This window comes from Actinomadura sp. ATCC 39365, from assembly GCF_054392275.1.
This window is the reverse complement of the sequence record NZ_CP184335.1, coordinates 4,262,222-4,371,420: the sequence shown is the minus strand read 5'-3', so window position 1 is coordinate 4,371,420 and position 109,199 is coordinate 4,262,222. Positions and strand designations below refer to the sequence as shown.

The 109,199-nt window shown below is 72.6% G+C and carries 119 protein-coding genes, 12 tRNA genes and 1 pseudogene (2 of these 132 running past the window's edge); 71 read left to right on the top strand and 61 right to left on the bottom strand.

From position 1 onward, the window contains the following. The 3 genes from ACNF49_RS21680 to ACNF49_RS21670 form a co-directional block, all read left to right on the top strand. On the top strand, positions 1-9 hold the end of the coding sequence (locus ACNF49_RS21680; protein WP_482944808.1) for a helix-turn-helix domain-containing protein. 168 nt of this gene lie to the left of the window's left edge; the window shows 9 of its 177 coding nt (coding positions 169-177); its start codon lies beyond the left edge, outside the window; its stop codon occupies positions 7-9. Positions 10-92: 83 nt separating this feature from the next. Further along, entirely contained in the window at positions 93-245 is a 153-nt protein-coding gene (locus ACNF49_RS21675) for a CopG family ribbon-helix-helix protein (RefSeq protein WP_347624618.1), read from the top strand. Positions 246-440: 195 nt separating this feature from the next. Beyond that, positions 441-1,253: a tyrosine-type recombinase/integrase gene (locus tag ACNF49_RS21670; protein ID WP_482945561.1), complete on the top strand. Its 813-nt coding sequence runs from the start codon at positions 441-443 to the stop codon at positions 1,251-1,253. 104 nt (positions 1,254-1,357) lie between these two features. Here the strand turns inward: ACNF49_RS21670 and ACNF49_RS21665 are convergent. Further along, positions 1,358-1,429: transfer RNA gene (locus ACNF49_RS21665), tRNA-Val, on the bottom strand. A 451-nt stretch (positions 1,430-1,880) separates the two neighbouring features. Here ACNF49_RS21665 and ACNF49_RS21660 point away from each other — a divergent pair. Continuing rightward, positions 1,881-2,297, top strand: a complete 417-nt coding sequence (locus tag ACNF49_RS21660) for an SsgA family sporulation/cell division regulator (protein ID WP_020547189.1) — start codon at positions 1,881-1,883, stop codon at positions 2,295-2,297. Between the two features lie 59 nt (positions 2,298-2,356). On the opposite strand, the gene ACNF49_RS21655 is transcribed toward ACNF49_RS21660, so the two are convergent. Then, entirely contained in the window at positions 2,357-2,968 is a 612-nt protein-coding gene (locus tag ACNF49_RS21655) for a DUF305 domain-containing protein (protein WP_482944807.1), read from the bottom strand. Positions 2,969-3,053: 85 nt separating this feature from the next. On the opposite strand from ACNF49_RS21655, the gene ACNF49_RS21650 reads away from it, so the two are divergent. After that, the gene (locus ACNF49_RS21650; RefSeq protein ID WP_482945560.1) at positions 3,054-4,445 is read left to right on the top strand and encodes an LVIVD repeat-containing protein; all 1,392 of its coding nucleotides are present in this window, start codon (positions 3,054-3,056) and stop codon (positions 4,443-4,445) included. Positions 4,446-4,492: 47 nt separating this feature from the next. Here ACNF49_RS21650 and ACNF49_RS21645 read toward each other — a convergent pair whose 3' ends face one another. From ACNF49_RS21645 to ACNF49_RS21635, 3 genes are read right to left on the bottom strand one after another with little or no spacing between them, the layout of a single operon-like run. Beyond that, complete coding sequence (locus ACNF49_RS21645) at positions 4,493-5,323, bottom strand: aminotransferase class IV (protein ID WP_357964233.1); 831 nt, start codon at positions 5,321-5,323, stop codon at positions 4,493-4,495. Next, the gene (locus ACNF49_RS21640; RefSeq protein WP_482944806.1) at positions 5,320-6,270 is read right to left on the bottom strand and encodes a chorismate-binding protein; all 951 of its coding nucleotides are present in this window, start codon (positions 6,268-6,270) and stop codon (positions 5,320-5,322) included. Before ACNF49_RS21640 ends, ACNF49_RS21645 begins: the two co-directional genes overlap by 4 nt. A 29-nt stretch (positions 6,271-6,299) precedes the next feature. Next, positions 6,300-7,217, bottom strand: coding sequence for a LysR family transcriptional regulator (locus ACNF49_RS21635; RefSeq protein ID WP_357964237.1), 918 nt, complete (start codon positions 7,215-7,217; stop codon positions 6,300-6,302). Positions 7,218-7,313: 96 nt separating this feature from the next. Here ACNF49_RS21635 and ACNF49_RS21630 point away from each other — a divergent pair, with 96 nt between their 5' ends. Continuing rightward, on the top strand, positions 7,314-8,396 hold the full coding sequence (locus tag ACNF49_RS21630; RefSeq protein WP_482944805.1) for a Rid family hydrolase: 1,083 nt from the start codon (positions 7,314-7,316) through the stop codon (positions 8,394-8,396). 45 nt (positions 8,397-8,441) lie between these two features. On the opposite strand, the gene hutH is transcribed toward ACNF49_RS21630, so the two are convergent. From hutH to ACNF49_RS21615, 3 genes are read right to left on the bottom strand one after another with little or no spacing between them, the layout of a single operon-like run. Continuing rightward, complete coding sequence (hutH, locus tag ACNF49_RS21625; RefSeq protein WP_358002038.1) at positions 8,442-9,992, bottom strand: histidine ammonia-lyase; 1,551 nt, start codon at positions 9,990-9,992, stop codon at positions 8,442-8,444. A 15-nt stretch (positions 9,993-10,007) separates the two neighbouring features. Further along, positions 10,008-10,715 carry an ArsR/SmtB family transcription factor gene (locus ACNF49_RS21620; protein WP_482944804.1) on the bottom strand — a complete coding sequence of 236 codons (708 nt, stop codon included), beginning with the start codon at positions 10,713-10,715 and terminating at the stop codon, positions 10,008-10,010. Positions 10,716-10,759: 44 nt separating this feature from the next. After that, on the bottom strand, positions 10,760-11,311 hold the full coding sequence (locus ACNF49_RS21615; RefSeq protein ID WP_352331522.1) for a hemerythrin domain-containing protein: 552 nt from the start codon (positions 11,309-11,311) through the stop codon (positions 10,760-10,762). Positions 11,312-11,423: 112 nt separating this feature from the next. Between ACNF49_RS21615 and ACNF49_RS21610 the strand changes: the two genes are divergently transcribed. The 5 genes from ACNF49_RS21610 to ACNF49_RS21590 all read left to right on the top strand — a co-directional run bounded on the left by ACNF49_RS21610 (position 11,424) and on the right by ACNF49_RS21590 (position 13,597). Beyond that, positions 11,424-12,623 (top strand): hypothetical protein, encoded by a 1,200-nt coding sequence (locus tag ACNF49_RS21610; RefSeq protein WP_357964244.1) that lies wholly within the window; start codon positions 11,424-11,426, stop codon positions 12,621-12,623. Positions 12,624-12,815: 192 nt separating this feature from the next. Beyond that, a tRNA-Gly gene (locus ACNF49_RS21605) sits at positions 12,816-12,887 on the top strand. 15 nt (positions 12,888-12,902) lie between these two features. Then, a tRNA-Cys gene (locus ACNF49_RS21600) sits at positions 12,903-12,973 on the top strand. Positions 12,974-12,980: 7 nt separating this feature from the next. After that, positions 12,981-13,055 (top strand) — tRNA-Val (locus ACNF49_RS21595). Positions 13,056-13,165: 110 nt separating this feature from the next. Then, positions 13,166-13,597 carry a nuclear transport factor 2 family protein gene (locus ACNF49_RS21590; RefSeq protein WP_482944803.1) on the top strand — a complete coding sequence of 144 codons (432 nt, stop codon included), beginning with the start codon at positions 13,166-13,168 and terminating at the stop codon, positions 13,595-13,597. 80 nt (positions 13,598-13,677) lie between these two features. Here ACNF49_RS21590 and ACNF49_RS21585 read toward each other — a convergent pair whose 3' ends face one another. From ACNF49_RS21585 to ACNF49_RS21575, 3 genes are all read right to left on the bottom strand, one after another. Further along, a complete protein-coding gene (locus ACNF49_RS21585) occupies positions 13,678-14,511 on the bottom strand; it encodes an alpha/beta fold hydrolase (protein ID WP_482944802.1) in 834 nt (277 codons plus the stop codon). Between the two features lie 73 nt (positions 14,512-14,584). Next, positions 14,585-14,854, bottom strand: a complete 270-nt coding sequence (locus tag ACNF49_RS21580; protein ID WP_482944801.1) for a hypothetical protein — start codon at positions 14,852-14,854, stop codon at positions 14,585-14,587. Between the two features lie 193 nt (positions 14,855-15,047). Beyond that, on the bottom strand, positions 15,048-15,656 hold the full coding sequence (locus tag ACNF49_RS21575) for a TetR/AcrR family transcriptional regulator (protein WP_482944800.1): 609 nt from the start codon (positions 15,654-15,656) through the stop codon (positions 15,048-15,050). Positions 15,657-15,759: 103 nt separating this feature from the next. Here ACNF49_RS21575 and ACNF49_RS21570 point away from each other — a divergent pair, with 103 nt between their 5' ends. Beyond that, positions 15,760-17,133, top strand: a complete 1,374-nt coding sequence (locus tag ACNF49_RS21570; RefSeq protein ID WP_482944799.1) for an APC family permease — start codon at positions 15,760-15,762, stop codon at positions 17,131-17,133. Next, a complete protein-coding gene (locus tag ACNF49_RS21565; RefSeq protein WP_482944798.1) occupies positions 17,130-17,780 on the top strand; it encodes an NAD-dependent epimerase/dehydratase family protein in 651 nt (216 codons plus the stop codon). The genes ACNF49_RS21570 and ACNF49_RS21565 overlap by 4 nt, the downstream gene beginning before the upstream one ends. Here ACNF49_RS21565 and ACNF49_RS21560 read toward each other — a convergent pair. Continuing rightward, on the bottom strand, positions 17,767-19,011 hold the full coding sequence (locus ACNF49_RS21560; RefSeq protein ID WP_357964256.1) for an MFS transporter: 1,245 nt from the start codon (positions 19,009-19,011) through the stop codon (positions 17,767-17,769). The two genes, ACNF49_RS21565 and ACNF49_RS21560, sit on opposite strands and share 14 nt — an antisense overlap. Before the next feature lie 83 nt (positions 19,012-19,094). Between ACNF49_RS21560 and ACNF49_RS21555 the strand changes: the two genes are divergently transcribed. The 10 genes from ACNF49_RS21555 to ACNF49_RS21510 all read left to right on the top strand — a co-directional run bounded on the left by ACNF49_RS21555 (position 19,095) and on the right by ACNF49_RS21510 (position 26,125). Continuing rightward, complete coding sequence (locus tag ACNF49_RS21555; protein ID WP_482944797.1) at positions 19,095-19,631, top strand: CGNR zinc finger domain-containing protein; 537 nt, start codon at positions 19,095-19,097, stop codon at positions 19,629-19,631. Positions 19,632-19,710: 79 nt separating this feature from the next. Continuing rightward, positions 19,711-20,802, top strand: a complete 1,092-nt coding sequence (locus ACNF49_RS21550) for an LLM class flavin-dependent oxidoreductase (protein WP_357964260.1) — start codon at positions 19,711-19,713, stop codon at positions 20,800-20,802. Between the two features lie 25 nt (positions 20,803-20,827). Continuing rightward, a complete protein-coding gene (locus tag ACNF49_RS21545; protein ID WP_482944796.1) occupies positions 20,828-21,463 on the top strand; it encodes an FMN reductase in 636 nt (211 codons plus the stop codon). Between the two features lie 99 nt (positions 21,464-21,562). After that, the gene (locus tag ACNF49_RS21540) at positions 21,563-22,237 is read left to right on the top strand and encodes a chitosanase (protein WP_357964264.1); all 675 of its coding nucleotides are present in this window, start codon (positions 21,563-21,565) and stop codon (positions 22,235-22,237) included. Positions 22,238-22,287: 50 nt separating this feature from the next. Beyond that, positions 22,288-22,800 (top strand): hypothetical protein, encoded by a 513-nt coding sequence (locus tag ACNF49_RS21535; RefSeq protein WP_357964267.1) that lies wholly within the window; start codon positions 22,288-22,290, stop codon positions 22,798-22,800. A 28-nt stretch (positions 22,801-22,828) separates the two neighbouring features. Next, complete coding sequence (locus ACNF49_RS21530; protein ID WP_357964269.1) at positions 22,829-23,434, top strand: cyclodeaminase/cyclohydrolase family protein; 606 nt, start codon at positions 22,829-22,831, stop codon at positions 23,432-23,434. Further along, the gene (locus tag ACNF49_RS21525) at positions 23,431-24,258 is read left to right on the top strand and encodes a bifunctional 5,10-methylenetetrahydrofolate dehydrogenase/5,10-methenyltetrahydrofolate cyclohydrolase (RefSeq protein WP_482944795.1); all 828 of its coding nucleotides are present in this window, start codon (positions 23,431-23,433) and stop codon (positions 24,256-24,258) included. Before ACNF49_RS21530 ends, ACNF49_RS21525 begins: the two co-directional genes overlap by 4 nt. Before the next feature lie 28 nt (positions 24,259-24,286). Next, positions 24,287-24,973 (top strand): type 1 glutamine amidotransferase, encoded by a 687-nt coding sequence (locus tag ACNF49_RS21520; protein ID WP_482944794.1) that lies wholly within the window; start codon positions 24,287-24,289, stop codon positions 24,971-24,973. Positions 24,974-25,073: 100 nt separating this feature from the next. Further along, on the top strand, positions 25,074-25,379 hold the full coding sequence (locus ACNF49_RS21515; protein ID WP_482944793.1) for a hypothetical protein: 306 nt from the start codon (positions 25,074-25,076) through the stop codon (positions 25,377-25,379). Positions 25,380-25,459: 80 nt separating this feature from the next. After that, on the top strand, positions 25,460-26,125 hold the full coding sequence (locus ACNF49_RS21510; protein WP_357964275.1) for an endonuclease V: 666 nt from the start codon (positions 25,460-25,462) through the stop codon (positions 26,123-26,125). Positions 26,126-26,170: 45 nt separating this feature from the next. Here the strand turns inward: ACNF49_RS21510 and ACNF49_RS21505 are convergent, their stop codons facing one another. Further along, positions 26,171-26,542 (bottom strand): hypothetical protein, encoded by a 372-nt coding sequence (locus ACNF49_RS21505; protein WP_357964277.1) that lies wholly within the window; start codon positions 26,540-26,542, stop codon positions 26,171-26,173. Positions 26,543-26,646: 104 nt separating this feature from the next. Beyond that, on the bottom strand, positions 26,647-27,300 hold the full coding sequence (locus ACNF49_RS21500; RefSeq protein WP_482944792.1) for an NADPH-dependent F420 reductase: 654 nt from the start codon (positions 27,298-27,300) through the stop codon (positions 26,647-26,649). Between the two features lie 89 nt (positions 27,301-27,389). Between ACNF49_RS21500 and ACNF49_RS21495 the strand changes: the two genes are divergently transcribed. The 5 genes from ACNF49_RS21495 (at position 27,390) to ACNF49_RS21475 (ending at position 29,189) form a co-directional block, all read left to right on the top strand. Beyond that, a complete protein-coding gene (locus tag ACNF49_RS21495) occupies positions 27,390-27,746 on the top strand; it encodes a winged helix-turn-helix transcriptional regulator (RefSeq protein ID WP_357964280.1) in 357 nt (118 codons plus the stop codon). An 81-nt stretch (positions 27,747-27,827) separates the two neighbouring features. Further along, positions 27,828-28,049: a hypothetical protein gene (locus ACNF49_RS21490; RefSeq protein ID WP_357964282.1), complete on the top strand. Its 222-nt coding sequence runs from the start codon at positions 27,828-27,830 to the stop codon at positions 28,047-28,049. Between the two features lie 296 nt (positions 28,050-28,345). Next, positions 28,346-28,552, top strand: a complete 207-nt coding sequence (locus tag ACNF49_RS21485) for a YqhA family protein (protein WP_482944791.1) — start codon at positions 28,346-28,348, stop codon at positions 28,550-28,552. Next, a complete protein-coding gene (locus ACNF49_RS21480) occupies positions 28,546-28,953 on the top strand; it encodes a YqhA family protein (protein ID WP_482944790.1) in 408 nt (135 codons plus the stop codon). Before ACNF49_RS21485 ends, ACNF49_RS21480 begins: the two co-directional genes overlap by 7 nt. A gap of 101 nt (positions 28,954-29,054) precedes the next feature. After that, a complete protein-coding gene (locus ACNF49_RS21475) occupies positions 29,055-29,189 on the top strand; it encodes a hypothetical protein (protein WP_358001968.1) in 135 nt (44 codons plus the stop codon). Positions 29,190-29,240: 51 nt separating this feature from the next. On the opposite strand, the gene ACNF49_RS21470 is transcribed toward ACNF49_RS21475, so the two are convergent. Then, the gene (locus tag ACNF49_RS21470; protein ID WP_482944789.1) at positions 29,241-30,044 is read right to left on the bottom strand and encodes a Cof-type HAD-IIB family hydrolase; all 804 of its coding nucleotides are present in this window, start codon (positions 30,042-30,044) and stop codon (positions 29,241-29,243) included. Positions 30,045-30,095: 51 nt separating this feature from the next. On the opposite strand from ACNF49_RS21470, the gene ACNF49_RS21465 reads away from it, so the two are divergent. Further along, positions 30,096-30,479, top strand: a complete 384-nt coding sequence (locus tag ACNF49_RS21465) for a hypothetical protein (RefSeq protein ID WP_357964290.1) — start codon at positions 30,096-30,098, stop codon at positions 30,477-30,479. 21 nt (positions 30,480-30,500) lie between these two features. On the opposite strand, the gene ACNF49_RS21460 is transcribed toward ACNF49_RS21465, so the two are convergent. Then, positions 30,501-30,977 (bottom strand): DUF2283 domain-containing protein, encoded by a 477-nt coding sequence (locus tag ACNF49_RS21460; protein WP_357964292.1) that lies wholly within the window; start codon positions 30,975-30,977, stop codon positions 30,501-30,503. 127 nt (positions 30,978-31,104) lie between these two features. Between ACNF49_RS21460 and pyrF the strand changes: the two genes are divergently transcribed. Beyond that, positions 31,105-31,911, top strand: a complete 807-nt coding sequence (gene pyrF, locus ACNF49_RS21455) for an orotidine-5'-phosphate decarboxylase (protein WP_357964294.1) — start codon at positions 31,105-31,107, stop codon at positions 31,909-31,911. On the opposite strand, the gene leuA is transcribed toward pyrF, so the two are convergent. Next, a complete protein-coding gene (gene leuA / locus ACNF49_RS21450; protein WP_482945559.1) occupies positions 31,892-33,580 on the bottom strand; it encodes a 2-isopropylmalate synthase in 1,689 nt (562 codons plus the stop codon). The two genes, pyrF and leuA, sit on opposite strands and share 20 nt — an antisense overlap. 202 nt (positions 33,581-33,782) lie before the next feature. Here leuA and ACNF49_RS21445 point away from each other — a divergent pair, with 202 nt between their 5' ends. Next, positions 33,783-34,484 carry a FadR/GntR family transcriptional regulator gene (locus ACNF49_RS21445; RefSeq protein ID WP_357964295.1) on the top strand — a complete coding sequence of 234 codons (702 nt, stop codon included), beginning with the start codon at positions 33,783-33,785 and terminating at the stop codon, positions 34,482-34,484. Between the two features lie 41 nt (positions 34,485-34,525). Here ACNF49_RS21445 and ACNF49_RS21440 read toward each other — a convergent pair whose 3' ends face one another. The 11 genes from ACNF49_RS21440 to ACNF49_RS21390 form a co-directional block, all read right to left on the bottom strand. Further along, entirely contained in the window at positions 34,526-34,744 is a 219-nt protein-coding gene (locus ACNF49_RS21440) for a hypothetical protein (RefSeq protein ID WP_357964297.1), read from the bottom strand. Between the two features lie 58 nt (positions 34,745-34,802). Further along, positions 34,803-35,696, bottom strand: coding sequence for a ribokinase (gene rbsK / locus ACNF49_RS21435; RefSeq protein ID WP_357964299.1), 894 nt, complete (start codon positions 35,694-35,696; stop codon positions 34,803-34,805). Continuing rightward, positions 35,693-37,033 (bottom strand): ADP-ribosylglycohydrolase family protein, encoded by a 1,341-nt coding sequence (locus ACNF49_RS21430; protein ID WP_482944788.1) that lies wholly within the window; start codon positions 37,031-37,033, stop codon positions 35,693-35,695. Before ACNF49_RS21430 ends, rbsK begins: the two co-directional genes overlap by 4 nt. After that, positions 37,030-38,169 carry an ADP-ribosylglycohydrolase family protein gene (locus ACNF49_RS21425; RefSeq protein WP_482944787.1) on the bottom strand — a complete coding sequence of 380 codons (1,140 nt, stop codon included), beginning with the start codon at positions 38,167-38,169 and terminating at the stop codon, positions 37,030-37,032. The genes ACNF49_RS21430 and ACNF49_RS21425 overlap by 4 nt, the downstream gene beginning before the upstream one ends. Continuing rightward, entirely contained in the window at positions 38,166-39,083 is a 918-nt protein-coding gene (locus ACNF49_RS21420) for an ADP-ribosylglycohydrolase family protein (RefSeq protein ID WP_482944786.1), read from the bottom strand. The genes ACNF49_RS21425 and ACNF49_RS21420 overlap by 4 nt, the downstream gene beginning before the upstream one ends. A 47-nt stretch (positions 39,084-39,130) precedes the next feature. Next, a complete protein-coding gene (locus tag ACNF49_RS21415; protein ID WP_482944785.1) occupies positions 39,131-40,096 on the bottom strand; it encodes an ADP-ribosylglycohydrolase family protein in 966 nt (321 codons plus the stop codon). Then, a complete protein-coding gene (locus ACNF49_RS21410) occupies positions 40,093-41,403 on the bottom strand; it encodes an ABC transporter substrate-binding protein (protein WP_357964306.1) in 1,311 nt (436 codons plus the stop codon). The genes ACNF49_RS21415 and ACNF49_RS21410 overlap by 4 nt, the downstream gene beginning before the upstream one ends. A 12-nt stretch (positions 41,404-41,415) precedes the next feature. Then, positions 41,416-42,234: a carbohydrate ABC transporter permease gene (locus ACNF49_RS21405; RefSeq protein WP_352328137.1), complete on the bottom strand. Its 819-nt coding sequence runs from the start codon at positions 42,232-42,234 to the stop codon at positions 41,416-41,418. Continuing rightward, on the bottom strand, positions 42,231-43,145 hold the full coding sequence (locus ACNF49_RS21400; protein ID WP_357964307.1) for a carbohydrate ABC transporter permease: 915 nt from the start codon (positions 43,143-43,145) through the stop codon (positions 42,231-42,233). Before ACNF49_RS21400 ends, ACNF49_RS21405 begins: the two co-directional genes overlap by 4 nt. Beyond that, complete coding sequence (locus ACNF49_RS21395) at positions 43,142-44,173, bottom strand: LacI family DNA-binding transcriptional regulator (RefSeq protein ID WP_357964309.1); 1,032 nt, start codon at positions 44,171-44,173, stop codon at positions 43,142-43,144. The genes ACNF49_RS21400 and ACNF49_RS21395 overlap by 4 nt, the downstream gene beginning before the upstream one ends. 267 nt (positions 44,174-44,440) lie before the next feature. Then, positions 44,441-45,667, bottom strand: a complete 1,227-nt coding sequence (locus ACNF49_RS21390; RefSeq protein WP_498702797.1) for an MFS transporter — start codon at positions 45,665-45,667, stop codon at positions 44,441-44,443. A gap of 23 nt (positions 45,668-45,690) precedes the next feature. Here ACNF49_RS21390 and ACNF49_RS21385 point away from each other — a divergent pair, with 23 nt between their 5' ends. The 3 genes from ACNF49_RS21385 to mihF all read left to right on the top strand — a co-directional run bounded on the left by ACNF49_RS21385 (position 45,691) and on the right by mihF (position 47,845). Beyond that, positions 45,691-46,926 carry an ROK family protein gene (locus ACNF49_RS21385; protein WP_482944783.1) on the top strand — a complete coding sequence of 412 codons (1,236 nt, stop codon included), beginning with the start codon at positions 45,691-45,693 and terminating at the stop codon, positions 46,924-46,926. 107 nt (positions 46,927-47,033) lie between these two features. Beyond that, positions 47,034-47,438, top strand: coding sequence for a GlcG/HbpS family heme-binding protein (locus tag ACNF49_RS21380; RefSeq protein WP_358285520.1), 405 nt, complete (start codon positions 47,034-47,036; stop codon positions 47,436-47,438). 101 nt (positions 47,439-47,539) lie between these two features. After that, positions 47,540-47,845, top strand: coding sequence for an integration host factor, actinobacterial type (gene mihF / locus ACNF49_RS21375; RefSeq protein WP_043641121.1), 306 nt, complete (start codon positions 47,540-47,542; stop codon positions 47,843-47,845). A gap of 142 nt (positions 47,846-47,987) precedes the next feature. Here the strand turns inward: mihF and ACNF49_RS21370 are convergent, their stop codons facing one another. Together ACNF49_RS21370 and ACNF49_RS21365 are read right to left on the bottom strand one after the other, a co-directional pair. Next, a complete protein-coding gene (locus ACNF49_RS21370; protein WP_357964316.1) occupies positions 47,988-48,635 on the bottom strand; it encodes a response regulator in 648 nt (215 codons plus the stop codon). After that, positions 48,626-49,873: a sensor histidine kinase gene (locus ACNF49_RS21365; RefSeq protein ID WP_357964317.1), complete on the bottom strand. Its 1,248-nt coding sequence runs from the start codon at positions 49,871-49,873 to the stop codon at positions 48,626-48,628. The genes ACNF49_RS21370 and ACNF49_RS21365 overlap by 10 nt, the downstream gene beginning before the upstream one ends. 186 nt (positions 49,874-50,059) lie before the next feature. Here ACNF49_RS21365 and ACNF49_RS21360 point away from each other — a divergent pair, with 186 nt between their 5' ends. Genes ACNF49_RS21360 through ACNF49_RS21350 form a run of 3 tightly spaced genes read left to right on the top strand, consistent with a single transcriptional unit; the run spans position 50,060 to position 54,403 of the window. Next, a complete protein-coding gene (locus ACNF49_RS21360) occupies positions 50,060-51,313 on the top strand; it encodes an acyltransferase family protein (RefSeq protein ID WP_357964319.1) in 1,254 nt (417 codons plus the stop codon). A gap of 36 nt (positions 51,314-51,349) precedes the next feature. Beyond that, positions 51,350-51,859, top strand: a complete 510-nt coding sequence (locus ACNF49_RS21355; RefSeq protein WP_357964320.1) for a GNAT family N-acetyltransferase — start codon at positions 51,350-51,352, stop codon at positions 51,857-51,859. 45 nt (positions 51,860-51,904) lie between these two features. Next, a complete protein-coding gene (locus ACNF49_RS21350) occupies positions 51,905-54,403 on the top strand; it encodes a DEAD/DEAH box helicase (protein ID WP_482944781.1) in 2,499 nt (832 codons plus the stop codon). A 131-nt stretch (positions 54,404-54,534) separates the two neighbouring features. Here ACNF49_RS21350 and ACNF49_RS21345 read toward each other — a convergent pair whose 3' ends face one another. After that, on the bottom strand, positions 54,535-55,098 hold the full coding sequence (locus ACNF49_RS21345) for a hypothetical protein (protein WP_482944780.1): 564 nt from the start codon (positions 55,096-55,098) through the stop codon (positions 54,535-54,537). A 17-nt stretch (positions 55,099-55,115) separates the two neighbouring features. Between ACNF49_RS21345 and ACNF49_RS21340 the strand changes: the two genes are divergently transcribed. After that, positions 55,116-55,343: a hypothetical protein gene (locus ACNF49_RS21340; protein WP_482944779.1), complete on the top strand. Its 228-nt coding sequence runs from the start codon at positions 55,116-55,118 to the stop codon at positions 55,341-55,343. Positions 55,344-55,357: 14 nt separating this feature from the next. Next, positions 55,358-55,609: a DUF2087 domain-containing protein gene (locus ACNF49_RS21335; protein ID WP_482944778.1), complete on the top strand. Its 252-nt coding sequence runs from the start codon at positions 55,358-55,360 to the stop codon at positions 55,607-55,609. Between the two features lie 24 nt (positions 55,610-55,633). Here the strand turns inward: ACNF49_RS21335 and ACNF49_RS21330 are convergent, their stop codons facing one another. Beyond that, positions 55,634-56,533: a helix-turn-helix domain-containing protein gene (locus ACNF49_RS21330; protein ID WP_482944777.1), complete on the bottom strand. Its 900-nt coding sequence runs from the start codon at positions 56,531-56,533 to the stop codon at positions 55,634-55,636. Between the two features lie 41 nt (positions 56,534-56,574). Between ACNF49_RS21330 and ACNF49_RS21325 the strand changes: the two genes are divergently transcribed. Next, positions 56,575-57,354: a phytanoyl-CoA dioxygenase family protein gene (locus ACNF49_RS21325; protein WP_482944776.1), complete on the top strand. Its 780-nt coding sequence runs from the start codon at positions 56,575-56,577 to the stop codon at positions 57,352-57,354. A 10-nt stretch (positions 57,355-57,364) separates the two neighbouring features. Here the strand turns inward: ACNF49_RS21325 and dusB are convergent, their stop codons facing one another. Beyond that, complete coding sequence (gene dusB, locus ACNF49_RS21320; protein WP_357964329.1) at positions 57,365-58,474, bottom strand: tRNA dihydrouridine synthase DusB; 1,110 nt, start codon at positions 58,472-58,474, stop codon at positions 57,365-57,367. Between the two features lie 79 nt (positions 58,475-58,553). Here dusB and ACNF49_RS21315 point away from each other — a divergent pair, with 79 nt between their 5' ends. The 7 genes from ACNF49_RS21315 (at position 58,554) to ACNF49_RS21285 (ending at position 64,222) form a co-directional block, all read left to right on the top strand. Further along, a complete protein-coding gene (locus ACNF49_RS21315) occupies positions 58,554-59,189 on the top strand; it encodes an ACT domain-containing protein (RefSeq protein ID WP_357964331.1) in 636 nt (211 codons plus the stop codon). 48 nt (positions 59,190-59,237) lie between these two features. Continuing rightward, positions 59,238-59,309 (top strand) — tRNA-Gly (locus tag ACNF49_RS21310). A gap of 16 nt (positions 59,310-59,325) precedes the next feature. After that, positions 59,326-59,399: transfer RNA gene (locus tag ACNF49_RS21305), tRNA-Cys, on the top strand. A 1-nt stretch (position 59,400) separates the two neighbouring features. Beyond that, a tRNA-Val gene (locus ACNF49_RS21300) sits at positions 59,401-59,475 on the top strand. Between the two features lie 291 nt (positions 59,476-59,766). After that, positions 59,767-61,275 (top strand): nSTAND1 domain-containing NTPase, encoded by a 1,509-nt coding sequence (locus ACNF49_RS21295; RefSeq protein ID WP_482944774.1) that lies wholly within the window; start codon positions 59,767-59,769, stop codon positions 61,273-61,275. Positions 61,276-61,394: 119 nt separating this feature from the next. Further along, positions 61,395-63,563, top strand: coding sequence for a WD40 repeat domain-containing protein (locus ACNF49_RS21290; protein WP_482945558.1), 2,169 nt, complete (start codon positions 61,395-61,397; stop codon positions 63,561-63,563). Between the two features lie 14 nt (positions 63,564-63,577). Then, a complete protein-coding gene (locus ACNF49_RS21285; RefSeq protein WP_482944773.1) occupies positions 63,578-64,222 on the top strand; it encodes a maleylpyruvate isomerase N-terminal domain-containing protein in 645 nt (214 codons plus the stop codon). Positions 64,223-64,394: 172 nt separating this feature from the next. On the opposite strand, the gene ACNF49_RS21280 is transcribed toward ACNF49_RS21285, so the two are convergent. The 5 genes from ACNF49_RS21280 to ACNF49_RS21260 form a co-directional block, all read right to left on the bottom strand. Beyond that, positions 64,395-65,222, bottom strand: a complete 828-nt coding sequence (locus ACNF49_RS21280; RefSeq protein WP_482944772.1) for a carbohydrate ABC transporter permease — start codon at positions 65,220-65,222, stop codon at positions 64,395-64,397. Positions 65,223-65,246: 24 nt separating this feature from the next. Further along, complete coding sequence (locus ACNF49_RS21275; RefSeq protein WP_482944771.1) at positions 65,247-66,167, bottom strand: carbohydrate ABC transporter permease; 921 nt, start codon at positions 66,165-66,167, stop codon at positions 65,247-65,249. Continuing rightward, on the bottom strand, positions 66,167-67,486 hold the full coding sequence (locus tag ACNF49_RS21270) for an ABC transporter substrate-binding protein (RefSeq protein WP_357964341.1): 1,320 nt from the start codon (positions 67,484-67,486) through the stop codon (positions 66,167-66,169). The genes ACNF49_RS21275 and ACNF49_RS21270 overlap by 1 nt, the downstream gene beginning before the upstream one ends. Positions 67,487-67,564: 78 nt before the next feature. Further along, positions 67,565-68,173 carry an RICIN domain-containing protein gene (locus ACNF49_RS21265; protein WP_482944770.1) on the bottom strand — a complete coding sequence of 203 codons (609 nt, stop codon included), beginning with the start codon at positions 68,171-68,173 and terminating at the stop codon, positions 67,565-67,567. Further along, entirely contained in the window at positions 68,110-69,765 is a 1,656-nt protein-coding gene (locus ACNF49_RS21260; protein WP_482944769.1) for a ricin-type beta-trefoil lectin domain protein, read from the bottom strand. Before ACNF49_RS21260 ends, ACNF49_RS21265 begins: the two co-directional genes overlap by 64 nt. Positions 69,766-70,011: 246 nt before the next feature. Between ACNF49_RS21260 and ACNF49_RS21255 the strand changes: the two genes are divergently transcribed. Then, positions 70,012-70,998, top strand: a complete 987-nt coding sequence (locus ACNF49_RS21255) for a LacI family DNA-binding transcriptional regulator (RefSeq protein ID WP_482945557.1) — start codon at positions 70,012-70,014, stop codon at positions 70,996-70,998. Here the strand turns inward: ACNF49_RS21255 and ACNF49_RS21250 are convergent. Continuing rightward, positions 70,937-71,581 carry a phosphatase PAP2 family protein gene (locus ACNF49_RS21250; protein WP_482944768.1) on the bottom strand — a complete coding sequence of 215 codons (645 nt, stop codon included), beginning with the start codon at positions 71,579-71,581 and terminating at the stop codon, positions 70,937-70,939. The two genes, ACNF49_RS21255 and ACNF49_RS21250, sit on opposite strands and share 62 nt — an antisense overlap. 39 nt (positions 71,582-71,620) lie before the next feature. Beyond that, on the bottom strand, positions 71,621-72,640 hold the full coding sequence (locus tag ACNF49_RS21245) for a LacI family DNA-binding transcriptional regulator (protein ID WP_482944767.1): 1,020 nt from the start codon (positions 72,638-72,640) through the stop codon (positions 71,621-71,623). Positions 72,641-72,799: 159 nt separating this feature from the next. Here ACNF49_RS21245 and ACNF49_RS21240 point away from each other — a divergent pair, with 159 nt between their 5' ends. From ACNF49_RS21240 to ACNF49_RS21225, 4 genes are all read left to right on the top strand, one after another. Beyond that, positions 72,800-73,645 (top strand): sulfotransferase family protein, encoded by an 846-nt coding sequence (locus ACNF49_RS21240; protein WP_357964347.1) that lies wholly within the window; start codon positions 72,800-72,802, stop codon positions 73,643-73,645. Then, positions 73,642-74,820, top strand: a complete 1,179-nt coding sequence (locus tag ACNF49_RS21235) for a glycosyltransferase family 4 protein (protein ID WP_357964349.1) — start codon at positions 73,642-73,644, stop codon at positions 74,818-74,820. Before ACNF49_RS21240 ends, ACNF49_RS21235 begins: the two co-directional genes overlap by 4 nt. A gap of 125 nt (positions 74,821-74,945) precedes the next feature. Continuing rightward, positions 74,946-75,845 carry a D-alanyl-D-alanine carboxypeptidase family protein gene (locus ACNF49_RS21230; RefSeq protein WP_482944766.1) on the top strand — a complete coding sequence of 300 codons (900 nt, stop codon included), beginning with the start codon at positions 74,946-74,948 and terminating at the stop codon, positions 75,843-75,845. Positions 75,846-75,950: 105 nt separating this feature from the next. After that, positions 75,951-77,012 (top strand): WD40/YVTN/BNR-like repeat-containing protein, encoded by a 1,062-nt coding sequence (locus tag ACNF49_RS21225; RefSeq protein WP_482944765.1) that lies wholly within the window; start codon positions 75,951-75,953, stop codon positions 77,010-77,012. Between the two features lie 17 nt (positions 77,013-77,029). Here ACNF49_RS21225 and ACNF49_RS21220 read toward each other — a convergent pair whose 3' ends face one another. Beyond that, complete coding sequence (locus tag ACNF49_RS21220) at positions 77,030-77,659, bottom strand: alpha-ketoglutarate-dependent dioxygenase AlkB (RefSeq protein WP_357964354.1); 630 nt, start codon at positions 77,657-77,659, stop codon at positions 77,030-77,032. 191 nt (positions 77,660-77,850) lie between these two features. Between ACNF49_RS21220 and ACNF49_RS21215 the strand changes: the two genes are divergently transcribed. Beyond that, on the top strand, positions 77,851-79,293 hold the full coding sequence (locus tag ACNF49_RS21215) for an MFS transporter (RefSeq protein ID WP_482944764.1): 1,443 nt from the start codon (positions 77,851-77,853) through the stop codon (positions 79,291-79,293). A 202-nt stretch (positions 79,294-79,495) separates the two neighbouring features. On the opposite strand, the gene ACNF49_RS21210 is transcribed toward ACNF49_RS21215, so the two are convergent. The 5 genes from ACNF49_RS21210 to ACNF49_RS21190 all read right to left on the bottom strand — a co-directional run bounded on the left by ACNF49_RS21210 (position 79,496) and on the right by ACNF49_RS21190 (position 83,184). Beyond that, the gene (locus tag ACNF49_RS21210) at positions 79,496-80,035 is read right to left on the bottom strand and encodes a CGNR zinc finger domain-containing protein (protein WP_357964358.1); all 540 of its coding nucleotides are present in this window, start codon (positions 80,033-80,035) and stop codon (positions 79,496-79,498) included. 101 nt (positions 80,036-80,136) lie between these two features. Next, entirely contained in the window at positions 80,137-81,093 is a 957-nt protein-coding gene (locus tag ACNF49_RS21205) for a hypothetical protein (protein WP_482944763.1), read from the bottom strand. Positions 81,094-81,098: 5 nt separating this feature from the next. Further along, complete coding sequence (locus tag ACNF49_RS21200; protein WP_482944762.1) at positions 81,099-82,049, bottom strand: TolB-like translocation protein; 951 nt, start codon at positions 82,047-82,049, stop codon at positions 81,099-81,101. Between the two features lie 73 nt (positions 82,050-82,122). Then, positions 82,123-82,485, bottom strand: a complete 363-nt coding sequence (locus ACNF49_RS21195; RefSeq protein WP_357964363.1) for a DUF2203 domain-containing protein — start codon at positions 82,483-82,485, stop codon at positions 82,123-82,125. Between the two features lie 9 nt (positions 82,486-82,494). Then, positions 82,495-83,184, bottom strand: a complete 690-nt coding sequence (locus ACNF49_RS21190; RefSeq protein ID WP_482945556.1) for a GntR family transcriptional regulator — start codon at positions 83,182-83,184, stop codon at positions 82,495-82,497. An 82-nt stretch (positions 83,185-83,266) separates the two neighbouring features. Between ACNF49_RS21190 and ACNF49_RS21185 the strand changes: the two genes are divergently transcribed. Next, complete coding sequence (locus ACNF49_RS21185) at positions 83,267-84,598, top strand: MFS transporter (protein WP_482944761.1); 1,332 nt, start codon at positions 83,267-83,269, stop codon at positions 84,596-84,598. A 94-nt stretch (positions 84,599-84,692) separates the two neighbouring features. Here the strand turns inward: ACNF49_RS21185 and ACNF49_RS21180 are convergent, their stop codons facing one another. Continuing rightward, positions 84,693-85,991 carry an MFS transporter gene (locus ACNF49_RS21180; RefSeq protein WP_357964368.1) on the bottom strand — a complete coding sequence of 433 codons (1,299 nt, stop codon included), beginning with the start codon at positions 85,989-85,991 and terminating at the stop codon, positions 84,693-84,695. A gap of 195 nt (positions 85,992-86,186) precedes the next feature. Here ACNF49_RS21180 and ACNF49_RS21175 point away from each other — a divergent pair, with 195 nt between their 5' ends. The 4 genes from ACNF49_RS21175 to ACNF49_RS21160 all read left to right on the top strand — a co-directional run bounded on the left by ACNF49_RS21175 (position 86,187) and on the right by ACNF49_RS21160 (position 88,496). Further along, positions 86,187-86,954: a sirohydrochlorin chelatase gene (locus ACNF49_RS21175; protein ID WP_357964370.1), complete on the top strand. Its 768-nt coding sequence runs from the start codon at positions 86,187-86,189 to the stop codon at positions 86,952-86,954. A gap of 41 nt (positions 86,955-86,995) precedes the next feature. Next, complete coding sequence (locus ACNF49_RS21170) at positions 86,996-87,544, top strand: GNAT family N-acetyltransferase (RefSeq protein ID WP_357964371.1); 549 nt, start codon at positions 86,996-86,998, stop codon at positions 87,542-87,544. Positions 87,545-87,629: 85 nt separating this feature from the next. Then, positions 87,630-88,061 (top strand): hypothetical protein, encoded by a 432-nt coding sequence (locus tag ACNF49_RS21165; RefSeq protein WP_357964372.1) that lies wholly within the window; start codon positions 87,630-87,632, stop codon positions 88,059-88,061. 30 nt (positions 88,062-88,091) lie between these two features. After that, positions 88,092-88,496: a nitroreductase family deazaflavin-dependent oxidoreductase gene (locus tag ACNF49_RS21160; protein WP_482944760.1), complete on the top strand. Its 405-nt coding sequence runs from the start codon at positions 88,092-88,094 to the stop codon at positions 88,494-88,496. A gap of 4 nt (positions 88,497-88,500) precedes the next feature. On the opposite strand, the gene ACNF49_RS21155 is transcribed toward ACNF49_RS21160, so the two are convergent. Together ACNF49_RS21155 and ACNF49_RS21150 are read right to left on the bottom strand one after the other, a co-directional pair. Continuing rightward, positions 88,501-89,091, bottom strand: coding sequence for a type 2 periplasmic-binding domain-containing protein (locus ACNF49_RS21155; RefSeq protein ID WP_482945744.1), 591 nt, complete (start codon positions 89,089-89,091; stop codon positions 88,501-88,503). 218 nt (positions 89,092-89,309) lie between these two features. Next, positions 89,310-89,486 (bottom strand): annotated as a pseudogene (locus ACNF49_RS21150) (LysR family transcriptional regulator); the annotation flags it as partial. An 85-nt stretch (positions 89,487-89,571) separates the two neighbouring features. On the opposite strand from ACNF49_RS21150, the gene ACNF49_RS21145 reads away from it, so the two are divergent. The 3 genes from ACNF49_RS21145 (at position 89,572) to ACNF49_RS21135 (ending at position 91,356) form a co-directional block, all read left to right on the top strand. Next, the gene (locus tag ACNF49_RS21145) at positions 89,572-89,724 is read left to right on the top strand and encodes a hypothetical protein (RefSeq protein ID WP_357964378.1); all 153 of its coding nucleotides are present in this window, start codon (positions 89,572-89,574) and stop codon (positions 89,722-89,724) included. A gap of 44 nt (positions 89,725-89,768) precedes the next feature. Further along, a complete protein-coding gene (locus tag ACNF49_RS21140; RefSeq protein ID WP_357964379.1) occupies positions 89,769-90,137 on the top strand; it encodes a PH domain-containing protein in 369 nt (122 codons plus the stop codon). Between the two features lie 67 nt (positions 90,138-90,204). Further along, the gene (locus ACNF49_RS21135) at positions 90,205-91,356 is read left to right on the top strand and encodes a hypothetical protein (protein WP_357964381.1); all 1,152 of its coding nucleotides are present in this window, start codon (positions 90,205-90,207) and stop codon (positions 91,354-91,356) included. A 13-nt stretch (positions 91,357-91,369) separates the two neighbouring features. Here the strand turns inward: ACNF49_RS21135 and ACNF49_RS21130 are convergent, their stop codons facing one another. Both ACNF49_RS21130 and glgA read right to left on the bottom strand, forming a co-directional pair. Further along, positions 91,370-91,738: a hypothetical protein gene (locus tag ACNF49_RS21130; protein ID WP_357964383.1), complete on the bottom strand. Its 369-nt coding sequence runs from the start codon at positions 91,736-91,738 to the stop codon at positions 91,370-91,372. Between the two features lie 4 nt (positions 91,739-91,742). Beyond that, positions 91,743-92,918 (bottom strand): glycogen synthase, encoded by a 1,176-nt coding sequence (gene glgA, locus ACNF49_RS21125; protein WP_352329860.1) that lies wholly within the window; start codon positions 92,916-92,918, stop codon positions 91,743-91,745. Positions 92,919-93,153: 235 nt separating this feature from the next. Between glgA and glgC the strand changes: the two genes are divergently transcribed. Then, positions 93,154-94,389 (top strand): glucose-1-phosphate adenylyltransferase, encoded by a 1,236-nt coding sequence (gene glgC / locus ACNF49_RS21120; protein ID WP_352329862.1) that lies wholly within the window; start codon positions 93,154-93,156, stop codon positions 94,387-94,389. Between the two features lie 216 nt (positions 94,390-94,605). Here the strand turns inward: glgC and ACNF49_RS21115 are convergent, their stop codons facing one another. Beyond that, positions 94,606-94,905: a hypothetical protein gene (locus ACNF49_RS21115; protein ID WP_482944759.1), complete on the bottom strand. Its 300-nt coding sequence runs from the start codon at positions 94,903-94,905 to the stop codon at positions 94,606-94,608. 241 nt (positions 94,906-95,146) lie between these two features. On the opposite strand from ACNF49_RS21115, the gene ACNF49_RS21110 reads away from it, so the two are divergent. After that, on the top strand, positions 95,147-96,490 hold the full coding sequence (locus tag ACNF49_RS21110) for an amidase (protein WP_482944758.1): 1,344 nt from the start codon (positions 95,147-95,149) through the stop codon (positions 96,488-96,490). 127 nt (positions 96,491-96,617) lie between these two features. On the opposite strand, the gene ACNF49_RS21105 is transcribed toward ACNF49_RS21110, so the two are convergent. The 6 genes from ACNF49_RS21105 to ACNF49_RS21080 form a co-directional block, all read right to left on the bottom strand. Further along, positions 96,618-96,693, bottom strand: a tRNA-Pro gene (locus tag ACNF49_RS21105). Positions 96,694-96,913: 220 nt separating this feature from the next. Then, positions 96,914-98,002: a mechanosensitive ion channel family protein gene (locus ACNF49_RS21100; protein WP_357964388.1), complete on the bottom strand. Its 1,089-nt coding sequence runs from the start codon at positions 98,000-98,002 to the stop codon at positions 96,914-96,916. A gap of 87 nt (positions 98,003-98,089) precedes the next feature. Next, positions 98,090-99,040, bottom strand: coding sequence for a Bug family tripartite tricarboxylate transporter substrate binding protein (locus ACNF49_RS21095; RefSeq protein WP_482944757.1), 951 nt, complete (start codon positions 99,038-99,040; stop codon positions 98,090-98,092). Positions 99,041-99,149: 109 nt separating this feature from the next. After that, entirely contained in the window at positions 99,150-99,923 is a 774-nt protein-coding gene (locus ACNF49_RS21090) for an SAM-dependent methyltransferase (RefSeq protein ID WP_498702787.1), read from the bottom strand. 61 nt (positions 99,924-99,984) lie between these two features. Further along, on the bottom strand, positions 99,985-101,805 hold the full coding sequence (glmS, locus tag ACNF49_RS21085) for a glutamine--fructose-6-phosphate transaminase (isomerizing) (protein WP_357964393.1): 1,821 nt from the start codon (positions 101,803-101,805) through the stop codon (positions 99,985-99,987). Positions 101,806-101,817: 12 nt separating this feature from the next. Beyond that, positions 101,818-102,093, bottom strand: a complete 276-nt coding sequence (locus tag ACNF49_RS21080; protein ID WP_357964395.1) for a hypothetical protein — start codon at positions 102,091-102,093, stop codon at positions 101,818-101,820. 222 nt (positions 102,094-102,315) lie between these two features. Between ACNF49_RS21080 and ACNF49_RS21075 the strand changes: the two genes are divergently transcribed. From ACNF49_RS21075 to ACNF49_RS21050, 6 genes are all read left to right on the top strand, one after another. Then, on the top strand, positions 102,316-104,466 hold the full coding sequence (locus ACNF49_RS21075) for an N-acetylmuramoyl-L-alanine amidase (protein ID WP_482944755.1): 2,151 nt from the start codon (positions 102,316-102,318) through the stop codon (positions 104,464-104,466). A gap of 90 nt (positions 104,467-104,556) precedes the next feature. Further along, positions 104,557-104,628 (top strand) — tRNA-Gly (locus tag ACNF49_RS21070). Between the two features lie 15 nt (positions 104,629-104,643). Then, a tRNA-Cys gene (locus ACNF49_RS21065) sits at positions 104,644-104,714 on the top strand. 48 nt (positions 104,715-104,762) lie between these two features. Further along, positions 104,763-104,834, top strand: a tRNA-Gly gene (locus ACNF49_RS21060). A gap of 20 nt (positions 104,835-104,854) precedes the next feature. After that, positions 104,855-104,926 (top strand) — tRNA-Val (locus ACNF49_RS21055). Between the two features lie 591 nt (positions 104,927-105,517). After that, on the top strand, positions 105,518-106,759 hold the full coding sequence (locus ACNF49_RS21050) for a serine hydrolase domain-containing protein (RefSeq protein ID WP_482944754.1): 1,242 nt from the start codon (positions 105,518-105,520) through the stop codon (positions 106,757-106,759). A gap of 219 nt (positions 106,760-106,978) precedes the next feature. Here the strand turns inward: ACNF49_RS21050 and ACNF49_RS21045 are convergent, their stop codons facing one another. Then, on the bottom strand, positions 106,979-107,470 hold the full coding sequence (locus ACNF49_RS21045; RefSeq protein ID WP_482944753.1) for a hypothetical protein: 492 nt from the start codon (positions 107,468-107,470) through the stop codon (positions 106,979-106,981). Between the two features lie 228 nt (positions 107,471-107,698). On the opposite strand from ACNF49_RS21045, the gene ACNF49_RS21040 reads away from it, so the two are divergent. Next, the gene (locus ACNF49_RS21040) at positions 107,699-108,166 is read left to right on the top strand and encodes an NUDIX hydrolase (RefSeq protein WP_482944752.1); all 468 of its coding nucleotides are present in this window, start codon (positions 107,699-107,701) and stop codon (positions 108,164-108,166) included. Between the two features lie 100 nt (positions 108,167-108,266). Then, positions 108,267-108,401, top strand: a complete 135-nt coding sequence (locus ACNF49_RS21035) for a hypothetical protein (RefSeq protein WP_482944751.1) — start codon at positions 108,267-108,269, stop codon at positions 108,399-108,401. Positions 108,402-108,435: 34 nt separating this feature from the next. Here the strand turns inward: ACNF49_RS21035 and ACNF49_RS21030 are convergent, their stop codons facing one another. Both ACNF49_RS21030 and ACNF49_RS21025 read right to left on the bottom strand, forming a co-directional pair. Further along, on the bottom strand, positions 108,436-108,975 hold the full coding sequence (locus tag ACNF49_RS21030) for a hypothetical protein (RefSeq protein ID WP_482944750.1): 540 nt from the start codon (positions 108,973-108,975) through the stop codon (positions 108,436-108,438). A gap of 13 nt (positions 108,976-108,988) precedes the next feature. Beyond that, positions 108,989-109,199, bottom strand: partial view of an AAA family ATPase gene (locus ACNF49_RS21025; RefSeq protein ID WP_482944749.1) — the end only. The gene runs 2,669 nt beyond the window's last position; 211 of the gene's 2,880 nt are visible here — the last part of the coding sequence; its start codon lies beyond the right edge, outside the window; the stop codon is at positions 108,989-108,991.

Below are 109,199 nucleotides of genomic sequence, written 5' to 3'. Positions count from 1 at the left end.
GAGGTGTAGAACAGCGTGCTACGAAGTTCTACAGGACGGGTACCCCCGGACAGCGCCTCTTGATAACTGCATGACACGAAAGGAAGCCGTCTATGACGAGCGACCGAACGACCCTGCCTCCCGTACGGGTGGACACGGAACTGAAGGACCGTCTCCGCAGGTACGCCGAGTCGCAGGAGCGAGATGTGTCGTGGGTGATCAGGAAGGCGATCGAGGAGTACCTCAACCGCCACGAGAAGGGGTGATCCCTTGACCAAGATCCTGACCGGCCAGCACGAAGCGACCATCTACCCCGAGGGGGACGGCTACACAGGAGCCATCTCCCTCGGGTTCGGCCCGGACGGCAGACGCCAACGCCTCAAGCGGAAGGGCCGGACCAAGACCGCGGTCAAGGACAAGCTGATCAAAGCGGTCAAGGACCTTGAGGCAGGCGTCAGCGCATCGGAGACCTACACCGTTCGCGAGGCCGTCGAAGACTGGCTCACCAAGGGACTGAAACGAGCCATCCGGCAAGCCCAGGCACGCGACATGGTGATCGGAAACGTCGCCGAGCTCGTCATCACCCCCAAGGGCACGGACGGGCGACCAAGCAAAGCACTCACCCGGCAACAGGCCGAGGCAGTGCTCAAAGCTGCCGAATCGTCCGAACTCAACGCCTACGTGGTGCTCAGCCTCACCACGGCATCCGCACCGAAGAGGCCCGAGCACTCCGATGGAATCACGTCGTCGCCTGGACACCGAGCCTCAAGCAGTGGCAACCAGTCACCGAGGCAGGGTCCAAGCACAAGAAGTTCGCCATCTACATCCGGCGGACCGTCCGGGAAGGAGCAGACACCAAGACCCGCAAGTCACCCCGCACGCTGGAGCTGCCGAAGCCGGCATCCCAAGCGCCCAGACAGCACCACACCCGCCAAGCCGCCCACAAGCTCAAGGCCGGCGAGGCATGGGAGGACCACGATCTGGTGTTCTGCACGAACGCCGGCACCCAGCCCGAGGCGTCGAACGTGCGGCGCACCTTCCGCGAGATCGCCAAGCAGGCCGGGCCCGGAACGACATGGAGCCCACGAGAGTTGCGTCACTCGTTCGTCTCGATCATGAGCGACCAAGGCGTACCGACCGAGACGATCGCCGACCTCGCCGGACACGCGGGCACCAGCGTCACCAAGGCGGTCTACCACCACCAGCTCAGACCAGTGATCACCAAGGGCGCCCAGACGATGAACACCATCTTCGGTGAGAAGCCGACGGGTTGAGCATCCGAGCGGGATGGCTCCCCGGATTGACCCCCGTCGCCCCCCAGACATGAGAGAAGGGGCTTCGGATGATCTCCGAAACCCCTCCACCTGCACCTTACGAGTGGGCGATACTGGGATCGAACCAGTGACCTCTTCGGTGTGAACGAAGCGCTCTCCCGCTGAGCTAATCGCCCGCCCTGTCGGCGCCTTGCGGTGCTGACGGGGAAAACCATACCGCACTCTCGGGGTGGTGGCGAAACGGAGCGGTCGCGGGGCGATCTTCGGGAGCTCCGGGCGCGAGGGATTCGAGCGAAAGGCGGCGGTTGCCCATCGGCGTGGTGGGTCGGTGTCATACCATCGACGTGTCCCGGAAGACACCGATCGCGATCTTTTCGGTAGAAACGTTCTTGGTCGAGCCCGTCGGGGCAGGCTCTACAACAGCAAAACCCTCGCAAATACGACCCGATTGATGCCGTTTAGCCAGGTAGATGCCTAAATGTCCAGCTGTGATGTGCGTTACAGAAGGCCCCTGAGGCGGAATCTTTCCTACAGGTTTCTTCGTTCCGCGTCATAGCTCAGGACGAAGTCCGTCAGAGCAGTGAAAGCCCCGAAGAGGGGACCTACGACGAAAAGGTTTGGCTGACGATGAACAGCACCACCGTCTCCGCCGAGCTTGGCCTTCGGCTAGTGGTCCCCGACCGTACTACCGTCCCCCTGCTCGCCGGACTGAGCTACACAGCCGACGATCCGTATGCCATCCGCATGGCCTTCCACGTAGGGAACGACGAGCCGGTCGAGTGGATCTTTGCTCGTGAACTGCTGACCGTAGGCATCGTGCGGCGGGTCGGCGACGGCGACGTGCAGGTATGGCCCGCACGCGCCGATGGCGAGCGCACCCTGCACATCAGCCTCACCTCGCCGTTCGGGCAGGCGCTCTTCGAAGTGCCGCTGGCCCCCCTCACGGAGTTCCTCCACCGGACGTACGAGAAGGTGCCCGCGGGGCGCGAGACCGACTTCATGGACCTGGACGCCGAGCTCACCAACATGCTCTGGCCGTCCTGAACCGTCACACCCGAGGCCCCGGCGTCCACCCCGACGCCGGGGCCTCGGCATGTGCGGTGTCAGGACGGGAGCGTGGTCGCGGCCTGGCGCATGCGTTCGATCTCGATGCTCTGGCCGGAGTAGACGTCCCTGGCCAGCAGGCGCATGCGGTAGTCGCGGCCGCCGGCCAGTTCCTCCCCCGCCATCTTCACCGCGCCCTGGTGGTGCCGGGTCATCAGGCGCAGGAACATCTGGTCGAACGCGGCCCCCTTGGCCGCTCGCAGGGCGTTGAGCTGCTGCTCGGTGGCCATGCCGTAGCCGGCCGCCGCGCCGTGGTCGTGGCCGGCGGGGGCCGGGCGGCCGAGTTCGGCGAGCCAGACGGTCATGGACCTGATCTCGGGGGTCTGGGCGGCGGTGATCGAGCGGGCGAGCGCGCGGATGACCGGGGTGGTCGTACGGGCCTCGACCAGGGAGGTCATCTCCAGCGCCTGCCGGTGGTGCGGGATCATCGCCTCGGCGAAGCGTACGTCGGCGGCGAGGGTGGGGGCCGGGCTCGGGCCGACGCGTTCCCCGGGGGTCGCCGTCCGGGCGGGGGCTCCGGGGCTGGCGGGCACCAGGACGGGGGCGTCCGTCCCGACGGCCGGGATGTCCGGGGCAGGCGGCTGAGAACAGGCGGAAAGCGCAAATGTCATCACAACTGTGATGGAGATCGTACGCGGCCACCAACGTGCTGGCATAGCTTCCATAGTGAGCCACGAGAGATAAAGGGGACGCGTGTTGATCTTCGCCAAGTTGCGCGGAGCGGTGTTGTGCGCGGCGTTGTTGCTGGCTTCGGCGTGCGCGGCGGAACCGCCGTCGGCCGGTGATCCGGGGCCGGCCTCCTCGCAGGAGAGCGGCACGGCGTCAGGCACGGCGTCCGGCACGGCGTCGGGTACGGGCGAGGTGCTGACCAGCGCCAACGTCAAGCACGTGGCGAACGTCCCGCGCTCCGGCCCGTTCGCCGGGGACGACAACTTCAACACCGATCTGGCCTTTCAGGGCGATTACGTGTTCGTCGGGAACTTCGCCGGGTTCACGATCTACGACATCAGCGACCCGGCCAAGCCGAAGACGGTGAGCCAGGTGTCCTGCCCGGCGCAGCAGAACGACGTCAGCGTGCACGGCGACCTGCTGATCCTGTCGATCGACGAGCCGCGCGACGGCGAGGGCTGCGACTCCGGTGAGAACTCCCGCGACTGGGAGGGCCTGCGCCTGTTCGACATCAGCGACAAGAAGAGCCCCCGCTACGTCGGCGCGGTGCGCACGGACTGCGGCTCCCACACGCACACCATGGTGCCCACGGACGACAAGCTCTACGTCTACGTCTCCTCCCCCGGCCCCGAGCCGGACTCGCGGACGTGCCCGGCGCCGCACCAGAACATCCAGATCGTGGAGATCCCGCTCGACGACCCCAGGTCCGCCAAGGTCGTGGCGCAGCCGAACATCTTCCCCCAGCAGCAGAACACCCAGATGTTCGCGGGCTGCCACGACATCACCGCCTACCCGGAGAAGAAGCTCGCCGCGGCGGCCTGCTTCGGCGACGGCGTGCTGCTCGACATCTCCGACCCGGTCAGTCCACGGGTGATCCAGCAGATCCGCGACACCGAGAACTTCCAGATCTGGCACTCGGCGACGTTCAACAACGACGCGACGAAGGTCGTCTTCGGGGACGAGCTGGGCGGCGGCAGCCAGGCCACCTGCGACGCCGGCACGCCGCGCACCAAGGGCGCCGACGCCGTGTACGACCTGGTGAACGGCAAACTGGAACGCCGCGGCTACTTCAAGATCCCGCGGAACCAGGAGAAGGACGAGAACTGTGTGGCCCACAACGGCTCGCTGATCCCGGTGAAGGGCAGGGACGTCATGGTGCAGTCGTGGTACCAGGGCGGGGTGTCGATCTGGGACTTCACCGACTCGGCCGCGCCGAAGGAGATCGGCTTCTTCGAGCGGCGTCCGTACCCGGAGGGCGGCATCGCCGGCTCGTGGTCGGCCTACTACTACAACGGCTACATCTACTCCAGCGACATGCGCGAGGGCCTGGACGTGCTGCGCATCGACGACCCGATCACGGATCCGGCCAAGCAGGTGAAGATGGCCGACTTCAACGTACAGACGCAGAAGTCGTACTGACGGATGAAGGGACAGGGCCCCGGAGGCGGGGCCCTGTCGAGGGCGGGTCAGGGGTTGAGGTCGGCGGCGGCGCGCTCGGCGAAGATCCGCATGGCCTTGGCGGTGATCGGGCCGGGGGCGGTGGGCAGCTCGGTCCGGTCGACCAGCCTGATCGGCTGGATGTCGCGGGTGGTGGAGGTGAGGAACGCCTCCTCGGCCTCGTACAGGGCCTGCAGCGGGACGTCGGCCTCCTCGCCGCCGCACCATTCGAGCACCAGCGCGCGGGTGACGCCGGCCAGGCAGCCGGAGGCGAGCGTGGGGGTGATCAGGCGGCCGTCGCGCACGATGAAGATGTTGGAGCCGGTGCCCTCGCACAGGTCGCCCGCGAGGTTGCCGAAGATCGCCTCCCCGGCGCCCTGGTTCTTGGCGTGCAGCAGGGCCTTGGCGTTGTCGCCGTAGGAGGTGCTCTTGACGCCGGACAGCGCGCCGCGCTCGTTGCGCGGCCAGGGGACGACGGCCACGTTGGCGGTCTCGGGGAAGGGCTTCTGCTCGTCGACGATGACGATCGAGGTGGTGCCCTGGTTGCCCCGGTCGGAGCCGAGCGGGCCCGGACCGCTGGTGTAGGTGATGCGGATACGGCCGAGCGACCAGGCGGGGGCGGCCGCCAGGAGCTTGCCGACGCCTTCGGCGATGGCCTCGACGTCGGGCTCGGGCAGGTCCATGCGCTGGGCCGAGAGGGTGAGCCGGTCGAGGTGCCGGGTGAGCGCGAACGACTCGCCGTCGACGATCTTGATCGTCTCGAAGACGCCGTCGCCGACCATGAGCCCGTGGTCGAACACGGAGACGGTGGCCTGCGCGGGGTCGATCAGTTCCCCGTTGACCCAGACAGGGATGTTCATGCGTTTCCTCCTGAGGATGCCAGTGAGATGAGCCTGGATGCCTTCAGCTCGGTCTCGGACCATTCACGCGCGGGGTCGCTGCCCCACGTGATGCCCGCGCCGGTGCCGAAGCGGATCTCGCCTGCTGAGATCCAGAATGTTCTGATGCCCACGGCCAGCGCCGCCCTGCCCCGGTCGGCGTCGACCCAGCCCACGGCACCACAGTAGGGCCCCCGGGGGACCGGTTCGAGCTCATTGATGATGCGCAGAGCGGACGACTTGGGCGCGCCCGTGACAGACCCGGGCGGGAATGTGGCGGCGAACAGCTCCGGCCACCCCACTCCGGGCGCGAGCCTGGCCCGCACGGTGGAGACGAGATGGACGAGACCCGGATGCTCCTCGACCGCGCACAGGGAGGGCACCTCGACCGAGCCGACCGCCGCGACCCGGCCCAGGTCATTGCGGACCAGGTCGACGATCATGACGTTCTCGGCGTAGTCCTTCTCCAGCAGGTCGGCGGCGGTGACGCCGGTGCCCTTGATGGGGCCGGACTCCACGACGTCGCCCTCGCGCGACAGGTAGAGCTCCGGCGAGGCCGACACCACGCTCAGCCCCGGCACGTCGACGACGGCGGCGTACGGAGCCGGGTTGCCCTCGGCCAGCCGCGCGGCCAGCGCCAGCGGGTCGGCGCCGGGCGGGACGGGGGCGGACAGGACGCGGCAGAGGTTGGCCTGGTAGACCTCGCCCCGCTCGATGTGGTCGCGGATCGCGCGCACGCCGCGTTCGTAGGCGGCGCGGTCGAGCGAGGTACGCCACTGGTCCGGACGTGGACCGTGCCAATGGCCCCTGGGCGAGGGCAGCGCGGACGGGCGCACGCGGTCGAAGCGGGCGCAGGTCGCCTTGCCCTCGTAGTCGACGACGACGGCCCACCAGCCCTCGCCGTCGAGGGCGGCAAGGTCGGTCGTCACGTCGCGGAGTCCGGTGGCGAGATGACCGTTTAAGTGGGCGAAACCGTCGTACACATCTCCCATTGTCCCAGCATCTCGACCAGTTCCAGCGCGGAGGGCAGGGGAACCTCCGGAAGGGCCGCGTACACCGTACGGACGGGGGTGGCCTCGCGCAGCGGCTTGAGCACCAGGTTCGGCGGCACCGCCCGCGCGGCCAGCTCGGGCACCAGCGTCACGCCGAACCCGGCGGCGACGAACCCGAACTTGCCCGACCATTCGGCCACCCGCAGCCCGCCGCGCGGCGTGAACCCGGCGGCGGCGCACGCCGCCACCAGCGGCGTCGGCTGCCCGCGCGGCGCGGCCTCGATCCAGCTCTCCTCCGCCAGGTCGCGCAGGTCCACGTCGGGCTCGGCGGCCAGCGGGTGGCCGGCGGGCAGCGCGACGAGCAGCCGGTCCTGGCAGAGCCGGACGAGCCGGGCGTCCTCGGCGGGCAGCCCGGCCGGGTAGTCGCTGATCACGGCCACGTCGAGCGCGCCGGCGTGCAGGCGTTCCATGAGCCGCGAGGTCAGCGCCTCCGTCATGCGCAGCTCGACGCCGGGGTGCGCGGCCAGGAACCGCTTCAGCGTGGACGGCATGAGGTCGACGTTGGCGGTGGCGAACGCACCCACGCGCAGCGTGCCGCCGCGCCCGGCGTGGATGGCGGCCAGTTCCTCGCCGGCGCGGGCCAGCCGGTCGAGCACGGCGACGGCGTGCCGGTGCAGGGCCGTGCCGGCGGGGGTCAGGCGCACGCCGCGCGGCAGGCGTTCGAACAGGGGGCCGCCGCCGGCCCGTTCCAGCGCGGCGATGCGCCGGGAGACCGCCGACTGGGTGTAGCCGAGCAGCTCGGCGGCGGCTGTGAAGGAACCGCTCCTGGCCACCTCGTCGAAGAGGCGGAGGGCTTGGAGGTCGAAGGCATTCGTCTCGTGCATGGCTGCCATGCAATCTAGTCGGTGGTGGAATACCTCGCATCCCTGTTGACTGTTCCCGTGATTGCATTTCTCGGACAGGGACGCATGGGCGTCCCCATGGCTCGGCGACTCGTGGAGGCCGGGCACAAGGTGACGACGTGGCGGCGTGGGACCGGTGTGACGGCCGCCGAGGCGGTGGACGGCGCCGAGCTGGTGATCAGCATGCTCAGCGATCCGGGGGCGGTGCGCGAGGTGCTGACGGCCGCGCTGCCCGGTCTGCGGCCCGGCGCGACGGTGGTGGAGATGTCCACGATCGGCCCGGAGGCGGTGCGCGAGCTGCGCGAGCTGCTGCCCGCGTCGGTCGCGCTGGTGGACGCGCCGGTGCTGGGCAGCGTGGGCCCGGCGGCGGACGGCTCGCTGGTGGTGCTGGCCGGCGGGGACGTGTCCGGCTGCCGCGAGGTGCTGTCGGTCTTCGGCAGCGTGCGCGAGACCGGGCCGCTGGGCTCCGGCGCGGCGATGAAGATCGCCGTCATGAGCGCGATCGTGCCCGCGCAGGTGCTGGTCGCCGAGACGCTGGCGTACGGGGCGGCGCACGGCGTGGACCGGGACGCGCTGCTCGACGTGCTGGCCGGCACGCCGCTCGGCCAGGTCGCCGAACGGCTGCGCACGCCCGCCACCGAGACCCGGTACTCGCTCGGCCTGGCCGCCAAGGACCTGGAGCTGGCGGCCTGGGAGGGCGCGTCGATGGCCACGGCCGCCCGGCGACGCCTCCAGGAGGCGCGGGCGGCCGGGCTGGGCGAGCGCGACCTGACGGCGGTGGCCGAGCACGTCGGCGGCGGCCCGGCCGCGCGCGCGGTGCCGCTGAACCTGTCCACGATCCCGGCCACGAACGGCGCGTACTCGCACGCCGTCCGGGTCGGCGACATGCTCTACGTCTCCGGCCAGGCCGCCTTCGACGAGCAGGGGCACGTGGTCGCCCCCGGCTCGCTGAAGGACCAGGCCGAGCACATCTTCGCGGTCACCACGCGCATCCTGGCCGACCAGGGCGCGAGCTGGCAGGACGTCGCCTTCATCCGCACCTACCTGACGGACATGGACGACATCCTCCAGCTCAGGGACGTGCGCAACCGGTACGTCACCGGCACTCCCCGGCCAGCACGACCGTCGAGGTGTCGAAGCTGTTCCGGCCGGGGCTGGTGATGGAGATGGACCTGATCGTCGCCCTCCCCCGCTGAGCGGGACGGGCTAGTCCAGCGGCCCGGTGACCGACTCCGCCGCGGCCACGACGCCGCCCTCGGCCACCAGCCGCACGGCGGACTCGATCTCCGGCGCGAGGAAGCGGTCGGGGCCCGGTGCGGGCACGTTCTCGCGCAGCGCCCTGACCACGGCCGCGGTCGCCGGCGCGGGCTCCAGGGGGGCGCGCAGGTCGAGCGCGCGGGCCGCGGTGAGCACCTCGACGGCCAGCACCCGCGTCAGCCCGTCGACCGACCTGCGCAGCTTGCGCGCCGCCGACCAGCCCATGGAGACGTGGTCCTCCTGCATGGCCGAGCTGGGGATCGAGTCGACGCTGGCGGGCACGGCCAGCCGCTTCAGCTCCGAGACGATCGCGGCCTGGGTGTACTGGGCGATCATGTGGCCGGAGTCGACGCCGGGGTCGTCGGCCAGGAACGCGGGCAGGCCGTGGTTGCGGGCCACGTCGAGGAAGCGATCGGTGCGGCGCTCGGACATCGAGGCCAGGTCGGCGGCCACGACGGCGAGGAAGTCGAGCACGTAGCCCACGGGCGCGCCGTGGAAGTTGCCGTTGGACTCCACCCGGCCGTCGTCGAGCACGGCCGGGTTGTCCACGGCGCTGGCCAGCTCCCAGCCGGCCACGGTGGCGGCGTGCGCGATCGTGTCACGGGCGGCGCCGGCCACCTGCGGGGCGCAGCGCAGCGAGTACGCGTCCTGGACGCGGGTGCACGCCTGCGGGTCGCGGTGGCTGGCCATGACGCCGGAGCCGGCCAGGATCCTGGTCATGTTGGCGGCGGACCTGGCCAGGCCGGGGTGCGGGCGCAGGGCCTGGAGCTCCGGCATGAACACGCGGTCGGTGCCGAGCAGCGCCTCCACGCTCATCGCCGCGCTGATGTCGGCGGTCCTGACCAGCCTGGTGAGGTCGGAGATGGCCAGGATGAGCATGCCGAGCATGCCGTCCGTGCCGTTGATCAGGGCCAGGCCCTCCTTGGCGGCCAGCTCGACCGGCTCGATGCCGGCCTGCTTGAGCGCCTCCCCGGCCGGCTGGAGCTCCCCCGCGGCGTCGCGGACGACGCCCTCGCCCATCAGCGTCAGCGCCACGTGGGCCAGCGGCGCGAGGTCGCCGGAGCAGCCGAGGCTGCCGTACTCGTGCACGACCGGCGTGATGCCGGCGGTGAGCAGCGCGGCCAGGGTCTTGGCGGTGCCCGGCCTGATGCCGGTGTGGCCGGTGGCCAGCGTGTGCAGGCGCAGCAGCATGAGCGCGCGCACCACCTCGGTCTCCACCTCGGGGCCGCTGCCCGCCGCGTGCGAGCGCACCAGCGACCGCTGGAGCTGGGCGCGCAGCGCGGGGTCGATGTGCCGGGTGGCCAGGGCGCCGAACCCGGTGGAGACGCCGTAGGCGGGCACGGGGCTCTCGGCAAGTTCGTCCACCCGCTGGCGGGCGGCCGCCATGGCGGCCACCGCATCGTCGGTGAGCTGGACGGCGGCGCCGTGGCGGGCCACCTTGATGACGTCGTCGAAGCTCAGAGGCTCCGGGCCGACGTTCACGACTCCGTTGTCGCGCATGATCGTCTCTCTCGCTTAGGTAACCGGCGTACCCGATGTTAGCTCCTTACTCGGGAAGATCGCCGCCAGCCCCTCCCTGCCCTCGTCGGTGAGGACCACCGCGCGCGGCACCGATCCCCGCCGGTACCAGCCGCGTTCCAGCAGGACGTCGGTGATCGCGGCGCCCAGAGCGCCGCCGAGATGCGACCGGCGTTCGGTCCAGTCGAGGCATTCCAGGGCGAAGCGCCGCCTGGCCCTGCGGGCCCCCTCGACGTCCACGCCCAGGCCCGTCAGCAGCCGTTCGCCGTCGGAGGTGAGGTCCTGGCGGTCGTAGAAGCCGCCGTCCCTGAGCCGGTCGAGCAGGGCGACGCCGGCGCGTCCGGCCAGATGGTCGTAGCAGGTGCGGGCCTCCTCCAGCAGGCGCGCCTGCCGGGACTGCCGCAGGGAGCGCACCGGCGGGCGGGCGCTCACCCTGGCCAGGGTCTCCAGCACCTCGGCAATCTCGTGCCCGGCCAGCCGGTAGTAGCGGTGGCGGCCCTGCCGGACGACGTCGACCAGGCTTCCGTCGAGCAGCCGGGCCAGATGGGCGCTGGCGGTCGCGGCGCTCACCCCGGCGACCCTGGCCAGCTCGCCGGCGGCCAGGGCGCGGCCGCCGAGCAGCGCCGTGAGCATGGCGGCCCTGGTGGGATCGGCGATGAGTGCGGCGACGGGCGCGATGTCGGCGTCACGGGCGATGTGCTCCATGCCCACGACGCTAACGCACCGACATTTCGCCCAGGAACGAAGTGTCAGCCGCTCCCCAGGGCCTTCCTGATGATCTCGCGGGCCCGGTCCATCAGCGCGAGGGGCGTGCCGATCAGCACGTTCTTCGTCGCCGACTCCACGCCGGGACGCGGCCGCAGCGGCCCGACCGCCTCGGCCGCCCGCACCGCCGCCGCCATGGCCCGGCGTTCCACGACGGAGGTGCTGTTGCGGAGCTGGGCGAACTCGTAGCGCTCCTCGCTACGGGCGTGCATGGTGACCGCCGTGCGCAGCTCGGCCAGCTTCTCCCAGAACGCCGGGTCGTCCACGCCCGCCCGGTCGATCTCGACGAGCAGGCGCTTGGCCCGGTTCTCCTCGGCCAGCCGGTCGGCCACCACGCCGGGGCCGCCGTCCACCTTCCGGCGCGCGTAGGGGTGGACGATCTCCTCCTCGGCGGTCTCGTGCACGGCCAGCAGGCGGATCAGCCGCTCGAACGCCTCCTCCACCCGTTCCGGCGGCGCCTGCTCCACCTCGTCGAACAGGTCCCTGATCTGGCCGTGCTGGGCCATCAGCACGTCGATGACATCGTGTTCAGCCACGTCCAGCGGCCTACCCGGGCGCCGGTCGGGCACGCGCCTCCTTACCGAACGCGGATCGTTCGGCGACGCAACGCGGAGGTTGCCCCACCAGGCCGCGGGTAGGCGCAGCGACATGGCCTTCGACCCACTTCAGGAGCGGGGCATCCCGCTGGACGAGCAGCTGCGCGACTGGCGGGAGCTCAACGTCTCGCCCATCGATCCCGACCACGCCGACCCGTACACCCGCTGCCGGATCATCACGATGAACGGCATCGAGACCGAGGCGATCCTGTTCAGCCACCAGCTCGCCCGCCACTGCACCGACCTGGAGCTGAAGCGGCAGCTCGCCCGGGTGCGCTACATCGAGGCGCAGCAGCAGAAGGCGGTCAACTGGCTGCTGCCCGGCGTCTCGTCGGTGCTGGAGACCACCATCGCCTACGAGCAGGTCGCGGTGGACCTGACGGCGTGGGTGGCGCGCATGGAACCGGACCCGTACCTGACGCAGGCGTACCAGTTCGGGGTGCTGGAGGACTTCGACCACCTCTACCGGTACGCCAACCTCTACGAGATGATCGAGCACCGCAAGGCCGAGAAGATCGTGGACGGGGTCACCGAGGTCATGCCGGGGCGGCCGACGTACCTGCACCACCGGGACCCGGTCGACAACGTGCGCGAGCCGTACGACCGGCACCGCACCGAGCCGCTGTCGAAACTGCACGCCCTGACCGTCATGGCGGCCGAGCAGCAGACCATGAACTTCTACATGAACGTCGGGCCGCTGGCCATGGAGCCGATCGCCCGGCAGCTCTACCAGGAGATCGCCCTGGTGGAGGAGGAGCACGTCACCCACTACGAGTCGCTGGTCGACCCGGGCGAGAGCTGGTGGGAGATGCTGCTCAACCACGAGTACAACGAGTGCTACCTCTACCACTCGTTCATGGAGACCGAGTCCGACCCCAGGGTGAAGGCCGTCTGGGAGCTGCACCTGAACATGGAGATCGAGCACCTGCGGCTGGCCTGCGAGCTGTTCAAGCGGTTCGACGGACGTGATCCCGACCAGGTGCTGGCTCCCGAGCTGCCGCCGCCGGTGACGTTCGAGCCGAACAAGGCGTACCTGCGGGAGCTGCTGGCCACCCAGATCGACTGCACCACGCTGGGCACCGGGTACGTCCAGGAGGCCCACGAGCGCTTCACGCGCATGCAGGAGGCGGTCATGGGCGGGGAGAAGCCGCCGTCGGAGCGGGTCATCGACGACAACCGGGCGGTGTCGGGCCAGGAGTACCGCCTGGAGACGGAGGGGCCGCATCCGGCGGGCATGCAACTGGGCCGCTGACGGGGCCACTGACGGGGCCACTGACCGGGCGCCTGACCGGGCGCCCGCCTCGCGTCCTGCCCCGGGTTCCGCCTCGGGGCGGTGGACGCGACCGGGCCGTACCCGGGGCGACCTGCGCGGAAGCGCTCCGGTTTGGGGACTCGGCGAGGATTCGCTAGAGTTCTCTCGTCGCCCGGCACGAGCGGGGCGCACGCGGAAGTGGCTCAGTGGTAGAGCATCACCTTGCCAAGGTGAGGGTCGCGGGTTCGAATCCCGTCTTCCGCTCGGAGCTTCCGGCTCGGTGGCGTGGCCGAGAGGCGAGGCAGCGGCCTGCAAAGCCGTCCACACGGGTTCAAATCCCGTCGCCACCTCTACGAAGGACGATTAGCTCAGCGGGAGAGCGCTTCCCTGACACGGAAGAGGTCACTGGTTCAATCCCAGTATCGTCCACCATCTCTCAACAGCCAGGTCGGCGGGTCGCCGGCCTGGCTGTCGCTTTTGGCGGCCTTCTCCCGGCGCGGCGGGCCTGGCGTTTGTAGCAAGCGTTTGGTTCGATCAGGGGCATGGACGTTCAGGAGATCGCCGACCGCCTGGAGATCACCGACCTGCTGGCCCGTTACTCGCGGGCCGTCGACTCCGGCGAGTGGGACCTGCTCGACGAGGTGTTCAGCCCCGAGGCGGTCATCGACTACCGGTCCGCGGGCGGGATCAGGGGCGGGCTGGCGGAGGTCAAGAGCTGGCTCGCCGAGGTGCTGCCGCACTGGCCGGGACGCCTGCACCTGATCGGCGCCGCGCGGATCGTCCTCACCGGGGACGAGGCGCGGGTCAGCGCGCCGTTCACCGACACCCTCGCCCCCACCCGCGACATGGCCGCGGCCGACACCCAGGGGTTCCTGCACGGCGGCGGCTGGTACCACCACCGCATGCGCCGCACCTCCGGCGGCTGGCGCAGCCAGGAACTGGTGGAGGAACAGAGCTGGCGAACAGCCCGGTGACCCCGCGTCCGGGACGCCCCGACCGGACGGCTTCCTGACCCGGCCGCTTCCTATTCTGGCCGCTTCCTGGCCAGGCGGACTCAGTGTGGTTGTTTGGCGGGGGTCGTGGTGAAGGTGAGGAGTTTGATGGCGGTCTGCTGGGGGTCCTCCAGGATGGGGGTGTGGCCGAGGCCGGGCAGGAGCTCGATCTCGGCCCCCGGCACGACGCGGTATTCGGACGCGGACGCGGAGCGCCATCGGCGGTCGTCCGCGCCGAAGATCACCAGCAGCGGCTTGCCCAGGGGCGCCAGCCGGTCAGGGAGCTGCCGTTCGTGCAGGTAGTCGCGGGTGCCCTGCATGGTCGCGGCGAGCGTGTGGAGGGTCATGCACCGCACCTCGTCCAGCAGCTCGTCCGGGGGCTGGTAGCCGGGACGGCTGAAACCCGGGCTCGCGAACAGGCGGATCTGCTCGTCGGTCGGCGGCCACTGCGAAGGGGCGAACGCGGCCGACGCCGGGGCGATGAAGGCGTCCAGGCCGGGGCCGGTGTTGATCAGGACGAGCGCCGTCACCAGGCCGGGACGCTGTTCGGCCAGGGCTGTGGCGACCGCGCCGCCACTGGAGTGGCCCGCGACCACGGCCTGCCGCACGCCGAGCCGGTCCAGCGCCTCGCCGACCCGGCGCGCCTGGTCGGGGGTGGTGTAGCCGCGGTCGTCCGGTTTGGCGGAGCGGCCGTGGCCGAGCAGGTCGATCCGGACGACGCGATGGGAGCCCGTGAGCAGGGGGACCAACTGGTCCCAGGAGCGGGCCGAGGACGCCGAACCGTGGATGAGGAGGAGGGCGGGGGCGTCGCGGGGGCCGTCCTGGCAGACGTGGAGGTCGCCGTCGTCCAGGGAGAGCATCGTGCTCTCGGTGGTGTCGCCGTGGGAACTGGTCATGAGGCCACTGTGGCGGCCGTCCCGCGCCGGAGGATTGGACGAATGTTCCCTCGGGCACGGGCTGCTGCCGGGGCTATACGTTCGCTGCCATCGAGAACCAGATGTAGCCGGCAGCGAACAGGAGCAGGCACACCGCTCCGATCGCCGCGCCGACCGACGCCGCGAAGATCCGTACGGGCGTGGGCCGCCGTGCCGTGAACGCGTAGCCGAGGGCGACGCCGACGCCGGGGAACGCCGCGGCTGCGATGCCGCATTTGGCCAGGAGTTCTGTGGACATCCAGTCCAACTGCCAGATGCTCCATGCCACCAGCCCGTAGCCGGCGAGGACTGCTGCGCAGAGCACGGTCAGCCCGAGAGTGCCGTACTTGCGAGTGCTGGGATCAAGGGGGGATGTCACGAGATGGCGGCCGAGGCGGATGGCGGCCGAGGCTGGTTGGAGGTAGCAGGCCCACATGGGACGTGGCAGGCGCACATGCGCCCGACCGGGAGAAGGGCAGGTCAGAGGGGGTGGGGTGGGTGGGAGGGGTGGATACGCGTCAGGGGGTGGGGAGGGGGCAGTGGGTGGCGTCCGTGGCGTAGGACAGGAGGAGGTCGCGGGCCGTGTCCGTGTCGAACGGCTGCACCGCGTCCAGCAGGTGCAGCCCCAGCCCGTCCTCCAGCGCCACCAGGTTCCGGGCGATCGTCATGGCGTCCCGGGTCAGCCTGAAGACGCCGGTCGCCGAGCCCGCCTCCAGGATCGCGGCGTACAGGGCCACCTGCCGCTCGTACAGCCTGATGTGCTGGGCCGCGTACGCCGGGTCGCGCCGGGCGTGCGCCCCCAGCTCGTACAGCAGCACGCACAGCTCGTCGCCCGGACCGGCGGGCAGGCCGCTGCCGATGGTGATGACCAGGCGCCGCCGCAGGTCGGGCTCGCGCGCGGCGGCGGCCTCGCGGGCGGCGCAGAACCGGTCGACCGCCTCGCGCTGCACCTCCTGCAGCAGGCCGGCCATGCTCGGGAAGTAGTACAGCACCGACCCCGCCGACATGCCGGCGACCTCGGCGACGTCGCGCAGCCGCAGGTCGAGGATGCCGCGTTCGAGCACCGCGCGGCGGGCGGCGGAGACGAGTTCGGCCCGCTTCTCCCGGGCCCGGCTGGGTCGCGCCATGGCCGCGATTCTTCATAGATGCTTCAAAAAACGCAAGCCGTCCTTGACGAACGCCGCCGATAGTTCTTTGATACTCGCTCAAGGAACCCCCCAAGGAGGCGTCGTGGCAACAACGGCCGCCCATCCACACCTGCACCGGGGACTCAAGCTCCTCGGCACCCTCCTCCTCACCCTGTCCGCCATCACCCCCGCGTCCTCGGTCTTCATCATCGCCCCCGGCGTGATCTCCCAGGCCGGCAGCGGCGCGATCATCAGCTACCTGGCCGGCGCCGTCGTGGGCGTGTTCATGGCCTTCGTCTACGCCGAGCTGGGCTCGGCGTTCCCGCTCACCGGCGGCGAGTACGCCATCACCGCCCGGACGCTCGGCCGGCTGCCCGGGTTCGTGGTGCTCGGGCTGATCCTCATCACGCAGCTGCTCATCATCGCCGTCATCGCGCTGGGCGTGGGCGCGTACCTGTCGGTCGTCCTCCCGGGGCTGGACGGGCCGCTGGTGGCGGCCGTGACGTGCCTGCTCACCACCGTCGTGGCGGTCTTCGACATCAAGCTGAACGCCTGGGTGACCGGGGTGTTCCTGGCCATCGAGATGATCGCGCTGGTGGTCGTGGCGGCGCTCGGCCTGTTCAGCCCGGAGCGGTCGCCGATCGAGCTGATCACCCATCCGGTGGTCGCCGGGGACGGCGGCGCGCTGGTGCCCGCCTCGCTGGGCCTGATCGGCGCGGCGACCGCGGTGGCGATCTTCTCCTACAACGGGTACGGCTCGGCGGTCTACTTCGGCGAGGAGGTGCACGACGCGCCGAAGAGCATCGCGAGGACCGTGCTGTGGGCGCTGGGCGTCACGGTGGCGGCCGAGCTGGTGCCGGTGACGGCGGTGCTGGTGGGCGCGCCGTCGCTGGAGGGCCTGTTCGGCGCGGAGAACATGATGCAGTACTTCGTCACCGCCCGCGCCGGGTCCGTGGTCAACACGGTGATCTCCCTGGCCGTCGCGCTGGCCATCCTCAACGCCGTGCTGGCCATCATCCTCATCACCTCGCGCATGTTGTTCAGCACCGGACGGGACCGCGCCTGGCCCGCGCCGGTCAGCCGCCTGCTGTCGTCCATCCACGCCCGGTACGGCTCGCCGTGGGTGGCCACGGTGCTGACCGGCGTGGTCAGCGCGGCCTGCTGCTTCATCGACGAGCGCTTCCTGCTGGTGGTGACCGGCACCTCGATCGTGGCCGTGTACGCGGCGCTGTGCCTGGGCGCGATCGCCGGGCGGCGCAACGGCACGACCGGCCACGCGGCGTACCGGATGCCGTGGTTCCCGCTCGCGCCGGTGCTGGCGCTGGCCGCCCTGGCGTACGTGATCTACCTCAACGCGCTGGACCCGGCGATCGGCCGGCCCAGCCTGTACGTCACCGCCGGGATCGCGGTGTTGTCGGCGGCGTACTATCTGGGGGTGCTGCGGCGGCGCGGCGGGTGGGATCTGGCTGAACCATGAGAGTGATCATCTTCGGGGCGACCGGCATGGTCGGGCGCGGCGTGCTCAGGGAGTGCCTGCTCGACGAGCGCGTCACTGCCGTGCTGACGGTCGGCCGGTCGCCCACGGGGACGGTCCATCCCAAGCTGCGCGAGCTGCTCCATTCCGACCTGTCGGACCTGTCGGCCGTCGAGGGCGAGCTGTCCGGCTACGACGCGTGCTTCTTCTGCCTCGGGGTGTCCGCGGCGGGCATGAGCGAGCAGGACTACCGGCGGGTCACCTACGACTACACGCTGGCGGCCGGCACCACGCTGGCCCGGCTCAGCCCGTCCTCGACCTTCGTCTACGTCTCGGGCGCCGGCACCGACGAGCACGGCCGCGCGATGTGGGCCAGGGTGAAGGGCGCGACGGAGAACGCGCTGCTCGCGCTGCCGTTCCACGCCTACATGTTCCGCCCCGGCTACATCCAGCCGATGCACGGCGTGACCTCGCGCACCCGCTGGTACCGGCTGGCCTACGTCGTGGCCGCGCCGCTCTACCCGCTGCTGCGGCGGCTGTTCCCGGCGGCGGTGACGACGACCGAGCGCATCGGCCAGGCGATGATCACCGTGGCCGAGTGCGGCGCGCCCGAACGGATCCTCGGCCCGGCGGCCATCAACGCCTTGTGACAGCGGCCCGCGGCACCGGCCGCACGGCCCGCGGCATCAGCGGCACGGCCAGCAGCGAGGCGAGCGCGGCCAGCCCCCACACCGCCTCCCACGAGGCGAGGGCGAGCACCACCGGGACGAGCAGCGGGGTCAGGAAGCCCGAGGCGAAGCAGGCGGTGCCCTCCAGGCCGAGCGCGGTGCCCGCCCTGGCCGCGCCCGCCATGGCGGCGATCTCGGTGTAGGCGATGCCGTGCCAGGAGTTGGCCAGCAGGCCGCCGATCGCCAGGGCGGCGACGGTGAGCGGGGTGGGCGCCGAGGTGAGCACCGCGGCGGCGGCCATCACGACCCCGGACAGCGTCCCGATGGCGCGGATCCAGGTACGCCGACCGCCGCGGCGGTCGGTGCGCCTGCCGGTCCAGATGCGCGCGGCGCCGCCGCCCAGCTGGGCGACGAGCACGGTGAGGGCGGCCAGGCCGGCGCCGGCCCCCTTGACGTCGTGCAGGAAGATCGCGGTGAAGGACAGCACGGCGAACTGCGGCACGGTGAGCAGCCCGCTGGCCAGCGCCACCCGCCACACGTCCCAGCGGCGCAGCGGGGAGGGGCCGGGTTGCGGGGCGGCGGCCGCGGCGGCGGGCGCCGGCTCGTGCAGCCAGCGCCAGGTGGCCGCCGCCGCCAGCAGGCAGAACACCGCCGGTACGGCGTAGACGGCGCGGAACCCGTACCGCTCGGCGAGCCAGGGCAGCAGGGCGACCCCGACCGCGCCCCCGACGGGGATGGCCGTCTGGCGGACGCTCATGGCCAGCCCCCGCTCGCCGTCGGCGAACCAGGTCATGACGGCCCGCCCGGAGGCGCCGTTCACGCTGCCGCCCAGCGCCCCGGCGGCCAGCAGGCACGCCGCCAGCAGGGCCACCCCGGCGTGCTCGGCCGGCGTGACGGCGGCGGCCATCACCGCCAGCAGCGCGCCCGTGGCGGTCAGCCCGGCGAGCAGCACGCGGCGGTCGCCCCACCGGTCGGTGAGCATGCCCCACGCGATGTCGGAGGCGGCCACGCCCAGCCCCAGGCAGGACAGGACGAGGCCGAGCGAGCCCAGCGACAGGTGGTAGCCCGAGCGCATGGAGACCGCGGTCAACGGGATGCCGGAGAACATGGCCGAGAAGCTGGCCTGGGCGCCGACGCCCACGGAGAGCACGACCCATCGGTGCCGCGCGCCGAACCGCCGCGTCCCGCCGCGGACGGTGATGAGTGTCGCCACAATGCCCCCAAGTAACCGGCTTCAGTGGTTAGCAACCCTGGCAGCGCCGAAAGTAACTTGTCAATGCGGTTACGATCGGAGTCGTGGACTTCACTTTCGTCAGCGGCAACCTCGGCCTCGACCTCGCCGGCACCATCGGCCACCGCCGGGGCGCGCGCATCGACCTGCTGGCCACCCCCGCCGACCTGGCCCGCTGGACGGTCGCCGCCGGCCTCCTCGACGAACCGCCCGAGACCGGCGACGACGACCTGGCACGGGCGACGGCCCTGCGCGAGGCGGTCTACCGGCTGGCCACGGCCGCCCGCGACGGCAGCTCGTACGGACAGGCCGACCGCGACCTGCTCAACGAGACCGCCCGGCGCCCGCCCGCGGACGTCGCGCTCGAAGAGCGCGGCCTGCGGCGCGGCGGCGGCCTGCCCGGCGCGCTGTCCACGACCGCGCGCGCGGCGATCGAGCTGCTCGGCGGCCCGCAGGCGGAGCTGGTCCGCGAGTGCGAGGCCGATCCCTGCACCCGCCTGTACGTCGACGCCTCCCACCGCCGCACCCGCCGCTGGTGCGACATGCGCGGCTGCGGCAACCGCGCCAAGGCGGCGGCCTTCCGCGCCCGCGCGGGCGCCTGACCGGGATGATGGAATAACGGCGGAGGCCGGGACGCTACGATACCTGTCAAAGATTCAACAGTCATGGATGGTGACTAAAGTGCAGTTCGGAATCTTCAGCGTGGGCGACGTGACCACCGACCCCACCACCGGCAGGACCCCGACCGAGCACGAGCGGATCAAGGCGATGGTGGCGATCGCGCTCAAGGCCGAGGAGGTCGGCCTCGACGTGTTCGCGACGGGTGAGCACCACAACCCGCCGTTCGTGCCGTCCTCGCCGACCACCATGCTCGGCTACATCGCGGCCAGGACCGAGCGGCTGATCCTGTCCACCGCCACGACGTTGATCACGACCAACGACCCGGTCAAGATCGCCGAGGACTTCGCCATGCTCCAGCACCTGGCCGACGGCCGGGTGGACGTCATGCTGGGCCGGGGCAACACCGGGCCGGTCTACCCGTGGTTCGGGCAGGACATCCGCCAGGGCATCCCGCTGGCCGTGGAGAACTACGCGCTGCTGCACCAGCTCTGGCGCGAGGACGTCGTCGACTGGGAGGGCCGCTTCCGCACCCCGCTGCAGGGGTTCACCAGCACGCCGCGCCCGCTCGACGGGGTGCCGCCGTTCGTGTGGCACGGCTCGATCCGCAGCCCGGAGATCGCCGAGCAGGCCGCCTACTACGGTGACGGCTTCTTCGCCAACAACATCTTCTGGCCCAAGGAGCACTTCATCCGCCTGATCAACCTCTACCGCCGCCGGTACGCCCACTACGGGCACGGCACGCCCGAGCAGGCGATCGTCGGCCTGGGCGGCCAGGTGTTCATGCGCAAGAACTCCCAGGACGCGGTCCGCGAGTTCCGCCCCTACTTCGACAACGCCCCCGTGTACGGCCACGGGCCGTCGCTGGAGGAGTTCACCGCCGAGACCCCGCTCACCGTGGGCAGCCCCCAGCAGGTCATCGACCGGACGCTGGAGTTCCGCGAGTTCTTCGGCGACTACCAGCGCCAGCTGTTCCTCATGGACCACGCCGGCCTGCCGCTGAAGACCGTGCTGGAGCAGCTCGACATCCTGGGCGAGGAGGTCGTTCCGGTGCTGCGCAAGGAGATGGCCAAGGACCGCCCGGCCGCCGTCCCGGACGCGCCGACGCACGCCTCGCTGCTCCAGGCCCGTACGTCCCAGGCCGTCGAGGTCTGACCCCTCCAGGGAAGGAGATCCCCCCATGAAGCTCGTCGTCGTCACGGCCGGCCTGACCCAGCCCTCCTCCACCCGCCTGCTCGCCGACCGGCTGGCCGAGGCCACCCGGCGGCGGCTGGACGGCGCGGCCGAGGTGCGCGTGGTCGAGCTGCGCGACCTGGCCGTGGACATCGCCAACAACCTGGTGACCGGCTTCCCCGGCACCCGGCTGCGCGAGGTGGTCGAGGCCGTGACGGAGGCCGACGGGCTCATCGCGGTCACGCCGACCTTCAGCGGCTCCTACAGCGGGCTGTTCAAGTCGTTCTTCGACGTCCTGGACAACACGGCCCTGGCGGGCACGCCCGTGCTGATCGCCGCCACGGGCGGCACCGCCCGCCACTCGCTCGTGCTGGAGCACGCGCTGCGCCCGCTGTTCGCCTACCTGCGGGCCGTGGTCGTGCCGACCGCCGTCTACGCCGCCTCCGAGGACTGGGGCGGCGGCGGTGACTCCTTCACCGACGGGCTCGGCGAGCGCATCGACCGGGCCGCCGGGGAGCTGGCCGGCCTGCTGGCGGGCCGCGCTCCCCGCCCGGCCGCGGCGCAGGACGGAGGCGGGGCCGCTGCCGAGGACGAGGTCGTCCCGTTCGCGGAGCAGCTCGCGGCTTTGCGCCCACTGCGCTAGTTTGCAGCGGTGCTGACCGCTACGTGCCTCTCACTGTCCCTTGCCTTGACCTGCGTTTCCCCCGCAGACCTCAACAACCCACACAAGAAGGACATCGCCATGCAGCTGGTGTCCAGCGCGGAGAACTCCTCGCTGGACTGGAAGGCCCAGTACGGCTACATCGAGGACATCAAGGATGAACGCGGCTACACCGCGGGCATCATCGGCTTCTGCTCCGGCACCGGCGACATGCTGGAGCTGGTCGAGCTCTACACCCGGCGCAAGCCCTCGAACGTGCTGGCCAAGTACCTGCCCGCGCTGCGCAAGGTCAACGGCACCGACTCCCACAAGGGCCTCGGCAGGCCGTTCGTCAAGGACTGGAAGAAAGCCGCCGCCGACCCCGTCTTCCGGCGGGCCCAGGACCACGAGCGCGACCGCGTCTACTTCGACCCGGCCGTCCGCCGGGCCAAGAAGGACGGCCTGCGGGCGCTCGGCCAGTTCGCCTACTACGACGCCATGGTCATGCACGGCCCCGGCTCCGACAAGCTCAGCTTCGGCGGCATCAGGAAGGCCGCGCTGGCCAAGGCCGCCTCCCCCGCCCGCGGCGGCGACGAGGTCGCCTACCTCAACGCGTTCCTCGACGCCAGGAAGGCGGCGATGAAGGCCGAGGACGCCCACGACGACACCACCCGGGTCGACACCATGCAGCGCGTCTTCCTCAGGAAGGGCAACCTCGACCTCAGGCCGCCGCTGACCTGGAAGGTGTACGGCGACAAGTACACGATCAAGCACTGATCCGGCGATCAGGGTAGGTTGATGCACAAGCCGAACAAACGGGGTTAATCATGTCCAACGGTGCCCGTCATGGTCTGGGAGTGGTCGCGGGCCTGATCCTTCCGCCGCTGATCGCCGCCTGCCTCATGTACGGCATCGGCGAGCTCGGCCTGACCATGGCCACGCGGTTCAGGGTCTCCTGGCTTGGACTCGCCGTGATCGCGGCGGCGGGGGCCGGTCTCGCGTTCCTGGCCGGCTCGCGTCTGTCACCGATCGCCTCGCTCCTCGGCGGCCTGGCCTACACCGCGCTCGGCCTGGTGCCCGCGGTGGAGCTGGGCGCCGGCTTCCGCGTCATCCCCGACGGGCTGGTCACCGGCAGCCTGGGTGCGGGCCTGCAGACCACCATCTACACGGGGGTCATGCTGTTCCTCGGCGTGGCGCTGCTGGTCGTGTCCGCCTTCCCGTCGCGCTGGCGGTCGCCGGCGCGGCCGTCGGCCTACACCTCCGACTACGGCGCGTCGGGGTCGCCGTACCTGCCGCAGGGCATGCCGCACGACGTCACCAGGCCGATGCACCGCGAGTGAGCCCGGCCGGGCCTGGCAGAATGCGGCCATGCGCGACTCGAAGATCGTCGACTTCCTGGCCGAGCTGGCCGACAAGGTGCCCGCCCCCGGCGGCGGGGCCACCGCCGCCCTGCACGCGGCCCAGTCCGCGGCCCTGCTCGGCATGGTGGCCCGCTACACCACCGGCGAGCGGTACGCCGAACACGCCGAGACCGTCGCCGCAGTGATCGAGGAGACCGACGCCCTCCGTGCGCGGACGCTGCGGCTGGCCGAGGAGGACGCGGCCGCCTTCACCGCGGTCTCCGACGCCTACCGGCTGCCCAAGGGCGAGGAGCGCAGCGTCTCCATCGCCCGCGCCCTGGCCGGCGCGGCCGAGCCCCCGGCCCTGGTGGTGGCGGCCGCCACGCGGCTGGTCGAGCTCTGCGAGCTGCTGCTGCCGATCGGCAACCGCAACGTCGTCACCGACGTCGCCGCCGCCGCCGAGGCCGCCCGCGCCGCGCTCACCACCGCCCGGGTGAACGTCGAGGTCAACCTGCGGGGCATCAAGGACGAGCAGGTCCGCGAGGAGCTGACGGCCCGCCTGACGGGCGTCGAGGCGGCCCTCGCCACGGCCGACCGGATCACCGCCGGGGTACGCGAGGAGATCGCCCGATGAGGACGCTGACCGGCCGCGACCTGGCCACCGCGATCAAGGCCCAGACGCAGGCCGAGGCCGCCGCCGGGCCGCAGCCCAGGCTGGCCGTCGTGGTGGCCACGGCCGACGAGGCCAGCCTGTGGTACGTGCGCTCGATCGCCAAGGCCGCCGCGGGCGTCGGCGTCGCCTGCGACATCGTCGACCTCGGCGCCGACGCCGACCCCGGCAGGATCCACGAGACGCTGGCCGGGCTCAGCGCCGACGACGCCGTCCACGGGGTCATGCTCCAGACGCCGCTGCCCGCCGGGGCCTCGGCGCAGGAGCTGGCCGCCGCCATCGACCCGCGCAAGGACGTCGACGGCGCGAACCCGCTCTCGCTCGGCCGCCTGGCCGCCGGGCGGCCCGCGTTCCCGCCCGCCACGGCGGCGGCCGTCATGGCCCTGCTCGACCACTACGAGGTGCCGCTCGAAGGGCGGCGGGCGGTGGTCGTCGGCCGCTCGACCGTGGTCGGCAAACCGCTGGCCCATCTGCTGCTCGACCGGCACGCCACGGTCACCGTCTGCCATTCGCGCACCCGCGACCTGGCCTCCGTCACCGCCGGGGCCGAGGTGCTGGTGGCCGCCGTCGGCCGCGCCGGGCTGATCGGCGCCGCGCACGTCGCGCCGGGGGCGGTGGTGATCGACGTGGGCACCAACCCGACCGACGACGGCGGGCTCACCGGCGACGTCGACTTCGCGGCGGTCTCCGAGGTGGCCGGCGCGCTGACCCCGGTGCCCGGCGGCGTCGGCCCGGTGACGACCGCGCTGCTGCTGCGCCACACCGCCCGCGCGGCGAACCTGCCCTGAGCCCGACATCCGAGAGTGGAGACCATCGATGGGTGACGTCCTGATCGTGCAGAACAGCAGGAGCGGCGGCCCGAGCCGGCTCGGCGACTGGCTGGAGGAGGCCGGGTTGCGGCTCGACGTGGTGCTCGCGCACGAGGGCGCCCCGCTGCCCGACCGGCTGGACCGGCACGACGCCATGATCATGCTCGGCGGCGGCTACCTGCCCTCCGAGGACGACCGGGCCCCGTGGCTGGCCGATGCCCGCCGGCTGGTGGGCCAGGCGCTGGCGGACGGCGTGCCGCTGTTCGGCATCTGCTTGGGCGGCCAGATGCTGGCCGAGGTGGCCGGCGGCGAGGTGACCGGCGACACCGGCGCGCCGGAGAACGGCAGCCTGCCGGTCACGATCCGCCCCGAGGCGGCCGGCGACCCGCTGTTCCAGGGCCTGCCGCCGGTGGTGCCCGCGATCGAGCACCACAAGGACGCCGTCACCCGGCTGCCCGCCGGCGCGGTGTGGCTGGCCGAGACGCGCGCCTGCCCCTACCAGGCGTTCCGGGTGGGCGAGCGGGCGTGGGGGGTGCAGTTCCATCCCGAGGTGCTGCCCGCGCGCGTGCGCGAGTGGACGCCCGACGGCTTCGACCCCGAGGAGGTCTACGCGGGCGCGGTGGCCGACGAGCCGGTCTCCACGCCGGTCTGGCGCGAGGTGGCGATGCGCTTCGCCAAGATCGTCAGTGCCTGACCTCCCGCCCTGGCGGCTGCTGATCATGTGAAAGGATCCGGACGATCTTTCCCTGCCCGAGGGCGTATGAGAGCCGCCGCCGGGAGTTAGCGTCCGGCTCATGAAGATCAAGATTCTCGCCACCATGGTCGCCGCGGCCGCCGCCGTCTCGCTCGCTCCGTCCGCGGCCAGTGCCGAGCCCCTTCCGTCCAACTGCCACTCCGGGATCGGTTACCGGTCCGCCTATTCCTGGGCGTACTGCACCGGCGGGTCGGGTTACGTGCGGGCCATCGCGACCTGCTCCAACGGTTCCTCCACCGCCAAGTCCTACGGCTCCTGGGTGTGGGTCGGCTCGCAGTCGGAAGCGCACTGCTCCTGGGGGTACTCCACGGCTGTGGCGGGCTCCTACGACATCAAGGCCTACTGACCGACCGCCCACCGCCCGGCTGCGCCCGCCGGGCCGGGCGGTGGGCGGCGCCAGGGACGAATGGCCCTAACGTGGATGGGATGCGGGTAGACAGACTTCATCCCTGGCCGGCCGACGCGGCCGAGGCCGAGGCCGTCCAGGACCGGTTGCGTGGCCGCGTCGAGCTCGCCGGGCCCACGGCCTTCCCCCTGGTGGCCGGCCTCGACGTGCACTACCACGGCGACGACGAGGTGACGGCGGCGGTGGTCGTCCTGGACGCGGCGACCCTGGAACCGGTCGAGCGGGCGGTGGCCCACGGGAGGGCCGTCTTCCCGTACGTGCCCGGCCTGTTCGCCTTCCGCGAGCTGCCCACCCTGGTGGAGGCGCTCGAACGCCTCGCCGTCACCCCCGACCTGCTGGTCTGCGACGGCCACGGCCTGGCCCACCCGCGCGGTTTCGGCCTGGCCTGCCACCTCGGCGTGCTGACCGGCCTGCCCGCGCTCGGCGTGGCCAAGACGCCGTTCGTGGGCGAGCACGAGCCGCCCGGCCGGGAACGCGGGGACTGGACGCCGATCGTCCACGAGGGCGTCACGGTGGGCAGGGCGCTGCGCACGCGGCGGGACACGAAACCGGTCTACGTCTCCCAGGGCCACCGCATCGGCCTGGACACCGCCACGTCCCAGACCCTGCTGCTCACGCCGCGCTACCGCCTCCCCGAGCCGGTGCGCCAGGCCGACCACCTGGCCCGCCACCCCGGCGGGACCTGACCGCCCCCTCAGCCGGTCCCGCCGGGAAGATCAACGCAGGGACGGTCAGCGCCGCCAGGCCCAGACGACGAGCCACACGCTGAGCCCGAAGAGCGTCATGCCCAGCGGCACGTGCGCGGCCACCGCCCCCGACCCGCCGAGCATCGACTGCAGGAACCCGAGCAGCAGCACCCCCAGGCTGACCAGCGCGGGCCAGCCCGCCCCGCGCCCCGGCCGCCACAGCAGCACGGCCACGACGAGCTGGAGCAGGCCGAGCAGGTGGACGGCGCCCGCCCCGGCCCCGTGCAGGCCCGCGCCGGCCCCGCTCATGAGCTGCCCCGCCGTGACGGCCTGCAGCAGCACCGACAACATGCTGAGCGTGGCGAGGGCCTTGAACGCGGTCAGATACCCGCTCCCCTTGACGACCTGGGTGACCACTGGACTCTCCTTCGACCTCGGGTGGACGCCCCCAGGATCGCGCCGCCGCCGGGACCGGGCATCCGCCGCCCGTCGTCATCCTCGCTACGCCCAGCGTCGTACGCTCACGCCGGGTCGTGCGCCCCCGAGGAGGCCAGCGGGGGCAGGATCGCCTGGGCGTCCGCGCCGCCGAACCAGAGCCCGATCACGAACGCGGCCGTCGCCTCCAGCTGGACGGCCCGGTCGAGGCCGCCGCCGTCCAGCGGGGTGCAGCCCAGATCGCGGACCAGGCCCCGGACCAGGTCGAGCGCCTGGGCGTCGTCGCCGCACAGGGGCACCGCCAGCGGGCGTCCGCCGAACACGGGCGGCGTCATCCGCCACACGTCCACGTGGCACAGGTTGAACGCCTTCACCACGTGCCCGCCCGTGAGGTCGGCGATCCGGCGGGCGAGCGGACGCGTGACGTCGTACCTGTCGGGAGCGGCGGCGTTCGTCACGTCGATGATCGGCTTGCCGCGCAGGGCCGGGCCGGCGGCGGCCAGCACGTCGCCCAGCCCCGCCTCCCGGACGCCCACCATCACGACCTCCCCGGACGCGGCCGCCTCCGCCCAGCTCCCCGGCCGCGCACCCGGGCGGCCGGCCTGGGCGTTCATGCTCTCCGCGCGGGCACGGACACGCTCGGTGTCGCGTCCGCTGACCGTCACCTCGTGCCCGGTCCTGATCCACTGCGTGCCGAGCGCGTCGGCCATGCCGCCGGCGCCCAGGATCCCGATCTTCATGTCGTCCTCCGTGAGGTGAAAGGGCTTTACTAGGACATGGACTCTAGAAATCCCGTCATGCACCGATCGGTGCCTATCGGAGGCGTTACGTGTTCCTCGCCGACTGCCAGGCCAGACTGGCCTTCGACCTGATCGCCAACACCTGGAACGCGGTCGTCGTCTGGTCGCTGCGCCACGGCCCGTGCCGTCCAGGGGAGCTGCGCGCGCAGATCGGCGGGATCAGCCCCAAGGTGCTCACCGAGACGCTGCGCCGCCTGGAGTTCAACGGGCTGGTCACCCGCCGGGCCTACGCCGAGGCCCCGCCCCGCGTCGAGTACGCGCTGACCGACCTGGGCCGCTCCCTGCTGGGCCCGATCGAGGCGTTCGGCGTGTGGGCCCACGACCACGCCGAGGACGTCATGGACGCCCAGGACCGGTGGACGGGGGCGGACTCCCCCGCTTCATGAGGATTCTTTAACGCTGCGTTACTGAGTAATTACTCTGGGTAGCAAGTCGGTGGTTGTTCCCACCATCCCCAGGAGGTACTCATGCCTGACGTCCAACGCCGCCGCGCCGCCGTCATCGGGGGCGCGCTGACCGCCGCGACCCTCGCCGCGGCCCTCTTCGCGGCGCCCGCCCACGCCGTCGTCGATCCCGCCACCGCCGTCCCGTGCGCGGCCGAGGCCGCCGCGGGCCTGGCCGCCCTGGTGGACCCGGCGGCCCCCCAGGCGCCGGCCGAGATCCCCGCGGCGGGCTGCCTGCATCCCTGACCCGCCGGCCACCGCGCGGGCGGTGCGGCGAGCCACGTCGCACCCCCGCCACCGGCCCTCCCCCTCCGACAGCTCCGACAGCGCAATCCCCGTGCCCGACCAGCAGCAGTCGAGGAGTCCCCATTGAAGTTCCGAATCCTGACCAGCGCAGCGGTCCTCGCTCTGGCGGCGGCGGCCGCCGTTCCCCCAATCGCCCTCGGGTCAGGGGGCCGAAACGATCCGGGGAACATCAATGTCCAGGCCATCGTCGACCGGGTCAACATCTTCACGTCGTAGTGAGGCCACCACAGTTGACCGTGGCCGAGTCCGAGTCCGCTCCCCGGCCGCGGAGCACGCTGGAGCACATCGGCTACGTCATGTTCCTCAGCCGGTGGATACAGGCGCCGCTCTACCTCGGGCTGATCGTGGCCCAGATCGTCTACGTGTGGCGGTTCATGGTCGAACTCGCCCACCTGGTCGAACTCGGGTTCGGCGGCAACCCCCGGAGACCACCATCATGCTGATCGTCCTCGGGCTCGTCGACGTCGTGATGGTCTCGAACCTGCTGATCATGGTCATCATCGGCGGCTACGAGACCTTCGTCTCGCGGCTGCGCATCGACGGCCATCCCGATCAGCCGGAGTGGTTGTCCCATGTCAACGCAAACGTCCTCAAAGTCAAGCTGGCCATGGCGATCATCGGGATCTCGGGGGTGCACCTCCTGCAGATCTTCATCAACGCCGCCCGGCCGGCCATCACCGACAGGGAACTCGTATGGAAAACACTGATCCATCTCACCTTCGTGGTCTCGGCGCTGGCACTGGCCGTGATGGATCGGATCATGGCGGGCGGGCGGCACGTCCAGCAGGCGCATCGGGACCAGCAGCCCGGCGGCGTCGCGCAGGAGCGGGTCGCCGCCGCCTAGCGATCGGGCTGCTGGCCGGCGCGGGTCTGCTGGCCGGCGCGGCGCCGGCGTACGCCTCGGCCGCGGCGCCCGCCCAGGGGCCGCGTCCGCTCATCGGCGACGTGGTCGTCTTCAACGACGAGATCGTCGAGCCGGTGTCGCTCCCGGTGAGCACCTGCGGCGGCCTGCTGCCGGTGCTGAGCGGCGCCCCCGCCGGATGCGAGGGCACGTCCCGGGTGTCGGACGACGACGCCTGAGATCCCCGGCGCCCGCCCGCGGGGGCGGGCGGGCGCCGGACCCCGGCCGGGTCAGCCGTAGAGGCGTTCGAGGACCTCGGCCACGCCGTCGTCGTCGTTGGAGGACGTACGGTGCCCGGCCGCGGCCAGCACCAGCGGGTGCGCGTTGGCCATCGCGTAACCGGCCCCGGCGAAGGCCAGCACGGCCAGGTCGTTGGGCATGTCGCCGAACGCCACCACCTCGGCGGGCTCGACGCCGCGCGCCAGGCACAGCTCGGCCAGCATGCCCGCCTTGGTCACGCCCAGGGCGCTGACCTCCAGGAGCCCCGGCACCCCGGAGTGGGTGACCTCGGCCAGCTCCCCCACGGCCGCCGCCGCGACGGCCGACATCTCGTCGACGGTGTGCGCGGGCGAGAGCACCAGCAGCTTGACGATCGGCTCGCCGGCCTCGCACGCCGAGACCACCTCCCGGTAGTGCCGCACGTCGTGCGCGACCCGCCTGGTGTAGCCGGACTCGGTGAGCACGCCCGTGCCGGTCTCGACGGCGAACGCCGCCCCGGGCAGGGCCGCGGCCAGGCTGTCGGCGACCTTCCTGGCGGCCTGCGGCTCGATCGTGCGGCTGGCGACGATCTCCGCGGCGGCCAGGTCGTACAGCAGGGCGCCGTTGCTGCAGATCGCCAGGCCGGTCAGGCCCGCCTGTCCGGCGATGGCGTGGATGGAGCGCGGCGGGCGGGCGGTGACGAAGACGACCTCCGCTCCGGCGGAGCGGGCCAGGCCCAGGGCCCGCCGGGTGCGTGGGGAGACGACGCCGTCGGAGGTCAGGAGGGTGCCGTCGAGATCGGTGGCCACGATGCGGGGCGGGGTCGCGGAGGTCACGCCCCCTACCGTAGATCCTGGCCGGAAGGGGCTCAGGAGTAGGGTGCCCTCGTGTCCTCCAACTCGGGGCGTTTCGCCCGGTCCGGGCCGCGTCCGGACGACCGGGTCGCCTCCGTCTTCCGTTTCGCGTCGGAGCTGGTCGCCTGGGTCGCGGCGCCGTGGGCGCTGCTTCCCGGGTCGGTGTGGCAGGCCGTGTTGTCGGTCGTGGTGCTGATCGGGCTGCCGTCGGTGTTCGCCACGCCGGGCGACAAGCGGGGCGTGCTGGTCGCCGTGCCCGGGTTCGTGACCGTCGGGCTGGTCGCCCTCCAGCTCGTGGTGGCGGTGGCGGCGGCGTGGGTGGCCTGGCACGCGGCCGTGGCGGCGGCGGTCACGGTGCTGGCGGTGGTCACGGTGGTGCTGGAACTGCCGCGCTGGCGCTGGCTGCTGACGGGCTGAGCGGCCGCGCGTCCGGAGCTGTCAGAGGCGCATCTCGGCGGGGAGGCGGGTGGCGGCGTTGAGGAGCTCCAGGCCGAGCAGGTCGCCCGAGGCGCTGTAGTCGAGGACGACGTCCTCCGAGACGGTCTGCCGTACCGCCTCACCTGGCACTATTTCGTGCTTCATCGCGATGTAGGCGATGTCTTGTCCTTTGTCCCAGGTGACGTACACGGTCCGGGTGAGCTGGCGGTCCGGCGGGGCGTCGTCCGGCTGCAGCAGGCCCTCCTTGGCCTCGTGCGAGCCGGCCAGCGCCGCCCGGACCATGGCCAGCGCCACCTCGACCGCCTCCAGGGAGTCGCGCCCGGTCGCCCGGCGCTCGTGCTCCCACCCGGCCAGCCCGTCGACCCGGTACGGGCACGCCCACTCCCCCGCCTCCTCGTACGGCATGCCGACGGCGACGGTCACCTCGCGCGGCGGGACGGTCTCCAGCACCAGCACCCGCTGGGCGATCTCGTACATGCCGCATGATCTACCCAGGCGCCCGCTTCCGGAAGACCCGCGCCGCGAGCCATATCATCCGGGGCCGATGCGTTCCGGGTTCCGGCGGCGGCGGGTTAGTGTGCGTTAGGGTCGCAAGGGGGCCTAGATGAACGAGTCGTTCGGCACACGCCTGCGTGCCAGGCTGGACAAATTCGGCCCGCTCTGTGTGGGCATCGATCCGAGCCCGGCGTTGCTCGACGCCTGGGGCCTCGACGACTCACCGGGCGGCCTCGAGCGCTTCAGCCGCACGGTGGCCGACACGATCAGCGACGTGGCCGCCGTGGTCAAGCCGCAGTCGGCCTTCTTCGAGCGCTGGGGCAGCCGTGGCGTCGCCGTCCTCGAACGCACCATCGCCGACCTGCGCGAGGCCGGCACGCTGGTGCTGCTCGACGCCAAGCGCGGCGACGTCGACACCACGATGGCCGCCTACGCCGAGGCCTACCTCGACCGGGGCAGCCCGCTGGCCGCCGACGCGGTGACGCTCAGCCCCTACCTGGGGTTCGGCTCGCTGGAGGTGGCGATCACCTCGGCGGTGGCCAACGACGCCGGCGTCTTCGTCCTGGCCCGCACCTCCAACCCGGCGGCGGCCGGGCTGCAGCAGCGGGTGGCCGACCTGGTGATCGCCGGGGCCGCCGCGGCCAACGCGGGCCACGAGCCGTTCGGGCCGGTGGGAGTGGTCATGGGGGCCACGCTGCCCGCGCTCGACCACTCCCTGGCCGACCTCAACGGCCCGATCCTGGCGCCGGGGCTCGGCGCGCAGGGCGCCTCACCCGCCGACGTGGCCCGGCTGTTCGCCCCGGTACGCGGCTCCGTCGTGCCGTCGGTCTCCCGGGCCGTGCTGGCCGACCCGCGACGGCTGCGGTCGAGGACCCTGCAGTACCGGGACGAGTGCGTCATGTACCTGACGTACTGAGCCGGTCGACGGCGGCCAGCACCGCCCGTACCGACGCGGTGAGCACGGAGGTGTCCTGACCGGCGCCCCAGCCGGTCACGCCGCCGGCCGCTCCACCGACCCGGGCCTCCACGTACGCGACGGCGCTGCTGCCCGTCCCCGGGTCCACGGCGTGCTCGGCGTAGTGCAGGACGTCGACCTCGACGCCGTCCTCGGCCAGCGCGGCGGTCAGCGCGGACAGCGGCCCGTTGCCGGTGCCGCGCAGCACCCGCCCCGAGTCGAGGACGCCCTCGAACTCGTGCGTCCCCGGCGCGGTCTCGGCCGTGCGCCAGGAGGCGAACCCGGCGCGCTCGCCGGGCGCGATGTAGGTGGCGTGGAAGAGCGCCCACAACTCGTCGGCGGTGATCTCCTCGCCGCTGTCGTCGGTGGCCCGCTGCACCGCCGCGGAGAAGTCGATCTGCAGGCGGCGCGGCAGGTCGAGGCCGTGGCGGGCGCCCAGCAGGTACGCGATGCCGCCCTTGCCCGACTGGCTGTTGACCCGGATGACCGCCTGGTAGTCGCGCCCCACATCGGCCGGGTCGATGGGCAGGTACGGCACCTCCCACGGCGCCCGCTCCGGCGGCACGCCCAGCTCGGCGGCCCGCGCGGCGTGGTGGGCCGGGCCCTTGCCGATGGCGTCCTGGTGGGTGCCGGAGAAGGCGGTGTAGACCAGGTCGCCGGCGTAGGGGTGGCGGTCGTGCACGGGCAGGCGGTTGCAGTGCTCGACGACGCGCCGGATCTCGTCGATGCCGGAGAAGTCGATCATCGGGTCGACGCCCTGGGAGTGCAGGTTGAGCGCGAGGGTCACCAGGTCGACGTTGCCGGTGCGCTCGCCGTTGCCGAACAGGCAGCCCTCCACCCGCTGCGCCCCGGCGAGCACGGCCAGCTCGGCGCAGGCCACGCCGGTGCCGCGGTCGTTGTGCGGGTGCACCGACAGGATCACCGAGTCGCGGCGGTCGAGGTGGCGGTGCATGTACTCGATCTGGTCGGCGTACACGTTGGGGGTGGACATCTCGACGGTCGCCGGCAGGTTGTGGATCACCGGGCGGTCCGGGGAGGCGTCCCAGAGGGCGGTCAGGTCGTTGCAGACCTCCAGCACGTAGTCGGGCTCGGTGAGGTTGAACACCTCGGGCGAGAACTCGAAGCGCACCGGGAGCCCGTCGGCCAGCCGGGCGACCTGGCCGGCCGCGTCCAGGATGAGCTTGCGCAGGGTGTCGCGGTCGTGGCCGAGCACCACGTTCCGCCAGGTGGGCGCGGTCGCGGTGTAGAGGTGCACGACCACGTCGGGCAGGCCGCGGATCGACTCGAAGGTGCGCTCGATCAGGTCCTGCCGGGCGGCGGTGAAGGCCACCACGGTCACGTCCTCGGGCACCGCGCCGGGCTCGGCCAGCTCCCTGAGGAAGTCGAAGTCGAGCCTGCTGGCCGACGGGTAGCCGACCTCGATCTCCTTGAAGCCCATGCGCACCTGGAGGTCGAACAGGCGGCGCTTGCGCGCCGGGTCCATCGGCTCGGCCAGCGCCTGGTTCCCGTCGCGCAGGTCGACCGGCACCCAGAGGGGGGCGGTGGTGATGCGGCGCGTGGGCCAGGCGCGCTCTCTGGTCAGGGGCACCTCGACCCGCTCGTGGGCGGGCCGGTAGCGGTGGGAGGGCATCGCGCTGGGGCGCTGCCGGTTCCATTCGTACACGTCTTCGTTCCTTCTTCGGCGGTCGGACGACCGGCAGCACCTCGCACGCCGCGGCGGGGTGCCGGTCCGGTCAGGCCCCGCCGCGGCGGCCGAGAAGAAGGAGACCGTACGACGACATGGCGGCTACACTAACCACAACACAGGTCCTCAGACAACCTGAGAGGTACGCATGCCGCTCGGCGCCCTCCGCCGCAGTCCCCTGGTCGACCAGGCCGTCCAGCACCTGCGCGAGCAGATCACCGAGGGCCACTGGCCGGTCGGCACCCGCCTGCCCGGCGAGAACGCGCTGGCCAAGACGCTCGGGGTGGGCCGGTCCACGGTCCGCGAGGCCCTGCGGGCGCTGGCCGGGGCGGGGCTGGTGCGGGCACGTCAGGGCTCGGGCGTGTTCGTCATCGCCGCGGAGCCGGCCGAGGACTGGCCCGCGCGGCTGCGGCGGGCCGCGATCACCGACGTGTACGAGGTCCGCATGGTCGTCGAGACCCAGGCGGCCAGGCTGGCGGCGGCCCGGCGTACCGACGAGGACGTGGCGGCGATGGAGGCCGCGCTCCGGGCCCGCGAGCGGGCGGCGGGCGAGGACGACGCGGCGTTCGTCGACGCCGACATCGCGCTGCACGCGGCGGTCGTGGCGGCGGCGGGAAACCCGGTGCTCACGGACCTGTTCGCCGAGTTCGCGCCGGCGTTGCGGGAGGGGCTGATCGACATGGTGGAGCTGCTGGAGCTGCGCGAGCACGACCGCAACCCGGGGCACGACGCGCACGCCGCGCTGGTGGCGGCGGTCCGCGACGGCGACGCGGCGGCGGCCGGCGACCTGTTGCAGGCCGAGCTGGAGCAGACCCTCGCCCGGCTGCACACGAAACCCGGCGCCCTGTGACCGCCGGGAGCCGGTCGCGGCGGGTGGGTCAGGCGGGCAGATCAGGCGGTGGGGCCGGCGTCGGGGCGGATGACGTCCTCGCCTTCGTCGTCCTCCTCGGGCGGCTCCTCCGGGGTGGGCTCCTCCTGCTCGTCGGGCGGGTCCGCGGACAGCGGGCGGCGGGTCCTGGGCGATCCCGAGGCGGACCGCTCGGCGACCACGTCGCTCTCCCCGTCCACGCCTCCCACCGCCGCGGGCAGGTCGTCGGGCTTCTGGCTCATGGCCCCCACCTGCCCGTGACGGCGTCCCCTGACGCCCGGCCGGACGTCAAGGGACGGGCTAGGACAGCTCCCGCAGCGCGTCCTCGATCTCGGCCCTGACCGGCATCGAGGTGCTGGCGCCCGCCCGCTGCACCGACAGCGCCGCCGCCACCGAGGCGAAGCGCAGCGCCTCGGCCGGCGCCAGGCCCTCGGCCCGCGCGACCGCCAGCGCGCCGACGAACGTGTCACCGGCGGCCGTGGTGTCCACGGCCTTCACCTCGATCGCGGGCACCCGCAGCCGCTCCCCCGAGCGCGAGCCGTAGAGTGCGCCCCGCGAGCCCAGCGTGATGACGGCCTCCTCGACGCGTTCGAGAAGCGCGTCGAGGGCGGCGTCGGGGTCGGCCTGGCCGGTGATGTCGGCGGCCTCGTGCTCGTTCGGGACGATCATGGTGACCGCGTCGAGCAGCTCGTCGGGCAGCGGCTGCGCGGGCGCCGGGGTCAGGACGGCGGGCACCCCGGAGACCCGGGCCGCCTCCGCGGCGGCCACGACCGCCTCCATGGGCAGTTCGAGCTGGAGCAGCAGGGCCCGCGACCCGGCGATCGTGGCCAGGTCGCCGCCGGACGGCCCGGTCACGGTGCCGTTCGCGCCGGGCACGACGATGATCGAGTTGCCGCCGGCGTCGTCGACCACGATGTGCGCGATGCCGCTGGGGCCGGGCACCTGGCGCAGCCCGCGGACGTCCACGCCGGCCTCGGCCAGGGTGGAGCGCATCTCGGCCCCGAAGGCGTCGTCGCCGACCGCGCCCAGGAAGGCCACCTGCGCCCCGGCGCGAGCCGCGGCGATGGCCTGGTTGGCGCCCTTGCCGCCGGGCACGGTCCGGAACCGGTGACCGGTGACCGTCTCGCCCCGTTTGGGGGCTTGGGAGACGTACGCGACGAGGTCCATGTTGGCGCTGCCGAAAACCGAGATCATGAGGCCATCATCTCCTGAGTACGTCGCGCCAGTTCGCCGAGGCCCACCCCGTCGAAGCCGGTCAGGCTGCTGGCCAGGCTGTCGCGCATGAGCCAGCGGTCCGGCACGCCGCCGTTCAGCGCGCCCGCCACGGACCCCGCCGTGGCCCCGGCCGAGTCGGTGTCCCAGCCGCCGGCGACCGCGCCCGCGATCGTGGCGGTGAAGTCGCCCGCGCCGTGGATCAGCGTGGCGGCGACCAGCGCGGCGTTGTTGATCGTGTGCACCCAGTGCAGCGTGCCATGCCGCTGGTGCAGCAGGTCGATGACACGCTCGAAGTCCGGCTCGCGGGCGGCGTCGGCGACGGCCAGGCCGACCGCCTCGTGCAGGCGGGAGCCGCGCGGCACGACCGACAGGCCCACCTCGACGGCCTCCCGCGCGGAGCCGGCGACCAGGGAGGCGGCGCACATGGCCGCGACGAACATCGCGCCGTAGATCCCGTTGGCCGTGTGGGTCAGCCGGGCGTCGCGCCAGGCCAGCTCGGCGGCCGTGGCGGGGTCGCCGGGGTTGGCCCAGCCGTAGACGTCCGTCCTGATGAAGGCGCCGATCCACTCGCGGAACGGGTTGCGGCGGGTGGCCGTCTCCGGCGGCTCGAAGCCGTCGAGCAGGTTGCGGTAGGCGACCCGCTCGGCGGTGAACGTGCGGCCGGCCGGCAGCTCGTCCAGCCACAGCTTGGCGACGTCCTCGGTGGTGAAGCCGCGGCCGTGGCGCTCCAGGACGGACAGCGCCAGCAGCGGGTAGTTGAGGTCGTCGTCCTCGGGGATGCCGTCGATGTTCTCGGCCAGGGAGTTGACCGCGCTGCGCCGGTTCCACGGCCACCTGCGCGCGATCTCCTCCGGCAGGCCCTCGGCGGTGAACCAGCCGGTGACGGGCCAGTTGCCGGTGGCCTCGGCGATCTGCCTGATGCCCGCGCGCGGGATCTTCTCCACCGGCTTGCCCAGCACGCAGCCGGCCGCCCGTCCCTGCCAGGCGCCCAGCAGCCGTACCGGGTCCGCCTTCGCCGCGGTCCCGGCCGAGGGCCAGTCGGGGCAGGCGGCGACGATGGCGTCCAGCTCGGAGGGCTCATCCAGCGGCGACGGGATCGCGGCCAGCTCGTCCAGCAGGCTCTCGGCCAGGGGACGCAGCCGGGCGGCGGCGGCCTCGGAGGCGCCGGCGCGCGGCGGGGCGTCGTGACCTCCCGCCGCGTGCCACCTTCCGGCCAGCTCGCGCACCCGCGGCAGGTCGCCCCTGCCGTCCTCGCCGGCCTGGCGCAGCTCGTGGCCGACCAGGTCCTCCGGCTGGACCCAGGTGAGCCTGATCATCGAGCGTCCAGCTCGGCGAAGGCGGCCTCGTGGGCGCGCCGCCGCGCCAGGTCGTCGGCGTGCACCCGGCGCGCCACCTCGGCGATGGCCAGGCCGGGCGCGACCAGGTCGGTACGGCTGGCCGCCCCCACCTGCTCCACCCACTGCGCGGGCACCGCGGACAGCCCCCCGAGGGCGCCCGCGATCGCTCCGCCCATGGAGGCGATCGAGTCGGCGTCGCGGCCGTAGTTCACGCCGCCGAGCACGGTGTCGCGGAAGTCGCCCTTGGCCGCGACCAGGAACCCCAGCGCCAGCGGCAGCTCCTCGATGCTGTGCACCCGGCTCGGCCGGCGCGCGCCGAGCCCCTGGTCGCGGTAGGTGTCGGCGACCGTGTCGAAGGGCCGTACGGCGGCGCGCAGCAGCTCGAAGGAGCCGTCCCAGTGGCCGACGCCGGCCGCGGCCTCGCAGACCGCCTCGATGGCGGCGCGGGTGCCGTCCTTGGCCAGGCGCAGGCAGGCGGCGACCACGGAGTCGACCGTGGCGCCCGGCCGCATGGCCTCGGCGACGGCGGCGGCCATCACGCCGGCCGCCTCGCGTCCGTAGCTGGACTGGTGGGCCCCGGCCAGGTCGACGGCCTCGGCGTAGGCGGCGTCGGGGTCGGCGGCGTTGACGATGCCGACGGGCGCGACGTACATGGCCGCGCCGCAGTTGACGATGTTACCGACGCCGGCCTCGCGCGGGTCGACGTGCCCGTAGTGCAGGCGGGCCACGATCCACTTCTCGGCCAGGAAGATCCGCTGCAGCGGCAGCGCCTCGGCCTCCAGCTCGGGGATCCACCGCCGCTCGCCCATCAGCTCCGGCACGAGGTGGTCGGCCATGGAGTACGCCCCCAGGTGCCCGCCGGCCTTCTCGTACACGCGGATCAGGGCGTGCGTCATCAGGGTGTCGTCGGTGATGTGCCCGTCGCCCTTGTGGTACGGCGCGATCGGCCGGGCGTTGCGCCAGTCCTCGTTGTACGGCGGCACGATGCCCTCGACGCGGCCCCCGTACCGCTCCACGATCTGTTCGGGAGTCCAGCCCTCGGTGGCGCCGCCCAGCGCGTCACCGACCGCCGCCCCCGCCACGCAGCCAGTGGCCCTGTCCTCAAGCGGCGTCATGCGATTCCTTTCGTCAGTTTGATCAGATCCTTGCCCGCCAGCTCCGGCAGGCAGCAGCCCGCCAGTGTGCGGGCCGGCGCGAGCCACCCCTCCGGGATCGCGCCGTACCCACTGGCGGCCCCCGCCAGCGCGCCGGTCAGCGCCGGCGCCGAGTCGGCGAGCGCCGACAGGCAGGCGGCGGCCGGGACGGCGCGGGCCAGGTCGCCCCCCGCCGCCTCGGCCAGCGCCAGGGCGACGGGCACCGTCTGGGCGGCGCCCACGCCGTAGCTGTAGACGTGGTCGAGCAGCGCGGCGTCCAGCGCGGGCACCGCGCCGAACGGGTCGCCGGCCTTCCGCGCCGCGGCCAGCGCCACCCGGGCGTTGTGCCCGATGGCGGTGTCGGCGGGCAGGACGGCGAGCGCCGCCTCCACGGCCTGGCCCACCGAGCCCGAGGCGACCGCCGCGGCCACGGCGGCGGCCATCGCCTGGGCGCCGAGCAGGCCGTCGCCCGCGTTGGTCACCTGGGCGTCCTCGGTCGGGTCCTTCCCCAGCGCCCCGAACGCGACCGCCCGGACGGCGGCGGCGTCGTCGAAGTGGTGGGGGTTGTCGTGCCCGGAGGCCGGCGGCTCGACGCCCCTGGCCAGGTTGTCCAGCGCGGTGGCCACCGAGATGCGCGCCCGGACGCCGGTCAGCTCCCGGAACGCCGCGGCCCGCGGCCGGTCGATCGTCAGCAACGTCCAGGCCAGCCATTCGGCGTCGTCGGACGGCCCGACGGCCAGCGGCGCGATCGGCTGGTTGAGCGCGAACGGCACCGGCAGCGTGGTGACGCGGTGCTCCTCGGCGAAGGCGTCCAGCTCGCGGTGCAGGCGCCGGCTCCAGGGCGCGTGCAGGGCGGCGCGGTGCCTGGCCGCGGGCCAGCCGGCGGCGTCGCCCACGGCGAGCCCGATGAAGGCCCCCTGATTCTGTCCCCCGACATGATGATCTACAGTCCTTCCGCCAATTCGTCGGCGACGTCCAGCACGTGTCTTCCGGCCACGACGGGCAGGCATTTCCCGCTCACCGGGCCGATCCGGGCGGCCCATCGTCCGGGCACGCCCTGTTCTCCCTGGATGGCGCCGGCGACCGCGCCGGCGATGGCGCCGATCGTGTCGGCGTCCCTGCCCAGGCTGACCCCGAACGTCACCGTCGCCTCCACCTCGCCGCCGCCCGCCAGGACGGCGCCCAGCGCCAGCGCGACGGCCTCGGGCGCGAGGTCGGTCCAGGGGTAGTGTCGGACCACGACGGCCTCGTGCAGCGCCTCGACCAGGTCAGGCTCGGCCGGCGTGCCCTTGGCGGCCACGTCGCGCGCCCGGACGACGGCACGGGCCGTCCAGGAGTCGGCGGGGATCACCGACAGCGCGGCCTCCACGGACTCGGCGGGCGTGCCGCCCGCCATGGCGGCGGCCACCGCCCCGGCGACCGCGCGGCCGCCGAGTATGCCCTCGCCCGACCCGCTGACCAGCCCGTCCTGCTCGATGAGGCGGGCGGCCTCGGCCGGGTCGCCGGGGCAGAAGATCCCGTACGGCGCCGCCCGCATGGCCAGCCCGTCGGACCAGCCGTGCTGGTGGACACGCCCGGTCAGCGGCGGCTCCAGCCCCCGGCGGAGCGCTTCGATCGTGCCCAGCTCGGAGAAGCCGGCACCGCGCATCGGCCCGGTCACCGACGGGATGATCTCCTGCCGGTACGCCCGCGCGACGTCGGCCGCGGTCAGGGCGTGCCCGTGCCGGACGAGCAGCGAGGCGGCGAAGATGGCGTACTCGGTGTCGTCGGTGCCGCCGCCCTCGATCTCGGTGAGCCGGCCCCACCGCCGCCGGATCTCCGACGGCGACAGGTTCTCGGCGGGGGCGCCGAGGGCGTCGCCGGCCGCCAGGCCGAGCAGACACCCCCGGGCCCTCAGGCGATGAGTCACTGCTGGTACCGCTCCAAGACCTGGTTGCCGTCCTCGACGAGCCGCTTGGCCGCGTCGTCGATGGTGATCTTATTGGCGAAGTACTCCTGGAGGACCGGCGTGGCGACCTTGCTCTTCCACTCGTCGAAGCCGTTCACCTTCAGGAACGGGGCCACGACCAGGTTCTTGGCGGAGGCGGTGGCGACGTCCCAGCCGTTGTCCTGGGTGGTCATCGCCGGGTCGGCGGCGGCCGTCTGCGAGGTCGGCAGCAGCCAGTCGCCCTTGGCGAGCTTGGCCTGGTTGGCGCCGTTGAGGAAGAACGAGATGAACTTCATGGCCTCGTCCTGGTGCTTGCTGTCCTGGGCGATCGACAGCGTCTGGGAGACCGCGCCCTGCTGGGCGCTGGTGCCCTTCGGCGCGGGCAGCGTCACCCAGTCGAAGTCGTCCGGGGCCTGCTCGGCGACCTGCTGGCGCAGGTAGACGCCGGCCGGCAGCAGCGCGAACTTGCCCTTGTAGAAGGCGGGCAGCGGGTCGGCGGTGCCCTGGCCGAGCGCGGCCGGGTCGGCGGACTTGTCCTTGTAGAGCTGGTCGTGGATGCGCTGCAGCACCTCGCGCTCCTCCGGCCCGACCTTGACCGTGGTCTTGCCCTCGGCGGTCTGGAAGAACGTGCCGCCGAAGTTGAGCGCCAGGTTGAGCGTCTTGTTGACCGGCGACTTCATCGGCCAGGCCACCCCGAACGTGCCGCCCTTGGTCATCTTCTTGGCGGCCTCGGAGAACTCGTCCCAGGTCCACGGGTTGTCCGCGGTGGGGACGCGCACCTTGGAGGCGTCCAGGAGCTTCTTGTTGGCGATGATGACCTGCGACTCCTGCAGGAACGGCACGCCGTAGATCCCCTGCTCGCCCTTGCCGCCGTTGAAGGTGACGGTGTCCCAGGCGGACTGCGGGATGTCGCCCTTGAGCTCGGCGGGCAGCTTGCTCGTCAGGTCGAGCAGGTAGCCGTCGGAGGCGAACCCGGCCAGCGCCGGCGAGTCGTTGTGGATCACGTCGGGCGCGGTGCCGCCGGCGAACTGGGTGACGAGCTGGTCGTTGACGTTGTCCCAGCTGCCCTGCACGTAGGTGACCTGGGTCTTGGGGTTGGCCTTGTTCCACTCGTCGACGATCTGCTTGTTGGCCGCGACGGACTCCTTCTGCCAGGCCAGGCTGAGGAAGTTGAGCTTCACCGGCTCGCCGGACGAGGCGGCCTCTCCACCGCCCCCTCCTCCGCTGCTGCCACACGCGGCGGCGAACGCGACGACGGCCGCCGCCGCCAATGCGGACTTGATTCGCATATGAGCCTCCTACTAGCCCTTCACGGCGCCGGCCATCAGGCCGGACTTCAGTCGCCGCTGAATGATTGCGAAGAAGATCAGGCTCGGGATCGTCGCCATGAGCGACGCCGCGGCCAGCGGGCCGAGCCTGGCCACCCCCTCGGGGCCGGTGAACCGCACCAGCGTGAGCGGGAGTGTCATCACGTCGGGGTCCTGGAGGATCACGAGCGCGAACAGGAACTCGTTCCACGACGAGATGAAAGAGAACAGCAGCGTGGCCACCACGCCGGGCGCGAGCAGCGGCGCCACCACGCTGGCGATCGAGCGCAGCCGGGTCGCGCCGTCGACGGCCGCGGCCTCCTCCAGCTCGCGCGGCACGGCCCGCACGTAGCCCTGGAGCATCCACAGCGCGAACGGCAGCGTGAACGTCACGTGCACGACGACGAGCCCCGGCAGGGTGTTCACCAGCTCCAGATCCCGCAGGATCATGAAGAGCGGGATGATGATCAGGATGAACGGGAAGACCTGGCTGACCAGCACCCACCCGATCGCGACCTTGTTGAGCAGGCTGCGGTAGCGGGCCATGGCGTACGAGGCCGGCAGCGAGATCAGCACGGTGATCACGCTGCTGAACAGCGCCACCACCAGGCTGCGGCCGGCCGCGCCGATCAGGTCCTGCTCGCCGAAGGCGTCGGAGAAGTTGGACAGGGTCGGCTCGCGCGGGATCCACGTCGGGTCGGCGAGCGCCATCTCCTGCGGCGTCTTCAGCGCCGTCGACAGCAGCCAGAACAGCGGGAACGCCAGGAAGACGATGTAGGCGACCAGCGCGAGGTACTGCGGGGCGCGTCTCATCGGGTCTCCCTCATCTGGCGCCACAGGTACAGGCCGAGCACCGTGAGCACGACGATCGCCATGGCCAGGCCGAGCATCGAGGCGTATCCGGCCATCCGGTAGCGGAACGCCTCCTCGTAGGCGAACAACATCGGCAGCCGGGTCTGGCCGCCGGGCCCGCCCTGGGTGAGCACGTAGACCAGGCCGAACTGGTTGATGTTCCACACGAAGTCGAGCGAGGTGATCGACACGATCACCGGCCGCAGCTGCGGGAGCGTGATGCTCCAGAACCGCCGCCAGCGGCCCGCGCCGTCGACCTCGCCGGCCTCGTAGAGCTCCTTCGGGATGCCCTGGAGTCCGGCGAGCAGGACCACGGTGGTCTGCGGCATGCCGGTCCAGACGCCCACCACGATGATCGCGGGCAGCGCGAGCGAGAAGTCGGCCAGCCAGTTGACGTGCGTGCCGAGCAGGCTGTTCAGGATGCCCGCGTCGGGGTGGTAGACGAGCTTCCACATAAGGCCGATGACCACCGGCGGCATCGCCCACGGCACCACCGCGAGCACCCGGGCCAGGGTCCTGAAGCGCAGGTTCTGGTTGAGCAGCACCGCCAGGCCGAGCGCGGCCAGGAACTGCAGCACGGTCACCGAGACCGACCAGATCGCGCCGATCCGGAAGGAGGCCCAGAAGTCGTCGTCGGTGAGCAGCCGGCCGAAGTTCTCCAGGCCGACGAAGCTGGTCTCGTGGACGCGCGTGTTGCGGGCGTCGGTGAAGGCCAGGCCGATGCCGTACAGCAGCGGGCCGACGCTGAACAGCGCGACGGGCACCAGCGCGGGCAGCATGAGCAGCCACATCTCGCGGTTCCCGCGCGACTTGGGACGCCGCCGGGAAGGCGGGCGCCGGGGCGGTGCCGCCGTCGTCACGGTCGCGGTCACGTCCTGCCTCCCTCATGTCCGTAGGTCTCGCCCGCCGTCGAGGCCCGCACCACCAGGCGCGGCGGAACGGTGATCACGCGCGGCGCGGCGTCGTCGCCGTTCAGCCGGTCGAGCAGCAGCTCGGCGGCGGCCTTGCCACGTTCGGCCGAGCCGAGCGAGACGCTCGACAGCGACGGCCAGGACGCGGCGGCCAGGTCGGTGTCGTCCATGCCGACCACCGCCACGTCCTCGGGCACCCGGCGGCCCGCGGCGCGCAGCACGTCGAGGGCGCCGAGCGCGATCAGGTCGTTGGCGCACATCAGCGCGTCGACGTCGGGCGCCCGGTCCAGCAGCTCGGCCACCGCGCGGCCCCCTTGCGCGCGGTAGAAGTCGCCGATCTGGACCAGGTCGTCGTCGTAGGGCAGGCCGAGCTGCTGGAGCGCCTCGCGGTAGGCCGCGCCGCGCGAGGCGCCGGGCCAGGTGTCGGGCGGGCCGTTGACCAGCGCGATCCGCCGGCGGCCGAGCGCGTGCAGGTGGTCGACGGCGAGCTTGACGCCGGTGCGCGAGTCGGCCCGTACGTTGTCCACCGGCGTGCCCTCCGGCACCGTGCCGATGATCACGACGGGCGCCCTGGCCGCGGCCAGCATCTCCAGGTGGGCGTCGGTGACCCGGAGCGGGCTCATGATCAGCCCGTCCACGTACCGCTCGCCCAGGCTGTGCAGCACGTCGATCTCGTCGGCCACGACGGCGTCGGTCGAGTGCAGGACGAGCCGGTAGCCGGCCGCCTTGAGCACCGGCTGGATCTGGCGCAGCATCGCCAGGTAGGCGGGGTTGCCGACGTCGGCCATGGCGAAGGCGACCTGGTGGGTGCGCCGGGACTTGAGCGACCTGGCCACGGCGTTGCGCACGTAGCCCAGCTCGTCGGCGGCGGCCATCACCTTGCGCACGGTCTCCTGCCTGGTCGGCAGGCCGTTGAGGACCCGCGAGACGGAGGCGATCGAGACACCGGCGCGCTCGGCGATCGTGGTGATCGTGGGTCCGTCGGCCAAGGCTGTCCTTCCGAGAAGGTAAACGTTTACGGGAAAGTGTCTGTAAACGTTTACCGTGTTTCGCACATGAAACCGGGCCCCAACTTCGGGGTCAAGTCACGATCCCATAACGCCAGGTCAGCGGGCATATGGGGGAAAGAGGAGCGCCCGCTCCCCCGGGCTCGGGGAAGCGGGCGCGCCAGAACACGTCAGAACGCTTCAGGCCGCGGACGGCCACCGCGGGCCGCGGGCCGCCCACGCACCGCGGCCACACGGAACGTCCGGCGGCTACGCGGGACGTTCGGCTGGGACGGGCGCGGGCGGCGACTGCCGGGTGAGCAGGCGGATCCCCGGGGCGCCGCTGAGCGCGACGACGGCGGCCAGGACGGCCGGGATGATCAGGGCGACCGGCAGCGACTCGGTGGCCTCGGCCACGTACCCGAGGACCGCCGGGCCGAGCAGCAGCCCGCTGTAGCCGAAGGCCGTCACCATGGCCAGGGCGCGGCCCACCGGGCCGCCCGCCGCGCCGACCGCGCTGAACAGCACCGGCACGACCGTGGCCAGCCCCACGCCGGCCAGCGCCCAGCCGGTCCACGCGCACACCACGCGCAGCGGCCCGCCGAGCGCCGGGGCGGCGAGCACCAGGACGTACCCGAGGGTGGCGAAGCCGCCGGCGAGCTGGATCGTGCGCACCGAGCCGAGCCTGGCCCTGATCGGGTCGCCGAGCAGGCGGACGGTCGTCATCGCGACCGAGAAGATCGTGTAGGCCAGCGGCGCGTCGGCCGGGTCGGTGTGCAGCACCCAGCGGGCGTGCAGGGCGGCCCAGTCGATGGCGGCGCCCTCGCTCAGGTGCCCGGCGAAGGCCGCCACCCCGAGCAGCGCGATCAGCGCCCACTTCAGCGTGCCGCCGCCCTCGCCGCCGTCCGCCTCCTCGCCGGCCTGCCGGGAGGCGTCGGGCAGGAGCAGGCGGCAGGCCAGCAGGTACAGGAACGGGACGACGACCGCCCCCGCCACCAGCAGCGCCTGCGGGTCGATCGACGCCCGCAGCGCGAGGGACGTCAGCACGCCCCCGGCCGCCCCGCCCAGGCTCCACGTGCCGTGGAAGGCCGAGATGATGGGCCGGCCGTAGACCCGCTCGACCTCGACGGAGTGGGCGTTGATGGCGACCTCGATCACCCCCAGCCCCATCCCGAACGCCAGCGCCAGCGCCATCAGCGGCCCGTACGAGGGGGCCAGCGCGGGCCCGAGGAGCAGCACGGCCGACAGCGGCCCGCCGATCCAGCACACCTGCCGGCTCGACCACCTGTCCACCAGCCGCCCGGCCGCCAGCATCGACACCAGGGCGCCGCCGGAGATCAGCAACAGGACGGTGCCCAGCCTGGCGGCGCCGAGGCCGAGGCGGTCGTTCAACGAGGGCAGGCCCGCCGCCCACAGACCCATCACGAATCCGCTGAGGGAGAAGAGACCGAAGACTCCGACACGTGCCCGTCTGGCATCAATGAGGCTTTTGTTCACGCCTAGAGCATAAGCTGGGAGTTGTGAAAAGTGCTACGACGAGCGGCGAACTTCGCGCGCACAACCGGGTCCGGCTGCTGCGCGCGGTGCACGACTGCGCGGCGACCCGTACCAGGTCGCAGCTCACCCGCGACCTCAACCTGGCCAGGGGCACGGCGTCGGTGCTGGTCGCCGGCCTGGCCGAGGACGCCCTGCTGCACGAGGAGCCCGCCGCCGGGCACACCAGGGGACGGCCCACGCAGGTGCCCGGCCCCCACCCGCTGGGCCCGCTGGCGCTGGCCGCCGACGTGCGCGAGGACGCCTGGGAGCTGGCGGCGTGCGAGCTGGGCGGACGGACGAGCGTGCTGGAGGTCCAGCCGCACGACGGCACCCCGGAAGGCGCCCTGGCCTCGCTCGGCCAGGCGGTGGCCGACCACCTGTCGCGGCGGGTGGTCGGCCTCGGCGTGGCCCTCGCCGGCCCGGTCCGGCACGACGGGCTGGTGGACATCGCCCACCTGGGCTGGCGGTCGGTGGACGTGCCCCGGCTGCTGGGCCTCGCATGGCGGCCGGCCGGCCCGGACCCCGTCCTGGTCGGCAACGACACGGGCCTGGCCGCGCTGGCCGAGGCCAGGCGGGGACGGCTGCGCGGCGTACGGGTGGGCCTGCACCTGCACGTGGACTTCGACCTCGGCGGCGTCCTCGTCGTGGACGGCCGGCCGCTGGACGGCGCGAGCGGCCCCGGCGCCGAGTTCGGCCACATGCCGCTGGGCGGCGGCGACCGGCCGTGCGCGTGCGGCGCGACCGGCTGCTGGGGCCAGGAGGTGGGCGCGAACGCGCTGCTGCGCCACGTGGGCCTGGCCCACGGCGGCGGCCGGGGCCGCGCGCAGGCGGAGGAGGTGCTGGCCGGCAGCCGGGAGGCGGTCGAGGCCGGGGCCCGCGCGCTCGGCCTGGGCGTCGCCGCCCTGGTCAACGCGCACGACCCCGAGGTCGTCACGCTCTCCGGGCACGGCGTCGCGCTGCTGGAGCGCGCGGGAGAGGCCCTGATGGACTCCTGCCGGCCCGCGCTGATGGCCATCCGCCGGGAGCGCCCGCCCCGGATCGAGGCCGCCGCGCTGGGCTGGCGCGCCGCCCTGGTGGGAGCCATGGAGTCGGTCTTCGACGCCTTCCTGACCCCCGAAGGGCTGGAGAGATGGCGTGAAACCGGCCCCGACCAGGGCGCCGACACGCCCGGATCACGAAATGTGACGCATTCCACCCTCAAGGGGAAAATCTTGCAATAACTTCCGGCCACCCGAGCGCCGACCAGGCGATCTTGCGCCCCCTCCCCCGGCGCTGTACGGATGGAAGGGCCCGGCGCGCTCACGATCATCGACGGGGGTGGGAACGCGTGGATCTCGAACTCGCGCTCCGCATGACCGAGGCCGCTCTGAAGCAGGCCGTCCGGGAGGGCGCGCTGGTCTCGGTGGCGGTCGTGGACGCGGGCGGACATCTGGTGTCTTTCCAGCGTATGGCGGGTGCGGAGATCGCCGGGCCGGTGCTCGCGCCGGGCAAGGCGTACACGTCGGTGGCCCTTCGCGCGGCCACCGCGGACCTGGCTCCGCTCGTGGCGCCGGGCGGGGAGCTCTTCGGTCTGACTGGTGACAGATTCGTCTGTTTCGGGGGCGGTATCCCCCTCTGGGCGGACAACGGCGAAGGGGAACGAGTGGCCGGCGGCGTGGGGGTCAGCGGCGGCACGATCAGCCAGGACGTGGCGTGCGCCGAAGCGGCCGCCCTGGTGTGGCGGACCCGTTGAGCGGGCGCTTTCCGCAACACGAACCGCTGGTATCCGCCATGATTAGCCACTGCACCACGGGAAACAGTTTCCCGAACCCAACTCCCCGAGGAGAGAACGAGATGGCACTTCCCACTCTCACCCCCGAGCAGCGTCAGGCGGCTCTGGCGAAGGCGGCCGAGGCCCGCGCGGCCCGCACGGCCCTGCTCGCCAAGGTCAAGGCGGGCGAGCTGACCTTCGCCCAGCTCCTGGAGCGCGACGACGACATCGCCAAGAAGATCAAGGTGTCCCAGGCCCTGCGCGCCGTCAAGGGCGTCGGCCCGGCCAAGGCCACCGCGCTGATGGAGGAGGCCGGCGTCGACGAGAAGCGCCGTCTCGGCGGCCTGGGCGCCCAGCAGCGCAAGAAGCTGGTCGACGCGCTCGGCTAGGACCGGGCGGCCGGGTCCGCGCGCCACGTCGCGCGGACCGGCCGGCGACCCCTCGTAGGGCCAGGAGGGGCCGGAGAGCGGCGCACGCTCCACGGCGGGCCCGGCCGAGGGGTCAACCTCAGGCAGTCGACCTCAGGGGAGGTCAGGACCTCAGGTACGCCAGCACGGCGAGCACGCGGCGATGCTGGTCGCTGTCCTCGGCGTAGAGGCCCAGCTTGTTGAAGATGCTCCTGATGTGCTTCTCCACGGCGCCGTCGCTGATGACGAGCTGCCGCCCGATGGCCGGGTTGGACTTGCCCTCGGCCATCAGCCCGAGCACCTCGCGCTCGCGCGGCGTGAGCTGCGCCAGCGGGTCGTCCTTGCGTCTGCGGACCATCAACTGGGACACCACCTGCGGATCGAACACGGTGCCTCCCGCCGCCACCCGCCGCAGGCCCTCCAGGAACTCGTCGACGTCGACGACCCGGTCCTTCAGCAGGTAGCCCACCGCGCCACGGGCGTCGGCGAGCAGGTCGTCGGCGTAGGAGACCTCGACGTACTGCGACAGGATGAGCACCGGGGCGCCGGACACCCGGCGCCGGGCCTCGACCGCCGCCCGCAGCCCCTCGTCGGTGAACGACGGCGGCATGCGCACGTCGACCACCGACACGTCGGGTCTGTGCTCGACGATCGCCTCCACGAGGGCGTCGCCGTCCCCCACGGTGGCGACCACCTCGCAGCCGAACTCCTCCAGCAGCCTGACCAGGCCCTCCCTGATCAGGACCGCGTCATCGGCCACGACTACGCGCACGGCACCTCCGCCACGATCACCGTCGGCCCGCCGTCCGGCGACCTGACGGTGAGCTCCCCGTCGACGGCCCGGAGCCGGTCGGCCAGACCGGCCAGGCCGTGTCCCTTGGCGACGTGTGCGCCGCCCACACCATCATCCCCGATCGTGAGCATGAGAACGTCACCGATGCGGAGGAGCTGAACCGTGCAGATGGTCGCGCGGCTGTGTTTGGCCACGTTGGTCAGGGTTTCCGCGCAGACGAAGTAGATCGCGTTCTCGGTCGCCGCCTGGAAGCGGCCCACGATCTGCACGTCGAGGTCGACCGGCACCGTGCAGCGGCCGGCGAGGGCGGCCAGCGCGGGCGCGAGGCCGCGGTCGGACAGGATGGGCGGCGCGATGCCGCGCGACAGGGCCCGCAGCTCGTCGAGCGTCTCGCGGGTGGCGCTGATCGCCGAGCTGATGGTGGCCGAGGCGGCCTCCGGGTCCTTGGCGAGCTGCCGCTGCGCCCTGGACAGCTCCATGGCCAGGGAGACCAGGCGCTGCTGCGGGCCGTCGTGGATGTCGCGCTCCAGCTTGCGCAGCGCGTTGGCCTCGGCCGACACGGCCGCCGCCCGGCCCTCGGCCAGGTCGTCGATGCGCTCCTGCAACTCGGCGACGCCGGTCAGCAGCGCCCGGCCGAGCCCGGCCCTGACCAGCGCGGCCCCGCGCACCATGAACGGCATGACGAACGTGAAGACCAGGCCGAGCGAGACGTAGAAGATCGTGTTCACCAGGTAGCCGGAGCCCAGCCCGAGCAGCTCGGGCAGCTCCGCGTTGCCGGGGATGCGCGAGGTGATCAGGCCGTAGAGCGGGTAGGTCAGCCCGAGGATCGGGATCGCCCAGAACACCACGGTCAGCACGAACGCCAGAACGGCGAACGGGAAGTTCAGGATGCCGTGCAGCAGGTCGAGCCACGACTGGCCGTTGGTCAGCGGGTTGACGATGCGGCGGAAACGGCCCGCCCCCTCGGGCGCCGGACGGTAGCGCGGCCGCACCGGCGGGCGCTTGAGCACGTCGGACAGCCAGCCGCGCTCGGCGTCGGCGAAGCCCCTCGCGACCAGGAGCGTGCCGGCCAGCAGCGGCACGCCGATCCACACGACCGCGGTGCCCACGCCCGCGGCGAAGCCGGCGATCATGGTCACGAAGCCGATGACGGCCGTCGGGAATCCGACCAGCGTGTAGCGGGTGTCGAGAAGGACACGCCTCATCAGGGAGCGCATGCCATGAAGGCTAAGTCCCCCGGCGGAGCGGTACGAGCAGGTACGCAGGCGTCCGGGGGTAGGGCTGGCCCTACCCCCGGGGGTGGTGCGATCTTGACCTGAAGACGGCGGCACGCGGCAGTGTGCTCAGGCGTCCGGGACGGAAGCCTTGAGTCATCCGCTCCCCGCTCGAAACGAGGCTCCCCCATGACCGTCCTGCTCGATCGTCCCGCCCCGGTACGGGCGCCGCGCGCGACGGCCAGGGACCCGTTCATCGACCTGCTGCGCGTGGTGGGCATGGCGCTCATCGTGCTCCAGCACTGGACGATCCCCGTCCTGTCCTACGAGGGCGGCCGGCTGACCACGGGCAACGCGCTGTCCACGCCGGGGGTGTGGGTGGTGACGTGGCTCAGCCAGGTCATGCCGCTGGTCTTCTTCGCCGGCGGGGCGGCCAACGCGATCAGCCGCGGCCGGTCGGCGAAGAGCGACCAGGAGTGGCTGGCCGGGCGGTTGCGCAGGCTCGCCTGGCCGTTGCTGCCGCTGGCGGCGGTGTGGATCCCGCTGCCCCACGTGCTGCTCACGCTGGGGGTGCCGGAGCAGCCGCTGGCGGTGGGCGCCAAGCTGACCGGGCAGTTGCTGTGGTTCCTGGCCGTGTACCTGATCGCGGTCACGGTCACGCCGTACGCGCTGCGCCTGCACCGCAGGTTCGGCGTGCTGGTCCCCGTCGCGCTGGCGGCCGGGGCGGCGCTGACGGACGTCGTGCGCTTCTCGACCGGCCTGGAGGCGGCCGGTTACCTGAACATCGTCTTCGTGTGGCTGGCCGTGCACCAGATCGGCTTCTTCTACGCCGAGGGCCGGGTGCGGCTGCCCGGGTTGCTGGCGGCCGGCGGGTTCGGCGTGGCGGCGCTGCTGGTGGGGTTCGGCCCCTACCCCGGCAGCATGATCGGCCTGCCCGGCGCCGAGGTGTCCAACATGGCCCCGCCCACGCTGGCCATCATGGCCGTCGGCGTCGGCCAGATCGGCCTGGCCGTGCTGCTGCGCCCCTGGCTGGTCCGGCTGCCCCTGCGCCGCGTCCTGGACTGGGCCGGCCCGCGGATCATGACGGTCTACCTGTGGCACATGCCCGCGCTGTTCGCCGTGACCGGCGTGGTCGTGGTCCTGCTGGGCGTGGAGACGCCGGAGCCGGGCAGCCTGTTCTGGTTCGCCGGGTGGCCGGTGTGGTTCGGGATGTTGTGCCTGGTCATGTGGGGGCTGGTGCGGGCGTTCGCGAGGTTCGAGACGCCGCCGTCGCTGCCGTACGGGACCGCCGGCCGCGGGGTCATGCTGGTGGCCGCGGGGCTGGTCGGGGCCGGGATCCTGACGCTGACCGTGGGCGGCTTCGTGCCGGGCGGCGGCCCGTTCCTGGCGGTGCTCGCGGTGCTCGGCGGCCTGCTGCTGACGGCGCCGAAGGCCCGCGTGTAACACCGGCGAAACGCGCCCCGGCCACAATCGGGCGGCATGACGACGATCCGCGACCTGACCGAGGCCGACGTGCCCGCCGTGACCGCCATCTACGCCCACTACGTGACCGGCGGCGTGGCCACGTTCGACGAGACGCCGCCGGGAGCCGACGAGTGGCGGGTCAAGGCGGCGGCGCTGGCGGCGGCGGGGCTGCCGTTCCTGGTGGCCGAGGACGACGGCGCGGTCGCCGGCGCCGTCACCGGCTACGCCTACCTCAGCCAGTACCGGCCCAAGCCCGCCTACCGGCACAGCCTGGAGGTCTCGATCTACCTCGCGCCCGGCTCCACCGGCCGCGGGCTCGGCCGCCTGCTGCTGGGCGAGCTGATCAGGCGGACGTCGGCGACCGGCGCGCGCACCCTGATCGCGGTGATCGCCGACGGCGGCGACCCCGCCTCGCTGCGGCTGCACGCCGCCTTCGGGTTCCAGGAGGCGGGACGGCTGAGGAACGTGGGGTTCAAGCACGGCCGCTGGATCGACACCGTGCTGCTCCAACTCGACCTCCATTAGGGGCGGCGGGTTCGACCACACGGCAATCTTCGGCAGGATAGAGACGTGAGCCTTCTCGTTGACCGCCTGCCGGAAGACATCGACGCCGATCCCGACGTCATATTCGACGCGTTCGTCGCCTGGAACGCCGAACGGGGGCTCACGCTCTATCCCGCCCAGGAGGAGGCCCTCATCGAGGTCGTCTCCGGCAGCAACCTGATCCTCGCCACGCCGACCGGCTCGGGCAAGTCGCTGGTCGCCGCCGGGGCCCACTTCGCCGCGCTGACCAGAGACGTCCGCACGTTCTACACCGCGCCGATCAAGGCGCTGGTGTCGGAGAAGTTCTTCGACCTGTGCGCCGTCTTCGGCACCGCCAACGTCGGCATGATGACCGGCGACGCCAGCGTCAACCCGGGCGCGCCCATCATCTGCTGCACGGCCGAGATCCTGGCCAACGTGGCCCTGCGCGACGGCGCGGCGGCCGACATCGGCCAGGTCGTGATGGACGAGTTCCACTTCTACGCCGAGCCCGACCGCGGGTGGGCCTGGCAGGTGCCGCTGCTGGAGCTGCCCGACGTGCAGTTCGTGCTGATGTCGGCCACGCTCGGCGACGTGTCGATGTTCGAGCGCGACCTGACCAGGCGCACCGGGCGGCCCACGGCGGTGGTCAAGCACGCCGAGCGGCCGGTGCCGCTGGTGTACTCCTACCGGATGACGCCGCTGCACGAGACGCTGGAGGAGATGCTCACCACCGGGCAGGCCCCCGTCTACGTCGTGCACTTCACGCAGGCCGCGGCCATGGAACGGGCCCAGGCGCTCATGTCGATCAACATGGCGACCAAGGCCGAGAAGGAGGCCATCGCCACGATGATCGGCGGCTTCCGGTTCACCACCCGGTTCGGCCGGGCGCTGTCGCGGCTGGTCAAGCACGGCATCGGCGTCCACCACGCCGGGATGCTGCCGAAGTACCGGCGGCTGGTGGAGCGGCTGGCCCAGGCCGGGCTGCTGAAGGTCATCTGCGGCACCGACACGCTCGGCGTCGGCGTCAACGTGCCCATCCGCACGGTCCTGTTCACCGCCCTGTCCAAGTACGACGGCAACAAGGTCCGCCGGCTGCGCGCCCGCGAGTTCCACCAGATCGCCGGGCGGGCCGGCCGCGCGGGCTTCGACACCATCGGCTACGTCGCCTGCCAGGCCCCCGAGCACGACATCGAGAACGCCAAGGCGCTGGCCAAGATCGGCGACGACCCCAAGCGGCGGCGCGGCTACGCGCGCAAGAAGCCGCCGGAGGGGTTCGTCGGCTGGAGCGAGGAGACGTTCGAGAAGTTGCAGCAGGCCGAGCCCGAGCCGCTCAACTCCCGCTTCAAGGTGAGCAACGCGATGCTGCTGGCCGTGATCAACCGGCCGGGCGACTGCTTCCAGGCGATGAGACACCTGCTCACCGACAACCACGAAGACCGCAAGTGGCAGCGGCGGCACATCAGCCAGGCCATCGCCATCTACCGGTCGCTGCTGGCCGGCGGCATCGTCGAGCAGTTCGCCGAGCCCGACGAGCAGGGCCGGCGGGCCCGGCTGACCATCGAGCTGCAGGAGGACTTCGCGCTCAACCAGGCGCTGTCCACGTTCGCGCTGGCCGCCTTCGACCTGCTCGACCGCGAGTCGCCCTCGTACGCGCTCGACATGGTCTCGATCGTCGAGTCCATCCTCGACGACCCCCGCCAGATCCTGTCGGCCCAGCTGAAGAAGGCGCGCGGCGAGGCGGTCGCCCAGATGAAGGCCGACGGCCTCGAGTACGAGGAGCGCATGGAGCAGCTCGCCGAGGTCATGTACCCGATGCCGCTCGACGGCCTGCTGCTCGGCGCGTACGAGACCTACCGGCGCGGCCACCCGTGGGTCGGCGACTACACGGTCAGCCCGAAGTCGGTGGTGCGCGACATGTTCGAGCGCGCGATGACGTTCGGCGAGTACATCCAGTTCTACGAGCTGGCCCGCTCCGAGGGCACGGTGCTGCGCTACCTGGCCGACGCCTACCGCACGCTGTCGCGCACGGTCCCCGAGCACCTGAAGACCGAGGACCTGGTCGACCTCATCGAGTGGCTGGGCGAGCTGGTCCGCCAGGTCGACTCCTCGCTGATCGACGAGTGGGAGAAGCTGACCAACCCCGAGGAGGCGCTGGAGCGCCAGGCGCAGCTGGAGACCAAGGTGCGGCCGGTCACGGCCAACCCGCGGGCCTTCCGGGTGCTGGTGCGCAACGCCATGTTCCGGCTGGTCGAGCTGTGCGCCATCGAGAAGGAGGACGAGCTGGAGGAGCTGGCCCCCGACGTCGACTGGGGCGCGGCGCTCGACGCGTACTACGCCGACCACGAGGAGATCTTCACCGACGCCGACGCGCGCGGGCCCGCGCTGCTGCGGATCCAGGAGGAGAGCGGCCTGTGGCGGGTGCGCCAGACGATCAAGGACCCGGCCGGCGACGGCGACTGGGGCATCGACGCCCAGGTCGACCTGGCCGCCTCCGACGAGGAGGGCCGGGCCGTGCTGCACGTGGTCGGGCTCAACCGGCTCTGAGCGGCTACGGAAAGAGAACAAGCCGTGTGCCGGAACGGACTGGCAAGGGCGTTCCGGCACCGGCTTGTCGCTTCATTGTCGGACGGCGAAGTTAGGCGTCGGGTCATGGCGATGTCTCAAGATCGAGACATTCAGCACTCCGCCAGCGTGCAGATCTTGGCGAGCATCGTGCCCGCGTCCTTCCGCTGCCGGCTGAAGTCGGCCTTGGCGGGCTTGCCCCACTCGCCGCCGGCCGTGTAGACGATCAGGGCGTTGGCGCGGCGGGTCACGACGGCCCGCTCGCCGCCGACGGCCGGCTTGCCGTGGTCGTAGGCCTGGCCGGTGACCAGCAGGCCCTCGTCGCCGAGTGCGATCTTGACCGCGCCGTACCGGTAGCGTGCGGTGCCGCAGGCCCGTACGGCCGCCCTGAGGTCGCCGACCGCCTTGCCGGCCGCCTGCGGCGAGGAGTAGAGGATCACCTGCTCGGACTTGGAGTAGTCGGGCACCGACGTGTAGACGATCGTCCTGGCCGCCGTGCGCCCGGCCTGGCCCAGCCCGGCCTTCTGGCACGGGTTCACGACGAGCTGGGCGTTCTTCTTGCCCGACACCGTCCAGCTGTGCTCCGGATTGGGGTCCTTCTTGGCGGCGGCCTTCTCGTACAGCAGGAAGTTGCCCGGGATGGCCAGGCCGACGGCGACGAACAGTGCTGCGATCATGGGACAAAATGGTAGGGGTGAGCGACGAAGACCTCAGACGCGTGCTCGGGCTGCTCTGTCAGGACGACACCCTGCGCGCACTCGCGTCCCTGGTGCTCGGTGACACCGGCGACCTGCCCCCCAAGGCGCTCGACCGCCTGGCCAGCGGCGGCCTGGCCGAACGCGACGACGACGGCAAGTGGCGGGCGCGGCCGGAGCGCTTCCGCGAGCTGCTGCGGGAGCGGGCCGAGCCCCCGCGGAGCTGAGCGCCGAGGAGCGGGTGCTGCGCACGTTCCTGGTCGAGGGCCGGCTGACCACCATGGGCATGCGCCGCGACAAGCGGCTGATCGTGCTGCGCTACATCTCGCGGGTGTTCGAGCCGGGCGTGCGCTACCCCGAGGCCGACGTCAACGTGGCCCTGCGGGCCTTCCACGACGACTTCGCGGCGCTGCGCCGCTACCTGGTGGACGAGGGGCTGCTGTCCAGGGAGGGCAACGTCTACTGGCGCAGCGGCGGGCCGGTCGAGGTGTGAGGCGGGTCAGGGGGCTGACGGGGGTCAGGGGCGGCGCAGGCGGGCGCGGTAGTCGCGGGGCGGCAGGCCGTACTCGCGCCTGAAGGCGCGGCTGAAGTGGAACGGGCTGACGAAGCCCGAGGCGGCGGCCACCTGGCCGACGTCCAGGTCGGTCACCTCCAGCAGGCTCGCGGCGTGCCGCACCCGCGCCCGGCGCACGGCGCCCATCGGGGTCTGGCCGGTCTCGGCCGCGAACAGGTGCGCGAACCTGGACGGCGACAGCGCCACCGCGCGGGCCAGCGAGGCGACCGAGTGCTGGGCCTCGGGCTCGGCGGCGATGAGGTCGAGCGCCTGGCGCACCCGCTCGTCCCCGCCCTCGGCGCCGGAGGCGAGGACGGCCCCCGCCGAGGCCGTGGCCAGCACCAGCACCTCCTCCACCGCCCCGAGCACCAGCTCCCGGGCGGGACTCGACATGACGACCGCCGGCGCGGACGGCGGCGTGGTGGACGGCGGCCCGGCGGGTGTGGTGTGGCCGGGCATCCAGCGGGCGTCCTGGAGTGCGCGGTCGAAGGCCCGGTCGGCGCGGTCGCGCACCCCGGCGGGCACACCCTCGACCAGGTGGCAGCCGGGGGCCAGGGCGTACGGCGCGAGCCAGGCCGTCCAGGACGGGCGCGGCTGGAAGTGCACCCACCAGAACCGCCATCTCCCCGCCCCCGGCGCGACCCGGTAGCGCTGCGCCGAGCCCGGCCCGAGCACCGCCAGGTCCCCCTCCCGCACGGTGAACGCCGCCCCTGCCTGCTCGACCCGCCCCTCCCCCGCCTGGGTCCACAGCAGCAGCCAGCTCGGCGAACCGTGGGGGCGGCGGGTGCCGTACCCGGCCGGCTTGTCGTAGTGGCCGACGATCATCAGCTCGGCAGCAGGAACAGACAGGTTCTCAGCGGTCACGGTCATACCGTCCCACGAGCCGGATGCCTACGGTGAAGGGCATGAGGCTGAACGACTTCCACGACCGGGGGTACGTGCTCGTCCCCGCGCTGCTGGCTCCCGAGGAGGTGGCCGAGCTGCGCGAGGAGTTCATGGCCCTGCACGCCGCCGGCCCGATACCCGGGCACTTCTCCCCCGTCCCCCAGGATCCGGGCGCGCCCTACGACGTCCTGCGCGACTACCCCCGGATCATGCACCCCCACCAGGTGAACGACGTCGCCCTGCGCTACCTGCTCGACGCCCGCTTCGCCGCGATCCTGCGCGAGCTGCTGGGCGAGGAGCCGATAGCAGCCCAGAGCATGTTCTACTTCAAGCCGCCGGGCGCCCGCGGGCAGGCGCTGCACCAGGACAACTTCTACCTGCGGGTCGAGCCGGGCACGTGCGTGGCCGCCTGGGTGGCGCTCGATCGCGTCGACCGCGCCAACGGCGGACTCGAAGTGGTCCCCGGCACCCACCTGATGGACCTGTTCTGTCCGGAGGAGGCCGACCAGGACCTCTCCTTCACCCGCGAGTACGTCCCGCCGCCCCCGGGGCTGGAGCGGGTGCCCGTGGACATGCAGCCCGGCGACGTGCTCTTCTTCAACGGCAGCCTGGTGCACGGCTCGGAGCCGAACAGCACGGCCGACCGGTTCAGGCGCAGCTTCATCTGCCACTACACCGGCCGCTCGGCCGAGCGCATCTCGTCCTGGTACGAGACGCTGACGATGGACGGCGAGCGCGTGCTCCTGGAGCCGTCGACCGGCGGCGGCCCCTGCGGCACCGAAGCCACCGGCCCCCACTGACCGCGGCCCGTCAGCCGCCGGATATGTCCGACTCCGCCTCGTCCGGGACCACGCAGTCCCACGGGTCGTCGAGCCACCCGTCAGGCAGTTGCACCTTCTGACGCTCGCCCGACTTCCCCCGGGGCGTGTCGGTGTTCGGCGGCCACGGCTGGTCGTGGTCGAGCTTGGCCAGCCCCTCCCGGAGCCCGTCGAGCGACTCGGCCGTGGCCAGCTCCCGCCGCAGCGCGCTCCCGACCTCGAACCCCTTGAGGTACCACCCGACGTGCTTGCGGAAGTCCGCGATCGCGTACCGCTCGGTGTCGAAGCACTCGGTGAGGCCGGCCGCGTGGCGCTCCATCGTCCCGGCCACCTCGCCGAGCGTCGGCCTGACCCGCTCGGGGCTGCCGTTGAACGCGTTCTCCAGGTCCTTGAACAGCCACGGACGCCCGAGGCAGCCGCGCCCGACCACGACGCCGTCGCAGCCGGTGCGCGCCACCATGCGCACCGCGTCGTCGGCGGACCAGATGTCGCCGTTGCCCAGCACCGGGATCTCGGGCACGGCCTCCTTCAGGCGCGCGATCGCCGCCCAGTCGGCCACGCCGCCGTAGTGCTGCTTCGCCGTGCGGGCGTGCAGGGCGATCGCCGCGACGCCCTCCTCGACCGCGATGCGGCCGGCGTCGAGGTAGGTCAGGTGGTCGTCGTCGATGCCCTTGCGCATCTTCATCGTCACCGGCAGCGCCCCCGCGTTCGCCACCGCCGCCCGCAGGATCCGCCGCAGCAGGTTCCTCTTGTACGGCAGCGCCGACCCGCCCCCGCGCCTGGTCACCTTGGGCACCGGGCAGCCGAAGTTGAGATCGACGTGGTCGGCGAGGTCCTCTTCGGCGATCATCCGGACCGCCCGCCCGACGATGTCGGGGTCGACGCCGTAGAGCTGCAGGCTCCTGGGCCGCTCCGACTCGGCGAACCTGATCATCCTGAGCGTCTTGGGATTGCGCTCGACCAGCGCCCGCGTCGTGATCATCTCGCACACGAACAGCCCGGCGCCCTGTTCCCGGCACAACACCCGGAACGGCGCGTTCGTGATGCCCGCCATGGGCGCCAGCACCACGGGCGGCCATGCCCCAATCGGCCCAATCTTCACTCCGTCAGTTGTAGCGCAGCTCAGGCCGGAAGCGGTATTCGCCTATAGGCTGTGGACCGGCATCACCAGGGAGGGATCGATGCTTCTTCGCGTGCGCGTGGCGCTGCCCGACCGTCCGGGGTCTCTGGCCCAGGTCACCAAGGCCCTGGGCACGGCGGGGGCCGACATCACCCAGGTCACCGTCCTCGACCGGGGGGCCGGCTCGGCGGTCGACGACATCACCGTCTTCTGCCCCGAGGGCACCTCGCGGGAGGTGCTGGTCAAGAGCCTGGAGAGCGTCGACGACGTCCGCGTGGAAGGCGTCTGGACCACCCGCGAGACCGCCGGCACCTACCCCGAGCTGGAGATACTCAAGTACATCACCACGGCGGGCGACCGCGGGCTGACCACGCTCGTCGACTCGCTGCCCGTGCTGTTCAGCGCCGACTGGGCCGCCACGGCCGCCGACCACGGCGTGGTCTACGCGAGCTGGCGCGCCCCGCAGGGCCTGACCGTCCCCAGCCCGGCGCCACCACGCCCGGCGGCCCTCACGCTGGACGGCGGCGTGCACGCCATCCACGCCCCGCTCCCGCCGCTCGCCCTCACCCTGCTGCTGGCCCGCTCCGAGGGGCCGGCCTTCCACCGCATCGAGGTCCACCGGCTCACCCGGATCCTGGAGATCTTCCTGAGCCTGCCGGCCACCGAACGCGGCGTCGCCCGCCGGCTCCGCAAGTAGCGGGAAGCATCTGGTCGGAAAAGGCGCTAGAGTTAGGCACGCAACAGCGCGGAAGTGGCTCAGTGGTAGAGCATCACCTTGCCAAGGTGAGGGTCGCGGGTTCGAATCCCGTCTTCCGCTCGGAGTGGTTCGACTCGGTGGAGTGGCCGAGAGGCGAGGCAGCGGCCTGCAAAGCCGTCCACACGGGTTCAAATCCCGTCTCCACCTCCAAGGACGATTAGCTCAGCGGGAGAGCGCTTCCCTGACACGGAAGAGGTCACTGGTTCAATCCCAGTATCGTCCACCACACTCCAAGGCCAGACCCGGGACATCGGGGTCTGGCCTTTCGGCTGTCCGAGCCCCGGCCGCCCTCGATGACGGGCCGGTTCGCGGGCGAGCCCGTCCCTGCGCTTCCCGGACAGAGCGGTGGCGCGCCGCTCAGATGGTGGCGGGATCCGGCCTGCCGGCCAACGGACGGAAGTTCGCGGCGCTCGGCACGTCCTGATCGGGGCGGCCGGGGACTCCGTATCTTTCGTGACCAGTAACGTGATCTTGAGAGGATCCGCTGGAGGAAACGTTGGGCCGTCGTGAGCAGCCGTTGGACCCGACCTCCGGGCCCGTCGCCCGATTCGCGTACGAGCTGCGCAAGTTACGGCAGGAGGCCGGCGGGCTCACGTACCGGTCGATGGCGGCCCGCGCCCACTACTCCGCCGCCACCCTCGCCCAGGCCGCCGCCGGTGACCGGCTGCCCTCGCTGCCCGTCGCCCTGGCCTACGTCCAGGCCTGCGGCGGGGACGTCGAGACCTGGCGGCGGCGCTGGGCGGAGGCCGACCGGGAAGCCCTCGCCCAGGCGGCCGCCGAGGACGACTCCCCCGCCCCGTACCTCGGGCTGGCCCGGTTCGAGACCAGCGACCAGGACCGCTTCTTCGGACGCGGGGCGCTGGTGGAGCGGCTGGCGGCGCTGGTCGGCGAGCACCGGCTGGTCCTGCTCGTCGGGCCGTCCGGCAGCGGCAAGTCCTCCCTCCTGCGCGCGGGGCTGGTGCCCCGGCTGCTGCGGGCCGGCGGCGGCCGGCCGCCCGTGGTCCGCGTGGTCACGCCCGGTCCCGAGCCGCGGCCGGAGGAGGCCGGCGTGCGGGCGGACGTGCTCGTCGTCGACCAGTTCGAGGAGGTCTTCGCGCTGTGTGCCGACCCGGCGCGGCGGGCCGCCTTCATCGACGCGCTGCTGGCCGCCGCGCGGGCCGGGAAGGGGCCGCGGGTCGTGCTGGCCGTACGGGCCGACTTCTTCGGGCAGTGCGCCGGGCACCGCGGGCTGGCCGAGGCGGCCAGGGACGCGACGTTGCTGATGAGCCCGATGAGCGCGGCCGAGCTGCGGGCCGCGATCGTCCGGCCGGCGGCCGGGGCCGGGCTGGTCGTGGAGCGCGAGCTGACCGCCATGATCGTCGGGGAGGTGGCGGGCGAGCCCGGCGCGCTGCCGCTGATGTCGCACGCGTTGCTGGAGACCTGGCGGCGGCGGCGCGGCCGGGTGCTGACGGTGGCGAGCTACGCGGCCGCGGGCGGTCTGCGCAGCGCCATCGCGCGCACGTCCGAGGAACTGTACGCCGGTCTGTCCCCCGCGCGGCGGGAGCGCCTGCGCCACCTGATGCTCCGACTGGTCACCCCCGGCCAGGACGGCCAGGACACCCGCCGCCCGGTCGAGCGCGCCGAACTGCTCACCGGGGAGCCGGACGACGAGACCGGCGTGCTGCTGGAGCGGCTGGCCGAGGCGCGGCTGGTCACCCTCGACGAGGGACGCGTCGACCTGGCGCACGAGGCGCTCCTCACCGCCTGGCCCCGGCTGCACGGCTGGATCGAGGAGGACCGCGAACGCCTGCGCGTGCACCGCCGCCTGACCGAGGCGGCCGGCACCTGGACGGACCACGACCGCGACCCTGGCGGCCTGTACCGGGGGTGGCGCTGGCCGTCGCCGACGAGCACCTCGGACGGACCGACGGCCTCACGCCGCTGGAACGCGACTTCCTCACGGCGAGCCTCACCGCCCGCGACGGCGAACGACGACGGCGCAGGCGGCGCACGACGGCCACCGCGGTGCTGCTCGTGCTCACCCTGACCGCGGCGCTGCTGGCCTGGCAGCAGAGCAGGACCGGTGAGCAGCGGCAGCGCGAGGCCGAGGCCCGCCGCACGGCCGGCGTGGCGGCGAGCCTGCGCGACTCCGACCCGCGCGCCTCGATGCGGCTGGCCCTGGCCGCCTGGCGGCTGGCGGACCTGCCGGAGACCCGTTCCGCCCTGCTGACCGCGGCCGCCCAGCAGCCCCAGGACGTCTTCACCGACCCCGCCGGCGGCAACCGGACCAGGCGGCACCTCAGCGCCGACGGGCGGACCCTGCTCAGCGTCGGCGCCGACCAGGTCACGTCCTGGGACCTGGACGCCCGCCGCGCGACGGGCTCCATGCCCGGCCCCGGCGCGGCGCTGGACCAGCTGGGCGCCGGGCGAGGCGACGCGTGGACCCTGCCCATGCGCCTGACGGACGGCGAGGTGGGCCTGTGGGACCTGCGGACCGGCAGCCGGGCCCCGGCCGCCCTCGGCCGCGCGCCGGACGGGTACGAGGCCGGCCCGGACGGGCACACCGTCATCGGCTACGACGCCGGGCGGGACACGTACCGGGTCCGGGTGTGGGACACGCGGACCCGGCGCGAGCTGCTGACGATCGTGTTCCCCCGCCGGGCGCCCGCCGAGCCGGCGGAGATCACCTGGGAGTTCGGGACGGCGTACCTGCGCAGCTCGGCCGACCGGCGCGACTGGGCGGACCCGTCGTTCCCGGACGCGACGCTCGGCCCGGACGGCCGCCTGCTGGCGCTGTGCGTGCCCGGCGAGCCGTTGCAGCTGTGGGACGTCGCGGCGGCCCGCAGGATCGGCACGCCGTGGGCGCCCGTCCTCACCCGTGAGCAGTGCCAGTACGAGCGGGTGCGCTTCACCCCCGACGGCGGGCGTCTGGCGGTGGTCACGAAGGAGAAGGTGCGCATGTGGGAGCTCGCGTCGGGGAAGGAGCTGCCGGGCGTCGTCCGCCGCGACGTCAAGGAGGTGTCCTTCAGCGCCGACGGCGCCTTCCTGGCCGCCTCCGACGGCGCCGCGATCCTCCTGTGGCGCCTGGCCGCTCCCGAATCGCCGGTCTTCCGGCATCCCCTGTCGGGTGAGCAGGCGGTGGACCTGCGGGTGGACCCGGCGGCGAACCGGATCCGCTACCTCGCCGGGTCCGGCTCCACGTGGCCCGCGACCGTGCGCACCCTCGGCCTGGGCGGGGCGGCGAGCCCCGGATGGCGGGAGGAGGCGGCCGCCGCGGCGGCCTTCGGCCCGGACGGGGCCACGCTCGCCCTCGGCTACCCGCGGCACGAGCCGGGCCTCGTGCGCTTCCGGCTGTACGACCGGCGGACCGGCCGGCCCACCGCCGACCTCCCGGAGGTGGCCTGCCCGGAGCCGGAGTCGCAGGTCCCGCAGTGCACGGTGCTGCTGGCCTTCGACGACGACGGGCGGCGGCTGGCCTACGGCGGATCGCCCCTGGGTTACCGCTCGCTGCCCACCCGGGTGTCCGTGTGGGACGTCGCCGGCGTCCGCCTGTCGGACAGCCTGACGCTGGACGGCGACGCCCGCTCGGTCGGCTCCCTCGCCTTCGGCCCCGGCGGCACGCTGCTGGCGGCCTCCCCGCCCATGGTGGGCCGGCTGAGCGTCTGGGACCCGCGCAGCCGGACCGTCACGAAGGTGCTGCCCGACGTCACCGGCCACGAGCTGCGGACCGACCGCGACCGGAGGCTGCTGGTCACCTCCGCGGGCGACCTCGTCGACCTGTCCTCGATGAGGCCGATCCAGGGCCGGTACGGGCCCGGCGAGACCACCTCCCTGGCCTTCAGCCCGGACGGCCGGTACCTGGCCGCGGGCGACGCCACGGGCCGCACCGTCCTGTGGGACGGCCGCGCGGAGCGCCGCCTCGGCACGCTGGCGATCCCCACGACGGCCGCCACCGACCGCAGCGTCATGGTCAACGCGCTGGCGTTCTCGCCGGACGGCACGGTGCTCGCGTCCGGCGGCGCGAACGGCTCGCTGCAGCTGTGGGACGTGGCCTCCCGCCAGCCGATCGGATCGCCGCTGCCCACTCCGGGCGACGCCGTCCTCGCGCTGGCCTTCGGCGACGGCGGCCGGGTCCTGTACGCGGCCGGGGAGCACGTCCCGGTGCAGCGGTACGAGCTCGATCCGGCCGCCTCGGCCGCCGTCCTGTGCCGGCGGGCCGGGGAGCTGGCGTCCGCGGAGTGGCGGGCGTACTTCCCGCGGCGTCCGTACCAGCGGGGTTGTCCGTCCGGCCGGCCGGAGGCGCCCACCCGGGCGGCGCCGGCCGGTGGGCCGTGAGCAGAATCGTCCCCATGGACATCGAACGTGCCCGCACCGCCCTGGCCGCCGCCTACCGCGAGTTCACCGCCGCGGTGCAGGAGACGGACCCGCTCAGCCCCACCCGGTGCGCCGGTTGGGCCGGGGTGGATCTGCTCTTCCACGTGCTGTGCGACGCCCAGCGAGCCCTCGTCGCGTTCGCCACCCCCGCCGACGGGCCGCCCGACGTGGACCACGTCACCTATTGGAGCTCCTTCCAGCCCGTCCCGGACGCCCCGGACGGCACCGGCGGGGGCGGCGCGGACGCCCACGCCTGGTGGGTGCGCAGGTCCGCCTCCGCCTTCACCTGGCCCTCCGGGGTGTTGCGGGTGTGGGAGGACACCGCCCCCGCCGCCGTGCGGGCGGCGCTCGCGGCCGACCCGGCGGGGCACGTCGCCACGCAGGGCCACGTGGTCGCCGTCCCCGACTTCCTGGCCACGCTGGCGACCGAGGCCGCCGTCCACCACCTCGACCTGCGGGCCGCGCGGCCGCCCGCCCGGGAGGCGCTGGAACTGGCGGGCGAGACCCTCGACGGGCTGCTCGGCGATGACCGCCCGTCCCGTCTCGACCTGACCACGTACGTGCTCGAAGCCACCGGACGGCTCCCGTCCGCCGACGACCGCTTCCCGCTGCTGGGCTGAGCACCGCGGAGCAGGTGGTCAGAGACGCGACCACGTCTCTGCCGGACGGGCTCGGAGCAGGACACCCGGCCTGTCGCGGGCAGGGCGTCCAGGACGGCCAGGCACTCGGCGGGCCTGCCGGCCTCCAGCAGCGCGGCGGCGGCCTCCATCGCGGTGCGGCGGAGGGGCGTCGTCATTTCCCCATCCCCAGGGTGATGCCTTCGGTGACGCGGCGTCCGACCCAGGCGAAGAGCACCACCATGGGCAGCACGACCACGCAGACGCCGGCGAACATGCCACCCCAGTTGGTGCCGGTGTACTGCTGCTGCTGGGCGAAGCCGATCAGCGCCACCGGGAGCGTCTCCTTCTCGTCGTCCTGCATCAGCACCAGGGCGAGCATGGTCTCGTTCCAGGAGACGATGAGCTGCAGCACGAACACGGTGACCAGCCCCGGCCGGGCGACCGGCACCACGATGCGCAGGAACGTCCGCCACACCCCGGCGCCGTCCAGCGCGGCGGCCTCCTCCAGTTCGCCGGGCAGCGACCGGAAGAAGCCGGTCAGCAGGAAGACGGTGAACGGCATGGCCGTGCCGACGTAGGCCAGGGTGAGGCCGGTCAGGGTGGAGGTGAGCTCCAGGCTGTTCAGCATGAGGAAGATCGGCAGCAGGATGACCTGCGTGGGCACGCCGGTCCCGAGCGCGAACAGCAGCGTCAGCGGCCGTCCCGCGCGGTTCGCCGTCCGGGTCAGCGCGTACGCGGCCGGCGCGGCGACCACCACGGCCAGCACCGAGGACAGCACGCCGACGACCGCGCTGTTGACCGCGGCCCGGCCGAAGTTCCCGACCTCCAGCGCGGTCAGGTAGTTGTCCAGCGTCGGCGGGATCGGCAGCCGCCACGGATGGTCGAACACGTCGCGGGTGCTCTTCAGCGATGTGATCAGCACCCACGCCAGCAGCGCCACGTCGGCGGCGACGACCGCCCACACGGCCGCCTTCATGGGCGCGAGCCTCGTCGTTCGCATGGTCGGTCTCATGGTCGGGCCCCTTCAGAACCGGACGGCTTCACGGTCGAGCGCCCGCCGCAGCAGGAGCACCACGGCCGCCGCGATCAGCAGGCTGAACAGCGCGCTGGCGGCGGTCATCCCCAGCTCGGGCGGCGAGCCGGAGCCGCCGTACGTGGCCGCGTAGCTGTAGAGGGCGACGGTCCAGGTGCTGCTCGGCGGGGTGCCCGCGGTGCCGCCGCCGAACACCAGCACCAGCTCGAACACCTTGATCGAGCTGATGGTCCACAGCAGCGCGCAGACGCTGAGCACGTCCCAGGTCAGCGGGATCGTGACGTGCCGCAGCCGCTGCCATGACGTGGCCCCGAGCAGCGCGCAGTCCTCGTAGAAGGAGGCGGGGATGCGGTCGACGGCGGCCATGATGATCGTGGTGTAGTACCCGACGGCCGCCCAGATCGCCACGATCATGATGAGCGTGAACGTGTTGTCCACGGCCAGCCACTTGGGCGGGTCGCTCACCCCGAAGACGCCCCTCAGCACGGTGTTGACCAGCCCGTCGGGGTTGAACAGGAACCCCGCCACGATGGCCGGCACCAGCGCGCTGACGATGTTGGGGAAGAACAGGATGTTGCGCGCGACCAGCCGCCCGCGCATCTCCCTGAGCACCATCGTGAGCGCGAACCCGGCGGCGAACGTCACGCCGCCGCCGACGACCAGCAGCTTCAGGGTGTTGAGCAGCGCGGTGTGGAAGACCGGGTCGCCCAGCAGGCGGGCGTAGTTGCGCAGGCCGACGAAGCGCGAATCGCCGTACCCGGCGGTCTGCTGGAGGCTGATCCACACCGCGTGGCAGGCCGGGCCGAGGACGAAGACGGCCAGCAGCGCGAGGGCCGGCCCGACCATGGGGACGAAGGCCCGCTGCCGGGCCCGTACGGCCGGACCGGGCCGCGTCTCGGGTTCGGCCGCCATCAGCTGCCCTGGTTCTTCCAGAAGCCGGCCTGAACCGCGGTGATCTTGTCCACGAACCCCTGCGCGGTGAGCCGGCCGTTGAACAGCTCGCCCACCGTCGGGTAGTAGACCTTGTCGGTCCAGCCCGGCACGCTCAGCCCGGCCGCGAACGGGTAGGTCTCGGGCACGCTGTCGAGCTGCCTCTTCACCCCCGCCAGGGCCTCGGGCACGAACGCGTCCGCGCGCGGTGAGAGCACGGAGGCGGTCCTGGCCAGGTCGTCGGCGAATTCCCTGGTCGTCAGGTACGCGATGAACCGCTCGCCGGCCTCGACGTTCCTGGCCTTGGCCGGCATCGCGAAGCCGAACTGCACGACCTCCTCGCCCTTGGCCGGCCCGCCGACCTCGGGGAAGGGCATGGAGGCGGGCTTGAACCCGGCCCTGGCGTACGAGCCGACCTCGCTGGGCAGCCAGGAACCCATGATCATGAACGCGGCCCGGCCCTGGGCCCAGTTCTTCTGCTGCTCGGGGTATTTGCCGGCGTCGTACCCCTTGAGCAGGTAGCCCTCCTTGGCGAACCGTTCGATCTGCCGGGCGGCGGCCAGCACCTCGGGTTTCTTCCACGCCTGTCCGGTTTTGTCCTCGGCGATGGCCTTGAGGCCGTCCGCGCCGATCGTCCGGTAGAGGTAGTAGTTCATCCAGTAGGAGTCGGACCAGTACTGTTCGCCGTCGGCGGTGAGCGGGGCCGTCCGGCCGCCGGCCTTGAGCCTGCCGAGCAGCGCCAGGAACGCGTTCCAGTCCGTCGGCGGCGTCTCGGTGAGGGTGGCGGCGTCGTAGAACAGGCCGATGCCGGCCACGCTGTAGGGCACCATGTACGGCTGCCCGTCCGGCAGCCGCAACGCCGGGCTCTGCGAGTACTTGGCCGGGATGACGTCCTTGACCTTCTTGCCCGCCTCGCCGGGCACGTCGGCCTCGTACACCTTGGCCAGCCCCCGCGCCACGCCCGGGGTCACCATGAACGGCCGGATCGTGTCGTCGGACTGGTCCACCACGTCCGGCACCTTGGACGTGGTGAGCGCGGCGGGCAGTTTCTGCTTGACCACGTCGCGGCCGGCCCACTCGACCCTGACCTTGATGCCGGTGGCCCGGGTGAAGCGGGTGATCGCGGCCTGCAGGGCCACCTGCTGGGGCTCGCCCTGCTTCCACATCGACCAGTAGACGAGCTCCTTGCCGGCCGCGTCCTGGGCGCCGCCGCCGCAGGCGGTGACCAGGCCGAGAGCCAGCGTGCCGGCGGCGAGCCCGGCGAACGCTCTGCGGATGGGGAGGGATCGGGATGAGCTCATCGAGCGGCACCGCCTGTCGTGTGAGGTTCGGGGGTGATCGGTCCGGCGGGGCCCGGACGGGGCCCCGCCGGAGGATGGTCAGCCGACGGTCCAGCGCTGCAGCGCCGAGCCGGTGTCGGCCTGCTGGGTGACGAGGGCGCCGTCGGCGGTGGAGGCCGTGGTGAGCAGCAGCCCGCTCTTCTGCGAGGCGATCCGGTAGCCACCCGCGGAGGCGGGGGTGACCTGCCAGCGCTGGTTCGCGGCGCCGGTGCACGTCCATTGGATGATCTTGGCGCCGGCGGCGGTCGAGCCGCCGCTGACGTCCGCGCAGAGCTTGGACAGGCCGTTGGCGATCTGGTAGGAGCCGTCGGACTGGCGGGTGAAGACCCAGCGCTGGTTGGCGCCGGAGTTGGGGGTCCAGGTGATGAGCTGGGTGCCCGGGGTGGTGGAGTGGTCGGGGTCGTCCAGGGCCTTGCCGGCGGCGGTGAGGGTGTGGGTGCCGCTCAGGTCGCCGCCCGAGGCGCCGGTGTCGGTCAGCGTCAGGGTCTGCTCGGCGGCCGTGCGGTGGCCGCCCACCGTCCCGCCGGAGGTGTCGCTCCAGTGGCGTACGGGGGTGGTCTCGGCCGGTCGGGCCGCGTCCGCCGTCAGGGCGAGCGCGAGGCCGCTGTAGCGGTTGACCAGCCGGTGGCCGCTGCCGCCCGGCACCACGAACCACTGCTGGCCCGCGGTGGGCCCGCCGGCGCCGGGGGCGGTGACGGCCGGCTTCGCCCCCAGGCGCGGCCGGCCGTCGTGGCCGCGTCCACGCCGAGCAGCCCGCCGGTCGAGGCGTTGGCGATGCGGTAGGAGCCGTCGCCGTTGGGAGTGAACGTCCAGTTCTCCAGGGGCGAGCCGGTCGGGGCGGCGGTGGAGGTGGTCGCCGGGCCGCCGGAGACCTGGGCCAGGACGCGGCCCGCCCCGGTGCCGATCCGGTAGGTCCTGGCCGGGTCCGCCGGGGCGGGGGCGGGCGCGGAGGAGGTGACGGTGAGGTTCGCGTACTCGCCGCTGGAGGTCGCGCACTCGATCGAGCAGTACGAGCGGAACGTCCTGCCGACGACGGCCGAGCCGGTCCTGCTGACGTCGTCGAGGAACCAGCGGTACCAGGAGCCGGAGACGTAGCTCCCGGTGTCGCCGATCAGGCGCCATCGCTGGGCCGACAGGTCGTCGGTGACGTAGAGGCGCTGCGGCTGACGGCCGGAGACGACCTCGGGCTCGCCGAGGTACAGGCCGAGGTGTGCGTCGTAGGCGATGTTCATGATGAACAGGTCGGACTTCGGCGGCAGCTCCCCGGCGGCGATCTGCTGGTCGACCGTGCCGGTGTTGGCCGGGTCGTAGTCGCCGCTCACGGGCGTGTAGCCCCGGGGGTTCGCGGCGGTGACCGGGACCATGTTGCTCTCCTTGCCGCCCACGCCGGGCTGCGACCAGGAGCCGTCGTACCACTTGGTCCACGAGCCGGTCGCCATCTTGGCCGACATCGGCGCCCGCGCCACGTGGGCCAGGCCGCCGTTGCCGCCGCCCACGCCGCCCTTCGGGATGATCCGCGAGCCGTAGTAGACGTAGAAGTAGCCCGAGACCGGGTCGGCGAACAGGCGCGGGTCGCCGTCGCCGTAGTCGTAGGTCTGGTTGGGGAAGGCCGCGCCGTCGTTGCGCTTCGTGCTGTACGGCGAGGTGATCGCGTGGCCGAGGATGGTCCACACCCGGCCCTGGTTGCGGGAGACGGCGTAGTCGAGCGAGTCGTAGTGCAGGCCGTCGCCGAAGGGCTGGGGGGTGAACTCGTTGTGCACCAGGCCGTACCAGTCGCCGGTGTCGGGGTCCACCCAGACGCCGACCAGGTCGCAGTAGTTCTTGTGGGCGTACCCCGAGCCGGCGCCGGCGGGGGTCGCCTCGACGCCGGTCGGGCTGTTGTTGCAGCGCCAGGTCGTGTCGTTGTTGCGGTCGGCGGAGTTGGCCGGGTTGACCGCGTCGCTGATCGCGGCCGAGCGGGTGGCGGTCTCGAAGTTGGTGCCGGTGAAGAAGTCCCAGTAGCGGGGGTCGGAGGCGCCGTAGAGGGCGGCCGACTGCTGGAAGTAGAAGGTGCCGTCCTTGTCGATGTAGGTGGCCGCCGGGGTGTCGGTGGGATGGGCGTAGCGGCCGGTGGAGCCGACGGTGATCGTGTAGGTGGCGTCGGGCGGTGCGGCCGACGCGGGCGGGACGGCCAGGGAGCCGCCCAGGACCAGCGTCAGGGCCGCGGCGGCGGCGGTGAGCACGTTGCGATGGGGGGACACGGGTGCTCCTTTCTGTCGGGCACGCCACATCTGGCGGCCCTTGGGGAACCACGAGCCGGAACCGCGTGGCCGGACCATACGCCAGATTTGACCGCTCAAACAAGGCCCGAATTCGCATTCTTGCTCTGTTGTCCGGTCAAACGGCACGTAATGCGCACAATGGTTGACGAGATCAGAGGCGGGCGGCTACGTTTCGGGGCGACGTCATTGGACCGGTCAAACCCCTTTGGAGGCCGTGTGGTCACGATGCAGGACGTGGCCGAGCGGGCCGGGGTCACCAAGCAGACCGTCTCCAACGTGGTCACCGGCCGCGTACGCGTGCGCCCCGAGACCGAGGCCAGGGTGCGCGCGGCCATCGCCGAGCTCGGCTACACCCCCAACCTGGTCGCCCGCTCCCTGGCCACCGGCACCACCATGACCGTCGGCCTGTTCGTGCCGACGGTGGCCAGCTCGTTCTACTCGGCCGTGGTCGAGGAGGCCGAGAACGTCCTGGAGGAGCACGGCTACCACCTGCTGCTGTGCACCACCCGCCTCGACGGCGACCGGGCCCGCCGGCACATCACCGGCCTGACCAGCCGCTCGGTCGACGCCCTGCTGATCGCCGGCGACAACGGCCTGACCGAGCACCTGCCCCTGCTGGCCGACGCGCGTTTCCCCGTGGCGCTGTGCGCGTGGGAGAGCGAGGTGCCCGACACCCTGCCCGTCGTCACGATCGACTACGAGCAGGCCGGCTACCTGGCCGGACGGCACCTGCGCGAGCTGGGCCACGAGCGGGTCGCGGTGCTGAGCAGCGCGCCGCACGCGCTGCGCGTCCAGGGGTTCCGGCGCGCGTTCGCCCGCGACGGCCTCGACGTCCCGGCCGCGGCCGTCTTCACCGCGCCGGAGCCGACGGCGATGGGCGGCTTCACCGCCGCCACCGCGGCCCTGGCCGCCGACCCCGGCGTGACCGCGGTGTTCTGCACCCACGACATCCTCGCGCTGGGCGCGCTGGAGGCGGCCCGGCTCGGCGGCCGCTCGGTCCCCGGCGACCTGTCGGTGGTCGGCCACGACGACATCGACGAGGTACGGGTGACGCACCCCGCGCTCACCACGGTCGCCGTCCCGAGCAGGGAGATGACCAGGCAGGCCATCGAGCTCCTGCTGCGCGCCCTGGACGAGGGCCGCCCGCCGGTCAACTCCCTGCAGTTGCTGCGCTCGACCCTGATCGTCCGCGCCAGCAGCGGCCCGGCCTGACCTCCTGCGGCGCGGCGTACGCGGCCAGCGTGCGGTACAGCCGGCGTCCGCAGCCCCGGGCGCTCCAGCCCGCCGCCGCCCCGACGGCGATCCCGGCCAGCACGTCGCCCGGGTAGTGGGCGCCCACGTACACGCGGGAGGCGGCCACCGCGGCGGCGAGCAGCGTGACCGAGGTGGCGACCGGCAGCGGCGCGTCCCTGGCGACGGCCACCGCGAAGGCGACCGCGGACGCGCTGTGCCCCGACGGCAGCGAGGAGGACGCCGGCACCCGGCGGCGCCGGATCACCGGGATGAGGTCCGTGAGCGGCCGCGGCCTGCGGATCGCCTGCTTGACGACCATGCTGGTCAGCGGGCTGGCCAGCGAGATCGCCAGCAGCCCGCGCACACCCGCCCGCTGCAGCCGCGGCCGGCCCGTCATCATCAGCAGGCCCGCGACCAGCCCCCACAGGACCGAGTTGTCGGCCGCCGACGACAGATGCGGCAGCAGGGCGTCGAGCACGGGCAGGTCGGAGCGCGCGACCCGGTCGAAGGCCCGTTTGTCCCAGGCGTCGAAACGTTCGAGCAGCATCATCCAGCCGATCACCTCCGCGACGGCCCTACACCTGCCCGCCGATCATGCCGGTCATGCCCGGGACGGCCTGGCTCCCGTGCTCTCCCTGACCACGAGCTCGGGCTCGACCAGCCGCCGCGCCTCGGGCTCGTGCCCGGCCATGAAGTCGAGCAGCAGGTGGAAGGCGTGCCTGCCGACCTCGCCGAAGTCCTGGCGCACGGTGGTCAGCGGGGGCCAGAAGTAGGCCGACTCGGGGATGTCGTCGAACCCGGCCACGCTCACGTCTTCAGGCACCCGGCGGCCGGCCTCGCGCAGCGCGCGCAGCACGCCGAGCGCCATCTGGTCGTTGGCCACGAACACGGCGGTGACGTCGGGGTTCTCGCAGAGGCGGCGGCCGAGCTGGTAGCCCGAGCGGGCGCTCCAGTCGCCGCGCAGCACCTCGGGCACCTCGCGGCCGGCGGCCTCCAGCACGCCGCGCCAGCCCTCGATGCGGCCGTTGGCGTCGAGCCAGTCGGCCGGGCCGGCGACGTGCCAGACCGTCTCGTGGCCGAGGCTGAGCAGGTGGCGGGTGACCCGCCTGGCCCCCGCCTGCTGGTCGACCTTGGCCACCGGCACGGGGATGTCGTCACCGGCGTCGACGGCCACCACCGGCATCTCGGGCGGCAGGTGGCGCAGGCCGTCGGCGGCCGACTCGTGCGGCGCCACGATGATCACGCCGTCGACCGCCTGGGCGCGCAGCCGCTGCACGCCCTCCTCCATCGACCTGCGGCTGAGCGAGGGCAGGCTGGCGATGCTGACGTTGTAGCCGGCCCGCCTGGCCGCCTGCTCGATGCAGTAGAGCGTGGAGGCCGGGCCGTAGAGGGTGGTGTCGATGCTGACCACGCCGAGCACCCCGGACCTGCCGGTGACGAGCTGGCGGGCGGCCTGGTTGGGCCGGTAGTCGAGCTCGCGCACCGCGGCCATGACGCGGGCCCTGGTCTCCGCGCGGACCCGGTCGGGCGCGTTGAGCACGCGCGAGACCGTCATGGCCGAGACCCCGGCGAGCACGGCCACGTCCATGAGCACCGCCGGCCTGTCGCCCTTCGATTTCACCGCCGCTCACCTCCTGTCAGCGGTAACGCTAACAGGCCCGGGGCCGCGCCGCGCGACCGCGCGGGAGCCGCGAACGACCCCCGCCGACCCGCGGTACCCCTGGTCGGCGGCCTGCCGCTGCCAGGTAACTGCCAGGAACGGTAGGTAGTCTGCCTCGCCATGAACTGGCAGCGGCACGTCAACAAAGCGCTGGTCAGGTTCACCGGATTCCAGATCGAGCGAGTGGGGAACACGCCCTCTCCCCCGCCCGCTCCCGAGATCAGACCGCCCGCGGATCCGCTAACCGACCGGCTGCTCGAATCCCCCGTCTTCCTCCTGTCCCCCGTACGGTCCGGCTCCACGCTCCTGCGCGCGATCCTCAACGCCCACCCGGACCTGCACGCCCCGCACGAACTGCACGTACGCCGGTTGCGGGTGCAGTTCGGCACCCCGCTGGCCGCCAAGGCGATGGCCGCGCTCGGGCACAACCAGGCCGACCTGGAACACCTGCTCTGGGACCGGGTGCTGCACCGCGAGCTGGTCCGCAGCGGCAAGCGGTACGTCGTGGACAAGACCCCCGCCAACGCCTTCGCCCACCAGCGCATCGCCGCCTGCTGGCCGGACGCCCGCTTCGTCTTCCTGCTGCGCCACCCCGCCTCCATCGCCACGTCCTGGCACGAGGCCAGCCCCGACCGGCGCACCCCCGAGGAGGCCGCCCTCGACGCCCTGCGGTACATGAAGGCCGTGCAGAAGGCCAGGGCCGCGCTGCCGGGGCTGACCGTCAGGTACGAGGAGCTGAGCGCCGAGCCCGAGCGCGTCACCCGCGAGATCTGCGCGTTCCTCGGCCTGGAGTGGGAGCCCCGGATGCTCTCCTACGGCGAGCAGCAGGTGCTGGAGAAGGGGCTCGGCGACTGGCGGGACAAGATCAGGACCGGAAGCGTCCAGCCCGCCCGCGAGCTGCCCTCCCCCGACCAGATCCCCGAACCCCTCAAGCCCATCGCCCGGACCTGGGGGTACCTCGCGTGAAGATCCGCTACCTGATGCTGCACGCCTACGGCATGGGCGGCACGATCCGCACGGTGGTCAACCAGGCGAACGCGATGACCGCGGCCGGGCACGACGTCGAACTGGTCAGCCTGGTACGGCGGCGCACGACCCCGCAGTTCGCGATCGACCCCCGCATCACCATCACCACGCTGGTGGACCAGCGCGAGGGCAGGCAGCCCGACTCCGTCGGCCGCAAGGCGTGGCGGCGGATCCGCGGCAAGATCGTGCCGCGCGGCGAGTTCGCCGCCGACTACTTCACCGAGCGGGTCGAACGCGCCGCGATGGACTACGTCTCCGGCCTGAGCGGCGGCGTCCTGGTGACGACCAGGCCCGCGCTGAACCTGATCTCCGCCCGGCGCACCCCCGCCGACGTCGTCAGGATCGCGCAGGAGCACATGAACCTGTCCGCCTACCCCGACACGATCCGCAGGGAGATCGCCCGCCACTACGGCAGGTTCGCCGCGGTGACCGTGCTGACCAGGACCAACAAGCTCGAGTACCAGCGCCTGCTGCCGGACACGCCGGTGGTGGTGATCCCGAACGCCGTCCACCGCGTGGAGCAGGAACGTTCCCGGCAGGTCGAGCCGGTCGTGGTGGCGGCCGGGCGGCTGGTGCCGCAGAAGGGGTTCGACCTGCTCATCGAGGCGTTCGCGCAGGTCGTACGGGTGCATCCGGAGTGGCGGCTGCGCGTCTTCGGCACCGGGCCGCGCCGCAGCCAGCTCGCCGGGCTCGTCGCCCAGCACGGTCTGGGCGACCACGTGACGCTGCCCGGCCGTACCGAGCGGCTGGAGAAGGAGCTGGCCGAGGCGTCGGTCTACGCGCTCAGCTCCCGCTTCGAGGGCCTGCCCATGGTGATGATCGAGGCCATGACGCACGCGCTGCCCGTGGTCGCCTTCGACTGCCCGACCGGGCCGCGGGACGTGCTGACCGACGGCGTGGACGGCGTCCTGGTGCCACCCAGGGACGTGGACGCCCTGGCCGCGGCGCTGATCCGGGTGATCGGCGACCGGGAGCTGCGGGTGCGCATGGGCGAGGCGGCGGCGGCGACGTCGCGGGCGTACGGGCCGGAGGTGGTGATGCCGATGTGGGAGGAGCTGTTCTCCGGGCTGGCGCGGGGGCGACAGGTGGCGGACAACCTCTGGACGGGCCGCTGACGGTCCCGGCGCGGAAAGATCTACCTGGTGGATCCGCCGGTGGCGGCGAGGTTTCTAACGATTCGGTCACAGATTTTGCCTCAAATCGTTAAAAGCATGCCAAACCGGGCGGCAGCCTGGGGTACATGCGTAACCGGAAAGCTCGACTCACCGCGTTCGCAGGCGCCTTCGCCCTGGTCACGGGGCTGGGCGTGCCCGCGTACGCGCAGACCGCCACCCCCTCCGTCGCCGCCCCCTCCCTCGCCGCCTCCACCGCCGACGCCGGGGCGCCGGCCGTCTATGGCCGGGCCGCCTACCTGATGGACGCCCGGTCCGGCGCCGCCCTGTTCGGCAAGGCCGCCGACACCCGCATGCCGATCGCCAGCCTCACCAAGACGATGACGGCGTACGTCGTCCTGCAGTCGGCCAAGCCCACGGACATGGTGGAGATCGCCGCCCAGGACGCGCGGTACGCCGAGGACGGCGGCGGCACCACCGCCGACCTGCGGCCCGGCGACCGGCTGCCGGTCGGCGAGCTGCTCTACGCGCTCATGCTGCCCTCGGGCGCCGACGCCGCCCACGCGCTGGCCCGCACGTACGGACCCGGCGTGCCGGGGTTCGTCGCCAAGATGAACGCCACCGCCCGCTCGCTCGGCATGAACGACACCCGTTACGTCAACGCCGACGGGCTGCCGACACCGGCGGGCGACGGCTGGTCCACCGCCCGCGACCAGGCCGTACTGGCCGCCAAGGCCCTCCAGGTGCCGCTGATCGAAGGCGTGGCAGGGACCCGGTACCACGAGCTGGCCGCGACCGAGGAGCACGGCGCGTACGGCTGGCGCAACACCAACCGCCTGCTCGCCGAGCCGGGGGTGATCGGGTTGAAGACGGGGTTCACCCGCGCGGCGGGGTACAGCCTGGCCTTCGCCGGCGATCGGGACGGGCGCCGGCTGGTGGGCGTGATCCTGGGCGAGTCGATCTCCAGCCGCCGCTACGACACCGCCCAGGCCCTCCTCACCTGGGCCCCCACCCGCGCCTCCGCCTGACCCCACCCCCACCCAACTCCTCACCACCTGACAGGCGTCATCTCCTGGGGCGGCTGGTTGTCCGCATGATGGACGCTCGTGATCTCTTGGGTTAGTTTGCCCGGCATGAACGTTCGCATCGCGATGAGCGTGCTGTCCGCGGCGCTCGTGCTCGCCGCCCCGCTCCCCGCCCACGCCGCCACCCCCGGCCCGGGCCTCGGCTGGGAGCTCAAGGAGACCGGCGTGACCGCCCGCTTCCGCGGTCTCGCGCCCGTCAGCAGGGACGTGGTGTGGGCCGCCGGCACCGGCGGAACCGTCCTGCGGACCGTGGACGGCGGCCGCACCTGGCAGAACGTCTCCCCGCCCGGCACCGGGTCCCTCCAGTTCCGCGACGTGGAGGCGTTCGACGCCCGCCACGCCCTGGTCCTGTCGATCGGCACGGGCACGGACGGCCGCGTCTACCGCACCGAGGACGGCGGCCGCACCTGGACCGAGTCCTTCAGGAACGACGAGCCGAACGCCTTCTACGACTGCATGGCCTTCTTCGACCGCCGCCACGGCCTGGCCATGAGCGACCCGGTGGACGGAAAATTCCGCCTCCTGGCCACCGAGGACGGCGGACGCAGCTGGCAGGTGCTCCCGTCCTCCGGCATGCCGGACGCGCTGCCCGGCGAGGCCGGTTTCGCGGCGAGCGGTCAGTGCCTGGTGACCGCGGGCGGACGGGACGCCTGGATCGCCACCGGCGGCGGCGAGCGGTCGCGCGTGTTCCGTTCGGCCGACCGCGGGCGTACGTGGACCGTCTCCGACACCCCGGTCCCGGCCGCCGACCCCGCGAAGGGCGTCTTCGCGCTGGCCTTCCGCGACCGGCACCGCGGGATCGCGGTCGGCGGCGACTACCAGCCCGGCCTCCCCTCCCCGAACGCCGCCGCGGTCACCAGGGACGGCGGCGCCACCTGGCGGACCGCCACCACCCCGCCGCCCGCGTACCGGTCAGGGGTGACGTGGCTGCCGCACCTGCCGTTCGCGGCCATCGCCGTCGGGCCCACGGGCAGCGACGTGACGTACTCGGGCGGGGCCCGCTGGGAGACCTTCGACGGCGGCTCGTTCGACACGGTCTCGTGCACCCCGGACCTGTCCTGCTGGGCCTCCGGCGAACAGGGCCGCATAGCCCGTCTCCGCCTCCGCTAGCGCGGGGGACGCACGGGTCAGCGGACGCCGCGGGGTCTGAACTGGATGCTGATCCGCGGCCCCGCGGGCCGGGCGGTCTTGGGGATGGCGTGCTCCCACGTCCGCTGGCAGCTGCCACCCATGACGATCAGGTCGCCATGGCCGAGGTCGCGGCGGATCGAGGGGCCGCCGCCGCGCGGGCGCAGCAGGAGCGGACGCGGGCTGCCCACCGAGACGATCGCGACCATGGTGTCCTCGCTGCTGCCCCGGCCGACGGTGTCGCCGTGCCAGGCCACGCTGTCGCGGCCGTCGCGGTAGAAGCACAGGCCCGCCGTACGGAAGGGCTCGCCCAGCTCCTCGCCGTAGTGGGCGTCGAGCGCCGCTCTGGCCTGGTCGAGGGCGGGGTCGGGCAGCGTCTCGCCCTCGTCGTAGAACTTCAGCAGGCGCGGGACGTCGAGGACCCGGTCGTACATGCGGCGGCGCTCGGCGCGCCACGGCACCGTCTCGGCCAGCCGCGCGAACAGCGTGTCGGCCCCCGTCAGCCAGCCGGGCCGCAGGTCGATCCAGGCCCCGTGGTCGAGGTACGTCCGGCGGACCGTGGCGCCCAGCCGCCCGACGCCGAGCTCCTCGTCGAGACCCAGCAGAGATGCTTGGAACGCGGCTTTCATGAGGCCGAGTCTATGCCACTGTTCAAACACATATTCGACTCGGGGTGATGGAAGGAGCCCGGCCTGTGCGGTACGCAGTCCGTACAGGCCGGGCGGCTCGCGTCGGCGGGCGCGAGGCCCGCACGGGACGATCACCCGAGCTCTTCCCCGCCGGGACCGGCCCCTAACACGGATCCTGTAACGTCTTGTCGATGTTGACGCGTTACATGGCCGGGGTGGTCACGGCCCGGACCGGCGACGAGATGTCCGGACCCGCCCTCCTGGTTGCCGGGCTCGCCGCCACCGGGTCGCCGCTGCTGGGGGCGTCGCTGCTGGCCGGGCTGACCGTTTCGGCGGCCGTCGGCGGGCCGCTGCTCGGCGTGCTGCTGGACCGCGCCCGCCGTCCGGGCCGGTTGCTGGCGTTCTGCCTGCTCGGGTACGCGACCGGCCTGCTGCTGGTGGCGGGCGGCCTCGGGCGGGTGCCCGGGACGGCGCTGGTGGCGCTGGCCGTCGTGACCGGGCTGGCGGGCCCCGCGCTGACCGGCGGCTGGACGGGACAGCTCCCCCTGGTCTCCGGCCCCGACCGGGGGCGGCTGGCACGGGCCACCACGCTCGACGCCATGACGTACAACGTGGCGGGACTGGCCGGTCCGGCGGCGGTCGGCGTGGTCGCGGCGGTGGCCGGCGGGACGGCGGCGGTGCTCGTCTCCGTGGCCCTCCTCCTGACCGCCCTCCCCGCAGCCTGGACCCTCCCCACCCGCACCCGGGCCATCCCAGACCGGCCCACCCACCACCCCACAAGCGACCAGCCCACCCACGACCGCCCCTTAGTGGACCGGCCCGCCCGGGACCATCCCACGAGCGACCGCCCCGGAGGCGACCGGCCGATCGGCGGAGACCTGTCCGCAGGCGACCAGCCAATCGGTGACCTGTCCGCAGGCGACCGGCCGGTCGGCGGGCGGCGGCGCTTCGGCCGCCTCACCTCGCCGGTACGGGCTGCGGGAGCGGTCATGCGGGAGATGGCGACCGGGGTCCGGGCGGTGCTCGGGAACCGGGTGCTGGGGCGGGCCACCGCCGGGTCGATGGTCTCGTGCGCCGGGGCGGGCATGTTCGTGGTGTCGGCGCCTGTACTGGGACTGGAGCTCACGGGTGACAGCAGCCGCGGCACGCTGCTGCTGGCCGTCACGGCGGCGGCCGGACTGGCCGCGAACGGCCTCCTGGCCTGGCGCGGCGGCCCCCGCAGGAGGAACCCGACACCCTCGTGGGACCCGACCCTGGCCTGGTCCACCGCACTGATCGGCGCAGGCATGGCATTGGCCGCCATAGCCGCAACAACCGCAGCCGGAACGGCAGGAACGACCCTGGCGGGGACGGCCCTGGCGGGGACGTACTGGATCGCGGTGGTCGCGGCGGGGTTGGTGGGTGCGGGCGAGGGGCCGCAGTTGACGGCGCTGTTCGCGGTGCGGCAGCGCGAAGCCCCCGCCGGGCTGCGCAGTCAGGTCTTCACAACCGGCGCCAGCCTCAAGATCACCTCTTTCGCCGTCGGATCGGCGCTGGCAGGCCCGCTGAGCGCCCACTCGGCCGGCGCCGCCCTGCTGACCGGAGCGGCCTTACAGGCCGTAGCCGCCTGCATCCTCTTCCGCCACCGCAGTTAGCGGGCGTCATCAGGGGACGCAGGCACCGGCAGGCGGCGGTCGGGCCCGGCGTGAGCAGCCAGTCTGGGGGCGCAGCGGGCACGGCGTCAGCGGCCAGCCTGAGGGTGGGCGCGGTGAACGCGGACGTCAGCAGGCGATCCGGGGGGCTTGGTGAGCTTGGGCGTCAGCGGGCGAGCCGGGGCGGGCGCGGCGGGTGCTGGCGTCAGGGGGCTGTCTGGGGGCGGGCGCGGTGGGCGGCTACGCGGGCGCGGGTGGCGCAGCGGGTGCCGCAGTAGCGGCGGGGGCTGCCGCCGCCCAGGTCGAGGTACGGCCGTCCGCACCCCGCGGCCGCGCACAACCCGCCCGGAACGCGCTGATGGTCGGCGACCAGCACGGCCAGGGCCATCGCCGAGGAGGCCAGGAACCACTCGGCCCACGGCGCGTCGTCGCCGCTGTCGACGTGCAGATGCCAGGACGTCGTGCCCCGATGGCTGGTCAGCCTGGGCGGCCGGGCGGTCCCGGCGAGCAGGCGGTTGAGCAGGTCCGCCGCCTCCCCGGCGTCGCGCGCGCCCAGCACGTCGCGCAACCGGGCCGCAGCCGCGCGCATCGCGGCCACGTCAGAGTCGTCGAGGCCCAGGTCGCCGTGTTCGCCGTGGCGGCGCAGGACGTCCGTCACCGAGGCGGGCGTCGGCTCTTCGTGCAGCAGCGCCACGCACAGCTCGACGGCTCTGACGGCCATCGCCCTGGTCGAGTGAACCTCCACGCGGCAAGCGTATCCACGGCGGGGCTCCCCCTGCCCCACCGCGGACCCTGCACCACCACCGACCCTGCACCACCGTGGACCGTGCCCGGCGTGCTTCGGCGTCAGCCGCCGCAGGCGGCGAAGACGAAGCTGTCCTTGAGGACGGTGTACCGGTCCCTGACCCGTACGGCGCCCGTCCCGGTGTCGACCTGGACGATGGTCATCCTGGACGAGCCGGACACCAGGTGCAGCGTGACCTGCGTGTCGCCGGTCCAGTCGATCATGCTGAGCTCGCCGTCCGGCAGCTTGATCTTCCTGCGTCCGGTGACCTCGTCGGTGGCGAGGTCGTAGGTGAGCAGCTCGGTCTTCCTGCCGCGGATCAGGACCGCCGCCGTGTGCCCGTCGCCGGCCAGCGCCTGCGGGCCGTTGGCGGCCACGACCTGCGGCGGCGTGACGCGTACGAGATGCTCGCCCGTCTGGTCGCGGACGACCAGGTCGGTGACGGAGTCGTCGGACTCGATCGTGGACAGCACCTCGTCGCCGTCGCCGCTGAACCCGAGGAGGGTCTCGTCGGCGGGCACGGTGCCGAGCAGGGCGCCGGTCGCGGTGTCGAAGATCTTCGTGGCGGCGGGCCTGTCGCTCTGGACCACGACGGCCAGCCGCGCGCCGTCGCCGGACAGCTGCAGCGTCACCTCGTTCTGGGCGACCCGCGGCAGCGCGTCCTTGGGCAGCAGCGTGACGCCGCCGCCGAGCACGCGTACGGCCGGCCGCCCGGCCTTGGTGAGGTACGCCACGCGCTGCCCGTCGCCGCTGACCGCGATCGGCGCCGGCGAGGTGACGGTGGACCTGCGCCTGGCGTCGAGCGCGACGACCTGGGCGTCGGGCAGCGTCATGCGCCTGCCGTCGTGCATGACCAGCCGCCACTGCCCGCAGGGCCTGGACGCGCCGTCCTTGTCCGGGCAGCCCTTGACGGAGGCGTACCGGATGCTGTCGTGGCCGTGGTGCGGCGCGGCCTGGGCGGCGGCCGGCACGGCGGTGAGGGTGAGCAGGGCTGCGGTCAGCAAAGGGACGATTCTCACGATGGTCACTCCCCCGGGAACACGATGGTGTGAGGGTCGGGGCCCACCTTGTACGTGTCCGTACGGCGGGCCTGGCCGGAAGCGGGGTCGACGGTGAGCACCCGTACCACCGTCGACTTCGTGGTGCTGCTGTCGTAGGAGTAGGCGGCGAGCCTTCCGTCAGGCGTCCAGCGGGCGTGGTCGGGCGAGGCGTCGCCGGCGAGGGGCAGGTTCACGCCGTCGGCGAGCCGGGCGGTCTCCAGGTCGTACGTGCGCATCCGGGGCGGACCGCCACGGCTGCCGCCGGAGCTGAACGCGGCGACGGTGTGCCCGTCGGCGGACAGCGCGAGGGTCACGGCGTTGGCGACGAACTGGGGGGCCGGGCTCCTGAGCGCGTGGCCGTCGAGCCCGTAGGAGTGGAGCCATCTGGTGCCGTCGCTCAGGTCGCGGGTGGTGAGCACCTCGTCCCCGTCGCCGCTGAAGCCGGCCGGCTCGCCCTTGACGGTCAGGCCGGTGATCTCGCCGGTGGCCAGGGTGAGCACCTTGACGTGGCCCTGGCGGCCGACGAGGACCCGGTCGCCGGCCGGTGACAGGTGGAGGGCGTCGTCCTCGCCGGGCCGGAGGGATCTGGGCAGTTCCCTGACCGGGCCGCCGGCCGCCGCCCGTACGACCAGTCGGTGGTCGCGGGCCCGCCGGTAGACGATCGTCCGGCCGTCGCCGCTGAGGGCGAACAGGGAGGTCGCGCGGCCCTTGGCGCGGGCGGCGGAGTCGCCCACGGTGACCTTGCGGCCGTCACGGAGGAGCAGGTGCCAGGGGCCGCACGGGGACGTGCCCTCGACGGGCAGCTCGCAGGCGGTGACCCAGGCCGCGCGGGCCTGCGGCGGCCCGGTGTGCGCGGGTGTGGCGGCGGCCGGGAGCCCCGGCCCGCCGGCGACCGCCGGCGCGAGGAGCGCGACGGCCGCTGAGGATAGCCTCATGAGTGGTGATCCTTTCGCTCACCTGGTTAGACCCATGGGCACGGTGGCGAGTTGGTCACATGTAGGCCACGCTTCAGGGCAGCGGGCGCCGCCCCGCGAAGCCCAGATCCGTACGGTGGTACCAGGCGAGCTCGGGCTCCCCCTCGATCCAGCACAGCCGTACCGACGCCCCGCCGAGCACCGAGGGGAAGTCGATCAGCAGCGGCGCGACGCCCTTGACCTCGATCCCCTGCTCGCTCCACCGGGTCAGCGTCTCTTCGATGCGCGCCTCGATCGCCTTGATCTCGGGCAGCCCGCCGAGCCGCGACCCACCGGCGGCCTCCCGGTCGAAGGCGATCTCGGCCAGGTCGGCGCGGCCCGCGACGATCTCCCGCGCCTCGGCGATGATGCCGGGCAGCAGGGCGCGCGCCTCGTCCAGGGAGAAGATCCGGTCCATGCGGAAACGCTACCCGTTCGGCTGGTAGGCGTGGATGAGAAGCCGCTCGGCCTCGTCGAAGTAGTCGTCGAGGTAGGCCGCCGCCTCCTCGGCGCGGCCGGCCGCCAGCAGGGCGAGCAGCGCGCGGTTGCGGTCGATGAACGGCTCGTGGAAGGCGCGCGGGTTGTCCATCACGTGGAAGACCAGGCGCAGCTCGGCCAGGAGCTGCCGCATGGCCTCGTCGAGGCGGGGGCTGCCGTGCAGGCCGACCAGGGCCTGGTGGTAGCGGATGTTGGCGGTGCCGACGCCCTGCCAGTCGCCCTGGGCGGCGGCCCGCTCGGCGTCGCGCACGGCCTCCTCGATGAGCGCCAGCGCCTGCCGCGACGCCGAGCGCCGGACGGCGGCCCCTTCGAGCACCCGCCGCATCGTGTAGAGGTCGGAGACGTCCTCCACGGACGGGAGCCGGACGAAGACGCCCCGGTTGAGCCGGTGGTCGAGCAGGCGTTCGTGGCCGAGCAGGCGGAACGCCTCGCGCAGCGTGTTGCGCGAGACGCCGAGCCCTTCGGAGATGGCCTCCTCCGACAGCCGCTCGCCCGGCGGGAAGGCGCCTTCGATGATGCTGTCGCGGAGGATGTCGGCCACGCGCTCGGCCGTGCTGCTGCGGCTCAGTCTCGACCGGTGCCGGGCGAGGTCCGCGACCACGTCTTCCACGTTCGCCAGGGAATCATGGAGCAAACCTCTTGTCGAATTGTTCAACAATCCTTACGTTGAAACTATCCCCTCGACCATCTGGGAGCCTTCGATGTCAAGCTCCGCGCACCAGACCCGCCGGGTGATCCTCGCCGCCCTCGTCGGCACGTCCCTGGAGTGGTACGACTTCTTCCTCTACACCACGGCCGCGACGCTGGTCTTCGGCAAGCTGTTCTTCCCGTCGCTCGACCCGCTCAACGCGACGCTGGCGGCCCTGACCACCAACGCCGTCGCGTTCGTCGCCAGGCCGCTCGGCGGCGTGGTGTTCGGGCACTTCGGCGACCGGGCCGGCCGCAAGACCGTGCTGGTCGTGACGCTGCTGCTGATGGGGCTGTCCACGTTCCTCATCGGCGTGCTTCCCGGCTACGCGAGCGTGGGGGTGGCCGCGCCCGTCCTGCTGGCCGTGCTCCGCTTCGTCCAGGGCTTCGGGCTCGGCGGCGAGTGGGGCGGCGCGGTGATCATGTCGCTGGAGCACGGCGACAGCAGGCGGCGCGGCTTCAACGCGAGCTGGCCGCAGGTCGGCGTGCCCGCCGGGTACGTGCTGGCCACCGGCCTGCTCGCGATCCTGTCCTTCGTCCTGTCGGACGCGGCCTTCCAGTCGTGGGGATGGCGGGTGCCGTTCCTGCTGTCGGGCGTGCTGGTGCTCGTCGGGCTGTGGGTGCGCACGCGGGTCACCGAGTCGCCGCTGTTCTCCCGCGTCGAGAAGCACGGCGCCACGGCCAGGATGCCGCTGGTCGAGGTGCTGCGCACGCATCCGCGGGCGCTGCTGTCGGCGTTCACCGCGCGCATCGGGGTGGACGTGGCCTTCTACACCTTCACCGCGTACATCATCGTCTACCTCACCGGGCAGCTGAAGCTGGAGCGGTCGGTGGCGCTGTACGCGGTGCTGATCGGCTCGGTGCTGCAGCTCGGCCTGATCCCGCTGTTCGGCGCGCTGTCGGACCGGCTGGGCCGGCGGCCGGTCTACTTCGCGGGCGTGCTGGCGGCGGCCGTGTGGGTGTTCGCGTTCTTCCCGCTGCTGGACACGAAGTCGTTCCCGCTGATCGTGCTGGCGGCGGTGGTCGCGCTGGCCGCCCACGCCGCCATGTACGGCCCGCAGGCCGCCTTCATCGCCGAGCTGTTCAGCACCCGGCTGCGCTACAGCGGCGCGTCCATGGGCTACCAGGTGGCCGGGATCGTCGGCGGCGCGCTGGCCCCGATCATCGCGCTCAAGCTCTTCGACCTGTACGGCACCACCCTCGCCGTGTCCCTGTACGTGGTTGTCGCGCTGGCCGTCACCACCGTAGGTTTGGCCATCGCCCCGGAAACCCGCGACCTGGACATCGCCGCCGGCGAGAGCGGCACCGCCAGGAGGCTGCCCGGCCAGGTGGGTCCCTTCGCCTGAGGGCGGAGGAAGGCGGGAACGCCGCGAAGGCGTGGGCGGCGGCTGCCACCGCCGCCCACGCGAGCCGCTCGGACGGCGGTCTCAGGCGCCGCTCTCAGACGGCGGTCTCGGGCTCGGTGACCCGCGGGCGTCTGCGCCAGTCGCCCTTGAACGCCGCCATCGAGGCCAGGAACACGACCTGCCCGGCCAGCGCCACGGCGAGCCAGGTGCCCCAGCCGCCCGCGGAGACCACCATGGGCGAGACGACCAGCAGCACCACGATCATGACGCGGACGACCATGCCCCAGATCCCCAGCGCCGAGCCCTGCAGGCGCGACTCGACGTCCTCGGCGTTCTCGGAGAAGTTGGCCATCCACGGCACGTACGCGACGCCCATGAACAGGAAGAGCAGCGCGTAGACGGCGGTGACGTGCCCCGCGGAGACGCCGGGGCCGACCAGGCCGATGAAGTAGGCCAGGGTGAGCACGGTCAGCGCGGTGCCGGCGGCCGTGAACGGCTTGCGCAGCCGCAGCCGGTCGGAGACCCGGCCGACGACGACCACGGCCACCGCGTTGAGCACGATGCCGAGCGCCACCACCCGGTTGGCCCCCGCGGGCTCCAGGCCGAACGCCTCCACCAGGATCGTCTGCCCGAAGATCGCGAACGTCCAGTAGAGCACCTGCCAGCCGGTGTTGCCCAGGACGTGGGCCCACAGGTGGGGATGCCGGAACAGCTCGCGCACCCGTCCGGCGTCGACCTTCTCCTCCGCCGCGACGGCCTCCTCGGCGTCGAGCACCTGGGCCCGCAGCGCGGCCGACGGCTCGGCGATCTTCCAGACGATGACCGCGCACATGGCCAGCGAGACGACGCCCATGATGATCGCCTGCGACTGCCAGGCGTTGTCGAACAGCGGCAGCGTGAACCCGGCGATGAACGAGGCCAGGAAGGACGCCCCGACCGGCCCCCACGTCCAGAACGCGAACGCCTGGGCGCGGCCGAGGCGCGGGGAGAAGTCGCGGACGAGGGAGGCGGTGATGGTGATCCCGGCGCCCTCGATGAACAACATCAGGCAGCGCACCCAGAACAGGCCGGCCACGGTGTCCACGGTGGCGAGCAGGAAGTTGCAGGCCGCCGTGACGGTGAGGGTGGGCACCAGGAGCGTGACCCGTCCCCAGCGGTCGGACAGGATGCCGCCGACGCCCGCCGACAGGCCGCCGATCAGGACCGACCCCGCGGCGAGCAGGCCGTAGACCGTGAGCGACATGCCCAGGTCCTTCATCAGCAGCGGCAGGATCGTGGCGAGCGTGGTCTCGAAGTTGGCCACCAGGCTCGCCAGCACGGCTATCGCCAGCAGGAAGATCCGCCGGCGACCGACCGGGTACACGCTCAGCTCGCGGACATAGAACGGCTTCATTCCCATCCTCCGGGGACGGTGTGTGACGGTCGCTCTAGAACGCGTTTCTAGTTGCCTCAGAGTTGCCCTTCTCAGGGGTGTTCGTCAACGGCGACGGCGGTCACGATGTGATCTCGATCACAGCATTCCCGTTGTGACGGAATCGCTCCCGATTCACAGAACAACCACCCGCGAATAGGCATAAACTGCGCGCCTGTGAGCCTGCCTGTACGTGAACGTTCCCCCCGGCCCGGCGGCGGCCGGCACCGCCGCCCCGTGCCCACGTCCCTGCCGCCGGACGCGCCCATGCTCGTGCTGGCCACCCCCGGCGGCACCGGCGGCGTGGCCGAAGAGATCGCGGCCGTGGTCCGGGTCGACAACCCGCAGATCGAGGTGCGGCTGACCGCCGTCGCCGACCTGGCAGACTCGCTGCCCGCGGGCCGCGACGCCGTCGTGGTGCCCCTGCTCACCTGGGACGACCCGGTCGTCATGGCCGAGATCGGCAAGGCCATCGCGGCCGCCGGCTCCGGCGCGGTCGCCACCGAGGCGCTCGGCCCCCACCCGCTGCTCGCCGAGGCCCTGCACATCAGGCTGGCCGAGCGCGGCCTGGCCAGGGCCGACCGCGTCCGCCTGCTCAACGTCTCCAGCCCCGTCGACGCCGTCATCCTCGGCACGGTGGGCGGCGAGCGCGCGGTGCACGCCGTCCAGGCCACGGCCGTGCTGCTGGCCTCCAGGCTCACGCTGCCGGTCGTCGCCGCCTCGCTGGACAGCGAGCCCGGCGTGGAGGTCGCCGCCCAGCGCCTGCGCGCCGCCGGGGCCGAGCGGCTGGCCATCGCGCCCTGCCTGATCGGCCACGAGGCCCCGGTGGAGATCGTCGAGCGCGCCGCCGCCGCCGTCGAGGCCGGTCACGCCGAGCCGCTGGGCGCGCACAGCGCCGTCGCCGAACTTGTCGCGCGGGCTTACGGCAGTCAGCTGGCGACTTGACACCCTTGTAAAGATCGCTACAGTCGCGTTACCTTCTGCGCATGCGGCGCGTGACGGTCATCGGCGAGCGAATCGGACTTCGTGACCTCACCGACGCCGACGTCGTCCCGCTGCACTCCGTCTACGGCGATCCGGCGGCCACGCAGCACATGCCGTTCGCGCCGCGCAGCGTGCAGGAGGTCGCCGCCCTGGTCGGCCAGGCCATGGAGGCGGCCGCCGCCGAGCCGCGCCGCCTCTACGTGCTGGCCGTCGTGGACGCCGACCGGCGGCACGTGATCGGCGTGGCCCGCCTGAAGATCGACCCCGACCTGCCCCACAGCGGCGAGATCGGCTTCGGCCTCCACCCCGACCAGTGGGGCCGCGGCATCGGCACCGACCTGGTCCGGCTGCTGCTGTCGTTCGGCTTCAAGCAGCTCGGGCTGCACCGCGTCTGGGGCGCGAGGTCGCCGGCCAACCTGCCCGCCCAGCTCGCCATGCTGACGGCCGGCATGGTCGAGGAGGGACGGATCCGGCACCACGTGCACACCCCGCACGGCTGGCGCGACTCCATCGTGCACGCGGCGATCCAGGACGAATGGACCGAACGCTAGCGGCGACGCGTGGACGGCGAGTGGCGCGCGGCGGAATTGTCGGTGGCACGTCCTACGATGAGCCTCCTCACGGAGGGATAGCCGCATGCCTGACTCGCTGATCGTGCCCCTGTTCGTCACCACCGACCTCCCGCCGCACGCGGACCTGGCCGAGTTCGGTGAGCTGCTGGCCCGCACGGCGCGGGTGCTCGGCCCCGACGGCTCCGAGGCGGTCCTGTCCGGCAACGTGTTCTGGCTCGACCGGCCGGTGCTGCCGGCGCAGCGGCCCGCCGCCGACGACGAGCTGCGCTTCGCCGGGATGCTCGGCCACCTCGTCACGTCCGGGCCCGGCGTCCGCGAGGTGGTGGCCGGCGTACGGCGGGCGATCGGCGCGGCGGTGACCGAGCGCTACGGCGACGTGGGCGCGGCGCCCGCCGTCTTCGCGATCCGCGACCGCGACGTGCGCGAGCGCACCCCCGACTCGGCCCTGCCCGTCGACAGCCGGCGGGCCGCCGAGCTGGTCGGCGCGGCCCGGTGAGGACACCCACGGGCGGGGTAGTCCAGAGGCATGCTCTATGGCAAGGAACACGTGCAGCGCTATCAGGCCACCGACGGCGCGGAGGGGCACGACTGGAACAACACCACCGTGCTGCTCCTGACCACCAAGGGGCGTAACTCCGGCAAGCCGTACACCACGCCGCTGATCTACCAGCGGTTCGGTGACGACTTCCTCGTGGTCGCCTCCAAGGGCGGCGACCCCGAGGATCCCCAGTGGTACAAGAACCTGCTGGCCCACCCCGACGTCGAGGTGCAGGTCAAGGGCGACAGGTTCAAGGCCCACGCCCGCACCGCCTCGGAGGAGGAGAAGCCCGAGATGTGGCGGACGATGACCAGCACCTGGCCCCAGTACGACGAATACCAGGAGAAGACCGACCGCCGGATCCCGGTGGTCGTGCTCGAACGCGCCACCTAGGCAGTCACCGGGCCTCGCCGGCCTCCCGGGCGGTCACCAGGGCGGTCACCAGGGCCTCGTCGGCCTCGGGGAGCCAGGAGCCCGGCGGGCGGCGCAGCCAGTGGCGGGCCCGTCCCAGCTCGGCGACGGCGGCCAGGAGCGCGGCGAGACCCGGGTGCCGCAGGCCCTTGGGATGCACCAGGTTCTGCAGGCCGAGCGGCACGGGCTCGGCCAGCGGCCGGTTCACCGCGCCCGGGATCCCGCCGATCCCCACACTGGCCAGCACGGGCTCGCGATGCCGGCGCAGGTAGTGCCCCATCTCCGCAGCCCCCACGGGCGCGGCGTGCGGCCGGGCCAGCCGCAGCCCGAACGCCTCGGCCAGCCGCTCCCCCAGGTCGCTCCACTCCCGCGTGCCGGCGTTCCCGGCCATGACGTCCAGCGGGAAGGCGGCCAGCGCGCCGAGCGGCACGGCGTCCAACTCGGCCAGCGGGTGGTCCTCCGGCAGGAGCACGGCCAGGGGCTGCAGGCGCACCGGGACCTGGGCCAGCCGGGCGCGCACGTCCGGGGGCAGGCCGGCGAAGCGTCCGAACGACACGTCGAGCCGTCCGTCCAGCATCGCCGCCGCGCCCGCGGCCGGCCGCCGTGGAAGCGGGCCAGCATCTCGACCCCGGGGGCCAGCTCGCGGGCTCTGACCAGCGGCTCGGGCAGGTCGGGGCCCTGCATGGTGACGTCCACGAGCAGCGGGCGGCCGGCGCCGAGCACGTCGGCGACGACCTCGTCGTGCAGCGCCAGCAGCCGCCGCGCACCGGGCAGCAGCCGGGCGCCGGCGCAGGTCAGCTCCACCCGGCGGGTGGACCGGACGAACAGCGGCGTCCCGAGCCGGGTCTCCAGCGTGCGCACGTCCCGGCTGAGCGCCTGCTGGGCCAGGAAGAGCCGCGCGGCGGCGCGCCCGAAGTGCAGCTCCTCGGCGACGGCGACGAAGACGCGCAGCAGCCGGGGGTGCAGATCCACGACGCCACATTAACCACAAAAGCGCGTCAATCGCGATATTTCCGGTGTTGGACCGGGCACGGGCTTCACCACGACGCTGGGAAGCATGATCCGCCGCCTCCTGACAAGCCTGCTCCGCCCCGCGCCACCCGCTCCGGCCCAGGTCCGGGTGCTGTTCGGGCTGCCGCGGCCGCCCGGCGCCTGCCGCTGCCTGCTCGACCTCCCGCACGACCCGTCCGCCCATCCGGCGGGGCCCTGAGCCCGGTGCGGAACGCGGGAGCCCGTCCCGTTCGTTGGCCGGGCATGGCTGACATCCCCTACGACCGCAAAGAGCAGTTCAAGCAGATCGAGAGCGGCCTGCTCCCCGGGGAGCAGATCATCGCCGTCTACGACGCGATCGGGGCGGGCACCGGGTTCCTGGGGCTCACGGACCGGCGGGTGATCGTGCAGGACAAGTCGTTCGTGGGCAAGCGCATCGCGATCACCAGCATCCCCTACGCCAAGATCTCGGCGGTGAGCGTCGTGAGCAACAAGTCACTGGCGGGCGGGTTCTTCTCCTCGGGCGCCATCGCCATCCACGTCGGCACGCACACCTACGAGGTGGACTTCCGCGGCGACAACAAGGCCCACCACGTGCACAACGTCATCCTCCACTACATTTCGCAGACCTGATCGGCGTCACGCGTGGTCTCGTGGGCAGGGTTGAGCGTATTCTGCCGGTGATCACTAAGGGGGCGAGGTGCGGCGTTCCGTACGTGCCCGCGCGGCCGGTCTCGGCGTGCTGCTGGCGCTCCCGGCCTGCGCCGGGCCCGCTGGGCGGGACGTCCCGTCCGCTCCGGCGGTGAGCCTCACGGTCCAGGCCCGCTGCCCCCGGCCCGGCGGCGACGACCTGCGCGCCGAGCCCGTACGGTCACCGTGGCGGACGCTCCCGGCGGGCGACGGGCACGGCACGCTCGACCGGCTCGCGGTCGCCCCCGACGGGGCGGTGTGGGCGGTGCGTTCCGTCCAGCGCGAGACGTCCGCCGGGATGGAGACGACGTCCGGCGGGCTGGGCCGGTGGGACGGCGCCCGCTGGCGCACGTACGCGCTGCCGTCCCGGATGACGGTGGCCGCCGTCGGGGCGGTCTCGGGCGAGCGGGCGTGGGCCTTCGGGACCGGCGACGACGAACGTCCCGGCCTGGTCGCCGACGTCGCGGACGGCGCCGTGAGCGCCTCCACGCCGCTCAAGGAGGGCGCCTCGGCCATCGGCCTGCACGGCACCGCGGCGAGCGGCCCGTGGGCCGTGTCCGGGCGCGACGCGCTGCGCTGGGACGGCTCGGCCTGGCGCGCGTACCGGCTGCCCGCCCCGGCGCGCGCCCTCGGCGGCGAGGGCGCGGACGTGTGGACGGTGGGCGAGACCGCGCACGACCCCGCGGCCCGCTGGAACGGCGCCGCGTGGCAGGCGGTGCACCTGCCCGAGCCGGGGGCGCCCGAGGGCGCGCGGTCGGCCCGTACGGAGCTCGGCGACGTGGCCGTGCTCGGGCCGGACGACGTGTGGGTGGTCGGCGGGGTGTCCTGGTTCCCGCCCGACGAGTACGACGAGCAGGGCGAGCCCCTGGAACGCCGCCGCCCGCTGGCCCTGCACTGGGACGGCTCGGCCTGGCGGTGCCGCTGGGGCCCGGAGGGCGCGGCCTTCACCGAGGCCGAGCCCGACGGCCGGGCGGGGCTGTGGGTGCTCGACTCGACCCGCTCCCGGCTGCACCACTACGCGGCCGGCCGCTGGACGACGACGAGCGTGCGCGGCACGGTCACCGCCCTGGCCCGCCGCCCCGGCACGACCGAGGTGTACGCGGCGGGCTGGACCGGCCCCGAGGGCGAGCTGACCAGGCCCGCCCTCTGGCTCACCCGCTGACCCGCCACCACCCCTACATGCAGGTGAAGCCGTTGGGGGCCGCCCGGCAGAAGTCGCGCAGGTCGCGCAGCCAGGAGGCGGTGGCCGAGTAATTGAGCGCCAGGTCGTCGCGGTGGAGGCGGTGGTCGTCGGGCTCCTCGGTCACCTCGCCGTCGAGCCGGACCCGTCCGTGCTCGGGCAGGCCGCCCAGGTAGTCGTCGAGGAAGGCCGCGATGCGGCTCGCGTCGGCGCCGGTGAGCGTCATGCGGCCGTTGAAGCCGAGCAGGCACGCGGTCTCGGGGTCGAGCACCCGCGCCTCCTCCAGCAGGGACAGGGTCGGACGCCAGTTCCAGGCGTTGACGCTCAGGCGCCCGCCCTCGGGGGTCTCCAGGTCCCAGCCCACGCGCTCAGTCCCGGCGCAGGGAGGCGTAGAGGTCGAGGGTGCGCCGGGCGATGCGCTCCCAGGAGAAGTGTTCGACGGCCCTGGCCCGGCCGGCGCGGCCCATCTCGGCGGCCCGCGCCGGGTCGGCCAGCAGCGCGTTGACCCGCTCGGCCAGGTCGGCGGCGAACGCCTCGGGGTCGTGCGGGGTGCCGTCGGGGCCCTGGTCGATCGGCACCAGCAGGCCCGTCTCGCCGTCGGCGACCACCTCGGGGATGCCGCCGGTCGCGGTGGCCACCACCGGCGTCTCGCAGGCCATGGCCTCCAGGTTGACGATGCCCATCGGCTCGTAGACCGACGGGCAGACGAAGACCGACGCGTGCGTGAGGAGCTGGATGACCTCCGGCTTGGGCAGCATCTCCGAGATCCAGAGCACGCCGTCGCGGTCGAGGCCGCGCACCAGCCCGGTCACCTCGGCGGCGATCTCCGGCGTGTCCGGCGCGCCCGCGCACAGGACGAGCTGGGCGGCCGGGTCGAACGAGCGGGCGGCGTGCAGGAGGTGCACCAGGCCCTTCTGCCGGGTGATGCGGCCGACGAAGATCACGTAGGGCCGGTCGGGGTCGACGCCGTGCTTCTTCAGCACGTCGAGGCCGGGGTCGGGGGCGTACTGGGCGGTGTCGATGCCGTTGTGGATGACGGTGACCCGGCCGGGCGGGATCTCGGGGTAGGCGGCCAGCACGTCGCGGCGCATGCCCTCGCTGACCGCGATCACCGCGTCGGCGGCGGCCAGGGCGGTGCGCTCGGCCCACGACGAGACCGTGTAGCCGCCGCCGAGCTGCTCGGCCTTCCACGGGCGCAGCGGCTCCAGGCTGTGGGTGGTGACGACGTGCGGCACGCCGTGGAGCATCTTGGCGACATGCCCGGCGAAGTTGGCGTACCAGGTATGGGAGTGGACGACGTCCGCGCCCTCGCAGGCGGCGGCCATCTCCAGGTCGACGCCGAGCACCTGGAGGGCGGCGTTGGCCCGCTCCAGGCCGCCGGGCACCCGGTAGGCCGACACGCCGGGCTCCTCGCGATCGGCTCCGAAGCAGCGCACGCGGACGTCGGCCAGCTTGCGCAGCTCCCTGGCCAGGTACTCCATGTGCACCCCGGCGCCGCCGTAGACGTCCGGCGGGTACTCCCTGCTGAGCAGATCAACACGCATGCCCACGACCTTACGACGCGCCGGGCCCGCCGCCCTCCAGCGAGCGGCAAGTTTTGCGCCGACCATCAACTCCGGCACCGCACTTGTGAACCGACGCAAGCATAGGGAACACATCGATACAGCCCAATGTCGGTAAGTCCGGCCCCTGCTCTACGCGGATAAGTCAGGACACGGCGGCACAGCACAGTGCGCGGTTTCGTCGATAGAACGGCCATTTACGGGTAGCGTCCTGGACATGAGGTCCCGGAGGGTGCTTGCGGTTGTGCTGGCAGGTGGAGAGGGCAAGAGGCTCATGCCGCTCACGGCGGATCGGGCCAAACCGGCGGTGCCGTTCGGGGGGATGTATCGGCTGATCGACTTCGTGCTGTCGAACCTCGCGAACGGCGGCTTCCTGAAGATCGTGGTGTTGACCCAGTACAAGAACCACAGCCTCGACAGGCACGTCTCCCGTACCTGGCGGCTGTCGGCGATGCTGGGCAACTACGTGACCCCCGTGCCCGCCCAGCAGCGGCTCGGGCCGCGCTGGTTCTCCGGTTCTGCGGACGCGCTGTTCCAGAACCTGAACCTGATCTACGACGAGATGCCCGAGCACGTGATCGTGTTCGGCGCCGACCACATCTACCGCATGGATCCGCGGCAGATGGTCGAGCAGCACGAGGACTCGGGCGCGGACGTGACGGTGGCGGCGATCCGCCAGCCGCTGTCGCTGGCCGACCAGTTCGGCGTGATCGAGACCGACCCCGAGGGCCGCCGCATCGTGGCCTTCAGGGAGAAGCCGAAGGACGCCGTGGGCCTGGCCGACTCCCCCGACGAGGTCTACGCCTCGATGGGCAACTACGTCTTCAAGACGCAGGCCATGATCGACGCGCTGCGCGAGGACGCGCTCGACCCGACCAGCAAGCACGACCTGGGCGGCAACATCATCCCGATGCTGGTCAAGTCCGGCGGCGCGGACGTCTACGACTTCAAGAACAACATCGTGCCCGGCTCCAGCGAGCGCGACCGCGGCTACTGGCGCGACGTGGGGACCCTCGACGCCTACTACGAGGCCCACATGGACCTCATCTCCGCCCACCCGATCTTCAACCTGTACAACGACAAGTGGCCGATCTTCACCGGGCACGACCCGCTGCCCCCGGCCAAGTTCGTGCACAACGACGGCGACCGGGTGGGCCGGGCGATCGACTCGCTGGTCTCCCCCGGCGTGATCGTCTCGGGCGGCATGGCGATGCGCTCGATCCTGTCGCCGAAGGTCGTGCTCCACTCGCACTCGCTGGTGGAGGACTCCGTGCTGATGGAGAACGTCAAGGTGGGCCGGGGCGCGATCGTGCGCAAGGCGATCATCGACAAGAACGTGGTGATCCCCGACGGCGCGCGCATCGGCTTCGACCTCGACTACGACCGCACCCGCTTCGCGCTGACCCGCGGCGGGGTCGTGGTCATCGGCAAGAACGAGATCGTCGACCGTTAGGGCGCGGGAGGGGCCGGTCCGCGTTCGGGGCCGGCCGCGTACCGGGCGGCGGCGGTCCGGATCAGCCCGGCCGCCCGCGAGCGTGCTCATCGCGTGGCGGACGGCTCCGGGCCCGGCCGGTCGGCGGGGGGCGTGGGAGCACCGGGCGCCGCAGGCGCCCGGTAACGCAGGATCCCGGGCCACGCAGGGCGCGGCCCGGGCTCAGGTGATGCGACCTCAGATGCCGACGCCGGCGCCCAGGCCGTACGCCCAACCGCCCGGCCAGTAGCCGCGGCCCCCCCAGTAGCCCCAGTTGTAGCCGTCGTGGGGACGCCCGTAGTAGTCCCTGCGGTGCTCGCAGGCCTCAGCGTCACGGTGTCCGGCGGACACGCCCCACGGCGTGATGCGGAGCGCGGTCGAGTCGTCGGACGTGCTCAGGTCGCACTTCTCGTGGTGGTCGTTGGCGTTGGCCGCCCCCGCCATGCCGAACAGCGCGGCGACGGCGAAGCCGCCGGCCACGATGAGCTTGGCTTTCATGAATCCCCCTGGATCACGGAGTGACATCGCTGCTCACTGTACGTAATCGCCTCCGTACCGCCGTGTAACGCCACGCCAGGAAGGGACTCGGCGCTTTCCGGTGCCACCCCGGCGAAGTCCGGCCTTCTCCGGCCACTCCGGAATCCCCCGGAACGCCGGTCGCAGGGCCCGGACGCGTAGTCTGCTCCGGACGCCCGCCCGCACACGGCGGGGTCGCCGTGATCCGTCCGGAGAGGACCTCATGCCGCCCACACCGCCCGGCCCCTTCACCGGCCGCTCCGTCACCGACCTGGCCCGTGACCTGCGCGCCGGCCGGACCACCGCCGCCGAGCTGGCCCGGCTGGCGCTCGACGCGGCCGTCACCCTGGATCCCGCGCTCGGCGCCTTCGTCACCGTGGACCCGGTGGGCGCGACGGCCGCCGCCCGGCGCGCGGACCAGGAGCTGGCCGCGGGCACCGACCGCGGCCCGCTGCACGGCGTGCCGGTCGCCGTGAAGGACCTCATCGACGTCGCGGGGCTGCCCTGCACGATGGGGTCGCGGCACTTCGCCGGACACGTCGCCGAGGCCGACGCCGCCTGCGTGACGCTGCTGCGCGGGGCCGGAGCGGTGATCGTCGGCAAGACCACGACGCACGAGTTCGCGTACGGCCCCACCGGCGACCGCTCGGCCAACGGCCCCTCGCGCAACCCGCGCGACCCCGGGCGCATGTCCGGCGGGTCGAGCGGCGGCAGCGCGGCGGCCGTGGCGGCGGGCATGGTGCCGCTCGCGCTCGGCACCGACACGGGCGGTTCGGTGCGCATCCCTGCCGCTCTGTGCGGGATCGCCGGGTTCAAGCCCGCCTACGACGCGATCCCCACCGCCGGGGTGTTCCCCCTGTCCCGGACGTTCGACCACGTCGGCGTGCTGGCCGCGAACCCGCTGGACTGCCTGGTCGCCTACCGGCAGCTCGCGACCGGCGGGCCGCCGCCCGCCCGTGACAGTTCCGGTGAGGCGGCGGCGGCGGTGCGGGTGGGGTGGCTCGACCCCGCCGTCCTGTCGCCCTGCGACCCGCGCGTTGTGGCGGTGGCGCGGGCGGCGGCGGGCGCGGGGCTGGACGAGGTCCGGCTGCCCGGGGAGCTGGCCGAGGAGCTGCGGGAGACGTACGCGACGGTCCAGGGCGCGGAGGCGTCCGCCGTGCACGCCGACCGGATGGCCAGGGCGCCCGAGCTGTTCGACCCCGAGGTGCTCGACCGGCTGCGCGCGGCGATGGACCTGCCCGCCTGGGCCTACGTCAAGGCCCTGGACGAGCGGCCCGCGCTGGCCGCCGCGGCGGAGTCGCTGTTCGACGACCATGACGTGCTGGCGCTGCCGGCCGTGCCGCTCGTCGCGCCGCCGCTGGAGCAGCGTCAGACCGAGCTGGACGGGCGGGCCGTCGCCGTCCGGGCCGCGCTGCTGGCCCTGACCAGCCCGTGGAACGTGCTCGGCCTGCCCGCGCTGACCGTGCCGGCCGGCTCGGTGGACGGCCTGCCGGTCGGGCTGCAGCTCGTCGGCCGGCCCGGCCGGGAGGAGCTGCTGTTCCGGGTGGCCGGCTCACTGGGCGGGTGAGGAGAGGTGGGCCCCGGGCCGGCCCGGCGCAGGCCGGACCCGGGGGCGGGGGCTCGTGTCCGGCCGGGGGGCGCCATTCCCGTCGGCCAGGCCGAAGCCCACGGCCCTTTTCTTTCAGGGCCGTACGTCCGAGTGGCAGGATTCGAACCTGCGGTGCTCCTGCTCCCAAGGCAGGCGGGCTGACCAAACTGCCCCACACTCGGTCATGAAATCAACGAAGCCGCCCCGGCGGAGGCCGGGACGGCTTTCCTGGTCGATTCTCCGTGGAATCACCGGGAAAGCCTTGGCCGCAGCTCAGGCCGGTTGCCGGACGGCCTGGAGGGTCGAGGTCCGCACATGGCCGCCGCCTTTCTCGTCGTTTCGTGAATGTCGTTCCGGAACGAGATCAACGGTAGACCGGGGGCTGCCGGAAATGCCACGCATTTATCGCCGGTCGCGGTCCTGGTCGTTGGTCCAGGCCACCCCGGCGCGCGTTTCCGGGGCCTCGACGCGGAACCGGGGAAGGGCGTCCGGGTAGTTGTCGCGGACGAAATTGACGAGGAATTCGCGGACGTCGCACTTGAGGTCCCAGGAGGAGGGCGAATCGGCGGCGCTCATCAGGGCGCGCAGCTCGACCAGGCCGTTGGGCAGCACGTCGGTGACCTGGAGCGTCCAGTCCTTCTGGTCCCACAGCGGGTTGCCCTGGAGGAACTCGTACAGGGCGTCGCGCAGTTTGGGCACCGGCACCGCCCAGTCGACCCGCAGGAACACCACGGCGAGCACCCGGCTGCCGTGCCTGGTCCAGTTCTCGAACGGGTTCTGGGTGAAGTAGGAGACGGGCAGCACCAGCCGCCGCTCGTCCCACAGGCGCAGCACCACGTACGTGAGCGTGAGCTCCTCGATCCTGCCCCACTCCTTCTCCACCACGACCACGTCGTCCAGCCGCAGCGCGTCGCTGAAGGCCAGTTGCAGCCCGGCCAGCATGTTGCCGATGGTCGGCTGGGCCGCGATGCCGACGATGGCGCCCGCGATGCCGGCCGAGGCCAGCAGCCCGGCGCCGAGCGCCCGCACCTGCGGGAAGGAGAACAGCATGGCGCCGAGCGCGATGACGATGATGACCGCGGCGGCGATGCGGCGCACCAGCGCGATCTGCGTCCTGATCCGCCGCGCCCGGCGGTTGCGCTCGCCCTCGACGAGCACCAGCCGGTCGAGCACGACGTCCGTCAGCGCGTACGTCGCCTGGATGATCAGCCAGGTCACCGTGCCGATGGTGAGCAGGCCGATGACGCGGTCGACCGACTGGGCCATGCCGCGCTCGTCGGCCGTGTCCCCGAAGATGCCGGGAGCGAAGACCAGGTTGCAGGCCACCGTGGCGGCCACGCAGAACGCCGGCCACGTGCAGTGCTCGACCAGGTGGCGGGCCAGTGCCCATTTTCGTCCGACCCGGATCAGCACCCGGCGGACCACCTCCACCAGGAGCACCGCTCCGACCACCGAGATGACGAGGATCGGCCAGGCTGCCGGCGACTGCACGTTTCGCGCCCCCTATGTTGTAGAACGTCGCTTCAAGGTCACATTGCCCTCAAGCGCCACTCCATACGCACGGAAACGCCGTTTCGGCTAGTGGCCGTTCCCGCAACTGCCCCAGCACGTCGTGGCTCTGGTGCTGGCCAGCAGCCCCAGATCGCGCAGCACGGCCTGGGTGCGCTCGACCTCGGAGGTCAGCCAGAGGCGGAAGTCGTCCCCGCTCAGCGGGATCGAGGTCCACCCCGCCTTCCGGCACGCCCGCCGCCACGAGGCCGACGAGGTCACCTCGTCGCACATGCGCACGGCCGACTCCCTGCTGTCCTCCGACATGTTCTCGGGCCCGACGGCCGCGGCCCAGTCCGCGAAGTCCACCCGTACGCCGGACTCCAGCAGGGTGGGCACGTCGAGCTCCGGCACCCGGCGGGCGCAGGAGACGGCGAGAGCCCTGACCCGGCCGCCGTCGATGGCCGCGCGCCAGTCGCCGAGCAGGCCCGCCGCGGCCGCCGCCTTGCCGCCGAGCAGCGCCGAGACGGCCTCGTGGCTGCTGGGGTAGCCGGTGTAGTCCATCTGCCTGGTGTCGGCGCCGAGCCCCTTGGCGATCAGGCCGAACAGCAGGTGGTCGGGCTCGCCCTGCGGCCCGCCGGCCAGCATCGTCCCGCTCGGGTCGGCCCGCAGGTGGGCGCCGAAGTCGTCGAAGTCGGTGAAGCGGGAGTTGGCGGGCACGACGACGACCTCGACGTCGCCGGTGAGCCTGGACAGCGGGGTCGAGGTGTCCAGCAGCGTCTGCCCGTTGTTCAGCTCGGAGGCCGCCAGCGCGGGCAGGCCGGTCACGGTGATCCGCGTGCCGGTGGGCGACGCGCCGACGCCCGAGGCGCGCGCGGCGGCGGCGAACGCCTCGCCGACCCGGGCCCAGCGGTCGCCGCCCGCGACGATCGAGAACCGGCCCCTCGCGTCGGCGGGGACGCCGACGACGTGCTCCGTCCCGCATCCGGCCGCGCACGCCGCCGCGCCCAGGGTCCATGCCAAGAAACGCCGACGACGCATCCGCCCTCCCCCGACCTCCACGAGTACCGCCATTACCTGAAGTTATTGACAGTTCACTCGCTGTTACACATCGGGGTACGGTTGACCGAAATTTCGGCGTATACCGGAGTCAGTCCTGCTTCGTGGCCACCCCGGCCATCAGGGACGACGGCAGCGACCAGTCGCCCACCAGCTTGGGCCGGTCCGGCCGCCAGTCCACGGCCTGCACCAGGCCGGGCGGGTCGAGCGCGAAGCCGCCGAAGAACGCGCGGATCTCGGCCGGGCTGCGGTCGGCCCCGCCCGAGCCGGCCGAGCCGCGGCGGAACGGCCGCGGGTTCTCCTCGTCCGACAGGCGTCCCATCGAGGTGGCATGGGAGATCACCAGACGGCTGCCGGGCGCGACCGCCTCGCGCAGCGCCGCCACCGCGCCCTGCGGATCGGCCGCGTCGGGCAGGAAGTGCAGGATCGACACCAGCACGATCGCGACCGGCCGCGACAGGTCCAGGAACCGGCCCGCGCGGGCCAGCACCTCCTCGTGGTCGAGCAGGTCGGCCTCGAGGAAGGCGGCCCTGTCCGCCCCGGCGAGCAGGGCCCTGGCGTGCGCGGCGACCACCGGGTCGTCGTCGACGTAGACGACCCGGGCCTCCGGCGCGACCTCGTGCACGCTGCCCTGCGTCGGCAGCCCGCTGCCCAGGTCGATGAACTGGGTGATCCCCGCGGCGGCGACGTAGCGCACGGCACGCTGGAGGAAGGCCCGGTTCGCGCGGGCCAGCGGGACCGCCTCCGGGACCAGCTCGGCGAGCTGGTCGATCGCCAGGCGGTCGACCGCGAAGTTGTCCGTCCCGCCGAGCATGTAGTCGTACATGCGTGCGAGATTCGGAGTGTGGGGGTCGAACTGCCGCACAGTAATGAATTTATGTGGTGCGCAGCCGGATAACACTACCCTGCGAGGATTGTGGCTGAATTTATTCCACAGTCACGCTCTTGGCGAGATTGCGAGGCTTGTCCACGTCCCTGCCGAGGGCGACCGCCGCGTGGTAGGCCAGCAGCTGGAGCGGGATCGTCAGCAGCATCGGGTCGAGCTCGATCTCGTTCTTCGGGATCACGATCACGTCGTCGGCCAGCTTGGCGTCGGGCTCGCGGTGGCCGACCATGAGCACCTGGCCGCCGCGGGCGCGGATCTCGCCGAGCGTGGTGAGGTTCTTGTCGAGCAGCTCGTCGTCGGGGACGATCGCGACCGTCGGCATGTCCGGGCCGATCAGCGCGAGCGGCCCGTGCTTGAGCTCGCTGGCCGGGTACGCCTCGGCGTGCACGTACGAGATCTCCTTGAGCTTCTGCGCGCCCTCGCGGGCCACCGGGTAGCCCCTGACCCGGCCGACGAACATCATGCTCGGGTGCTTGGCGTACTTCTGCGCCAGCTCGGCGATCTTGTCGCCCTGGGCGAGGATCTCCTCGATCTGGCCGGGCAGCCGGCGCAGGCCCTCCACGATGCGCCGCCCGTCGGCCGGCGACAGGTCGCGCACCCGGCCCAGGTGCAGCGCCAGCAGCGCGAAGGCGACCGAGGTCGAGGTGAACGCCTTGGTCGAGGCGACCGACACCTCGGGCCCGGCGTGCAGGTAGATGCCGCCGTCGACCTCGCGGGCGATGGCGCTGCCCACGGCGTTGACGATGCCGATCACCCGGCCGCCCTTGCGCTTGAGCTCCTGGACGGCGGCCAGCGTGTCGTAGGTCTCGCCCGACTGGCTGATCGCGACGTAGAGGGTGTCGGGGTCCACGACGGGGTTGCGGTAGCGGAACTCGCTGGCCGGCTCGGCGTCGGCCGGGATGCGCGCCAGCTCCTCGATGAGCTGCGCGCCGATCTGCCCGGAGTAGTACGCCGACCCACAGCCGATGATCTTCACCCGGCGGAACGAGCGCGTCTCGCGGGCGTCCATGTTGAGGCCGCCGAGGTGGGCGACGTGGAAGCGCTCGTCGAGGCGGCCGCTCATCGTGCGGGTCATCGTCTCGGGCTGCTCGGAGATCTCCTTGAGCAGGTAGTGCTCGTAGCCGCCGGTGTCGTAGTGGCCGGCGTCCCAGTCGACGGTCAGCGGCTCCTTGGCGGTCTCGCGGGCGTCGCTGGCGAAGGTGTGGAAGCCGTCGGCCTTGAGCACGGCCAGCTCGCCGTCCTCCAGGTGCACGACCTGGCGGGTGTAGCGGACCAGGGCGGCGACGTCGGAGGCGGCGAACATCTCCTTCTCGCCGATGCCGAGCACGATCGGGCTGCCGTTGCGCGCCACGACCACCTCGCCCGGCCGCTCGGCGTCGATCACCGCGATGCCGTACGTGCCGACGATGTTCTTGAGCGTCTTCCTGACCGCCTCCTCCAGGGAGTCGTTCTCGTCGGCGGCGCGGGCGATCAGGTGGGCCAGGACCTCGGTGTCGGTCTCGGACAGGAACTCGACGCCGTCGGCCTCCAGCTTGGCGCGCAGCTCGCCGGCGTTCTCGATGATGCCGTTGTGCACGACCGCGATGCGCTGGTCGGCCGACAGGTGCGGATGCGCGTTCTCGTCGCTGGGCACGCCGTGGGTGGCCCAGCGGGTGTGGCCGATGCCGTGGTTGCCCTTGAACCGCACCGGCACGACCTTGGCCAGGTCGGCGACCCGGCCCTTGACCTTGCGTACCTTGAGTCCCTTGTTCGACACCACGACCCCGGCGGAGTCGTAGCCCCGGTACTCAAGCCGCTGCAGCCCTTCCAGCAGGATGGGCGCCGCGTCCTTGGGGCCCACGTAGGCCACGATTCCGCACATCGAGGTCTCCTCTTATCCGTAGACGATCCTGCGGAGCTGCCGCAGCGACAGCTCTGGTGCCGCTACCCGGCGTGCGGGTAACTCGGCGGCGATCCGGGGGAAGATCTCGTCGTTGGTCAGGCCGCGGGCCTTGAGCTCGCCGTGACGGCGCCGTACGAACTCCTCGACCGGCTCGGAGAAGTACGACAGCACGTCGGCGACCACGCGGGCCGCCTCTCCTGGGCCGAGCGCGCTCGTCCGGGTGAGATGGGCGATGAGGTCTTCATAGGGATGCCGCGCCGTGGACACAGACGAGGACATTACGCATCTGGAGCGAGACACGCCAACATCCTGCCCGGAATCGGGCAGGATTTAACTCCAGAGCGCTACCACTTCTCCCCTGCCGCTCGCCGACGGGCGGGCGGACGGATCCCGCGGTTCTCATCCGTATCATCCGACCCGTCTGACACATCCCTTTCTGGGAATGGTTACGTTCAGTGATCGAACAGTGTCGTTCCGTGGGGAGATCTCATGCAGCTCCGGCTTGCCGCCGTCCTGGCCACCAGCTTGTCCGCCGGTGTGTGCGTCGTCGCCGGCGGTCCGGCCGCTCCCGCTGTCATGGGCGGCACGGGCGTCCGGGATCAGGGGCGGCAGGCCGACTTCGCGGCCGCCGCGGCGGAGTTCGGGGTGCCGGTCAGCGTGCTGCTCGGGGTGTCGTACCTGGAGTCGCGGTGGGACGCCAACGGCGGGCGTCCCAGCACGGCCGGCGGGTACGGCCCGATGCACCTGGTGGACGCCGTGCCCGCCGGGCAGGCGGGCACGGCGGGCACGGTCGCGGAGGGCTTCGCGCCGGGCGACGCCAGGGGCGACGACAGCCGCCCGCTGCCCCGGTCGGCGACCCGGCCGGTCAGCCGGCCGGCTTCCCGGTCGCCCCGGTCGGCTTCCCGGTCGGCTTCGCAGGCGGGGGCCCGGTCGGCGGCACGGTTGATGGCGGGGTCCGGCACGTCGGCGGCCTCGGCGCCGGACGCCACCCTGGCCCTGGCCGGGCGGCTGGCCGGGGTCGCGCCGCGGGCGCTGCGCGCGGACCCGCGCGCCAACATCAGGGGCGGCGCCGCCCTGCTCGCCTCCTACCAGCGCCACCCCAGCCCCGACCCGGCCGACTGGTACGCGGCCGTCGCCCACTACGCGGGCACCCGTGACCCGCTCGCCGCGCGGTCGTTCGCCGACGAGGTGTTCGCGGTGATGGGCGAGGGCGTCGCGCGGCGCACGGACGACGGCTACGACATGCGGCTGGACGCCGTGCCCGGCCTGCGCCCGCCCGCGGCGCCGGCGAAGATCGCGGACGGCGACGACTCCGATGAGGACGACGACCCGTTCTTCTTCTCCGACATGGAGCCCGAGGGCGACGACGACTCCGAGTCGGCCGACGAGTCCGACTGGGACGTGCCCGCGCAGGACGAGATGCCGCTGACCGCCGCCGACTCCTCCGCCGGTTCGTCCGCCGAGTGCCCGAGCAGCCTGCGGTGCGAGTGGATGCCGGCCGCGTACAAGAGGTACGGCAGGAAGAAGGACCGCGGCTACGGCAACCACGACCGGGTCGAGGGCCGCCGCCAGGTCGACTACATCGTCATCCACGACACCGAGGGCGGCTACCAGGGCATCCCGTCGATGGTCGGCAACCCGAGGTACGTGAGCTGGCACTACACGGTCCGCTCCCGGGACGGGCACGTCGCCCAGCACGTGCCGACGAAGGACATCGCCTGGCACGCCGGCAACTGGGACTTCAACACCCGCTCGATCGGCATCGAGCACGAGGGCTACCTGGCCAGGGGCTCCTGGTACACCGAGGCGATGTACCGGTCGTCGGCCAGGCTGGTGCGCTACCTCGCCGGCCGGTACGGCATCCCGCTCGACCGCGCCCACATCCTCGGCCACGACAACGTGCCGGGCGCCACGGCGCAGGCGGTCGCCGGCATGCACGAGGACCCCGGCCCCTACTGGGACTGGGCCCACTACTTCGAGCTGATGAACCACCCGATCAAGGGCGACGGGACGGGCTCGTCGGTGATCATCCGGCCGACCTACGACGACAACCGGCCCTACTACACCGGCTGCGCCAGCACCAAGCCCGGCCGCCGGTGCCCGGAGCACGGCGCGGCCAGCGTGTGGCTGCACACCGGGCCGAGCGAGAGCGCCCCGCTGGTCACCGACGCCGGCAAGCACCCCGGGAAGCCGAGCACGTACAGCGTCTACGACCACAGCGCCCGCGCCTCGACCGGGCAGCGGTTCGCGGTGGCCGGACGGCAGGGCGACTGGACGGCGATCTGGTACCTGGGGCAGCGGGCCTGGTTCCTCAACCCGTCCGCCGCCCCCACGGCCGTGCCGGCGACGGGCCCGCTGGTCACGCCGCTGGCCGCGGGCACCAAGGTGTACGGCCGCGCCTACCCGGAGCGGTCGGCGTACCACGGAGGCGGGGTCCAGCCGTTGACGCCGCTGCAGTACCGGATCGGGCCGGGGCAGTCGTACTCGCTGGGGGCCACGGTCACCGGCTCGTTCTACTCGGCCAGCGCCTTCAACCCGGCCAGGCACGTGCGGGTCACGGGGTCCGTCCGGTACCACCAGATCCAGCTCGGGCATCGTGTCATGTTCGTCCAGGCCAAGGATGTGCGCGTCATCCGCTGAATTTCGCCCCACGGGGCTCGGGCTGCGCACGGGCACTCCGCGAAGACGATATGGTTTTCCCGTGGCCCCGCGAGTTCGCGGGGGATTCACGCGGAAGTGGCTCAGTGGTAGAGCATCACCTTGCCAAGGTGAGGGTCGCGGGTTCGAATCCCGTCTTCCGCTCGGAGTCAAACTCCTGGTGGAGTGGCCGAGAGGCGAGGCAGCGGCCTGCAAAGCCGTCTACACGGGTTCAAATCCCGTCTCCACCTCGGTGGTACAACGGACTCTTCTGGGTCCGGTAAAGTTAAGAGCGCCATGCGGAAGTGGCTCAGTGGTAGAGCATCACCTTGCCAAGGTGAGGGTCGCGGGTTCGAATCCCGTCTTCCGCTCTGAGTGACAACTCAACAAAGGACGATTAGCTCAGCGGGAGAGCGCTTCCCTGACACGGAAGAGGTCACTGGTTCAATCCCAGTATCGTCCACCCACGCTCGTCGGGAGTCAGACCGGGTTTCGGTCCGGTCCGGACAGCGGTCAAGCCCCAGCGAACGGCAGACGCCGGACGGCTGGGGCTTCTTCGTTTCGAGGGCCGGGCCCCGCCTTCCGGGCAAAGCCCGCCCGTGGCTCCAGACACTCATCCCCAGGCGGTCGCCCATCGGACCGCCGGCCCCAGGGCCTGTACGGAGTTCGGCTCTCCAGGCCAGCGGCTCGTCCGGCAGGTCACGCCCCACAGGCTGCCGGTACGGCACCGCCACGTCACCGCGGTGAACAGCCGCCGCAGATCCGGTCTCGGGTCGCGCTCACCCAGCGGTCGATCAGGGACCGTTCTTCGCCGGTGAGGTCTCCCCGCCATGTTCGATGGCCTGCCCATACCCCCCGCGCTGTCGCGCGGCCTGCGCCAGTGCCTTGGTGCCGGGGATTCGGTGTATCGCGGGCGTATCGAAAAGCGCATACGCCACCGCAACACTTCCCCGTCTTCAGTAGAGGCACCGATCACATGGTGGTGATCGGCTGCCGACGGCGGTCGCGGTCAGACCTGCAGCGGTCGGTTCGTCGTCAGGAAAGGACCGTGATCATGGGCTCGGACTCTGTGGGTGGCGTCGGCCGGCGGCGGCTGCTCGGGTGGAGCGGGCTCGCGGCGGCCGGCGTGGTGGCGGCCGGCGCGCCACTGGTGGGCGGCCGGCCCGGCAACCGACAGCACCGTCCGGCCGCAACCGGCCCCGGCATCCCGCCGGACACCCGTCCCGGCGGAGCCTACGACCGGTACGTGGCGAAGCTGGCCGCGGAGGGCAGGTTCTCCGGCGTGGTGCTGCTGTCGCACCGGGGCCGGACGGTGCTGTCCCGCAGCTACGGCATGGCGGACAAGGAGAAGGGGATCCGCAATCACGAAGGCATCGCGTTCAGCCTCAGTTCGGCGGGCAAGCCGTTCGGCGCGGTGGCCGTCCTGCAGCTGGTGCAGCAGGGCAAGGTGAAGCTGTCGGACACGGTGGGCACCCACCTGACGGGTTACGCCAAGGACGTCGCCGAGCAGGTGACCGTCCACCACCTGCTCTCCGGCACCTCCGGGCTGAACACCCCGGAGGAGGACCCGCAGCGTATCTTCCGGAGCCGGGAGGAGGTGCACGAGTTCTACGAGCAGTGGGCCCGGAAGGCGAAGCTGGTGGCCGCCCCCGGCACCCCCACCGAACACGCCGGCGCCGACGTCGTCATCCCGGCGCTGATCGTGGAGGCGGTGACCGGCAGGACGTACTGGGACTACGTCGAGGAGAACATCTTCAAGCGCTGCGGCATGACCGGCTCGGCGTTCTACACCAGGCGGCAGTGGCTCACCGATGCGCACATCGCGCACCCTCACATGAGGCTGGCTGACGGCAGCGTGGTGGACGCCGTCCGCAACCTGGGCAAGAGCAGCTCGAACCAGTCCACGCCGGGCAGGAACCCGGGCCGCAGCTTCATCGACGTCCCCGGGGACGGGGGCTTCGCCACCGCACCGGATCTGGTCCGGTTCGCGCACGCCCTGAGCGAAGGCACGGTGCTGGAACGGCCCTACGCCGAGGTGCTCACCGCGGCCGAGTTCCCCCACGGGCGGCAGTCGTTCGGGGCCTACCACATGCCGGTCCGCATCGTCAGCGGTCAGTGGGTGCACGGGCGCGCCGGCGCCAACCCCGGTGTCGGCGCCAGCTGGAACATCTACCCGTACACCGGCTGGGTCGGTGTCATCCTCAGCAACACCGACGGCGGGACGCTGCAGGAGCTGACCGGGCGGGAGGTGCAGGCTGTCACCGGAGGCACGCCTGGCGGCGGCGGGGGCGGCTGAGGTGGTCCGGCGGCCGGCACAAGGAAAGACGGCGTCGCCTGCCCTGAGTCCGCGCGCGTCCCGGCTTGGCGCGGCGGAGTCGCCGCAAGCTCGTCAATCTGGTGGCCACTCCTTTGAGAGACCTTCAAGCGAGCGAGGAGGAGTTGGCATGGATCGCATGGTGGAGATCCCCCCGCTGACGCCGTGGAGGACCGGCGTTCCAGTTCTGGGGTCGCCGGCTCACGGCAGCACGCCCATGTACGCCATGTTGCTCATGGACAGGCCTGTGCTCATGACCCGCTTGCGCAGTTCGCTGCTCAGGTGTGTCTCCTCGAGCCGCTCAACCGTGACGAGGGCGGACGGCCATCTGGCCGATTCCAGCCGGATCTCAGAGGGCTCTCTTCGCGATACGTGCCAGCCATGCTGCTTCAGCCGATGTTCGGTTTCGGTGACCACATCCTGCTTCGCGTTTCCGTCGAGGTAGATCACGAGGTCGCTCATCTCGATGTAGTTGTTCTCCCACTCGTGCGCCACGATGCTGTCCTCGCCGACGACCCGGCCGATGGCCCGTAGCTCCGCGAGCATGGCCGGGTCTATGCGTGATATGCGGGGGCCGAAGAAGAAGTGCAGCGCGGCCCACACCAAGCCCATCACCACGAGGAAGACAGCTATCAGAACCACAGGCGCTGTCACGGCGCTCTTCGGGCGGTTGCGTCCGTACGACCGTGTCATGCCACCTGCACCTCCGCGATCATGCGTCCAGTCGGTACGCCCGGCGAGCGCTGCCGAGGGCACCATCGTTCCTTCGCGCGCCGGAACGGATCTTCAAGATCCTCTCAGAACGGCAGGACCTGGTTGATCGCGGACGTCGCGTCGGGCGTAACCCTGATCATTGCCATCCAACGTCGATGATCAGTAGGTTCGTGCCAGCGAAGTGCCTGTGCGTCAAGGAAGGTGCGGATGAGTTTCCGGCTGGCGGCGTACGCGGTGTGCATCGAGGACGAGCGGGTGTTGCTCGCTCGCCACGTACCACCCACGGGCGAGTCTGCCTGGACTCTTCCCGGCGGCAAGGTCGAACACGCGGAGGATCCGTTCGACGCGGTGATCCGGGAGATCGCTGAGGAGACCGGTTGCGACGCGGTGGTCGAACGCCTGCTGGGCGTGGACTCCCGGGTGATCCCCGCCGCCGTCGCCCGTGTCGGTGCCGAGCACCAGAATGTCGGCATCTTCTACCAGGCCCGCATCACCGGCGGCGAACTACGGCCGGAGCCGAACGGCGAGATCGCGGAGTCGGTGTGGACTCCGATCGCGGACGTCGCCGGCCTACGCCGATCATCGCTCGTCGACATCGGCCTTGCCCTGGCACAGACCCTTCCGGCGACCGGCCACGTCGCTCCCGTCCCAGTCGGTGGCCTGATCCAGCATTGAGGCCACCGCCAACATCTGCCTAGCCCCCCGACCGCCGTCCGACTCCTGATCGGCAAGGCGATGACGGTGGCCGGGCTGCAGGGGTGAGTTGCGCCATATCGTGATCAACGGGGCGGGTGAGAGCGGCCCGATGAGCGGCGACCCCGCCATCGCCCAATGGGTGCGGAAAACCGGCACGAGGGTTCCCGCGAGCGCGTACGGCGGCATGTCCGACGAGGGCGGCGGTGAGCTGTAACGGCTCGGCTGAGGGGGGAGGCCGAGCGGGCGGATCACGCCCAGGGGGTCGGGGCTTCGCCGGTGGTGGCGGCGTCGAGTGATCGCAGGGCCGCCCGGCTGCCGGCGATCAGCTCGGGGTCGCCTCCGGCCGTGCGCAGGGCCAGGGCCTCCAGGAGCACCTCGCGGGCCTCCTCCTTGCGCCCCAGGTCGGCAAGGGTCTTGCCGAGGTGTTGGAGCGGGAAGCACACCATCTCGGGTGCTTCGTCGCTCGCAAGGGTGAGCATCGCGCGGCAGAGGGTTTCCGAGGCTGCCGCGTCACCTGCGTACCGATGGGCGTCGGCCAGGTTGAGCGACGCGGCGATCCGCCTGCCGGTCGTGTCCGCCAGGTCGAGCGCACGGCTGAGGCAGCGGATAGCGTCGCCGTACTCGCCCAGAACCAGCAGCCCGACCCCGAGCGCGCGCAGCGTGCTGTGATCGGCGGGGTCCCGGGCGCGGGCGGAGTCGACGAGCGTGGTGAGCAGGCCACGGTCGCGGGGGACCATCCGTTGGCGTTCGTCGTAGGTGATGAGCTGGTTGACTGCTTCGAAGAGCACGGCCTGACCTGGGCTACAGATATTCGTGGGGGCCGGTGGGCACGGGTTCGCCGGCGGGTGCGGCGGGGTGGTCGTCGTCGGACAGGCCGGTGAGGATGACGGCGAGTTCGGCGCGGGTGTGGATGCCGAGCTTGCGGTAGATGCGGGCCAGGTGGGTGTCCACGGTGCGTTTGCTGATCGACAGCGTCGTGGCCACCTCCAGGTTGCTCATCCCGCGCAGCACC

Bases quoted from the DNA above. Each gene is read 5' to 3' on its own strand.
- ACNF49_RS21480 (WP_482944790.1), top strand. From the start codon at position 28,546: ATGCTGATCGTCCTCGGGCTCGTCGACGTCGTGATGGTCTCGAACCTG.
- ACNF49_RS21445 (WP_357964295.1), top strand. From the start codon at position 33,783: ATGCCGCTCGGCGCCCTCCGCCGCAGTCCCCTGGTCGACCAGGCCGTC.
- ACNF49_RS21425 (WP_482944787.1), bottom strand. From the start codon at position 38,169: ATGACGCCGCTTGAGGACAGGGCCACTGGCTGCGTGGCGGGGGCGGCG.
- ACNF49_RS21620 (WP_482944804.1), bottom strand. From the start codon at position 10,715: ATGGAGCACATCGCCCGTGACGCCGACATCGCGCCCGTCGCCGCACTC.
- ACNF49_RS21170 (WP_357964371.1), top strand. From the start codon at position 86,996: ATGCGGCGCGTGACGGTCATCGGCGAGCGAATCGGACTTCGTGACCTC.
- ACNF49_RS21230 (WP_482944766.1), top strand. From the start codon at position 74,946: ATGCGTAACCGGAAAGCTCGACTCACCGCGTTCGCAGGCGCCTTCGCC.
- ACNF49_RS21315 (WP_357964331.1), top strand. From the start codon at position 58,554: ATGCTTCTTCGCGTGCGCGTGGCGCTGCCCGACCGTCCGGGGTCTCTG.
- ACNF49_RS21405 (WP_352328137.1), bottom strand. From the start codon at position 42,234: ATGAGACGCGCCCCGCAGTACCTCGCGCTGGTCGCCTACATCGTCTTC.
- ACNF49_RS21540 (WP_357964264.1), top strand. From the start codon at position 21,563: ATGCAGCTGGTGTCCAGCGCGGAGAACTCCTCGCTGGACTGGAAGGCC.
- ACNF49_RS21045 (WP_482944753.1), bottom strand. From the start codon at position 107,470: ATGACACGGTCGTACGGACGCAACCGCCCGAAGAGCGCCGTGACAGCG.
- ACNF49_RS21240 (WP_357964347.1), top strand. From the start codon at position 72,800: ATGAACTGGCAGCGGCACGTCAACAAAGCGCTGGTCAGGTTCACCGGA.
- ACNF49_RS21440 (WP_357964297.1), bottom strand. From the start codon at position 34,744: ATGAGCCAGAAGCCCGACGACCTGCCCGCGGCGGTGGGAGGCGTGGAC.
- ACNF49_RS21660 (WP_020547189.1), top strand. From the start codon at position 1,881: ATGAACAGCACCACCGTCTCCGCCGAGCTTGGCCTTCGGCTAGTGGTC.
- ACNF49_RS21040 (WP_482944752.1), top strand. From the start codon at position 107,699: ATGAGTTTCCGGCTGGCGGCGTACGCGGTGTGCATCGAGGACGAGCGG.
- ACNF49_RS21590 (WP_482944803.1), top strand. From the start codon at position 13,166: ATGGACGTTCAGGAGATCGCCGACCGCCTGGAGATCACCGACCTGCTG.
- ACNF49_RS21410 (WP_357964306.1), bottom strand. From the start codon at position 41,403: ATGCGAATCAAGTCCGCATTGGCGGCGGCGGCCGTCGTCGCGTTCGCC.
- ACNF49_RS21255 (WP_482945557.1), top strand. From the start codon at position 70,012: ATGCAGGACGTGGCCGAGCGGGCCGGGGTCACCAAGCAGACCGTCTCC.
- ACNF49_RS21355 (WP_357964320.1), top strand. From the start codon at position 51,350: ATGACGACGATCCGCGACCTGACCGAGGCCGACGTGCCCGCCGTGACC.
- ACNF49_RS21155 (WP_482945744.1), bottom strand. From the start codon at position 89,091: ATGCTGGACGGACGGCTCGACGTGTCGTTCGGACGCTTCGCCGGCCTG.
- hutH (WP_358002038.1), bottom strand. From the start codon at position 9,992: ATGCGCGACAACGGAGTCGTGAACGTCGGCCCGGAGCCTCTGAGCTTC.
- ACNF49_RS21345 (WP_482944780.1), bottom strand. From the start codon at position 55,098: ATGATCGCAGCACTGTTCGTCGCCGTCGGCCTGGCCATCCCGGGCAAC.
- ACNF49_RS21200 (WP_482944762.1), bottom strand. From the start codon at position 82,049: ATGAGGCTATCCTCAGCGGCCGTCGCGCTCCTCGCGCCGGCGGTCGCC.
- ACNF49_RS21535 (WP_357964267.1), top strand. From the start codon at position 22,288: ATGTCCAACGGTGCCCGTCATGGTCTGGGAGTGGTCGCGGGCCTGATC.
- ACNF49_RS21180 (WP_357964368.1), bottom strand. From the start codon at position 85,991: ATGAAGCCGTTCTATGTCCGCGAGCTGAGCGTGTACCCGGTCGGTCGC.
- ACNF49_RS21280 (WP_482944772.1), bottom strand. From the start codon at position 65,222: ATGCGAACGACGAGGCTCGCGCCCATGAAGGCGGCCGTGTGGGCGGTC.
- ACNF49_RS21610 (WP_357964244.1), top strand. From the start codon at position 11,424: ATGGCCTTCGACCCACTTCAGGAGCGGGGCATCCCGCTGGACGAGCAG.
- ACNF49_RS21095 (WP_482944757.1), bottom strand. From the start codon at position 99,040: ATGCGTCGTCGGCGTTTCTTGGCATGGACCCTGGGCGCGGCGGCGTGC.
- ACNF49_RS21490 (WP_357964282.1), top strand. From the start codon at position 27,828: ATGCCTGACGTCCAACGCCGCCGCGCCGCCGTCATCGGGGGCGCGCTG.
- ACNF49_RS21675 (WP_347624618.1), top strand. From the start codon at position 93: ATGACGAGCGACCGAACGACCCTGCCTCCCGTACGGGTGGACACGGAA.
- ACNF49_RS21115 (WP_482944759.1), bottom strand. From the start codon at position 94,905: ATGAAAGCCAAGCTCATCGTGGCCGGCGGCTTCGCCGTCGCCGCGCTG.
- ACNF49_RS21645 (WP_357964233.1), bottom strand. From the start codon at position 5,323: ATGAACATCCCTGTCTGGGTCAACGGGGAACTGATCGACCCCGCGCAG.
- ACNF49_RS21365 (WP_357964317.1), bottom strand. From the start codon at position 49,873: ATGCGCTCCCTGATGAGGCGTGTCCTTCTCGACACCCGCTACACGCTG.
- rbsK (WP_357964299.1), bottom strand. From the start codon at position 35,696: ATGATCTCGGTTTTCGGCAGCGCCAACATGGACCTCGTCGCGTACGTC.
- ACNF49_RS21520 (WP_482944794.1), top strand. From the start codon at position 24,287: ATGGGTGACGTCCTGATCGTGCAGAACAGCAGGAGCGGCGGCCCGAGC.
- ACNF49_RS21630 (WP_482944805.1), top strand. From the start codon at position 7,314: ATGGCTCGGCGACTCGTGGAGGCCGGGCACAAGGTGACGACGTGGCGG.
- ACNF49_RS21525 (WP_482944795.1), top strand. From the start codon at position 23,431: ATGAGGACGCTGACCGGCCGCGACCTGGCCACCGCGATCAAGGCCCAG.
- ACNF49_RS21510 (WP_357964275.1), top strand. From the start codon at position 25,460: ATGCGGGTAGACAGACTTCATCCCTGGCCGGCCGACGCGGCCGAGGCC.
- leuA (WP_482945559.1), bottom strand. From the start codon at position 33,580: ATGCCCTCCCACCGCTACCGGCCCGCCCACGAGCGGGTCGAGGTGCCC.
- ACNF49_RS21545 (WP_482944796.1), top strand. From the start codon at position 20,828: ATGAAGCTCGTCGTCGTCACGGCCGGCCTGACCCAGCCCTCCTCCACC.
- ACNF49_RS21270 (WP_357964341.1), bottom strand. From the start codon at position 67,486: ATGAGCTCATCCCGATCCCTCCCCATCCGCAGAGCGTTCGCCGGGCTC.
- ACNF49_RS21500 (WP_482944792.1), bottom strand. From the start codon at position 27,300: ATGAAGATCGGGATCCTGGGCGCCGGCGGCATGGCCGACGCGCTCGGC.
- ACNF49_RS21285 (WP_482944773.1), top strand. From the start codon at position 63,578: ATGGACATCGAACGTGCCCGCACCGCCCTGGCCGCCGCCTACCGCGAG.
- glgA (WP_352329860.1), bottom strand. From the start codon at position 92,918: ATGCGTGTTGATCTGCTCAGCAGGGAGTACCCGCCGGACGTCTACGGC.
- ACNF49_RS21530 (WP_357964269.1), top strand. From the start codon at position 22,829: ATGCGCGACTCGAAGATCGTCGACTTCCTGGCCGAGCTGGCCGACAAG.
- ACNF49_RS21360 (WP_357964319.1), top strand. From the start codon at position 50,060: ATGACCGTCCTGCTCGATCGTCCCGCCCCGGTACGGGCGCCGCGCGCG.
- ACNF49_RS21140 (WP_357964379.1), top strand. From the start codon at position 89,769: ATGGCTGACATCCCCTACGACCGCAAAGAGCAGTTCAAGCAGATCGAG.
- ACNF49_RS21145 (WP_357964378.1), top strand. From the start codon at position 89,572: ATGATCCGCCGCCTCCTGACAAGCCTGCTCCGCCCCGCGCCACCCGCT.
- ACNF49_RS21075 (WP_482944755.1), top strand. From the start codon at position 102,316: ATGCAGCTCCGGCTTGCCGCCGTCCTGGCCACCAGCTTGTCCGCCGGT.
- ACNF49_RS21515 (WP_482944793.1), top strand. From the start codon at position 25,074: ATGAAGATCAAGATTCTCGCCACCATGGTCGCCGCGGCCGCCGCCGTC.
- glgC (WP_352329862.1), top strand. From the start codon at position 93,154: ATGAGGTCCCGGAGGGTGCTTGCGGTTGTGCTGGCAGGTGGAGAGGGC.
- ACNF49_RS21585 (WP_482944802.1), bottom strand. From the start codon at position 14,511: ATGACCAGTTCCCACGGCGACACCACCGAGAGCACGATGCTCTCCCTG.
- pyrF (WP_357964294.1), top strand. From the start codon at position 31,105: ATGAACGAGTCGTTCGGCACACGCCTGCGTGCCAGGCTGGACAAATTC.
- ACNF49_RS21225 (WP_482944765.1), top strand. From the start codon at position 75,951: ATGAACGTTCGCATCGCGATGAGCGTGCTGTCCGCGGCGCTCGTGCTC.
- ACNF49_RS21185 (WP_482944761.1), top strand. From the start codon at position 83,267: ATGTCAAGCTCCGCGCACCAGACCCGCCGGGTGATCCTCGCCGCCCTC.
- ACNF49_RS21430 (WP_482944788.1), bottom strand. From the start codon at position 37,033: ATGATCAGGCTCACCTGGGTCCAGCCGGAGGACCTGGTCGGCCACGAG.
- mihF (WP_043641121.1), top strand. From the start codon at position 47,540: ATGGCACTTCCCACTCTCACCCCCGAGCAGCGTCAGGCGGCTCTGGCG.
- ACNF49_RS21195 (WP_357964363.1), bottom strand. From the start codon at position 82,485: ATGGACCGGATCTTCTCCCTGGACGAGGCGCGCGCCCTGCTGCCCGGC.
- ACNF49_RS21460 (WP_357964292.1), bottom strand. From the start codon at position 30,977: ATGTACGAGATCGCCCAGCGGGTGCTGGTGCTGGAGACCGTCCCGCCG.
- ACNF49_RS21050 (WP_482944754.1), top strand. From the start codon at position 105,518: ATGGGCTCGGACTCTGTGGGTGGCGTCGGCCGGCGGCGGCTGCTCGGG.
- ACNF49_RS21325 (WP_482944776.1), top strand. From the start codon at position 56,575: ATGAGGCTGAACGACTTCCACGACCGGGGGTACGTGCTCGTCCCCGCG.
- ACNF49_RS21165 (WP_357964372.1), top strand. From the start codon at position 87,630: ATGCCTGACTCGCTGATCGTGCCCCTGTTCGTCACCACCGACCTCCCG.
- ACNF49_RS21655 (WP_482944807.1), bottom strand. From the start codon at position 2,968: ATGACATTTGCGCTTTCCGCCTGTTCTCAGCCGCCTGCCCCGGACATC.
- ACNF49_RS21290 (WP_482945558.1), top strand. From the start codon at position 61,395: ATGCGGCTGGCCCTGGCCGCCTGGCGGCTGGCGGACCTGCCGGAGACC.
- ACNF49_RS21275 (WP_482944771.1), bottom strand. From the start codon at position 66,167: ATGGCGGCCGAACCCGAGACGCGGCCCGGTCCGGCCGTACGGGCCCGG.
- ACNF49_RS21575 (WP_482944800.1), bottom strand. From the start codon at position 15,656: ATGGCGCGACCCAGCCGGGCCCGGGAGAAGCGGGCCGAACTCGTCTCC.
- ACNF49_RS21565 (WP_482944798.1), top strand. From the start codon at position 17,130: ATGAGAGTGATCATCTTCGGGGCGACCGGCATGGTCGGGCGCGGCGTG.
- ACNF49_RS21220 (WP_357964354.1), bottom strand. From the start codon at position 77,659: ATGAAAGCCGCGTTCCAAGCATCTCTGCTGGGTCTCGACGAGGAGCTC.
- ACNF49_RS21160 (WP_482944760.1), top strand. From the start codon at position 88,092: ATGCTCTATGGCAAGGAACACGTGCAGCGCTATCAGGCCACCGACGGC.
- ACNF49_RS21215 (WP_482944764.1), top strand. From the start codon at position 77,851: ATGTTGACGCGTTACATGGCCGGGGTGGTCACGGCCCGGACCGGCGAC.
- ACNF49_RS21110 (WP_482944758.1), top strand. From the start codon at position 95,147: ATGCCGCCCACACCGCCCGGCCCCTTCACCGGCCGCTCCGTCACCGAC.
- glmS (WP_357964393.1), bottom strand. From the start codon at position 101,805: ATGTGCGGAATCGTGGCCTACGTGGGCCCCAAGGACGCGGCGCCCATC.
- ACNF49_RS21635 (WP_357964237.1), bottom strand. From the start codon at position 7,217: ATGCACGAGACGAATGCCTTCGACCTCCAAGCCCTCCGCCTCTTCGAC.